113 protein-coding genes and 3 tRNA genes (2 of these 116 only partly in view) are annotated in these 113104 nt (G+C 62.9%); 49 read left to right on the forward strand and 67 right to left on the reverse strand.

The annotated features are described in order from the left end of the window. From LD110_RS08705 to LD110_RS08715, 3 genes are all read right to left on the reverse strand, one after another. Positions 1-750 carry the 5' portion of a DUF2797 domain-containing protein gene (locus LD110_RS08705; RefSeq protein ID WP_374200323.1) on the reverse strand. Its footprint begins 204 nt before the window's first position, so the window shows 750 of its 954 coding nt (coding positions 1-750); it begins with the start codon at positions 748-750; its stop codon lies off the left edge, out of view. A gap of 60 nt (positions 751-810) precedes the next feature. Continuing rightward, positions 811-1677, reverse strand: a complete 867-nt coding sequence (locus tag LD110_RS08710) for a CoA ester lyase (RefSeq protein WP_225498310.1) — start codon at positions 1675-1677, stop codon at positions 811-813. A gap of 113 nt (positions 1678-1790) precedes the next feature. Further along, complete coding sequence (locus tag LD110_RS08715) at positions 1791-4880, reverse strand: hypothetical protein (protein ID WP_225498312.1); 3090 nt, start codon at positions 4878-4880, stop codon at positions 1791-1793. Between the two features lie 417 nt (positions 4881-5297). On the opposite strand from LD110_RS08715, the gene LD110_RS08720 reads away from it, so the two are divergent. From LD110_RS08720 to LD110_RS08735, 4 genes are all read left to right on the forward strand, one after another. Then, a complete protein-coding gene (locus LD110_RS08720) occupies positions 5298-6335 on the forward strand; it encodes an ABC transporter substrate-binding protein (RefSeq protein WP_225498314.1) in 1038 nt (345 codons plus the stop codon). A gap of 2 nt (positions 6336-6337) precedes the next feature. Then, positions 6338-7297 (forward strand): ABC transporter ATP-binding protein, encoded by a 960-nt coding sequence (locus tag LD110_RS08725; protein WP_225498323.1) that lies wholly within the window; start codon positions 6338-6340, stop codon positions 7295-7297. Continuing rightward, the gene (locus LD110_RS08730) at positions 7297-8211 is read left to right on the forward strand and encodes an ABC transporter permease (protein ID WP_225498325.1); all 915 of its coding nucleotides are present in this window, start codon (positions 7297-7299) and stop codon (positions 8209-8211) included. Before LD110_RS08725 ends, LD110_RS08730 begins: the two co-directional genes overlap by 1 nt. Positions 8212-8290: 79 nt before the next feature. Beyond that, complete coding sequence (locus LD110_RS08735) at positions 8291-9214, forward strand: TauD/TfdA family dioxygenase (RefSeq protein ID WP_225498327.1); 924 nt, start codon at positions 8291-8293, stop codon at positions 9212-9214. Positions 9215-9327: 113 nt separating this feature from the next. Here the strand turns inward: LD110_RS08735 and LD110_RS08740 are convergent, their stop codons facing one another. The 3 genes from LD110_RS08740 to LD110_RS08750 all read right to left on the reverse strand — a co-directional run bounded on the left by LD110_RS08740 (position 9328) and on the right by LD110_RS08750 (position 12730). Further along, on the reverse strand, positions 9328-10302 hold the full coding sequence (locus LD110_RS08740) for an aldo/keto reductase family oxidoreductase (protein ID WP_225498329.1): 975 nt from the start codon (positions 10300-10302) through the stop codon (positions 9328-9330). Positions 10303-10436: 134 nt separating this feature from the next. Further along, positions 10437-12179: an alpha-amylase family glycosyl hydrolase gene (locus tag LD110_RS08745; protein ID WP_225498331.1), complete on the reverse strand. Its 1743-nt coding sequence runs from the start codon at positions 12177-12179 to the stop codon at positions 10437-10439. Between the two features lie 62 nt (positions 12180-12241). Next, positions 12242-12730 carry a hypothetical protein gene (locus LD110_RS08750; RefSeq protein ID WP_225498332.1) on the reverse strand — a complete coding sequence of 163 codons (489 nt, stop codon included), beginning with the start codon at positions 12728-12730 and terminating at the stop codon, positions 12242-12244. A gap of 268 nt (positions 12731-12998) precedes the next feature. On the opposite strand from LD110_RS08750, the gene LD110_RS08755 reads away from it, so the two are divergent. Beyond that, positions 12999-14210 carry an ROK family protein gene (locus tag LD110_RS08755; RefSeq protein ID WP_225498334.1) on the forward strand — a complete coding sequence of 404 codons (1212 nt, stop codon included), beginning with the start codon at positions 12999-13001 and terminating at the stop codon, positions 14208-14210. Here the strand turns inward: LD110_RS08755 and LD110_RS08760 are convergent. The 8 genes from LD110_RS08760 to LD110_RS08795 form a co-directional block, all read right to left on the reverse strand. Further along, a complete protein-coding gene (locus LD110_RS08760) occupies positions 14207-14860 on the reverse strand; it encodes an SDR family oxidoreductase (protein WP_225498336.1) in 654 nt (217 codons plus the stop codon). The two genes, LD110_RS08755 and LD110_RS08760, sit on opposite strands and share 4 nt — an antisense overlap. A 27-nt stretch (positions 14861-14887) precedes the next feature. Next, positions 14888-16363, reverse strand: a complete 1476-nt coding sequence (locus LD110_RS08765) for an aromatic amino acid lyase (protein ID WP_225498338.1) — start codon at positions 16361-16363, stop codon at positions 14888-14890. 184 nt (positions 16364-16547) lie between these two features. Further along, positions 16548-18266: a urocanate hydratase gene (locus LD110_RS08770; protein ID WP_225498340.1), complete on the reverse strand. Its 1719-nt coding sequence runs from the start codon at positions 18264-18266 to the stop codon at positions 16548-16550. A 27-nt stretch (positions 18267-18293) separates the two neighbouring features. Beyond that, the gene (locus LD110_RS08775) at positions 18294-19202 is read right to left on the reverse strand and encodes an ABC transporter substrate-binding protein (protein WP_225498346.1); all 909 of its coding nucleotides are present in this window, start codon (positions 19200-19202) and stop codon (positions 18294-18296) included. Between the two features lie 111 nt (positions 19203-19313). Beyond that, on the reverse strand, positions 19314-20072 hold the full coding sequence (locus LD110_RS08780) for an ABC transporter permease (RefSeq protein WP_225498348.1): 759 nt from the start codon (positions 20070-20072) through the stop codon (positions 19314-19316). Beyond that, the gene (locus LD110_RS08785; protein ID WP_225498350.1) at positions 20033-20683 is read right to left on the reverse strand and encodes an ABC transporter permease; all 651 of its coding nucleotides are present in this window, start codon (positions 20681-20683) and stop codon (positions 20033-20035) included. The genes LD110_RS08780 and LD110_RS08785 overlap by 40 nt, the downstream gene beginning before the upstream one ends. Then, on the reverse strand, positions 20680-21786 hold the full coding sequence (locus tag LD110_RS08790) for an ABC transporter ATP-binding protein (RefSeq protein WP_225498351.1): 1107 nt from the start codon (positions 21784-21786) through the stop codon (positions 20680-20682). Before LD110_RS08790 ends, LD110_RS08785 begins: the two co-directional genes overlap by 4 nt. After that, positions 21783-22469, reverse strand: coding sequence for an IclR family transcriptional regulator (locus LD110_RS08795; RefSeq protein ID WP_225498357.1), 687 nt, complete (start codon positions 22467-22469; stop codon positions 21783-21785). Before LD110_RS08795 ends, LD110_RS08790 begins: the two co-directional genes overlap by 4 nt. Positions 22470-22728: 259 nt before the next feature. Between LD110_RS08795 and LD110_RS08800 the strand changes: the two genes are divergently transcribed. Together LD110_RS08800 and LD110_RS08805 are read left to right on the forward strand one after the other, a co-directional pair. Next, positions 22729-23928, forward strand: coding sequence for an allantoate amidohydrolase (locus LD110_RS08800; protein WP_225498662.1), 1200 nt, complete (start codon positions 22729-22731; stop codon positions 23926-23928). After that, positions 23925-25271: a formimidoylglutamate deiminase gene (locus tag LD110_RS08805; protein ID WP_225498368.1), complete on the forward strand. Its 1347-nt coding sequence runs from the start codon at positions 23925-23927 to the stop codon at positions 25269-25271. Before LD110_RS08800 ends, LD110_RS08805 begins: the two co-directional genes overlap by 4 nt. 134 nt (positions 25272-25405) lie before the next feature. Here LD110_RS08805 and LD110_RS08810 read toward each other — a convergent pair. The 6 genes from LD110_RS08810 to LD110_RS08835 form a co-directional block, all read right to left on the reverse strand. Continuing rightward, positions 25406-25479 (reverse strand) — tRNA-Met (locus LD110_RS08810). A 60-nt stretch (positions 25480-25539) separates the two neighbouring features. Then, positions 25540-25611 (reverse strand) — tRNA-Thr (locus LD110_RS08815). 240 nt (positions 25612-25851) lie between these two features. Further along, positions 25852-27945, reverse strand: coding sequence for a DEAD/DEAH box helicase (locus tag LD110_RS08820; RefSeq protein ID WP_374200318.1), 2094 nt, complete (start codon positions 27943-27945; stop codon positions 25852-25854). Positions 27946-28340: 395 nt separating this feature from the next. Continuing rightward, positions 28341-29006, reverse strand: coding sequence for an MOSC domain-containing protein (locus tag LD110_RS08825; protein ID WP_225498370.1), 666 nt, complete (start codon positions 29004-29006; stop codon positions 28341-28343). A 148-nt stretch (positions 29007-29154) separates the two neighbouring features. After that, entirely contained in the window at positions 29155-29829 is a 675-nt protein-coding gene (locus LD110_RS08830) for a response regulator (RefSeq protein ID WP_225498372.1), read from the reverse strand. Further along, positions 29826-31412 (reverse strand): DUF4118 domain-containing protein, encoded by a 1587-nt coding sequence (locus LD110_RS08835; RefSeq protein WP_225498374.1) that lies wholly within the window; start codon positions 31410-31412, stop codon positions 29826-29828. The genes LD110_RS08830 and LD110_RS08835 overlap by 4 nt, the downstream gene beginning before the upstream one ends. Before the next feature lie 173 nt (positions 31413-31585). Here LD110_RS08835 and LD110_RS08840 point away from each other — a divergent pair, with 173 nt between their 5' ends. Genes LD110_RS08840 through LD110_RS08855 form a run of 4 tightly spaced genes read left to right on the forward strand, consistent with a single transcriptional unit; the run spans position 31586 to position 36346 of the window. After that, complete coding sequence (locus LD110_RS08840) at positions 31586-32386, forward strand: Tat pathway signal protein (RefSeq protein ID WP_374200319.1); 801 nt, start codon at positions 31586-31588, stop codon at positions 32384-32386. A gap of 3 nt (positions 32387-32389) precedes the next feature. After that, positions 32390-33607, forward strand: a complete 1218-nt coding sequence (locus LD110_RS08845) for a glutathionylspermidine synthase family protein (RefSeq protein ID WP_225498376.1) — start codon at positions 32390-32392, stop codon at positions 33605-33607. Further along, the gene (locus LD110_RS08850; RefSeq protein WP_225498378.1) at positions 33604-35142 is read left to right on the forward strand and encodes an APC family permease; all 1539 of its coding nucleotides are present in this window, start codon (positions 33604-33606) and stop codon (positions 35140-35142) included. The genes LD110_RS08845 and LD110_RS08850 overlap by 4 nt, the downstream gene beginning before the upstream one ends. 19 nt (positions 35143-35161) lie before the next feature. Beyond that, the gene (locus LD110_RS08855; RefSeq protein ID WP_225498380.1) at positions 35162-36346 is read left to right on the forward strand and encodes an acyl-CoA dehydrogenase family protein; all 1185 of its coding nucleotides are present in this window, start codon (positions 35162-35164) and stop codon (positions 36344-36346) included. A gap of 67 nt (positions 36347-36413) precedes the next feature. Here LD110_RS08855 and LD110_RS08860 read toward each other — a convergent pair whose 3' ends face one another. Together LD110_RS08860 and LD110_RS08865 are read right to left on the reverse strand one after the other, a co-directional pair. Further along, the gene (locus LD110_RS08860; RefSeq protein ID WP_225498665.1) at positions 36414-37814 is read right to left on the reverse strand and encodes an MFS transporter; all 1401 of its coding nucleotides are present in this window, start codon (positions 37812-37814) and stop codon (positions 36414-36416) included. Positions 37815-37825: 11 nt separating this feature from the next. Then, positions 37826-38350: a helix-turn-helix domain-containing protein gene (locus LD110_RS08865; protein ID WP_225498381.1), complete on the reverse strand. Its 525-nt coding sequence runs from the start codon at positions 38348-38350 to the stop codon at positions 37826-37828. Positions 38351-38831: 481 nt separating this feature from the next. Between LD110_RS08865 and LD110_RS08870 the strand changes: the two genes are divergently transcribed. Next, on the forward strand, positions 38832-39809 hold the full coding sequence (locus LD110_RS08870; RefSeq protein ID WP_225498383.1) for a LysM domain-containing protein: 978 nt from the start codon (positions 38832-38834) through the stop codon (positions 39807-39809). A 5-nt stretch (positions 39810-39814) separates the two neighbouring features. Here the strand turns inward: LD110_RS08870 and LD110_RS08875 are convergent, their stop codons facing one another. The 4 genes from LD110_RS08875 to LD110_RS08890 all read right to left on the reverse strand — a co-directional run bounded on the left by LD110_RS08875 (position 39815) and on the right by LD110_RS08890 (position 44315). Next, positions 39815-41143, reverse strand: coding sequence for a glycosyltransferase family 87 protein (locus LD110_RS08875; protein ID WP_225498385.1), 1329 nt, complete (start codon positions 41141-41143; stop codon positions 39815-39817). Beyond that, complete coding sequence (locus LD110_RS08880; protein ID WP_225498394.1) at positions 41140-42309, reverse strand: cystathionine gamma-synthase; 1170 nt, start codon at positions 42307-42309, stop codon at positions 41140-41142. Before LD110_RS08880 ends, LD110_RS08875 begins: the two co-directional genes overlap by 4 nt. 30 nt (positions 42310-42339) lie before the next feature. Beyond that, entirely contained in the window at positions 42340-43725 is a 1386-nt protein-coding gene (locus LD110_RS08885; protein WP_225498395.1) for a cystathionine beta-synthase, read from the reverse strand. 137 nt (positions 43726-43862) lie between these two features. After that, the gene (locus tag LD110_RS08890) at positions 43863-44315 is read right to left on the reverse strand and encodes a VOC family protein (protein WP_225498397.1); all 453 of its coding nucleotides are present in this window, start codon (positions 44313-44315) and stop codon (positions 43863-43865) included. 139 nt (positions 44316-44454) lie between these two features. Here LD110_RS08890 and LD110_RS08895 point away from each other — a divergent pair, with 139 nt between their 5' ends. Both LD110_RS08895 and LD110_RS08900 read left to right on the forward strand, forming a co-directional pair. Next, positions 44455-45435, forward strand: coding sequence for a DNA-3-methyladenine glycosylase (locus LD110_RS08895; RefSeq protein ID WP_225498399.1), 981 nt, complete (start codon positions 44455-44457; stop codon positions 45433-45435). A 22-nt stretch (positions 45436-45457) separates the two neighbouring features. Then, complete coding sequence (locus tag LD110_RS08900; protein WP_225498415.1) at positions 45458-45736, forward strand: putative quinol monooxygenase; 279 nt, start codon at positions 45458-45460, stop codon at positions 45734-45736. A gap of 71 nt (positions 45737-45807) precedes the next feature. Here LD110_RS08900 and LD110_RS08905 read toward each other — a convergent pair whose 3' ends face one another. Then, positions 45808-46179 carry a co-chaperone YbbN gene (locus LD110_RS08905; protein WP_225498422.1) on the reverse strand — a complete coding sequence of 124 codons (372 nt, stop codon included), beginning with the start codon at positions 46177-46179 and terminating at the stop codon, positions 45808-45810. Positions 46180-46331: 152 nt separating this feature from the next. Between LD110_RS08905 and LD110_RS08910 the strand changes: the two genes are divergently transcribed. Genes LD110_RS08910 through LD110_RS08920 form a run of 3 tightly spaced genes read left to right on the forward strand, consistent with a single transcriptional unit; the run spans position 46332 to position 48818 of the window. Further along, complete coding sequence (locus LD110_RS08910; protein ID WP_225498424.1) at positions 46332-46976, forward strand: TetR/AcrR family transcriptional regulator; 645 nt, start codon at positions 46332-46334, stop codon at positions 46974-46976. Between the two features lie 20 nt (positions 46977-46996). Further along, a complete protein-coding gene (locus LD110_RS08915; protein ID WP_225498426.1) occupies positions 46997-48025 on the forward strand; it encodes an ABC transporter ATP-binding protein in 1029 nt (342 codons plus the stop codon). Then, positions 48018-48818 carry an ABC transporter permease subunit gene (locus LD110_RS08920; protein WP_225498434.1) on the forward strand — a complete coding sequence of 267 codons (801 nt, stop codon included), beginning with the start codon at positions 48018-48020 and terminating at the stop codon, positions 48816-48818. The genes LD110_RS08915 and LD110_RS08920 overlap by 8 nt, the downstream gene beginning before the upstream one ends. 42 nt (positions 48819-48860) lie before the next feature. Here LD110_RS08920 and LD110_RS08925 read toward each other — a convergent pair whose 3' ends face one another. After that, the gene (locus LD110_RS08925; RefSeq protein WP_225498436.1) at positions 48861-49406 is read right to left on the reverse strand and encodes a thioesterase family protein; all 546 of its coding nucleotides are present in this window, start codon (positions 49404-49406) and stop codon (positions 48861-48863) included. A 195-nt stretch (positions 49407-49601) separates the two neighbouring features. Here LD110_RS08925 and LD110_RS08930 point away from each other — a divergent pair, with 195 nt between their 5' ends. Beyond that, positions 49602-49817, forward strand: coding sequence for a hypothetical protein (locus tag LD110_RS08930; RefSeq protein ID WP_225498438.1), 216 nt, complete (start codon positions 49602-49604; stop codon positions 49815-49817). A gap of 325 nt (positions 49818-50142) precedes the next feature. Here LD110_RS08930 and LD110_RS08935 read toward each other — a convergent pair whose 3' ends face one another. Next, positions 50143-50358 carry a helix-turn-helix domain-containing protein gene (locus LD110_RS08935; protein ID WP_225498439.1) on the reverse strand — a complete coding sequence of 72 codons (216 nt, stop codon included), beginning with the start codon at positions 50356-50358 and terminating at the stop codon, positions 50143-50145. 127 nt (positions 50359-50485) lie between these two features. Then, on the reverse strand, positions 50486-50677 hold the full coding sequence (locus LD110_RS08940) for a hypothetical protein (RefSeq protein WP_225498441.1): 192 nt from the start codon (positions 50675-50677) through the stop codon (positions 50486-50488). Between the two features lie 82 nt (positions 50678-50759). On the opposite strand from LD110_RS08940, the gene LD110_RS08945 reads away from it, so the two are divergent. Together LD110_RS08945 and LD110_RS08950 are read left to right on the forward strand one after the other, a co-directional pair. Beyond that, entirely contained in the window at positions 50760-50936 is a 177-nt protein-coding gene (locus tag LD110_RS08945; RefSeq protein ID WP_225498444.1) for a hypothetical protein, read from the forward strand. A 115-nt stretch (positions 50937-51051) separates the two neighbouring features. Further along, positions 51052-51669: a hypothetical protein gene (locus LD110_RS08950; RefSeq protein ID WP_225498446.1), complete on the forward strand. Its 618-nt coding sequence runs from the start codon at positions 51052-51054 to the stop codon at positions 51667-51669. A 216-nt stretch (positions 51670-51885) separates the two neighbouring features. Here LD110_RS08950 and LD110_RS08955 read toward each other — a convergent pair whose 3' ends face one another. The 15 genes from LD110_RS08955 to LD110_RS09020 form a co-directional block, all read right to left on the reverse strand. After that, positions 51886-52104, reverse strand: a complete 219-nt coding sequence (locus LD110_RS08955) for a hypothetical protein (protein WP_225498448.1) — start codon at positions 52102-52104, stop codon at positions 51886-51888. A 234-nt stretch (positions 52105-52338) separates the two neighbouring features. Continuing rightward, positions 52339-52893: a DUF2335 domain-containing protein gene (locus LD110_RS24045; RefSeq protein WP_374200320.1), complete on the reverse strand. Its 555-nt coding sequence runs from the start codon at positions 52891-52893 to the stop codon at positions 52339-52341. After that, positions 52890-53096 carry a hypothetical protein gene (locus LD110_RS08965; RefSeq protein ID WP_225498450.1) on the reverse strand — a complete coding sequence of 69 codons (207 nt, stop codon included), beginning with the start codon at positions 53094-53096 and terminating at the stop codon, positions 52890-52892. The genes LD110_RS24045 and LD110_RS08965 overlap by 4 nt, the downstream gene beginning before the upstream one ends. A 399-nt stretch (positions 53097-53495) precedes the next feature. Next, on the reverse strand, positions 53496-56234 hold the full coding sequence (locus LD110_RS08970; RefSeq protein ID WP_225498452.1) for a hypothetical protein: 2739 nt from the start codon (positions 56232-56234) through the stop codon (positions 53496-53498). A 32-nt stretch (positions 56235-56266) separates the two neighbouring features. Next, on the reverse strand, positions 56267-56611 hold the full coding sequence (locus LD110_RS08975) for an HK97 gp10 family phage protein (RefSeq protein ID WP_225498454.1): 345 nt from the start codon (positions 56609-56611) through the stop codon (positions 56267-56269). Further along, positions 56608-56742 carry a hypothetical protein gene (locus LD110_RS23605; RefSeq protein ID WP_263855068.1) on the reverse strand — a complete coding sequence of 45 codons (135 nt, stop codon included), beginning with the start codon at positions 56740-56742 and terminating at the stop codon, positions 56608-56610. The genes LD110_RS08975 and LD110_RS23605 overlap by 4 nt, the downstream gene beginning before the upstream one ends. After that, complete coding sequence (locus LD110_RS08980; RefSeq protein WP_225498456.1) at positions 56739-57518, reverse strand: hypothetical protein; 780 nt, start codon at positions 57516-57518, stop codon at positions 56739-56741. Before LD110_RS08980 ends, LD110_RS23605 begins: the two co-directional genes overlap by 4 nt. Further along, positions 57515-57934, reverse strand: a complete 420-nt coding sequence (locus tag LD110_RS08985; RefSeq protein WP_225498458.1) for a helix-turn-helix domain-containing protein — start codon at positions 57932-57934, stop codon at positions 57515-57517. Before LD110_RS08985 ends, LD110_RS08980 begins: the two co-directional genes overlap by 4 nt. Before the next feature lie 66 nt (positions 57935-58000). After that, positions 58001-58900: a helix-turn-helix transcriptional regulator gene (locus tag LD110_RS08990; protein WP_308012422.1), complete on the reverse strand. Its 900-nt coding sequence runs from the start codon at positions 58898-58900 to the stop codon at positions 58001-58003. Then, the gene (locus LD110_RS08995; protein ID WP_225498460.1) at positions 58897-59037 is read right to left on the reverse strand and encodes a hypothetical protein; all 141 of its coding nucleotides are present in this window, start codon (positions 59035-59037) and stop codon (positions 58897-58899) included. Before LD110_RS08995 ends, LD110_RS08990 begins: the two co-directional genes overlap by 4 nt. After that, on the reverse strand, positions 59034-59345 hold the full coding sequence (locus LD110_RS09000; protein ID WP_225498462.1) for a hypothetical protein: 312 nt from the start codon (positions 59343-59345) through the stop codon (positions 59034-59036). The genes LD110_RS08995 and LD110_RS09000 overlap by 4 nt, the downstream gene beginning before the upstream one ends. Further along, on the reverse strand, positions 59342-60433 hold the full coding sequence (locus LD110_RS09005) for a hypothetical protein (protein ID WP_225498464.1): 1092 nt from the start codon (positions 60431-60433) through the stop codon (positions 59342-59344). Before LD110_RS09005 ends, LD110_RS09000 begins: the two co-directional genes overlap by 4 nt. 31 nt (positions 60434-60464) lie before the next feature. After that, a complete protein-coding gene (locus LD110_RS23865) occupies positions 60465-61184 on the reverse strand; it encodes a phage antirepressor KilAC domain-containing protein (RefSeq protein ID WP_225498465.1) in 720 nt (239 codons plus the stop codon). Further along, the gene (locus LD110_RS09015) at positions 61181-61483 is read right to left on the reverse strand and encodes a hypothetical protein (protein ID WP_225498467.1); all 303 of its coding nucleotides are present in this window, start codon (positions 61481-61483) and stop codon (positions 61181-61183) included. The genes LD110_RS23865 and LD110_RS09015 overlap by 4 nt, the downstream gene beginning before the upstream one ends. Positions 61484-61572: 89 nt before the next feature. Further along, positions 61573-61779, reverse strand: coding sequence for a helix-turn-helix domain-containing protein (locus LD110_RS09020; RefSeq protein WP_225498468.1), 207 nt, complete (start codon positions 61777-61779; stop codon positions 61573-61575). A 134-nt stretch (positions 61780-61913) separates the two neighbouring features. On the opposite strand from LD110_RS09020, the gene LD110_RS09025 reads away from it, so the two are divergent. Continuing rightward, positions 61914-62438 (forward strand): hypothetical protein, encoded by a 525-nt coding sequence (locus LD110_RS09025; RefSeq protein WP_225498469.1) that lies wholly within the window; start codon positions 61914-61916, stop codon positions 62436-62438. A gap of 28 nt (positions 62439-62466) precedes the next feature. After that, positions 62467-63735: a tyrosine recombinase XerC gene (gene xerC / locus LD110_RS09030; protein WP_225498470.1), complete on the forward strand. Its 1269-nt coding sequence runs from the start codon at positions 62467-62469 to the stop codon at positions 63733-63735. 65 nt (positions 63736-63800) lie between these two features. Here xerC and LD110_RS09035 read toward each other — a convergent pair. Next, positions 63801-63882, reverse strand: a tRNA-Tyr gene (locus LD110_RS09035). Positions 63883-64086: 204 nt separating this feature from the next. After that, positions 64087-64386, reverse strand: coding sequence for a hypothetical protein (locus tag LD110_RS09040; protein WP_225498471.1), 300 nt, complete (start codon positions 64384-64386; stop codon positions 64087-64089). 223 nt (positions 64387-64609) lie between these two features. On the opposite strand from LD110_RS09040, the gene LD110_RS09045 reads away from it, so the two are divergent. Further along, entirely contained in the window at positions 64610-65101 is a 492-nt protein-coding gene (locus LD110_RS09045) for a YajQ family cyclic di-GMP-binding protein (protein WP_225498472.1), read from the forward strand. 19 nt (positions 65102-65120) lie between these two features. Here LD110_RS09045 and LD110_RS23870 read toward each other — a convergent pair whose 3' ends face one another. Further along, positions 65121-66230: a site-specific integrase gene (locus LD110_RS23870; RefSeq protein WP_225498473.1), complete on the reverse strand. Its 1110-nt coding sequence runs from the start codon at positions 66228-66230 to the stop codon at positions 65121-65123. Beyond that, a complete protein-coding gene (locus tag LD110_RS09055; RefSeq protein ID WP_225498474.1) occupies positions 66230-66817 on the reverse strand; it encodes a helix-turn-helix transcriptional regulator in 588 nt (195 codons plus the stop codon). Before LD110_RS09055 ends, LD110_RS23870 begins: the two co-directional genes overlap by 1 nt. 96 nt (positions 66818-66913) lie before the next feature. On the opposite strand from LD110_RS09055, the gene LD110_RS09060 reads away from it, so the two are divergent. The 12 genes from LD110_RS09060 (at position 66914) to LD110_RS09115 (ending at position 74658) form a co-directional block, all read left to right on the forward strand. After that, positions 66914-67102 (forward strand): AlpA family transcriptional regulator, encoded by a 189-nt coding sequence (locus LD110_RS09060; RefSeq protein WP_225498475.1) that lies wholly within the window; start codon positions 66914-66916, stop codon positions 67100-67102. Then, entirely contained in the window at positions 67102-67272 is a 171-nt protein-coding gene (locus LD110_RS09065) for a hypothetical protein (protein WP_225498476.1), read from the forward strand. Before LD110_RS09060 ends, LD110_RS09065 begins: the two co-directional genes overlap by 1 nt. Positions 67273-67336: 64 nt before the next feature. Next, positions 67337-67597, forward strand: coding sequence for a DUF3039 domain-containing protein (locus LD110_RS09070; protein ID WP_225498477.1), 261 nt, complete (start codon positions 67337-67339; stop codon positions 67595-67597). Next, entirely contained in the window at positions 67594-67869 is a 276-nt protein-coding gene (locus LD110_RS09075; RefSeq protein WP_225498478.1) for a hypothetical protein, read from the forward strand. The genes LD110_RS09070 and LD110_RS09075 overlap by 4 nt, the downstream gene beginning before the upstream one ends. A 30-nt stretch (positions 67870-67899) precedes the next feature. Next, positions 67900-69012 carry an AAA family ATPase gene (locus tag LD110_RS09080; RefSeq protein ID WP_225498479.1) on the forward strand — a complete coding sequence of 371 codons (1113 nt, stop codon included), beginning with the start codon at positions 67900-67902 and terminating at the stop codon, positions 69010-69012. After that, complete coding sequence (locus LD110_RS09085) at positions 69009-69212, forward strand: hypothetical protein (protein ID WP_225498480.1); 204 nt, start codon at positions 69009-69011, stop codon at positions 69210-69212. The genes LD110_RS09080 and LD110_RS09085 overlap by 4 nt, the downstream gene beginning before the upstream one ends. A gap of 2 nt (positions 69213-69214) precedes the next feature. Then, complete coding sequence (locus tag LD110_RS09090) at positions 69215-69388, forward strand: hypothetical protein (protein ID WP_225498481.1); 174 nt, start codon at positions 69215-69217, stop codon at positions 69386-69388. After that, positions 69385-69585 carry a hypothetical protein gene (locus LD110_RS09095; protein ID WP_225498482.1) on the forward strand — a complete coding sequence of 67 codons (201 nt, stop codon included), beginning with the start codon at positions 69385-69387 and terminating at the stop codon, positions 69583-69585. Before LD110_RS09090 ends, LD110_RS09095 begins: the two co-directional genes overlap by 4 nt. Beyond that, positions 69582-69809 carry a hypothetical protein gene (locus LD110_RS09100; RefSeq protein ID WP_225498483.1) on the forward strand — a complete coding sequence of 76 codons (228 nt, stop codon included), beginning with the start codon at positions 69582-69584 and terminating at the stop codon, positions 69807-69809. Before LD110_RS09095 ends, LD110_RS09100 begins: the two co-directional genes overlap by 4 nt. A gap of 205 nt (positions 69810-70014) precedes the next feature. Further along, positions 70015-70806 (forward strand): hypothetical protein, encoded by a 792-nt coding sequence (locus LD110_RS09105; protein ID WP_225498484.1) that lies wholly within the window; start codon positions 70015-70017, stop codon positions 70804-70806. Positions 70807-70985: 179 nt separating this feature from the next. Further along, a complete protein-coding gene (locus LD110_RS09110) occupies positions 70986-71327 on the forward strand; it encodes a hypothetical protein (RefSeq protein WP_225498485.1) in 342 nt (113 codons plus the stop codon). Positions 71328-71643: 316 nt separating this feature from the next. Then, entirely contained in the window at positions 71644-74658 is a 3015-nt protein-coding gene (locus tag LD110_RS09115) for a phage tail tape measure protein (RefSeq protein WP_225498486.1), read from the forward strand. Between the two features lie 418 nt (positions 74659-75076). Here LD110_RS09115 and LD110_RS23625 read toward each other — a convergent pair whose 3' ends face one another. Then, the gene (locus LD110_RS23625) at positions 75077-75208 is read right to left on the reverse strand and encodes a hypothetical protein (RefSeq protein ID WP_263855069.1); all 132 of its coding nucleotides are present in this window, start codon (positions 75206-75208) and stop codon (positions 75077-75079) included. A 170-nt stretch (positions 75209-75378) separates the two neighbouring features. Here LD110_RS23625 and efeU point away from each other — a divergent pair, with 170 nt between their 5' ends. From efeU to LD110_RS09135, 4 genes are read left to right on the forward strand one after another with little or no spacing between them, the layout of a single operon-like run. Next, a complete protein-coding gene (gene efeU, locus LD110_RS09120; RefSeq protein WP_225498487.1) occupies positions 75379-76230 on the forward strand; it encodes an iron uptake transporter permease EfeU in 852 nt (283 codons plus the stop codon). Positions 76231-76272: 42 nt separating this feature from the next. After that, entirely contained in the window at positions 76273-77460 is a 1188-nt protein-coding gene (gene efeO, locus LD110_RS09125; RefSeq protein ID WP_225498488.1) for an iron uptake system protein EfeO, read from the forward strand. Beyond that, complete coding sequence (gene efeB / locus LD110_RS09130) at positions 77457-78824, forward strand: iron uptake transporter deferrochelatase/peroxidase subunit (RefSeq protein WP_225498489.1); 1368 nt, start codon at positions 77457-77459, stop codon at positions 78822-78824. Before efeO ends, efeB begins: the two co-directional genes overlap by 4 nt. Beyond that, the gene (locus LD110_RS09135) at positions 78821-79555 is read left to right on the forward strand and encodes a hypothetical protein (protein ID WP_225498490.1); all 735 of its coding nucleotides are present in this window, start codon (positions 78821-78823) and stop codon (positions 79553-79555) included. The genes efeB and LD110_RS09135 overlap by 4 nt, the downstream gene beginning before the upstream one ends. A 128-nt stretch (positions 79556-79683) precedes the next feature. Here LD110_RS09135 and htpX read toward each other — a convergent pair whose 3' ends face one another. Next, on the reverse strand, positions 79684-80544 hold the full coding sequence (gene htpX, locus LD110_RS09140) for a zinc metalloprotease HtpX (RefSeq protein WP_225498491.1): 861 nt from the start codon (positions 80542-80544) through the stop codon (positions 79684-79686). A 181-nt stretch (positions 80545-80725) separates the two neighbouring features. Here htpX and LD110_RS09145 point away from each other — a divergent pair, with 181 nt between their 5' ends. The 4 genes from LD110_RS09145 (at position 80726) to LD110_RS09160 (ending at position 84423) form a co-directional block, all read left to right on the forward strand. After that, entirely contained in the window at positions 80726-81565 is an 840-nt protein-coding gene (locus LD110_RS09145) for a hypothetical protein (RefSeq protein WP_225498492.1), read from the forward strand. 30 nt (positions 81566-81595) lie between these two features. Then, a complete protein-coding gene (locus tag LD110_RS09150; protein WP_225498493.1) occupies positions 81596-82057 on the forward strand; it encodes a Fur family transcriptional regulator in 462 nt (153 codons plus the stop codon). 29 nt (positions 82058-82086) lie between these two features. Continuing rightward, positions 82087-83583: a catalase gene (locus tag LD110_RS09155; protein ID WP_225498494.1), complete on the forward strand. Its 1497-nt coding sequence runs from the start codon at positions 82087-82089 to the stop codon at positions 83581-83583. A gap of 204 nt (positions 83584-83787) precedes the next feature. Continuing rightward, on the forward strand, positions 83788-84423 hold the full coding sequence (locus LD110_RS09160; RefSeq protein ID WP_225498668.1) for a DUF2461 domain-containing protein: 636 nt from the start codon (positions 83788-83790) through the stop codon (positions 84421-84423). Positions 84424-84534: 111 nt separating this feature from the next. Here LD110_RS09160 and LD110_RS09165 read toward each other — a convergent pair whose 3' ends face one another. The 6 genes from LD110_RS09165 to LD110_RS09190 all read right to left on the reverse strand — a co-directional run bounded on the left by LD110_RS09165 (position 84535) and on the right by LD110_RS09190 (position 94001). Then, entirely contained in the window at positions 84535-86061 is a 1527-nt protein-coding gene (locus LD110_RS09165) for an amino acid permease (protein ID WP_225498495.1), read from the reverse strand. A 189-nt stretch (positions 86062-86250) separates the two neighbouring features. Further along, positions 86251-87921: a sigma-70 family RNA polymerase sigma factor gene (locus LD110_RS09170; RefSeq protein ID WP_225498496.1), complete on the reverse strand. Its 1671-nt coding sequence runs from the start codon at positions 87919-87921 to the stop codon at positions 86251-86253. Between the two features lie 335 nt (positions 87922-88256). Then, positions 88257-89267 carry an alcohol dehydrogenase AdhP gene (gene adhP, locus LD110_RS09175; protein WP_225498669.1) on the reverse strand — a complete coding sequence of 337 codons (1011 nt, stop codon included), beginning with the start codon at positions 89265-89267 and terminating at the stop codon, positions 88257-88259. Between the two features lie 125 nt (positions 89268-89392). After that, entirely contained in the window at positions 89393-90916 is a 1524-nt protein-coding gene (locus LD110_RS09180) for an aldehyde dehydrogenase family protein (RefSeq protein ID WP_225498497.1), read from the reverse strand. A 161-nt stretch (positions 90917-91077) separates the two neighbouring features. Beyond that, positions 91078-92460, reverse strand: coding sequence for a GAF domain-containing protein (locus tag LD110_RS09185; protein WP_225498498.1), 1383 nt, complete (start codon positions 92458-92460; stop codon positions 91078-91080). A gap of 98 nt (positions 92461-92558) precedes the next feature. Then, a complete protein-coding gene (locus LD110_RS09190; RefSeq protein ID WP_263855070.1) occupies positions 92559-94001 on the reverse strand; it encodes an FAD-dependent oxidoreductase in 1443 nt (480 codons plus the stop codon). 86 nt (positions 94002-94087) lie between these two features. Here LD110_RS09190 and rarD point away from each other — a divergent pair, with 86 nt between their 5' ends. After that, a complete protein-coding gene (gene rarD / locus LD110_RS09195) occupies positions 94088-95221 on the forward strand; it encodes an EamA family transporter RarD (protein WP_225498499.1) in 1134 nt (377 codons plus the stop codon). A gap of 187 nt (positions 95222-95408) precedes the next feature. On the opposite strand, the gene LD110_RS09200 is transcribed toward rarD, so the two are convergent. The 3 genes from LD110_RS09200 to LD110_RS09210 form a co-directional block, all read right to left on the reverse strand. Further along, complete coding sequence (locus LD110_RS09200) at positions 95409-96761, reverse strand: MFS transporter (protein WP_225498500.1); 1353 nt, start codon at positions 96759-96761, stop codon at positions 95409-95411. A gap of 251 nt (positions 96762-97012) precedes the next feature. Next, positions 97013-98368, reverse strand: coding sequence for a 4-aminobutyrate--2-oxoglutarate transaminase (gene gabT / locus LD110_RS09205; protein ID WP_225498501.1), 1356 nt, complete (start codon positions 98366-98368; stop codon positions 97013-97015). 59 nt (positions 98369-98427) lie between these two features. Next, positions 98428-99858 carry a gamma-aminobutyraldehyde dehydrogenase gene (locus LD110_RS09210; protein ID WP_225498502.1) on the reverse strand — a complete coding sequence of 477 codons (1431 nt, stop codon included), beginning with the start codon at positions 99856-99858 and terminating at the stop codon, positions 98428-98430. Positions 99859-100007: 149 nt separating this feature from the next. Between LD110_RS09210 and LD110_RS09215 the strand changes: the two genes are divergently transcribed. From LD110_RS09215 to LD110_RS09235, 5 genes are all read left to right on the forward strand, one after another. After that, positions 100008-101450 (forward strand): PucR family transcriptional regulator, encoded by a 1443-nt coding sequence (locus LD110_RS09215; protein WP_225498503.1) that lies wholly within the window; start codon positions 100008-100010, stop codon positions 101448-101450. A gap of 164 nt (positions 101451-101614) precedes the next feature. Then, entirely contained in the window at positions 101615-102991 is a 1377-nt protein-coding gene (locus LD110_RS09220; RefSeq protein WP_374200321.1) for an MFS transporter, read from the forward strand. After that, complete coding sequence (locus LD110_RS09225) at positions 102988-103653, forward strand: FadR/GntR family transcriptional regulator (protein ID WP_225498504.1); 666 nt, start codon at positions 102988-102990, stop codon at positions 103651-103653. Before LD110_RS09220 ends, LD110_RS09225 begins: the two co-directional genes overlap by 4 nt. 97 nt (positions 103654-103750) lie before the next feature. After that, positions 103751-104617 carry an SDR family NAD(P)-dependent oxidoreductase gene (locus LD110_RS09230; RefSeq protein WP_225498505.1) on the forward strand — a complete coding sequence of 289 codons (867 nt, stop codon included), beginning with the start codon at positions 103751-103753 and terminating at the stop codon, positions 104615-104617. Between the two features lie 79 nt (positions 104618-104696). Beyond that, complete coding sequence (locus tag LD110_RS09235) at positions 104697-104987, forward strand: hypothetical protein (protein WP_225498506.1); 291 nt, start codon at positions 104697-104699, stop codon at positions 104985-104987. A gap of 114 nt (positions 104988-105101) precedes the next feature. On the opposite strand, the gene LD110_RS09240 is transcribed toward LD110_RS09235, so the two are convergent. The 7 genes from LD110_RS09240 to LD110_RS09270 all read right to left on the reverse strand — a co-directional run. Continuing rightward, positions 105102-106568: an FAD-dependent oxidoreductase gene (locus tag LD110_RS09240; protein ID WP_225498507.1), complete on the reverse strand. Its 1467-nt coding sequence runs from the start codon at positions 106566-106568 to the stop codon at positions 105102-105104. Positions 106569-106585: 17 nt separating this feature from the next. Beyond that, positions 106586-107842, reverse strand: a complete 1257-nt coding sequence (cobA, locus tag LD110_RS09245) for a uroporphyrinogen-III C-methyltransferase (protein ID WP_225498508.1) — start codon at positions 107840-107842, stop codon at positions 106586-106588. 88 nt (positions 107843-107930) lie between these two features. Then, positions 107931-108962, reverse strand: a complete 1032-nt coding sequence (locus LD110_RS09250; protein ID WP_225498672.1) for an LLM class flavin-dependent oxidoreductase — start codon at positions 108960-108962, stop codon at positions 107931-107933. Positions 108963-109360: 398 nt separating this feature from the next. After that, on the reverse strand, positions 109361-110329 hold the full coding sequence (locus LD110_RS09255; protein WP_225498509.1) for an ABC transporter permease: 969 nt from the start codon (positions 110327-110329) through the stop codon (positions 109361-109363). Continuing rightward, complete coding sequence (locus LD110_RS09260) at positions 110319-111056, reverse strand: ABC transporter ATP-binding protein (protein ID WP_225498510.1); 738 nt, start codon at positions 111054-111056, stop codon at positions 110319-110321. Before LD110_RS09260 ends, LD110_RS09255 begins: the two co-directional genes overlap by 11 nt. A 97-nt stretch (positions 111057-111153) precedes the next feature. Further along, a complete protein-coding gene (locus tag LD110_RS09265; RefSeq protein WP_225498511.1) occupies positions 111154-112302 on the reverse strand; it encodes an ABC transporter substrate-binding protein in 1149 nt (382 codons plus the stop codon). Between the two features lie 274 nt (positions 112303-112576). Next, positions 112577-113104: the final stretch of a sulfate adenylyltransferase subunit 1 gene (locus LD110_RS09270; protein ID WP_225498512.1), read on the reverse strand. Its footprint extends 873 nt past the window's final position; only the last 528 of its 1401 coding nucleotides appear in the window; its start codon lies beyond the right edge, outside the window — the gene reads right to left on this strand; it ends in the stop codon at positions 112577-112579.

The raw sequence follows: 113104 nt of genomic DNA on the forward strand, positions 1-113104 counted from the left end.
AGCGTGGCGACGCGGGGCGCCGAACAGTGGTGCCTCGGCAGTGGAACCACGGCACACGGCGTTGGCAAACGCTGGCCGCTGCCACTGCTCCTCCACAATGGTGAAGCCGGGGAGCTGGACGGTTTCCAATAGTTCGCGGACTCGGGCGGCCGCCTGCTTATTGATCATGGAAAGTTCGACGGCGGGACGCGGGTCCAGCAGCGACGCCGCCTTGGCGGCCCGCCGGACTTGTTGGACGATTCCGAGCTGGCTGGTGACCAGATCCTCCAGCAGCCGGACCACACGGCCGTCTTCGGCGTGGGCCACGTAGCTCGCGTGGACGGCACCCTGCTCGGCCAGTCGGTTCCATTTCCTGGGCCCGGATGCGGTCCCCACCTTGGTGGTGCCCCCGGCGAACGTAGCGATGTACAGCCAGTGCGGCTGCATGAGGTACTCCCTGAGCCCCGGAGGCACGTTGCCGCCGCGGTGGAAGTCATGGATTAGCCGCGAATCGTCACGGGCGAAGCATCGTCCGCACTGCCTGCCGCGTTCAGCGCGGGCCGTCGACGGGCACGGAACATGGGTGGAATCGGCGGGCCCATGGACCTTGACGTGGCCAAGGCACCACAGTCCTGGATGTACTTGAAGACCCAAAACGTCAGCGGGCCCCAGCGGCACGGCCGTCCGCTCACCGTTCGGTGACTGGACACGCAGTGCCGGGGACCCGCCGTCGGACGCGTGGCCGTCCCAAGCAATGCCATGAACAAGCAAGGTCATGGTGCAAGCAACGTCATGGTTGGAACCTCAGATGGTCTTTGAGCGAAAGGCCGCTCAGAGCGCGGGCTGGACGCCAAAAGCGACAGCCAACTTCATGATCTTCTCGGCGCGGCCAAGGCGCGGCAGGTCCGATCCGTCGCGGATGACGCGGCCGTTGGCCTCGAAGTCGTTCATGAAGTCGGTAGCCCAGGCGACGTCCGACGGCGTGGGGCTGATGACTTCATTGATGACAGTGGTCTGGTCTATGGCCAGGCAGAGCTTGCCCGTCATGCCCATCATGACGGTGACGCCCGTTTGCTCGCGCAGGATGGGGTGGTTGGTGCCGACGGTGGGGCCATCGATGGGGCCGGGGAGCTTGCCGACGCGGCTGGCGACAACCAGCTTGGCGCGCGGGTACGCCATGGCTTCCTGGGTGTTGGCCATGCCGGTGTCGCGGCGGAAGTCGCCGGATCCGAAGGCCAGGCGGAAGGCGCCCTGCGCACGGGCGATCTGGTTGGCTTCCTCAATGCCCAGTGCGGATTCCACCAGGGGGATGACGGGCGTCTTGCCGTCCATGCGGTGGAAGCTCTCAGTCACCTGGTCCGCGGATTCCGTCTTGGCCAGCATGATGCCCAGGAGACCCGGCGTGCCACGAAGTCCGGCGAGGTCGTCGGCCCAGAAACGGCTGGTGGCGTCGTTGATGCGCACCCATGCCTGCCCACCGCCGGACAGCCAGTTGACCACGTGTTCGCGGGCCTGGTCCTTCTGGGAGGGGTCAACGGCGTCCTCGATGTCCAGGATGATGGCGTCAGCCCGGGAGCCGGCCGACTGGTCGAACAGCTCCGTCTTCATGGCGTTCACAAGGAGCCAGGAACGAGCGATGTCGGCGGGGATGGTGCGGCTGTGGGACCGAACGGATTCGGCGGCGGTGCTAGACGTCATAGATATACCGTAGCCGTCCTTGCAATCCCTTTGGGACGAATCCTGCGCCGGTGTGAGGATCAATACGAACAAAACCAATGTGACCGCGTGTCGTAGCCGCGGACAGGCTATTTTCAGCTGACTCCGACAATTTTTAGGACCGTGCACAGGGATAGCGTTCCAAGCGAGGAACTCTGCACGGCGGGCGGCGCCGCGCAGTTCCGCTCGGCGTCGAGCGACTGGTCAAGGCGGTTCCGTGACGCCTGGGACAGCGTCCAGCCCAGAGGCGGGTCGATGGCTGGTTCGCTCTTCGGGGCAACGACGGCGGTCCTCGCCGCACCAAGGAGGCCGCCCATGGCGGCAGCCGACCGGCACGCGTCGCTAAGGCATGTGTCGGCGGATTGCTGTAGCCGCTGCAGCCATGCTTCGGCTTCACTTTGGGCGTTCTTAGCCTGGATGCCGGCCAGTGGCACAGCCAGTTCGGCGATGGGCTGGGGCACTCTGGCCGTGACGTCGGCGCCCGGTGAATTCCGGACGTAGGCAAAGACGGGGACAACGTAACTGAACGCGGCCCCCGGAACTTGGGAGTCGCCGTCGGCCTCGTCCACTAGTTGGTTATGGTGGGCCACAATTCCCCGGAGCCGGCCCCAAAGGTCACTGACAGTCCCTAGCCCCGAACCCTCGGCGTAACCACCGTCAATCGCTTGGAAGGCATCGGGAGTGTTGCAGGAACCGGCGTCTCCCGACGAACGGGCAGGCGAACCGGAAGGGCCTGCGTAGCGGAGCCGAGCCGCAGGGGAAATGATGGGGAAACGCGCCGAAACCATGGCTGCGGTTGACCACGCCAGGCTGGAATCGCAGAAGCCGTTTGCGGGACTGAAGTAATCGATGGTGACCGGGGTTCCTCCAGTCTCCTCACAGCCCGGCACGGAAGCAGCCCTATCAGCAAAACTGGCCTCCGCCGCGGGCAGTTCCACTTGGCTCAGGACCAGCCTGCATCCGGAACCTGTAACCGTGGAATTCAACAGCAGCGCACCGGCTACACCGCGAACGTCGGCGTCGAAGCGATCAGCGAGCTGAGGGGCCGCTGTTTCCCACTGTTTCTCCATGAGTCCGGCCCTGTCATGCCAGCCGTATTCGCTGTGGCTCCAGTTAGGCAACAGGAGGCCAGTTCCCCCACCCACAAGGTCCGAGCCGAGGGTGCCGCCGACGCTTGCTGCGAGCGCCTCAGGCGCCGAGAGGGCGTCGGCCACGTTGGAAAGCTCCGGACCGCCCCGAACGTCCATGGTCGCGGGCCCTTGCGCATCCCGGGACGCATACTTCGTTGCGAGGACCAGTCCCAAGGAACCGCCACTCACGCCACTGGACAACAAGATGGCGTGCCTGCCGCATGTTGTGGCGGCAATCGTGTCCAAGACCTTGGCCGTCCAATTGGCCGCACGGATGCCGCCGCCTTCAGCAGCAAGGACAATCATCGGCCGGACGGTCCGGTTGGCCTTTGCCCCGGATAACCCTCCTGGACGATCGCAGTCCGATGATTGCCCGAGCCAGCGTGTGAACTCGGATTCCAGGGTGGCGCGGGCGGAGCCCGCTGCTTGTCCGGGCGGCAGCTGACGCGGCCGATGCATGAAGTCGCCGCCGCCGAACACCTGCCCCAAAGCCAGGGCAGCGGCGATGAGGGTCAACAGCGGATTGGCCCGGAGGCCCATTACGTGGAAGATTTCCAGCGGCCGCCTCTCCTGGACCCACACCATCACGACGCCCAACAGCAGCGCCCAGGCTCCAACTCCCACGACGGCGGTCGCCGAGACACCTAGGAAAGCGGTAAAGGCGGACGGTACTACCAAGAGCAGGACAATTGACGACGCTGCAAAAGCGAGGACAATCCACCTGGCGATAATGGACCCCGGGCCCGGCTCACGTCGGGGGTCGGGGCCGAGCATCCCGGGAGTGTAATGAAGCAGCAGGCTCTTCAGCGGAAAAATGCCAAGTGCCAGCAGGATTCCGGCCACAAGAAGTGCGCTGGCTGACAGGGACCACCACGGTGGCATAGCGGCCCTGCCGTCGCTATTCGGCAGCGCCAGCATGGCTACAGGCGCGGCAAAGGACCGGACCAGCGCCATCCCCGATACCGAGATCAGCGCCGCTGCGAGGTTGTCACCGCCCCGCCACATGTCCACGCTGCGTTGGGGATCCATGGGATGCGGACTAAGGCCGAAAGACCCCACGGGAAGAACCGCGAAGATCACAAGCGAAACAACAAGCAGTCCCAAGGGCATGGTGAGGAACAGGCTGAACTGCCACCAGTTGGTGTGGCCGGCCAGTTCCGGAGCAACAAGCATCACGCAGATAAGCGCGGTTAGGAGCAACAGCGGACCTACGACCCAGAGCAGACGGCTGGGCGGGGCAATCGCCGCGAAGCCGTCCATCCACAGCTTGCGGGCTAGAACGGAACGCATCCTGGCCACTGCGAAAAGGGCAGCTGCCACCAACAGGACCCAGAGCGAGTTGAGCCCAAAGCGCAGGAGGCCTGCCCCGTCCTCCGCCCATATTCGCTGGGAATCCGGCATCTGGTCCGATACTCCAGGGATCGGCAACAGGGCGAAAACAGCGATGATTGCCACGGTTGCGGCCGGAAGCCGGTGGAACTGCAGGACACGAACAAAGCGGACAGCTCTTCCCCAGAGACTGGCCCGGACTCCGGGATACGCAAGGCTTCCGGCTAGGACGGACGCCAACAGCAACCACTTGAGGTTGCTTGTCACTGCCTGCAAGCCCGCCACGGAGACGGCGTTGCCAGCAACAAGTTCGCCAATGCCGGCCCTGATCAGGAATCCTTCGGCGACGTCCACCACGGCAGCGGCCACGGCAAGAATGCGAAGCACAATGGATCCGTCCAATGCCCGGACCAGCAGCACGGCATAAACGACGGCGAACACAACGTCAGCTCCCGTATGGATGCCGACAAGAACCTCCAGGCGGTGTGGCTCCGACACCGAGGACCAGATCCGCCACGTGTCGCGCGGCTGCCAATCACCAAATCCGGACAGGATGGCGATACTGCTGTTCAGTCCGTCGCGATTGACCAAGCCGGCGATGAGCCTGTCCACCTCCGCCATGGCGATCCACAGGCTCACCACGGCGGCCAGGAGGCTCGCTGTCACCCAGCGGGACAAGCGCTCCAACACACCGGCAGGAATGGGTGGATCCGCTGCAAGCGCCATGACACTCCCCCATCATCGGGCAACACCCCTGCCGATTGCTCCGGCGTTTGCGTTTGCGCCAGGGCAGATCCAGCTCGCCCAGGGCCTCTTGGCTGAACCAGACGAGGTGTCCCTGAGAAAGTGAGTGCATGATGCGCCCAGTCCAAGGCGCTGTCAACGAATCCTGGCCCATTCGGGGTGCCCGGGGTCATGCCGGGCAACGGCACGTAGCACTTCGCCATGTGTCCCAAGGTTGCCCGAAGTGACCCCGGATTTCCCGCGGTTTCGCTGGGTTTCACCCGGTTTCAGAGCGTTACCGGCGGGCTTTTGGAGGCCATACAAAGTGCGCTTACATCGTTCCCAACGTTCGGCACGATCCCCAATGCAACCGGACGGAACGGCAAGAACAACCCCAACCACTCACAGAAAGTACCTCCTATGAAACTGCACGCTCCCCTCCTAAGCCTCGCGGCCGCCGTCGTTCTTTCACTGACGGTTTCCGGCTGCGGCGCGTCAGCGGCAGCCCAAAGCGGAGGCGCATCAGGGTCCACCGAGACCGAAGTCAAGGAACTCCGCTACCAGGGCTCGGCGAACAACGTCGGTCTCGCCGAACTGGCCGCGGACCTAGGCTACCTCGGCGACATCAAGCTCAATTGGGTCGGCAACACCATCAGTGGCCCGCAGGACATCCAATCGGCAGCCACCAACCAGACAGACTTCGGCGGAGCGTTCGCCGGGGCCGTGGTGAAGCTGATCGAAGCAGGAGCTCCCGTCACCGCCGTGGTCAACTACTACGGCGAGGACGCGAAGACCTTCAACGGCTTCTACGTCAAGGCAGATAGCCCCATCAAATCCCCCCGTGACCTCATCGGCAAAAAGATTGCAGTCAACACCCTTGGTGCGCATTCCGAAGCCGTCATCAACACGTACCTCAGCAAGAACGGCCTCAGCCAGGATGAAATCAAGCAGGTCCAACTGGTAGTCCTGGCACCCAACGACACCGAAGAAGCAGTGCGTCGCGGCCAGGTGGATGTTGGAAGCCTGGGCGGCGTCCTGCAAGACCATGCCGTTGCCACAGGCGGCTTGCGATCGCTCTTCAATGACTATGAACTCTTGGGTTCCTTCGCCGGCGGACAGTATGTGCTCCGCAACGACTTCATCGAAAAGAACCCCAACACGGCGCGGACCTTCGCCACGGGCGTCGCCAAAGCCATCAAGTGGGAGACCGAGACACCGCGCGACGAAGTGATCGCACGGTTCAAGAAGATCATCGACGCGCGCGGACGCAATGAGAGCACGGCGAACCTGCAGTACTGGAAGAGCCCCGGCGTGCCGGACAACGGCGTGATCAAGGACGAGGACTTCTCCCGCTGGTCCGCATGGCTGAAGAGCACGGGGATCGTCAAGAACGACCTGACGCCCTCGAAGTACTACACCAACAAATTCAACGACCTCGCGTCAGCGAAAAAGGGATAGTGATGACCGCCAAGATCAGCCTCCGCAATGTCACCAAGCAATTCACCGTTCGCGCCGGCAAGGGCTCCAAGGCCGCCAGCGGCTCCCAGGCCGGCACCGGCTCCGGCACCGGCTCCGGCAACGGCTCGAAACAGCCCACCGTACTGACAGCCCTTGAGTCCCTGAGCCTCGACGTGCGCGACGGCGAATTCCTCACCTTGGTGGGGCCAAGCGGTTCCGGCAAGACAACCTTGCTGGACCTCCTGGCTGGCCTATCAACGCCCACTTCCGGGGAGGTATTGGTGGACGGCCAGCCGGTGCTGGGGCCAGGCAAGGACCGTGCCGTGGTTTTCCAGCAGTACGCGCTGTTCCCTTGGCGGACGGCCTCCGCCAATGTGTCGATCGGGCTCGAAGGCAAAGCCACCGACGGGCGCAGGCTCACCCGCCGCGAGCGCGCCGCCAAGGCAAGTGAATACCTCAAACTGGTTGGCCTGGCCGGCTTCGAGGACCGCTATCCCCATGAGTTGTCGGGCGGCATGAAGCAGCGCGTGGCTATCGCCCGGAGCCTCGCTTACGAGCCCGACGTGCTGCTCATGGATGAACCCTTCGCCGCGCTCGACGCCCAGACCCGTGAACAACTCCAGGACGAACTCCTGCGGATCTGGCGGGCAACGGGCAAGACGATCGTCTTCATCACGCACGGCATCGACGAGGCGGTGTACCTGGGCCAGCGGGTTGCCGTCCTGAGCGCCCGTCCGGGACGCCTCAAGGAAATCGTGGAGGTGGACATCCCCGACCGCGACGGGGACGAGGACATCCGCTCGCACCCTGCCTTCGTCGAACAACGGCACAAGGTCTGGACGTTGCTGCACGACGAAGTCCGCCTCGCCCAAGACGCAGGCCACCGCAAGATCCTGCCCGATGGAACTGCACCGGACGAACCTGCAGGCAACGAATCCACCCTCGAAAGGAGCGCCGCCTGATGAGCGCAACACTCACCCAAAAGCCCGCGGCGAGTTCCGCACCCCCGCAAGCTCCCGCCGTCGGGCATTCCGGTCCCTCTGACAGCGGCCAGCGAAACCAGGGCACGACGGCGGTACTCGCCTTCCTTCGGACCGCCGCGGTTAGCGCCGGTTCCGGCGTGTGGAAGGCGGCGGGGATTCTTGCCTTCCTGGCTCTTTGGGAACTCGGGCCGACGTATCTGGCAAGCCCGTCGACCCGGGTATTTCTACCGCCGTTGCACGAAGTCCTGGCCGCATGGAGCAAACTGTACGACGCCGGATCCATCCAGGGGCACTTGGCCGCAAGCCTCACTCGCTCGGTATCTGGATTCGGGGCAGCCCTCGTGGCTGGCGTGTCGCTCGGTCTGCTGATCGCTTGGTACGGACGGCTCAACTCGGTCCTCAACCCGCTGCTGGAACTCTTCCGCAACACCGCCGCATTGGCCCTGCTGCCGGTCTTCACTCTGCTGCTGGGAATCGGTGAGGAATCCAAGATCAGCATCGTGGCGTATGCGGCGTTCTTCCCGGTGCTGCTCAACACGATTGCCGGCGTCAAGACCGTGGATCCGCTGCTCATCCGGGCGGCAAAGTCGCTCGGCCTCTCAAGCCTCGCACTGTTCCGCAAGGTGATCCTGCCCTCGGCGGTCCCGACCATTTTCACGGGAATCCGGATGGCCGGAACCGCCTCCATCCTGGTCCTGATTGCCGCGGAAATGGTGGGTGCCAAGGCCGGACTCGGCTACCTGATCGTGAACGCCCAAAGCAGCTTCCTCATCCCGGACATGTACGCCGGCATCCTCACGGTGTCCATCCTTGGCTTGGCCGTGAATTTCCTGCTCGTGGCCTTGGAACGGCACTTCTCCCGCTGGCGGACCGCCGTCGGCGCGGGCTCCTGAGGACGCCGCTCCCCAGGACCCTAATTCAGACCCCAACCACCACAACCCGCATCAATCACCACAAGAAAAAGGAAATGAAATGACCGTCATTACTGAAACCAAATTGGAATTCAAGAAACTCGGCGCACGCATCGGCGCCGAAATCCGCGGCCTGGACCTCAGCGGGGACCTGAGCCCTGAGCTTGTGGCCCAGATCCGTGCCGCGCTCAACGAGCACAAGGCCCTGGTCTTCCGGGAAGCCAACGTCCTCAGCGACGAGGCCCAGGTGAAGTTCGCCAGCCACTTCGGTCCGCTGACCAAGGCCCACCCCACCGTGGCCTCAGTCGAGGGCGAGGAGAACGTCCTGCCCGTGGACAGCGAAAACGGCTCAGCCAACAACTGGCACACCGACGTCACGTTTGTGGTCAACCCGCCGCAGGCTTCGACGCTCCGCAGCATCGAGCTGCCAGCGTATGGCGGCGAAACGCTGATCGCTTCCTCGGCCGGGGCCTACCAGGACCTGCCGGAGGAGCTGCGGAACTTCGCCGACACGCTCTGGGCCATCCACACCAACGACTACGACTACTCAGTCCCGAAGAACCTGGAGCACGCCAACGCCGAGGAGCGCCGCGCGGAGTTCACCAGGATCAAGTTCGAGACCGCGCACCCCGTGGTGCGGGTCCACCCGCTGACCGGCGAGCGCGGATTGTTCATTGGGGGCTTCGCGCAGCGCCTGCGGATCGTGGGCCTGTCCAACACGGAGTCCAAGGACATCATCCGCCTGCTCCAGGCCTATGTGACCCGGCCTGAGAACGTAGTCCGCGTGAACTGGGAGGCCAACCAGCTGGTGCTCTTCGACAACCGCATCACCCAGCACTACGCCCCGGACAACTACGACGGCCAGCCCCGCAAGCTGAACCGCGTGACCATCGCGGGGGACATTCCGGTGAGCATTGAGGGCAAGCAGAGCCAGGCCATCCAGGGTGATTCGTCGGTCTACTCGGTTGTGGCGCCGCTGAACTGAGTCCTAAGGGGTGAAGCGCCGTGAGCTGTACCGCCGGCTGTAGCATGCTGGGCGGGTCCGGGAAACATACTTCCCGGACCCGCCCAGCTTTTTTAACATCCAGATTCTCCCTGCTAGGGAATCGCCTTTCCCCTTGCAGTGGTCCAGAGCGAGTACCACTGAGTCCTGGTCAGGGCCTCGGCCACGCGGGCGGCATCGGTACAGGCGGCAATGCGGTCAGGACGAGTGCTGCCGATGACCGGTGAGATGCCAGCAGGGTGCTTCATCAGCCAGCCAAGCAGGACGGCCTCTGGCGTAGCGTGGTGTTCTTGTGCGAGCGCTGCGATGAGTTCCGCAGTTGCCGTTTCCGGAGATTCTCCGTTCGCGGATTCCTCGCCTGCTGCTGCCCCGGTGTAAAGGCCCCGGGCAAGTGAACCGTACGCCTGCAGCTCAATGCCCTGGCGCATGCAGTGCTCCAGCGTGCCGTGCGGGAAGTTGATGCCGTTGCCGTCAGGATGGTTGACCAGAACGGTGCTCTCCAGCCAGTCCCGCTTGAGCAGGCTCATTTCCAACTGATTCGCAACGATTGGGGTTTCAAGGCTGTCCTGGAGGTATGCGATCTGCGCGGCAGACATATTGGACACGCCCAATTGCCGCACCTTGCCTTCCGCCATTAACTGCCCGACGGCGGCAGCCACCTCCCCGGGGTCCAGCAGCGGATCGGGGCGGTGCAGCAGCAGGACGTCAACGTAGTCCGTCTTGAGGCGTTCCAAACTGCCGTTGACCCGTTCCAGGATCGCATCGCGGCTCAGGTTGTAATGGCCAGGCACGCCCGGGCTGCCGAGCCGGATACCGCACTTGGTCTGGAGGCGGATACGCTCGCGCAGACCTGGGGTTCGGGCCATCACTTCACCGAACACGGCTTCCGATTTGCCGCCGCGGTAGATGTCGGCGTGGTCGAAAAGCGTGACGCCGATCCCCTCGGCGGCTTCGATGGCCGCCGCGGCTTGGTCGATGTCCCCGGTGCCATACTCCGGGGCGTCCCATGGGCCGCCGAGGCCCATGCAGCCGTAAATCAAACGGCGGGATTCCGCGGTGGTTTCAGTCATTACTCCACTCTTTCATGGCTGTGCTTTTGATAATGGGCAGGATTAGGCCAGCGGGGTCACGGTATACGCGACGAAGCCTCCGGCGGGGTCCTGGTACCAGGACCCCGCCGGAGGCGGATTCATCAACTATTCAGCTATGCCACGATCCAGGCGGTGGTGGCACCCGGCAGCTTGCCGCCCGTGGAACCGTCTCCCAAATCCAGCGGTCCACTGCTGACGACGACGGTACCTGCCGGAAGTTCAACCGGTTCGGTCCCAAAGTTGGTCACCGTGTGCCAGCCGCCCGGTCGCACGAAGTGCAGCACGTCGCTGTCCGCGGTCGGAATCCACTCGAGCTCCTCGGCGGCCTGCAGCTGCGAGCGCAGGGCCAGGGCGGCGCGGTAAAGCTCGAGCGTTGAACCCTCGACGCCGTCCTGGGCCGCCACTGCGAATCCTCCGAACCATTCCGGCTGCGGCAGGTGCGCGGTGGCTTCGCCGAAGCCGAAGGACGAACCGTTGTTCTCCCACGGCAACGGCACACGGCAACCATCCCGGCCGACGTCCACGCCCTTGTTCCGGAAGAACGTGGGGTCCTGCCGCTCCGAGTCCGCGATGTCCCCTACTTCCTGCAGGCCAAGTTCTTCGCCCTGGTACAGGTACGCGGAGCCCGGAAGGGCGAACATCAGGAGCGATGCGGCGCGGGCGCGGCGCAGGCCCAGTTCGACGTCGACGTCCTCCAGCTTGCCGCCGTCGAGCAGCCATTTCTTTCCGGCCTGGCCCGCCATGATCTCGGCCTGGTCGGCAGCTTCGGCAAGCGGCAAGCCATAGCGGGTGGCGTGCCGGACGACGTCGTGGTTGGAGAAAACCCACGTTGACGAGGCGCCCGAGGCGCTGGCCTCCCCGAGGTTCTTGGTGATGATCGTGCGGAACTGCTCGGCGTCGAAGTCGGCCTGCAGAAGGTCGAAGTTGAAGGCTTGGCCCAGGCCCTCGGGGCTCGCATAACGGGCACGGCGGTCCGGGTGGACCCAAGCTTCGGCCACGGCAGTCCGCGGCGGGTTGTATTCGTTGAAGAGCTGACGCCATTCGGCGTAGATCTCGTGGACTTCGTCGCGGTCCCAGTACGGGTGGGAGCCGTCAACAAAGCCGTCGACGCCGGTGTTGTACTTCGTCTGCAGCTGGGCCTTGGATGGCAGCGGCTCGGCCATGTCCTTGGTCAGGGCATGTGCAACGTCGATCCGGAAACCATCAACGCCACGGTCGGACCAGAAGCGCAGGGTCTTGAGGAAGTCGTCGCGGATCTCCCGGTTGGCCCAGTTCAGGTCAGGCTGTTCCTTGGCGAAGATGTGCATGTACCACTGCCCGGGGGCGCCGTCGGGTTCGGTGACGCGCTCCCAGGCGGGCCCGCCGAACACTGAATCCCAGTCCGACGGCGGCAGCTCGCCGTTTTCGCCGCGGCCGTCGCGGAAGATGTAGCGGTCCCGGGCAGCGGACCCCTTCGGGGACTTCAGGGCTTCCTGGAACCATTCGTGGCGGTTGGAGGAGTGGTTGGGGACGATGTCCACGATCAGCTTGATGCCGGCCTGGTGCAGGGCAGCCGCCATCTCATCGAAGTCTTCCAGCGTGCCCAGGCGGGGGTCTACGTTGCGGTAGTCATCGACGTCATATCCGCCGTCGGCCAGGGCCGAGGGGTAGAACGGGCTCAACCAGACGGCGTCGATTCCCAGCTCCTTCAGGTAGGGAACCTTGGCAGTGATGCCCTTGATGTCTCCCAGGCCGTCGCCGTTCGAATCGGAGAAGCTGCGGGGATAGATCTGGTAGACAGCGGCCTGGCGCCACCAATTGGGATCGGCCATGCGGTCGGAATCGGTCAGGGATGCCAGCGTGGCGGTGGTGGACAAGGGTTTCCTTTTCTTTGGGTTGTTATTTGGTTTTTCGGATATTTGCGAAGGCTGCTAAGTGTTTATTGCACAATGCGTATTCGTGGCTCGTCCCCAGGCCAGGGGTACAGTGCCGTCATTGGAGCGGCCCTTGTTGGGCCGTCATTGCCTGCGGCTGAAGGCGGGCATTCGTGGCTGGCGGAGGCGTGGGAGATGGCGGCCAGAATAAGTTCGACCTCTGCCCGTTCCAGTCCAGGGATAACGTCGGCCAAATTGATTTCTATGCCCTCAGCCAAGGATGCTGCAAAGAGTAGAAATTGCTGTTCAACCTTCGAGCAGCCTGCAATGTGGTACGGAATCGAGGCGAAATCGACGGAAGTTCTACCCGTCAGGCCATCCGGGCAGACCCAGGGGTTGATGTTTTGGGCGAACCGGCCGTGGAAGCCTCTTAACAGCATCTCCACCGCGGCCTCGTAGCAGTAGTCTCCGGTTGCCCACGCGCGCAATTCCGATGAAAGCGTCGTTCCGTTGTGCCCCTCAGGCGCGTATTCCCCTGACCTGACCGGAATCATCGATGCCGGGTTCTTGGCCGCGGGTCCTCATCGCATTCCCTGCATGACACGTTTGACGCAGCCCTGGGGGCTGGACAGCTGAATCGAGGGGAAATCAACATTGCTCCTTTGCAGCTGGTCTTGCAATGGCGGTCATGTCCATTGGTCCGTGGAGGCGGCCGAACAGTCATCTGCTAGTCCGCGGAAAACTGAGTCCCAATTTTTATTTAGGAACTAAATTTAGAACCTCAAGTATTATGTGTCCAAAGCCATAGGGAGGTCAACAGGGATGTTGGACGTTACGGGTGCTACGCCTCAACTGGCGCGCAGGATCAACGCCTCGGCGGTGCTGGGGGTCATGCGGAACTCAAGCGTCGTGACAGTCTCAGAACTGATCGAAGCCACAGGGCTGACGCGCGCCACCGCAATTTCTGTGTGCGAGGAACTCCTGGGGCGTGGCTGGATTCGCGAACTCGACACTTTGCGCACCGCAGGCGGATACCAGAAAGGCCGTCCTGCCCGACGCTTCGAATTAGAGGAACGGGCCGGCTTTGTCCTCGGAATCGACGTCGGCGCCGCCAAGACAACCGTGGTGGTCGCGGATCTTCGTGGCGACACCGTCGGCAAGGCGAGCCTTCCCTTCACCTCGTTCGACATCACGTCCGACGAACGCGTCGGAACCATCAAACTTGCGGTCCAGCAGGCCCTTGATGACGCGGACACCGACGCCTCGCACGTCCTCGCCGGCACCGCGGGTATCGCCGCCCCGGTTGATAGGGAAGGGAATATCCTGGCGAGCCAGCAATTCTGGGCGCAGTTCGACGTCGGCCTAAAGTCAGCATTCCAGGAGCAGCACGGCTGGACGGTCCAGCTGGAAAACGACGCCAACCTAGCGGCGCTCGGTGAGCGGTGGCGCGGTGCCGCTGCCGGCGTCGACGACCTTGTGGTCATCCTGTCCAGCGAGCGGTTCGGGTCCGGCGTCATGGAATCCGGCAGACTGTTGCACGGCACCGGCGGCGGCGCGGGCGAAATGGCCTACTTGAACATCGTGGAAGGCGTAGGCAGCACCCACGGTATTGCCTTCCTTGCCAGGAACTGGGCAGAGGAGGCTCTGAAGGGCAAAGCGAAGTCGCTGCTCCGAAAAAAGCCCGACGGCGGAACTTCCGTGGAGGCTGAGGATGTCTTTGCTGCCGCGCGGCAGGGGGACAAAGTGGCCCAAAGCATCCTCGCACGGCTCGCCGATCGGGTTGCCCGCATCGTGGGAACGGCCTCTACTCTCATCAACCCGGAGCTTGTAGTGCTGGGCGGCGCCGTGTCGGGATCGGTGTCCGCTATCGTGCCGACCATCACCGCACTGCTTCCCGAGTACACGGCCACTCCCCCGCGCCTGGCTGCCTCCACACTCGGGGATCGGATAGTGACTGTGGGTGCGGTGCGCCACGCCCTGGACTACGTGGAGGCCAACTCCCTGGACCTGGAGCTGGCAGGAGCCTCCTCCTAGTTCCCCAAGGCCTCATCCACCGGGACGGACCCGTCACGGAAACGGATGGTCCGCCCGGCCGTTTCGGGGCGCTCCAGGACAGCGGCTGCCACCAGCGCCACATTGGCTCTCGATGTCGCAGTACTGCCGGGGGCGCCATGCTCGATCACCTCAATCAGCCCGCTGCCCGGCCCCTCGGTGAGTGTCCCGGGCGCCAGCATGGTCCACGCGAGCGAAGTGCCGCGCAGGTACTCGTCGGCGGCAGCCTTGGCTTCGGCGTAGTGGAAGAAGCTGTTTTCCGGCGGAACGCCATGGTCCTTGCGGGAACCCACGTAGGACACCATGACATAGCGCCCGACGCCGGCCTCCGCGGCGGCGTCCATGGAGCGGATCGCGGCGTCGCGGTCCACTGCGTAGGTTCGCGCAGGGTTGCCGCCTCCGGCGCCTGCAGACCAAACCACCGCGTCGCGGCCGCTGAGCGCTGCCGCGATCTCCGCCGTCGTCGACTTTTCAACATCAAAGACCGACGGCGTGGCGCCAGTGGCCGCTACGTCGTCGCTGTGTTGTGGGTTACGGATGAAGGACGCGACCTCGTGCCCTTTGTCCGAGAGGAGCCTGGACAACTTGAGGGCGACCTTGCCATGGCCGCCAATAATTGCGATGCGCGTCATTGGGCCATTATGACGCGGCTACGGCTGTCAACTGAGCGACGGCGCCCCTCCTCTGCCAAGACCAGGAAGCAGCACAGCTTGGACAGCGGCGTCGACGTCCGGCCGGAGATCCCTGTCCTGGGGATCCGAAAACAGCGCCAACGCGGTATCAAAAGCTTGCCTGAATTCTTGATTCATGAATTGGTCCGATGTCCTGCCCTGAAGGCTCAGGGCGCGGGCAGCGGAGACGAGTTCCACACCAACGATGGTGGAGAGCGCCCGAACACTGGACCCCAACCGCGCAGCTCCGACACTGGCAAAACTCGCATCTTCTTCGGCGCCCAGGGACAGAACCACCGTTTGCGTGCTGATCGGCTGCGCGTTGCTCCGAAGATGCCCCGCCGCGGCCGCTGCAACGTATTCGAGCATCATGACTCCCGACTGTCCCGAGTCGTCAGCTGCCAGGAATCTGTTGAGTCCCGTGTAGGCAGGGTCGCAGAGCAGGCTGATCCTGCGAAGATTTGTTGCGCAGGCGGAGCCCAACGCCAACTGCAGGGCATCAATTCGCCTGCCCAGGGTGGTCATTTGGAATAGACCGTGGTGGGCGACCCCATTGGTGCCCTCCTCCGCGGATCCGAACACCAACGGATTCTCGTGGCCCGCTACAACCAATCTTTCCAGAAGCAACTTGAGCTCCCCGAGCTCGTCGGCAACGGAACCGAGCACTTGTGGGAGAGTACGCAGGCAGTATGGGTCTTGGATCCTTGCCGGGCTCCCGAGCCCCTCCACAAGACCGCGGAGCTTGCCTGCAATGTCGGCAACCGCCGGTGAATCCGCCGCCCTGGCGACTTCAGGGCTCAGCGCCTCGGCGTTACCGGACATTGCGACGAAAGACAGGGCACTGACCATCGTCAGGTTATCCACCAGCGTTGCCAACTGCTGGTGGGCAATGACGGCTTGGGCGATGGTAAGCGCGTTGGAGCTGATGAAAGGCAAGGCATCCTCCGTGGCCCAGCCGTCAAGAGCTTGAGGGATCTCGCCCCCATCCAACGTCCGGCGCTCGCCGAGAAGGGTGAGGGCCGTCCCGGCCAGCGCCGGCAAGTCGGCAGTGCCGATGCCCCCGAACTCCCGCACCTCCGGCAGGGCGTCCGCGTTGAGCATGTCCTGCAGGGCCTCCGCGATCTTGGGGTTGATGCCAGACGCCCCGACAGCGAGTTGGGAGAGCCTGACAGTTAGCATGGCCCGCACGGTTTCCCGATCCAGTGCACGGCCGGCGTCCACAGCGTGGCTGCGCAGTAGGTTAAGGCCGTGGCTGTCCTCGCCCGAGTCCAGCGTCACCGAACGGTTGGCGCCCACACCCGTGGATCGGCCGTAGACCGGCCGCTGAGCTGCGGTGGCGCGCGCGGAGCGCTGGGAGGCCGACATCCGCTGAATTGCCGACGCCGACAAGGTCACGTGAGTGTCTCCCGCAGCCACCGCCGCGATGTGAGCAAGGTCAAGCCGGCGCCCGTCGATTTCGATCACGGACTGATCCTTTCAAGGGAGGGTGGTCGGTACGGGCTAACCAGCCGGGCGGCGGTCCTTCGTGAAGGAGCGCATCGCTGCCAACCGCGTTAGGAAGGTCGCTCAGCGACCGTAGCGACGCCTGTCGGTTGTGTCTAAGCGACGGCGAAGGGCCATCGCCCGGCGAAGCTGCAACGGCGCGTGCTTACTTGCCTTCTGCCATGGGGATGCGGACTCCGCGCTCGTGGGCAACATCGACGGCGCGCTGGTAGCCGGCGTCGACGTGGCGGATGACGCCCATGCCGGGGTCATTGGTGAGGAGGCGCTGGAGTTTCTCGGCCGCGAGGTCGGTGCCGTCGGCGACGGAGACCTGGCCGGCGTGGATGGAACGGCCGATGCCCACGCCGCCGCCGTGGTGGATGGAGACCCACGTGGCACCCGAGGAGGTGTTGATCAAGGCGTTAAGCAGCGGCCAGTCCGCTATCGCGTCGGAGCCGTCGGCCATGGCCTCGGTCTCCCGGTAGGGGGAAGCCACCGAACCGGAGTCCAGGTGGTCACGGCCGATCACGATGGGCGCCTTGACCTTGCCTTCCTTGACCAGCTGGTTGAACAGCAGGCCGGCCTTGGCGCGTTCGCCATAGCCAAGCCAGCAGATCCGGGCCGGGAGGCCTTCGAACTCAACACGGTCCTGGGCTGCGTCGATCCAGCGGTGCAGGTGCTCGTTCTCCGGGAAGAGTTCCTTGATGGCCTGATCGGTGACCTTGATGTCTTCCGGGTCCCCGGACAGGGCGACCCAGCGGAACGGGCCAAGGCCCTCGCAGAACAGCGGGCGGATGTAGGCCGGGACGAAGCCGGGGAACTCGAAGGCCCGTTCGTAGCCACCCTTGCGCGCTTCATCACGGATGGAGTTGCCATAGTCGAACACCTCGGCGCCCTCGTCCTGGAACTCCACCATGGCCTGCACGTGCCGGGCCATGGACGCCTGGGCCTTCTTGGTGAAGCCCTCCGGATCGGCCTCCGCCTCGCGGTGCCAGTCCTCCACCGTGATGCCCTCCGGCAGGTAGGACAGCGGGTCATGGGCGCTGGTCTGGTCCGTGACGATATCCACGGTCAGTTCCCCGGCACGGTGCCGGCGAAGGATTTCCGGAAACACCTCGGCCGCGTTGCCCACGTACCCCACCGACCAGCCGCGGCGCTCGTCCTTGGCCGCCAGGACCTTGGCGATAGCGGCGTCCAGATCCGTTTCCACCTCGTCCAGGTAACGCTTGCCGGCGCGGCGACGCAGCCGGGACTCATCGACGTCGACAATCAGGCAGGCGCCGTCGTTCAGCGTCACCGCCAGCGGCTGGGCGCCGCCCATCCCGCCGCAACCGCCGGTAAGGGTCAGCGTTCCGGCAAGGGTTCCGGTGCTTTCCGCGCCCGCCGGGTGCCGTCCCTCTTCACGCAGCTTCCTCCCGACGGCGGCAAACGTCTCGAACGTGCCCTGCAGGATGCCCTGGGTGCCGATATAGATCCAGGAACCCGCAGTCATCTGCCCGTACATCGTCAGGCCCTCGGCCTCCAGGCGGCGGAACTCCGGCCAGCTGGCCCAGTCACCCACCAGGTTGGAGTTGGCCAGCAGCACACGCGGAGCCCATTCATGGGTGCGGAACACACCCACCGGCTTGCCGGACTGGACCAGCAGGGTCTCGTCGGCCTCCATGGTCTCCAGCGTCCGGGTGATCGCGTCGAACGCAGCCCACGAACGCACAGCCCGTCCCGTGCCGCCGTAAACCACCAGGTCATCCGGTCGCTCGGCAACCTCCGGGTCCAGGTTGTTCATCAGCATGCGCAGCGGCGCTTCGGTCTGCCATGACTTGGCGGTGAGCTCCGTGCCGCGGGCAGCCTTGACCGGGCGGGCTCCAGTAGTGAAATCAGCTGTCACTGTGTACTCCTCGAAAATCCGCGCAGACTAAGCCAGGTTCTTGGACTTCAGCCAGTCCTTGGCGATCTGGGCAACGTCCTCGAACTTGGCGGTGCGGCCGTTCATCTGGATCAGGTCCTCAGTGGTCAGCGCTGCGGAAACCTTGTTCAGGACGTCCTTGACGGTGTCCGTGGACTTCTTCTGGTTGATGACAGGAACGATGTTCTCGGACAGGAACAGGTTCTTGCTGTCCTCCAGGGCCACGAGGTTGTTCTCGGACAGTGCGGGGTCCGTGCTGAAGAGGTCAGCTACCTGTACCTGACCGGAAAGGAGGGCGTTCAGCGTCAGCGGACCGCCGGCGTCGAGCGCTGAGAACTCCTTGAAGTCGAGGTTGTAGACGGACTTCAGGCCGGCAACACCATTGATGCGGGTCTTCCACTCCGGCGGACCACCGAGGACGAGGTCCTTGGCAACGGGCTGGAGGTCGCTAATGGACTTGAGGTTGTATTTGTCAGCCGTTTCCTTCTTGACGGCCAGGACGTCCTTATCCTGTGCCTTGGAAGCGGTAAGCGTGGTCAGTCCGGAGGGAACCTTAGTGCCAAGTTCCTTGGTGACCTCTTCTGTGGAGACGGCCTTGGTCGCCGGGTCGAGGTACTGCAGGAGAGCACCTCCGTATTCCGGCATCAGGTCGATGGAGCCGTCCTTGAGTGCGGGGATGGTGACTTCTCGGCTGCCGATGTTCGGCTTCTCGGTGACCTTGACGCCTTTCGCCCTCAGGGCTTCGGCGTAGATCTTGGAGATGAGCTGGCTTTCCGGGAAGTCAGCGGAGCCCACGATGATGCTGTCCGTAGAGGCTGCGGCCTGCGTGTTGGAGCTCATAGGGTCGCCGCCGCCGCAGGCGCTGAGTGCAATGGCGGTTGTTGCCGCGAGTGTGATGCCAGTCAGGAACTTTTTCATCTGAATTCTCTCTGGAACGGCCGTGCAAGGGCATGCTGCGGCCAAGGTGGGGGGAAATGTGGTGATAAGTGCTGCCGCCGCCGGGTGGGACCGGCAACCAGCGATAGGGGTTTAGACGGTTACGGGGGTTTTCACGGCTTCGACCGGCGCGGGTGCCGACTTGACGGTTCGTCGGGTCAATCCGGGTGAGACGACCCTGTGGGTGATGAAGGCCAACAACTGGTCGAAGAACAGGGCCAGCAGTGCGACAAGGATGGCGCCGGCAAGCATTTGGCTGTAGTCGTTCTGGGCCTTTCCGTCGATCAGGAGCCGGCCCAGGCCGCCGAGCGAGATATACGCGGCGATGGTCGCCGTCGAAATAATCTGCAGCAGGGCGCTGCGGACACCGGACAGGACCAGCGGGAGCGAGCACGGCAGCTGGACATCAGTAAGGATTTTCAGGGTACGGAAGCCCATGCCTTTGGCGGCGTCGACGGCGGCGGCGTCCACCGCGCGCACGCCGGCATATGTGTTGGTCAGGATTGGCGGGACGGCGAGCAACACCAGCACGATGAGGCTCGGGAGGATGTACCCCATCTTGGACGGGAAGGCCGGGGAGATGAGGAGCACCAGCAGGATCAGCAGGCCCACGCTAGGGAGGGCGCGCAGGGCATTGGCCAGGCCGGCAATCAGGAACACGCCCTTGCCCGTTACGCCGATGTAGATGCCCAGGGGGACAGCGATGACTGCGGCTATTCCGAGGGCGATGAGCGAGTAAAGCAAGTGCTCACCGATCAGTGTGGGGATGCCGTCCGCACCGGTCCAGTGTGCGGGGTTGAACAGGTAGTTCATCATGATGCCACGACCTTGGGAGTCCACGGTGTCAGCCACCGGTTGAGAAGAATGATCAGGCCGTCCAGGATCATGGCAAGGACCACGCAGAGGACGATGCCGGCAATGATCGGAGTGAAGAAGCGCAGCTGGAAGCCCTGGGTGAACAGGGAGCCAAGTTGCGGAATGCCGAGGAGTGCGGCCACGGAAACGAGGCTGACGTTGGACACCGCGGCCACCCGGAGACCGGCACTGATGACGGGTACTCCCACCGGGAGCTCCACCTTCAAGAGGCTCTGGTAGCCGCGATAACCCATGGCCTTGGCGGCTTGGACGGTATCTTCAGGCACCGAATCAAGGGCGTCGGCCACCACTCGGACCAGCAACGCCACCGTGTAGATGGTCAGTGCGGCCACAATGTTTAGCGGGTCCAGGATCTTGGTGCCCAGGACCAGCGGCAACAGCACGAACAGCGCCAGCGAGGGAACCGTGTACAGGAGGCCGGCAACGCCCACCAGCACTGGATAGATCCTGCGGTTTCGGTGTGCCAACCAGCCCAGCGGCAGAGCGATCAACAAACCAAGGACCAAAGGGATGACAGCCAGCAACACGTGCCAGCCGAGAAGAAAGACAATGTTGTCGAACTGGCGGCCCAGCCATTCAAAGTTCATCGGGCCGTCTCCAGATGTGGTTCCGCCTCGATGGCCTTGACGACGTCTGAAGCCGTCACGGTGCCGACCAGCTCGCTGTATTCGTTGACTACGACGCCCCGACGGCTCGGCGAGGACAGTGCGGCGTCGAGCAGCTGGCGCATGGTTCCTGTGGATGACGCCGATGTGCCGCTGAGGTTCAGGTGTTCCCTCCGCACTTCACCGGTGACCAGTTCGGGCTGTGCCCAACCAAGGGGTTTGCGGTTGCCATCGATCACCAGCACCCAGGCGCCGGCCGACTTGGCCTGGGCCTCGGCGGCGGACGCACCGAGCTGGACGACGGCCTCCTCGTGGACGGTGACGGTGCCGGCCGCGGTGGTGAAGCCGAGGGAACGGTAGCCGCGGTCACGGCCAACGAAGTCGGCCACAAATTCGTCGGCCGGTGAGGTCAAGAGTTCGGAAGGCGATGCCATTTGGGCAAGCTTTCCACCTACGCGCATCACTGCCACCTGGTCGCCGAGTTTTAGTGCCTCGTCAATGTCATGCGTGACCATGATGATGGTTTTGCCGATCTCTCGCTGCAGCCGGAGGAATTCGTCCTGCAGCTGGGAGCGGACCACCGGGTCCACCGCGCTAAACGGTTCGTCCATGAGCATGAAGGCGGGGTCCGAAGCCAGGGCACGGGCGACGCCGACACGCTGCTGCTGGCCACCAGACAGCTGCCAGGGGTAGCGCTTGGCGAAGCTCGCTGGGAGGCCTACGCGTTCGATGAGTTCAAGGGCCTTCATCCGGGCTTTCTGCCGGCTTTCGCCGAGCAACACCGGCATGGTTGCCACGTTGTCCACGATGGTGCGGTGGGGGAAGAGACCTGCGTGCTGGATGACGTAGCCGATTCGCCGGCGCAGTAGGGCGGCATCCATTCCGGAGGTGGGTTGGTCGTCGAGGTAGATGGTTCCGCTGGTGGGCTCGATGAGCCGATTGATCATCCTGAGCGAGGTGGTCTTGCCACAGCCGGACGGTCCCACCAGGATGGTCAACTTGCCGGTGGGCGCCTCAAGGTTTAGCCCGTCGACGGCAACGGTCCCGTCCGGGTATGCCTTGGTCACATTTTCAAACTTGATCATTTAACTTCCATGCTTTCCTGGGGCACTTCATGGTTTCCGGCGGGCTCAGTGAGGATGTTGTCAGCCACCCTCACCAGTTCCTCGCCAATCTCTTGGGCCTTTTTTTCATCCAGCCGGTAGCTGGGCACAACGATGCTCAGGGCAGCCACTATCCGGCCACCGATCACAATGGGCGCGGCAACTGCAGTGACGTCGTCTTCCACACCGCTTCGGACTATGGCGAAGCCGCGGTGGTTCTGTCCGCCGGTCAGGACTTCGCCGGCGGCGGATCCTTCCAGCGGAATGCTGCGTCCGACCCAACTGGTGTGCCGGACCGAATGCGTTCCTTCCACAATTGCTATATAGATTCCGGTTTCCCCAGGACCGGGAATGCTGAGATAGCAGGACTCGCCCGTTTCGGCCACCAACCGCTTCATGTGCGGAGTGCAGAGCGATACCAGGGATTCCTGGCCCAGTGCCAAGGCGCCCAACTGGATGACGCGTGCACCCGGGCGGAAGTTGCCGCCCGGTTCACGTGTCACGAATCCGCTGCCTTCCAGGGTGCGGAGGAGGCGGAGTGCGGTGCTGGCCGAAAGGTCGACGACGCGGGCAGCGTCGCTCAGGCTCAGGGAGCCATCTGTACAGACCGCGCTGAGCAGGGCCAGGGCCCTTTCGACTGTTCGTGTGGAAGAATCTGCGGCCACTGCCCGACCTACTTTCGAGTGGTCTGAATCACTGCTGTCTTGCCACTAAGTAAAAACCAACTTTCATCGAATGGCAAGGCTTTTGGTCAAGATGACGCAACATCCATGCCATCCGGGGGCTTGTGAACCACCGCCGAGAACGGGCTGTTTCGGTCGTGTTGCGAGCGTGTTAACTGTGACGGGCAAGGCTCTCAAGGTCTTGTCATGCAGTGGCAAGTGGTTTTTACTTGGTGGCAGCTTGGCAACAATCGGAGGTTACGTGGAAACCGTCAATCAGCTCCTTGACTCCATCAAGGACGTGGGCCGCGACGCGGTGCGCGGAGGATATTCAAGAGCCGTCTACTCGACGGCAGAACTCGATCTGAGGGCCTGGTTCATCGAGCAGGCGCAACAAAGGGGCCTTGCCGTCGAGACCGATCGGAACGGGATCATCTGGGCTTGGTGGGGCAAACCCCAGGACGGCGCCCTCGTCACCGGGAGCCACTTGGATTCCGTTCCAGGCGGCGGGGCCTTTGACGGGCCGCTCGGCATCGCTTCGGCGTTGGCCGCCGTCGACATCCTCCAGTCCCGCGGTACGGAGCCGCGCCGCTCCCTGGCTATCACTGTGTTCCCGGAGGAAGAAGGTTCCCGCTTCGGTGTGGCCTGCCTGGGCTCGCGGCTCCTCACGGGGGCCATCGACGTCGATAAGGCGTTAAACCTGCGCGACGGCGACGGCAACACATTTGCCGACGTCGCCAAGGGCAACGGCCTGGATCCCCGGCATATGGGCCCAGACTCCGAAGCCCTGGGCCGGATCGGTGACTTCGTGGAACTCCATGTGGAACAGGGCAGGGGGCTGGGTGAGAACGGCCCGGCCATCGCCGTCGGGAGCTCGATCCTGGGCCACGGCCGCTGGAAACTGAGCATCCACGGCCAGGGCAACCACGCCGGAACCACGCTCATGGCCGACCGCGCAGACCCCATGGTCGCGGCGGGCCAAATCATCGTCGCCGTCCGCGACACCGCGGCCAGGCAGCCTGACGCCCGGGCCACCGTGGGGCGCCTGACGCCCGTGCCGGGCGGCACGAACGTCATTGCGTCCCGCGTGGACATGTGGCTCGACGCCCGCCACCCGGATGATGCCGTGACGGCTGCCCTGATCGAGTCGATCTATAAGGCTGCCCGTGACATCGCCGCGGGCGAAGGCTGCACGATATCCCTCACCGAAGAGTCCTATAGCGGTACCGTGCATTTCGATCCCGGTCTCAGCCAGCGAATCAGCGCAATCCTGCCCGATGCCCCTGTACTGGCCACCGGAGCCGGCCACGACGCCGGTGTCCTCGCGGGACACGTTCCCTCAGCCATGGTGTTCGTCCGAAATCCCAGCGGAATATCGCATTCCCCGGAAGAGTACGTGGCGGACGAGGATGCCGCGATCGGCGCAACCGCCCTCGCCAAGGTCCTGGAGGGTCTGCTGTGAGCGGCATTTGGTGCCAATCGGCTCTCATCGACGCTGACGGCGCTTCGACGACGGCATCCGGCGTGCGGCTGGAAGTACAGGACGGCCGCATCTCCGAAATCATCGCTGGAGTCCCGCCCCAGACCTCTGACCAACTGCTAAATGGTGTCGTCTTCCCTGCAGCCGCCAACGCCCATTCGCACGCGTTCCACAGGATCCTCCGCGGACGGACGCACGACGGGCGCGGGGACTTCTGGGTGTGGCGGGAGCAGATGTACCGCAGCGCCGCGGAATTGACGCCAGAAAAGTATGAAAAGCTCGCCGCGGCCGTCTTCGCCGAAATGGTGGTGTCAGGCTTCAGTAGCGTGGCCGAGTTCCACTATGTCCATCACCGACCCGACGGACAGCCATATGCGGAAGCGCACGCCATGGAACTCGCGCTGGCCCGTGCCGCGCGGGCAGCCGGAATTCGCCTGACCCTACTGGATACGCTCTACCTTGCCGGCGGCATCGGATCCCCGCTCAGCCCTGAGCAGGCACGTTTCGGAGACGCCGACGCCCAAGCTTGGCTGGACCGCCTCGCTTCGCTGAGGAGCGAAATAGCTCGGCACTTCGACCCGGACGTGATCAGCGTGGGAGCTGCCCTTCATTCCGTCCGCGGGGTGCCCGACGGCGCTCTTAAGACTGTGTCAGAGAAACTGCCTCACGACATGCCGCTGCACATCCATCTGAGCGAACAGCCCGCCGAGAACAAGGCGTGCCTGGGCGCCTACGGTGTCACACCGGCTGGGCTGCTGTCCCGGCACGGACTTCTGTCCCGTCGGCTGTCGGCAGTCCACTCCACCCACCTGACCTCGGAGGATATCCAGCTCCTTGGCAGTGCTGGTGCAACTGTAGTGATGTGCCCCAGCACCGAAGCAGACCTGGCCGATGGAATCGGACCTGCCCGCGCATTGTCCGACGCCGGCGCGAAAATTGCGCTGGGCACGGACCAACACGCCGTGATCGATCCATGGGTGGAAATGCGCACGCTCGAGCATGGCGAAAGGCTGGGTTCCGGCCAGCGTGGGAGGTTCTCGCCGCAGGAGCTCCTCCGGGCGGCGACGGAAGGGGCCGCAGACTCGATGGCAACACCGATTGCCCCGGCACTCTTGCAAGTTGGTGCCGTCTGCGACTTGATGGCCGTGGCTCCGGATTCGGTACGAACCGCCGGTTCCATGCCTCAGCAGTTCCCATTCAGCGCCACGGCAAGCGATGTCACCGACGTCATCATCGCTGGCGAACTGGTGGCCTCCAACGGCGTCCACCGGCGACTCGGTCAGCCCGGCCACCTCTTGGCTGAAGCCTTGAAGGAATTCTCCTAGCAAACTCTCCTTACTAGAAGGTGGCCGCTGGGGCGTGCTCCCGGCCCTAGCAGCCGAGTGCGATTCACGCCAAGAAAGAATCTTCAACAAAAGAAAGCCCCCGGAATCTCGCGGATTCCGGGGGTTTTGTTCTGTAGCGGTGGGGAGGCTCGATCTCCCGACCTCACGATTATGAGTCGTGCGCTCTAACCAACTGAGCTACACCGCCATGAATGAGGAAAACCTGCGTCAAGCCGGTCAAACCGCCTTGACACAGGCCCTCATTCCGAGCCCCCCACCGGAATCGATCCGGTGACCTCGTTCTTACCAAGAACGCGCTCTACCACTGAGCTAGGGGGGCAACGAGTAAATACTCTACCCGAAGATTTTGGCAGCAACAAATCGGGATCGGAGGCCGCTGGAGGGGCTTCGTCACAGTTTGCGAACGGCCAACCACACCCTCATTGAAGGCAGCAATTTCCGTGTGATTTAGCACTTTTAAGCAGCGCTGGGGACCCAAAAAGCCGGGCTGAAACGCCGAAGAGCCGGCTCGTCATGAGCCGGCTCTCCGGTGCGGTCTTCAGTTAGCGAATAGTGGTGTTTACCACTTGCCCTTGCGGTTGAAATCACGGTGTCCGCCATCGTTGCCGTGGCGGGGCTTCCGGGCACCGTTTCCGTGGCCGCCGAAGCGGGAATCGCTGGCCTGCCCACGGTCGTAACCGCGGTCGGAGCTACGATCGTAGCCACGATCGGAGCGCTCGGAGTAGGAACGTCCGCCGCGATCTGCGGAGGAACGCTCGCCGTCGTTGCGGCGGAAGTCACGCTTGAAGCCACCGTTGCCCTTGAAGTTGCCGCGGCCGCCTTCGTAGCCTCCGCGGCCACCTTCGCGTTCACGGTTGGGACGGCGTCCAGAGTCCAGCTCAAGGTTGATCAGTTCGCCACCGATCCGTGTGCGGGAGAGTGCACGCAACTGCTCGGGCGACAGGTCCGCGGGAAGCTCCACGAGGGAGTGGTCCGAACGGATGTCGATGCCACCAATCTGGGAGGACGACAGGCCGCCCTCGTTGGCGATGGCCCCAACAATTGAGCCGGGAAGCACCCGGTGACGGCGGCCCACCGAGATGCGGTACGTAGCGTTGCCTTCAGTGACCGAGCGGGACGGTCCACGGGAATTGAAACCGTCACGGCTGCGCTCGCGCTTCTGGAATTCAGGCGTGGCCGGCAGTTCCTGGACCAGGAGCGGCTGCCCGCCCTGGGCCATAACAGCCAGTGCTGCGGCGATCTCCGAGGCGGGGACGTTGTGCTCTTCCTCGTAGGAAGCGATCAGGTCGCGGAACAGCGACACGTCCTCGGACTCCAGGGTCTCCGTGATGCGGTCGGCAAACTTGCCGAGGCGCAGGGAGTTGACCGTCTCCGCAGTGGGCAGGTGCATCTGATCCACCTTCTGGCGGGTGGCTCGCTCAATAGCCCGCAGCAGGTACTTTTCGCGCGGGGTCATAAAGAGGATGGCGTCACCGCTGCGGCCTGCGCGGCCGGTGCGGCCGATCCGGTGCACGTAGGACTCTGTGTCGTGGGGGATGTCGTAATTGACCACGTGGCTGATGCGCTCCACGTCGAGGCCGCGGGCTGCGACGTCGGTGGCCACCAGGATGTCAATTCGACCCTCGCGCAGTGCGTCAACAGTGCGTTCACGCTGCTGCTGGGGAATGTCACCGTTGATGGCGGCGGCCTGGAAGCCGCGGGCTTTAAGTTTGTCGGCGAGGTCCTCGGTAGCCATCTTTGTACGCACGAAGGCGATAACGCCGTCGAACTCTTCTACCTCAAGGATGCGGGTCATCGCGTCCAGCTTGTGCGGGCCCATGACCTGGACGAAGCGCTGGCGGATGTTGGAGCCAGTGGACGTCTTCGACTTCACCGAGATCTCGGCCGGGTCATTGAGGTATTGCTTGGACATGCGGCGGATCTGGCTGGGCATGGTGGCGGAGAAGAGGGCCACCTGACGGTCCTCCGGCGTCTGCTGGAAGATCTGCTCCACGTCCTCGGCGAAGCCCATGCGCAGCATCTCGTCGGCCTCGTCCAGGACCAGGTACTGCAGTTCGGAGAGGTCCAGCGAACCCTTCTCGATGTGGTCAATCACGCGGCCAGGCGTACCAACAACCACCTGGGCACCACGGCGCAGGCCAGCCAACTGCGGGCCGTAGGCGGAGCCACCGTAGACGGGGAGGACGGTGAAGTCTTCCATGTGCTTGGCGTAGGAAGTAAAGGCTTCGGCAACCTGCAGCGCGAGTTCACGCGTCGGCGCAAGCACCAGGGCCTGGGTCTTGCGGGACGGGCCGTTGAGGTCGTGGAGCTCAGCCAGGCGGGAGAGCGCCGGCACTGCAAAAGCTGCGGTCTTTCCCGTACCCGTCTGGGCGAGGCCGACGACGTCGCGGCCTTCCAGGAGCAGCGGAATGGTGGCTGCCTGGATGGGGGACGGCTTCTCGTAACCGACGTCCTGCAGGGCAGCGAGGACGCGGGCGTCCAGCCCGAGATCGGTGAAGCGAACGCCTTCTTCGTCGCTGTCGTCGTCAAGGGAAACTTCGGGAGCCGGGGTCTCGGCTGCCTCGGGAGCCGGGGTCTCGGCTGCCTCGGGAGCCATTTCCTCGGTGGCCTCAGTCTCTTCGACGTCGACGGATTCGTTAAGGTTCTCGGGCATGGGGAAAATCCTCATTCATAGGGCCAGGCGGCGATGCCCCGGGTGGGCTGGGCCGCATTACGGGTTGCGGCGAACCGGGCAAGTGCCACGCCCTGCTGCACGCAAAGAAGTCCGGCGCTATCGCAATCCCATGGCAGGACTTCACGCTGCATCTCTTGGCTGCTATCCCAGCAGTCTGTACAGCGTTTTCTTCAGCCGGCTCTCCCTATGAACTGCCCGGAAAAGCCCGGGCCCCAACACTAACCAGTCCTGCCTCAAAAATTGGGCAGGAAGAAAGGGATTCCGGAGTGGGGGATGTATCCATTGTAGGGCATGCCGAAAACAAGGCTTGACCAAGGGCCCAAAGACCGCAGTGAGGTTAGGCACACTTTAGGCAGTTCGTATTACGCAGCCAGTCACTCCGGAGTGACGCCGTTCCGCCGGAGGACCCTTTCAAATTCCTCCTGGTATTCGGGCTGTAGCCTGATCTCCTTGTCCGCGTCGGCATCAAGCAGAAGCTGGACATCTTCCGGGGTGGGGTTGCTAAACCATTTCCCTACCGTGACGCCATGCTTGGGCACGAAGATCCGGTGAATATGGTCCCCGGCAGTTATGGTTCCGGTCTTGACGACGCGAAGGTAGGTGCCGACGCGTCCGGCCTGCGTAAATCGTTTGACCCACTGCGGCTCGTTCATAAAACGCTGGAACGTGTCGCACGGAACGCGCGGTGAAGTGACCTCCACTTCGACGTCCAGGCCGATACGCCACCGTTCCCCGATGACTGCACCGGTAGTCTCGATGCCGCTAACGCGCAGGTTCTCACCAAAGATGCCGGGCGGAAGTTCCCGTTGCAGCTGTTCCACCCAATAATCCGCGTCCGCCTGCGAATAGGCGTACAGGGCCTGGTCCTCTCCCCCGTGGTGGATGCGGTTGGCCTGCACGTCCCCGTGAAGCCCCAGCTTGTGGACCTTGACCGGACCGTCCACCGGGCGCTTGTCGATGGCCGTGGTGCCGACGCGTCCCTCCGCGTCATCGAGAAGTTGATAAACGCGGCATACGGCGATCACGGTTGCGGTCTGCATGGCACCAGTCTACGGTCGGGGCGGCCGCCACGATGGTGCCCCGGTATCGCGTCCCTGAACGCTTTTTCATAGTTGCTCCAAGACGAAAAAGCGGTCCAGGGAAACGGTTGGCAGGCGCATGCCCGGCGCGTTTGCTCAGTACGCTTGCTCAGGGATCGAAGCGGTAGCCCATTCCAGCTTCTGTGTGCAGGTGCCTTGGCGACGACGGATCGTCCTCTAGTTTTCTGCGCAGCTGGGCCATGTAGACCCTGAGGTACTGCGTTTCCTTGGCGTACGCCTGGCCCCAAACCTGGGTGAGCAGCTGCTGCTGAGTCACCAGGCGGCCGGCATGCCGGGCCAGAACCTCCAAGATGCTCCATTCGGTGGGAGTCAGCCGCACATCGGTGCCTCGACGGACAACCCGCTTGGCTGCGAGGTCAACCGTGAAACCAGCGGCCGCCACCGTTGGCGGTTCATGGTGGGACACGGCACGCCGGGAAGCCGCGCGGAGCCGGGCAAGCAGCTCGTCAAGGCCGAAAGGCTTGGTGACGTAGTCGTCCGCACCGGCGTCGAGGGCCTCCACCTTGTCCTGCGAACCGTGACGGGCCGATAGCACGATGATCGGCACGCTGCTCCAGCCCCGCAGTCCCCTGATGACATCCACTCCGTCCATATCCGGCAGGCCAAGGTCCAGCACCACGATGTCCACAGGGCGGGACGCGGCTGCCTTCAAAGCGTCCGTTCCAGTTCCCACGGTGGTGGCCTGGTACCCGTGCGCGTGGAGGTTGATTTGCATGGCCCGCGCCAAGCCTGCTTCGTCTTCAACGATGAGCACCGAGTTCACAAGCGCCCTCCCTTCTTCACGGCATCGTCGGTCCCGACAGTTGATGCATCCTCCGACGCTGCTCCCGGCGAAGCGGTACCCGACCACAGCGGAAGGGTGAGCACCATCGTCAAGCCTCCTCCCGGCGTCGGCTCCGCCTCCAGTGTGCCCGCCATCGCTTCGGTAAATCCCTTGGCCACGGCAAGTCCCAGGCCAATGCCGGATGCACTGCCGGCGGCGCCGGGGCCACCCCCGGCGATGGCTCCCCCGGCCAAAGGCGCGTCGCCCCGGCGTTGGAACGGCAGGAACAGGTCCGTCGCAGCCCCGGGCGGAAGGCCCGGCCCGTGGTCGATGATTCGAAGTTCGCTGGCGGGCCTGCCGGATACCGTGACGCCGGCGCCAGTCCTTGCACTCAGAACGATGTCCGACCCCGGGGCGTACTTTGCCGCGTTCTCCACGATGTTCGCCACCACGCGCTCCAGCATTCCGGCGTCGGCTTCGACAGGCGGAAGGTTCGGCTGAAGCTCGTTGCGGACCCCGGCCGCCTGGACGCCGCGAAGGGCCTCCGGCAATACGTCCACCCAGTTAGTACGGCCGAGCAGCGGGTTCACGGCATCGGCAGTGATTCGAGACATGTCCAGAAGGTTCCCCACCAGCAGGTCCAGTCTGTCCGTGTAGCTTTCGATGGTGGCCAGCAGTTCCTGTTCGTCCGACGGCGAAAAGGTCACCGCGTCCTGCCGCAGGCTACTCACCGCCAGCTTGATGCCCGCCAATGGCGTGCGAAGGTCATGCGACACGGCACGAAGAATGGACGTGCGCATCGTATTTCCCTCCTCCAGCCGAACATTGTCAAGGCGGCTCTGGGCCAATTGCTGCCGGTCCCGCAACGCCACAACGTACGCCCCGAACGCACCGAAGAGCCGGCGCTGCTGCTCCGACAAGGGACCGCCATTAAGCAACAAGGTGTAATGGGCATCGACGACGGCGGCGTGGTCAGCAGCGGCGCGCGTCACCGGCGGGTTCACTCCCGCAGTGGCCACCACCCGCCAATCACTGCGGCGGTCCGTGCCACGAGAGACGTCCGACAGCAGGGTAATGGCGTCCATGCCGAGGTTGGCCCTGACTTTCTCGAGGAAAGATTCCAGGGTGCCGTCCGAGCGGAGGATCTGTAAGGCAAGCCCGCCCAAGGCCTCGGCCTCCGCGCCGAAGCGCGCCGCTTCCTGGGCACGCTGCGTGGCCAGGCCCACAGCCAGCGCCACCGAACACGCCACTGCAAGGAAGATCATCAATGTGAACAAAGTCGAGAGGTCGGCGATCGAAAAAGAGCCGACCGGCTCGGTCGAGAAGTAATTCAGGAGCAGCGTGCCCAGCAGCGCCGCGATGATGGCCGGCCAGAGTCCGCCGATCGCAGCTACTGCCACTGCGGCCGCCAACTGCAGCAGCATGATCATGGCGAAGTTCCGGTAGCCAACCCCAGTCACCAACATTTCGACGGCGGGAGGCAGCGTTACTGCCAGAATCAAACCGGCCACGACACGGCCCCTGCCGATACCCCTCACGGCGGGTAGCAGCAGGGCTGCTGAGTTCTGTTCCCCGGCGGCCATGGGACCATTCTGGCACGCAGGGCAGTGGGCAGTTCCGCGGTGTCACAGGCAGGGGCTAGGCTGGCTTCATTGTTCATTTCCTGCTGTTGGCCGGAGCAACTGAACACGGATTTACTCCCAAGGCGTTGCCATTGCAACCGGGCGTTCTTGGGCGCATTAAAGGGGGGAAGTCGATGGACCCGTCCACTGGCGAAGACCGGGAGCCTGCCAAAAAGCCGTCCGGCAACGACGGTGCGCCTGAGGAGCAACAGCAGGCTCCGGCATCGGGCCCATACGACGGCGGCGGAACAGACCAGACAAACCCGGACGGAAGCGGGACCGGCCAGACAAACCCGGACGGAAGCGGGACCGGCCAGACAAACCCGGACGGAAGCGGTACCGGCCAGACAAACCCGGGCGACGGCGCGCCGCCGTCGGAGGAATCGGGAACTTCATCCGATCTGCCAAAGCCGCCGCCCTGGCAAGTCCCCAAACCCGAACTCCGACCCGAGCTGCTCAACGAGCCCGTTCCCACCGTTGACCCCTTCGCAGCCGAACGCAATCGGGAAGCGCAGGTGCGCAGGAAGCGCTCCCAGCGCCGCACCGTCGTCGTAGGCCTCGGGGTCACGGCCCTCCTGGCCGGAACTATAACTGCCATCGTGGCCAGCAACGAACAAGAGGCGGACTACGCGCAGGTCTGCTTCGACGACCAGACCGGTGAGCGCGTCGATGATGCGAACTGCGGCAGCTCTGAGGGCCGGGGCTCCGGTGCGTACGCCTGGTACTTCTATTCACGCGGCGCCAGCGTACCCGCCGTCGGTCAGAACCGTTCCAGCTACCCGAGCGCCACAAAAACGGTGCCCAGCGGCGCCAAAACATCCACCGGTTACAGCACCAAGGGCGGAACGGTGAGCCGGGGCGGATTCGGCGGCAGTGCCAAGAGCGGGAGCGGCGGCTCAGGGAGTTCCGGCGGCGGCAAGAGCTCGGGAGGCTAAGCAATGAAAAGGCTTCCCTCCGAACCGCGCCCTGACTGGAAAGGCAAGATCGAGGAACAGGGCCTGGTTTTCTCCACCACCACTATGCCGGACGGTCGGAAGATCGAGTACTGGCATGAAGGCGCGTACTACGAGTTCACCATGGACGAAGTGGAAACGCTGGAGAAGACCGCCGAGGACATGCATGCCATGTGCCTGGAAGCTGCCCAGTTCCTGGCCACAGGGGCGATGGGGGGCATCGGGATAGGATCCCAGGCGCTTGAGTTGGCGTCGGAATCGCTGCTGGCCCGGGACATGGATATCTACGGGCGCTTCGACTTCATTTACGACGGCCAGGGCGGCCCCGCCAAGATGCTCGAATACAACGCGGACACACCCACCGGCCTGATCGAAGCTGCCGTTGCCCAGTGGTTCTGGCTACAGGATGTGTTCCCGGAAAAGGACCAGTGGAACGGTATCCATGAGGCGCTCATCCGGCAATGGAAGAAGCTGCAGTACCGCACGGGCATGAGCACACTGCACGTGGCGCATTCCGAGGCCGAGGAATCGGGCGAGGACTGGATGACGGCAGCGTACATGCGGGACGTCGCCAGCCAAGCCGGGTGGACCACCATCGGCATCAACATGTCGGACATCGGCTGGGACCCGAACCTCAACCGCTTCGTGGACCTGGACAACTATGTCATCAACACCATCTTCAAGCTGTACCCCTGGGAGATGATGATGAAGGAGCCTTTCGGTCCCAGGCTGCTGGAACGCGCGCACAATCCGCGATGGGTGGAACCGGCCTGGAAGATGCTGCTGTCCAACAAGGCCCTGCTCGCGGCGCTGTGGCACCTCTACCCCGGTCACCCCAACCTGCTGCCCGCCTACCTGGACAACCCCGGACCGCTTAACGAATGGGTGGCCAAGCCCTTGCACGGACGTGAGGGCGACAACATCCGCATCCACGCCCCCGGCCTCGAGATCGACCAGCCCGGAGACTACGGCAGGGAAGGCTGGTGCTACCAGCAATACCAACCCCTGCCGGACTACGACGGCAACCATCCGGTTCTGGGCCTGTGGGTGATTGACGGAGAATCCGTGGGATGCGGCATCCGCGAGTCCGACGGTCCAGTGACCGATTACTTCTGCCGCTTTGTACCAAACACCATTGACGCCCCCGCACCTCCGCCTTTGCCCGGACAATCAGGACACACAGGACAGGGAATCGCCTTATGAACACCACGAGCCCCGCCCCCGCTCCCGTGGCCTCCAAGGGCCTGCGGGCCGGCATCCTCGACCTTGGCGACTCTGTCATGCTGGGCCTTGCCTCCACTGCCCCGGTCTATTCCCTGGCAGCCACGCTGGGCCTCATTGTGGCGGTCAATGGAAACTACACACCGCAGATTCTGGTCCTTGGTTTTATCCCGGTACTGTTCATCGCCTTTGCCTTCCGGGAGCTCAACAGTGCCATGCCGGATTGCGGCACCACGTTTATCTGGGCCCGGCGCACATTCGGCCCCTGGGCGGGTTGGCTGGGTGGCTGGGGTGTGGCACTTGCGGGTGTGGTGGTGCTGGCCAACCTCGCCCAAATAGCCGGGCAGTATTTGTGGCTGTTGGTCGGCGACGGGTCCCTTGCCTCCAACAAGTGGCTGGTGACAGGGACAGGGGTGCTTTTCATCGCCTTTATGACGTACGTGAACCACCGGGGCATCCGTTTGGGCGAGCATGTGCAGCGGGCACTCACGTATGTCCAATACATCTCGCTCGGGATCTTTGCGCTGGCGGTCATCATTCGGATTGCCGGCGGGCCCGGCGAAGGCCAGGCGTTCGACCTGGAATGGTTCAATCCTGTGGGCGCATTCGGAGATCCCGGCGCTGTTGTTCACGGAACGCTGCTGGCACTCTTCATTTACTGGGGCTGGGACACCTGCCTGGCGCTGAACGAAGAGACTGAGAATCCCACCACCACGCCTGGCCGCGGGGCCGTGATCTCGGCATTTGTCCTGGTCGCGATCTACGTCTCGGGCGCTTTGCTGGTCATGATGTATGCCACCGTGGGATCTGAAGGCATCGGCCTAGGCAATGAAGCCAACAAATCCGATGTCTTCCTGGCCATGAAAGACGTGGTCCTGGGCCCCTGGGGATGGCTCATTGTCCTGGCGGTCCTGGCCTCTGTGCTTTCCTCGACGCAGACCACCATCCTGCCGACCGCCCGCGGAACGCTGTCCATGGGAGTTCACGGTGCCCTTCCGCCGCGGTTCGGAAAGGTCCACGAGCGCTACCAGACCCCAGGGTTTTCCACGCTGACAATGGGTGGCGCAGCCATTGCCTACTACGTGGCCATGAGCATCCTGAGCGAGAACCTGCTTACGGACTCCATCAGCGCCATCAGCCTTTTCATCGCTTTCTACTACGCGCTCACGGGATTCGCCTGCGTGTGGTTCTTCCGCACCACCCTGCGGGAGTCAGCCGGTGCCCTTTGGCTCCGGGGCATCCTTCCGCTGCTGGGCGCCCTGATGCTGACTGCGGCCTTCTTCGTTTCCGCCGTGCAAATGTGGGACCCCGGATACGGCGACTCCCAAATCTTCGGGATCGGCGGCGCCTTCGTCAGCGGCGTAGTCCTGCTGGGATTGGGCGTGGTCCTGGCCATTGTGTGCCGCTTCGCGCCGGCCACACGCGGCTACTTCACAGGGACGGGCATAGCGGGCACTCCGGGCACAGGCTTACACAACGCAGGCACGCCAAGCGCAGAGGAGTCCGCGGGAGCCTGAGTCCCCCTAGGATGCTGGAATGAGCCATTCGACGACGAACTCCACCGATATCCTTGAACTCGATTCGCTGCTGACTGACGAGGAATTGGAAGTCAGGGAACGCGTTCGCGACTTCACGGACCAGCGAATTCGGCCAAACATCGCGCGCTGGTACAACAATGGCGAGTTCCCGCCCGAGCTGGCGCTTGAACTGGGTGAACTGGGCGTCCTCGGGATGCACCTGCACGGCTACGGCTGCCCCGGGCGTTCCGCCGTCGAATATGGCCTCGCCGCCCTTGAACTGGAAGCGGGCGATTCCGGGATCCGTACCTTTGTGTCGGTGCAGGGCTCCCTGGCCATGACAGCAATCCGCAAGTGGGGTTCGGAAGAACAGCGGCAGCAGTACCTCCCGCGGATGGCGGCTGGCGAGCTGATTGGCAGCTTCGCGCTGACTGAACCCTCCGCCGGCTCGGATCCATCGTCCATGACGACGGCGGCAACCCGGGATGGTGCGGGCGAAGGCTCCGGATGGGTCCTCAATGGGGCCAAGCGCTGGATTGGGCTCGCGTCCATCGCGGACGTTCTGGTGGTGTGGGCCGTGACGGAAGACGGCATCCGAGGCTTCCTGGTCCCGGCCGATACCCCGGGTGTGACCATCACGCCCATCGAGCCAAAGCTCTCGCTTCGGGCCTCCATCCAATGCGATATCAAGCTCGACGGCGTTCGGCTTGGCAGCGAAGCGCAGCTCCCGGGGGCCGTCGGCTTGCGGGCAGCCCTGTCCTGTTTGAACGAGGCTCGCTACGGAATCGTGTGGGGCTCCATGGGAGCGGCCCGGGACTCCTACCTGGCCGCCCTGGATTACGCCCTGAACCGGACGCAATTTGGCAAGCTCCTCGCCAGCCATCAGGTCACGCAGGAAAAGCTCGTGAACATGCTCACCGAGATCCAGAAAGGGACGCTTCTTGCCCTGCATTTGGGGCGGCTCAAGGACTCGGGCAGGCTCAAGCCGGAGCAGATCTCGCTGGGAAAGCTCAACAACGTCCGCGAAGCCATTGAAGTCGCGAGGCAGGCCCGGACCATCCTGGGCGCGAACGGCATCACCCTGGAGCACTCCCCCATGCGGCACGCCGCGAACCTTGAGTCGGTCCGCACCTACGAGGGCACTGACGAAGTGCACACCCTGGCCATTGGACAGCACATCACGGGAATCTCCGCGTTCCGCTAACCAGAAACCCTCCCTCAGGCAACTGCGGGAGGGTTAACTGAGGGAGGGTTCTTGCCCGGAGAGCAGGCTACGCCTCCACGGGCTGTGGCTCGCGCTGTGTGGCGCCCTTGCGGATGCTGGCGCTGATCACCGCAGCCACGGTGCAGAGCGCAGCGGCGCCCACCCACGCCACCGTGTAGTGGCCGGTGGCGTCCCGGACATAGCCGGCCAGGATTGCGGCAGCGGCGGCCCCCAACTGGTGGGCCGCGAACACCCAGCCGAACACCACAGAGCCGTCCTTGCCGAAGACTTGCCGGCAGATTGCCGCCGTCGGTGGCACGGTGGCCACCCAGTCCAGGCCGTAGACCACCACAAACAGGATCATGCTGGGTTCCACGGTTGACCCCAGCAGGAGGGGCAGGACAAGGAGTCCCAAGCCGCGGAACTGGTAGTAGACCGCCAGCAGCACTTTGGGGTTGAAGCGGTCCGTCAACCAGCCGGACGCGATGGTGCCGACGATGTCAAAAATCCCGACGACGGCAAGCAGCCCGGCCGCCGTCGTTTCCGGCATGCCGTGGTCATGGGCCGAGGGAATGAAGTGCGTACCGATCAGGCCGTTGGTGGTGGCGCCGCAGATTGCGAAACCGGCAACGAGGGCCCAGAACGTACGGACGCGCGCGGCCGAGGCCAGCACCCTGAGAGCCCGCACCGCGGCGTTGGGCGCTGTAGCCTCGGGCGCCGCGACTTTGGTCGAATCGGCCGTGACCGTAACTGGCCGGGTGGTGCGTTCGCCCAGGCTGCTGGCGTCCGCCGCTTCGTCAGGCTCCCCTTCGTCAGGCTCCATCGCTTCGTCAGGCTCCGGGGCACCGTAGGGACGGGCTCCGACGTCGGCGGGCGAGTTTCGCAACCACAGCAGGACCAGCGGCACAACAGCCAGGGCCCCGGCGGCCACCAAGAGCGAGGCACCTCGCCAGCCCGGGTCCTGGGCAAGGGCCGCGATGAACGGGAGGAAGACGAGTTGTCCTGCGGCGCTGCCGGCGGTGAGCACACCGATTACCAGGCCGCGCCTGGCGGCGAACCAAGTGTTGGCGATGGTGGCGGCAAAGACCAGAGCCATGGATCCTGTGCCGAGGCCAATCAGCAGGCCCCACGTGAACAGGATTTGCCATGATTCAGTGACAAACACCGTCAGCGCGCTGCCCAGGCCAATCAGCACGAGGGCCATCGCCGTGACGCGCCGGATACCAAAGCGTTCCATCAGGGCGGCGGCGAAGGGCGCTGTCAGGCCAAACAGGACGAGGTTGATGCTGACTGCCCCGGACAACACGGTGGTGGACCAGCCGAACTCCTGCTGCAGGGGCACCATAAGGACACCGGGCGCGGCCCGGAACCCTGCGGCTCCCACCAAGGCCAAAAATGCCACTGCGGCCACAATCCACGCCGGGTGGAGCCTGGGCCTCCCGGGTTTCGACGTGCGGACGTCGGTCATCTGGGGTGCGCTCAAGGACGTATCTCCGTTCCGGATAGGGCCGTGGCCGAAGGAGCTGTTGCGAGGGGTACGGGGTCGGGCGTTCGAGTCAGGCTGTGCCAGCTGGTATTGGCGGCCGTCAGCGGCTTGCCGCAATGTGTGCAGGTATCTGCTGAGGACGTGGGGTTGCCGCATTCGGCGTGGATGATTCGCATATGCGCGCGCTCAGCGGGCGCCTCCACGTATTTCTCGGACCACAGGATCAATGCGTTCAGGATGGGCAGTGTGTCTTCGCCTTTTGCCGTCAGGACGTACTCCTGCCGCGTCCTGCCGCCGTCGCAGTAGTTCCTGCGCTCCAGCAGGCCAGCTGCAACCAACGTCCCCAACCGTTTGCTCAAGACGGCGTCAGCTATGCCAAGGCGCTGTTTCATGGCATCGAAGCGGCCGTTGCCGAAGAACACTTCCCTCAGGATCAGGCTTGTCCATGGATCACCGAGTACGTCGAGTCCACGGGCCAGACTGCAGTTCTTGGAAGACCAGTCAGAGCGAAGGGGCATACCGCAAACCCTAGCTGACTATCTTGAAGAAAGCCAGCACAGCGGCGGGAGCCCACGGTCGGCATGGCACCTGGACCCGTGTACTACGGCCACCCGCACCATCCGCATGCAGTACCCGCCCCACGAGTACTCAGGGCACACAAGTGACCTAAGAGGTACCGCTGTGCAAACGGCTGAGTGGCGCCCACCAAAAAACAAGTAGTTGTGGCAGTAAAGTCGCGTAGTTATTACTCGGGCGCTTATTCACGCCAATTTTTACACTGGAAATCCCTAGGGCGGCGATTTGCCGGACGCGGAGAGAAACCCGCAGGCCGCAATTCGCCAATTGGCAATGCACCACGCATGGACTCACCTTTTCCGGGTCTCACGGGTCCATCACCAGCGCGCGGCGGGCTTCGTCCCGCGATGCAGCGCGGGTGCGATGCCAGCCCAGGGTCTGCCGCCGGCTGACCCCACATTCTTATCAGGCTGGGGAAATCCGATGAATCAGCAGAAATTAGAACAGAGAATTATCACCGACGGCCATCAAATTCAGCTGGCAGTCCGGCAACGCGAATTACGAATTCCGCGCAAAATCCAGGCCCTTTTCCTGTCAGGAACAGTACTGGCGGCCGCAGTGACCGCCGCACTGAACTACGGGGGCCACCAAACCCCGGCGGGCCCCCTCCGCATCTCCGAACCGGCGTCCACCGAAATCATGGTGAAGCCGTTCCACAATCTGCTTGCCGCCCCTCTGGTTCCAGATGCACAGGCACCCTCCGCGGCAGCACCCGCCGCCCAGGCGCCAACCGCGAGCCAGGTACCGGCCCTTGCGCCGGCAGCACCCGCCCCTGCCGCCCCCGCTCCCCAAGCAGTGCAGGAACCCGTACCGGCACCCAATCCCGACGGAAAGCTATACACCGTAGTGGCCGGTGACACGCCGAGTGCCATCGCTGCCAGATACGGCGTCGATCTTTCGGCGATGCTTGCAGCCAACGGACTTGGCGCCTCCAGCGTCATCGTCCCCGGCCAAGTGCTCACATTGAGCGGGCCTCCCATTGCTCAGAAACCGGTAGCCGCAACTGTGCCGGCTCCAGCTGCTCCCGCCGTCGCCCCGGCTCCCGCCGCAGTGGCAGCGGTACCTGCACCGGGCACGCACACCATCTACATTGCAGGTTCCGGCGGGCAATCGATGGTGGACGCCTGCATCGGTCCAATCCATTTCACGCCAACGGACGCCTACTCACTTTTCATCACGGAGCACGACTTCTGTGGCGGCTGGGCGCGCTTCTCCGGCATTCAAGTAGGCGAGACCGTGAATATCGCTGGCTACGGTACGTACGCCGTGACGGCACGCGGCCAAGTGCCGCAGGGCGGCACCACCAACAATGTGGCCGCAGTCTTTGGCGGATTCCCGCGGGCGATCCTGCAAACCTGCATCCCCGGCACCAACCAGATGCTCCTGATCGCCCTCAATTAGCGCTGCTAGGCAGCGCCATCAAGCCCTGCCCGGGGGACCGACCCCGGCGTCGGCTGGACAACCAGCCGACGCCGGGACGGCCGGTAGGCCAGGGCCCAGTAGGTCATCAAAGCGATTCCACAAAGAACGCCCAAACTGGATGCCGTCAATTGCCACTGGGTCTGTGGATCCTTGCCCCATTCCGCAGCCCCTGCCCAGACGGCGAGGTACTTTGGCGTCAGGTAGAACGCGACGGCGGTAACCCCAACAATGGTCCAGCCGGCAAGGCGCATGCGTCCGCTGCGGGAGGGGATCCGGTGCATAGCAAATGCCATGGACGGCAACGCGACGGCTATCCAGACCCAGTGGTGCGACCATGAGACCGGGCTGATGAGGAGCATCAGCACCGCTGTGGCGGACACGGCAACGAAGTTCTCCTCGGCAGCCACGGTCCAGTGGATGATGAGCGCGGCGAGCACAACGAGTACCAGTGCAAGTACCAGCCACAGGAGGTTCGTAGTCGGCGCGTCGGGCATGCCAAGGTGCAGCAGGAGCCCCTTGACGGACAGGTTGTCCACGTAAGCCGGGCCACCGATGCGGCCAGTGTCAGGAAGGATCTTGGTCCAGAACGTCAGCGAGGCGTTCGGCAGGACCACCCAGGCAAGCGCGATGGAGCCCAAGAATCCAGCCGCCATCCAAGCCAGGGCTTTGAAATCGCGGCGGACCAAATAGTAGAGGCCGAACACCAAAGGCGTGAGTTTGATGCCCGCGGCGATTCCCGTCAACAGGCCGGCCGGCCAGCGCAGTTCGCCGGCTCGGTCCTTCCCGTAGAGAGCGAAGTCGGCCAGGATCAGGCCCATCAGGATGATGTTGATCTGGCCGAAGTCGAAGGTGTCGCGCCATGGCCCCAGCAGCAGGATCGCGGCCGTGGCCAACAGGGCAACAGTCCGAAAGCGTGCGTCGGCAAAGGCGTCGCGCCAGCGGCGCAGGCCAAAATAGTGCCGCGCCAGCCAAGCGGAGACGACGGCGGCACCCGCCAGCGCCGTCGTGATGAATACCAGTTCGCTGGTCTTGATGGGAAACAGCGCTAGTCCCGCGAATAGCAGCGCAGCAAACGGCGGATACGTGAACGGCAAGCCGTCTCGAGGCGCGTAAAGCTCGTTGACGCCAGCCTCACCGGTCTGCAGCACTCGGGAGCCGCCGTAATAGTAGACCTCGAAGTCATTCATCAGCGGAATGTACGCCGAGTACAACACCAAGAGGGCAACGACGACGGCCAAGGCGCCTGCCGCCGTCGTCAGCCAGCCGAGCGGCACCGCGGGCGTGCCCGCAGACGCCCGGACCTTGAAGGTCATGCCGCGCCGATCCGGGAGATGGCTTGGTCAAGGTCGGCGATCAGGTCCTCTACGTCCTCGATGCCGCAGGAAAGCCGCAACAGGTTGACCGGCACAGCCAGCTCCGTACCTTTCACGGATGCATGTGTCATCTCGGAGGGGTAGTTCATGAGGGATTCGATGCCGCCCAGGGATTCGGCCAGGGTGAAGACGGAGGTTGACTCGGCAACCTTGCGTGCTGCGGCCTCGCCGCCCTTGAATTGGACGGAAACCATCCCGCCGAAGCGCTTCATCTGTCGCTTGGCCAGCTCGTGGCCCGGGTGCGAGGGCAGGCCGGGGTAAAGCACGGACTCAACCTCCGGGCGTTCCAGCAACCACTCGGCCACTGCCTGGCCATTGTCGCTGTGCCGGTCCATCCGGACGCCCAACGTCTTCAGGCCGCGTGTGGTGAGGAACGCGTCCATCGGTCCGGACACCGCGCCCACGGCGAACTGGACGAAGCCGATCTGCTCGGCGAGCGCGGAATCATTAACGACGACGGCGCCGCCCACCACGTCGGAGTGGCCACCGATGTACTTGGTGGTCGAATGGACCACAATGTCGGCGCCGAGGTCCAGTGGCGTCTGGAGGTAGGGCGACGCGAAGGTGTTGTCCACCAACAGGAGGGCACCGGCGTCGTGGGCGATGGACGCAATGGCGGCAATGTCAGAAATCTTCATCAGCGGGTTGGACGGAGTTTCCACCCACACGATTCGGGTGTTGTTGCCGGCAACAGCAGCACGGACCGCGTCCAGGTCGGACATGTCCACCGGGGTGTTGCCGATTCCCCAGGGGCCCAGCACCCGGTTGATGAGCCGGTACGTTCCACCGTAAGCGTCGTTGCCGAGCACGATGTGGTCGCCAGGGCGCGCCACGGCACGAATGAGCGAGTCCTCCGCCGCCAGGCCGGAACTGAAGCTGAAGGCATGCGCTCCGCCTTCCAGGGCCGCCAACTGCTCCTGCAGCGCGTCACGTGTGGGATTGCCCCCGCGGCCGTACTCGTAGCCCTCCCGCAGCCCGCCGATCCCGTCCTGTGCGTAGGTGGAACTGAAGTGCAGCGGCGGAACTACGGCACCGGTGCGCGGCTCGAAAGCCTGGCCGGCGTGGACGGCGCGGGTGTTGAAGCCGGCGTTGTTGGTGGCAGACATGGCGCTCCTGTCAGGTGCTCGGGGTGGTGGTCAGTTGCTGAGGTAGGCAAGGAGGTCGTGGCGAGTAAGAATACCTACGGGCGCACCCACGAACGTCACCATGACGGTGTCGACGTCGGAGAGCAGTTCGCGGGCCGCGGAGATGCTTTCCAAGGAACCGATGACCGGCAGCCGCGCGCCCATGTGTTCCGAAATCTTATCGGTGAGTTTCGCCTCGCCACGGAATAGTTTGGTGGTCAGGCTGCGCTCATCCACCGCGCCCAGTACTTCGCCCATCACTACGGGCGGTTCCTGGGACAGAACCGGGATGTGGGAAACACCAAACTCGTTCATGATGTTGATGACGTCGCGGACGGTCTCATTGGGGTGTATGTGGACCAGGTCCGGCATTTCACCGGTCTTGGACTTGAGGACTTCGCCAACGGTGGCCTCCTCGCCGCCGGAAAGGAACCCGTAGGAGCGCATCCACTGGTCGTTGAAGATCTTGGCCAGATAGCCGCGCCCGGAGTCCGGAAGGATGACGACGACGACGGCCTCCTCGCCGAGGTCCCTGGCGGTTTGCAGGGCTGCGACGACGGCCATGCCGGAGGAGCCGCCCACCAGCAGCCCTTCTTCCCGTGCCAGCCTGCGGGTCATGGCGAAGGAGTCGGCGTCGGTCACCGCGATCACGTCATCCGGCACGGTCTTGTCGTAGTTGGCGGGCCACATGTCCTCACCGACGCCCTCGACGAAGTACGGGCGTCCGGTGCCGCCTGAATACACGGATCCCTCAGGGTCCGCACCGATGATCCTGACGCGGCCCCCCTCAGATTCGGGACGGTCCTTGGAGATATCCCTGAGGTAGCGCCCAGTGCCCGTGATGGTGCCGCCGGTCCCCGCGCCGATGACAACGTGGGTGACCTTGCCATCCGTGTCCCGCCAGATTTCAGGACCGGTGGTCTCATAGTGGCTTCCTGGCGCTGCCGGGTTGGAGAACTGGTCAGGCTTGAAAGCACCCGGGATCTCCGTCACCAGCCGGTCGGAAACGCTGTAGTAGCTTTGCGGGCTGTCCGGCGCCACGGACGTGGGCGTCACCACAACCTCGGCACCGTAGGCTTGCAGGACGGCACGCTTGTCCTCGCCCACTTTGTCCGGGACCACAAAAACGCACTTGTAGCCCTTCTGCTGGGCCACCAACGCCAATCCGACGCCGGTATTTCCCGACGTCGGCTCCACAATGGTTCCGCCCGGCTTGAGCCGGCCGTCCCTTTCGGCTTCCTCGATCATCTTCACCGCGATCCGGTCCTTGATGGACCCGCCGGGATTGATGTACTCGAGCTTCACCAGCACGGTGGCCTTGATGCCATCCGTTACGTGGTTGAGCTTGATGAGCGGGGTGTTGCCAATGAGGTCCAGGACGGATTGGGCGTACTTCATAGGACAAAGTTACCGTCTCGATGTGCCCTGTACCGCGCGGCAGGGCTCGTTGCGAACATCATGCGGCGATGTGCCGCTGATTACCGAAGAACCGGCGGCACATCGCCTGATTTGGGATTGCGTTTGCCTCTCCTGTGTTACGCGCCCATGTCGTTGGCCGCGGCTCCCTCGCTGGTGGCTTCCTGGCTTGCACCGGTTTCAGCGCCAGCACTTGGATCGGTCTGCCACAGGCCAAGGATGTTGCCCTCAGTGTCCTTGAAGTACGCGAAGTACCCCATGCCCGGGACCGCTCCCCTCTCCTGGACCGTTGAGCCGCCAAGCTCGCCGATGGCGCCCAATGCAGCGTTGATGTCTTCAACGTCCACAGTGATGATGGGAGTGGTCAGCTCGCCGCTCCTGGCCATCATGCCCCCGTTGATGGCCCCAGGTTGCAGGGGCGCTCCCGTCTTCTCGTCCGCGGGAGTGGTGGTCACCGCGCTGTAATCCATCTCCGGGATCGGATTGATGTTCCAGCCGAAAGCCTGCTGGTAGAAGCCCCTGGCCCGCTCCTGGTCATCCGCCGGTATTTCAAAATGCACTATGCCGCCCATTTGCACCTGTCCTTGGTCACGGAAGAAGGCGCGGTGGCCCGCGCCACACATGGGAGTCTAATCCGGGCGGCACAGGGACATAAGGCCGCCAGGGGGAGGGATTTCAGATTCCGTCAGTGGGACGTGCAACGATTATGAGGTGACCATCGTTGAAGCTCCCCCGGGCCTGGCTGCCGCGGCGGACGCCTCGTTGAGGTGGCACTCCGGCGGACGGATTCCGCTTCTTGCCACCCTGGGTACATTAATGCGCGGCAACGGCGACCCCTCCTTCGCGGTTCTGCCGGGCAGCTTTTGGACGGCTTTTTCCACGCCCGAAGGTCCGGCAACCGTTCGCCTGCAACAGTCCGGCGAGGGGATCGACGCCGTCGTGGACGCCCAAGCCTGGGGCCCCGGGGCCGGGACCGCCGTCGAATCCGTTCCCCGGCTGTTGGGCCGCGACGACGACTGGTCGGCCTTCGACGATCCGGCTTTCCAGGCCACCCTCCCGCGCTTTGTATCAGAGGCCCGACGCCGGAACCCTGATGTGCGGCTGCCCTCCACCGGGCGGGTGGTCGACTCGCTGGTGCCCACCATCCTGGAGCAAAAGGTCACCACCATCGAGGCCCGCAGGGGCTACCGCTACTTGATGTACCGCTACGGCACAGCGGCGCCCGGGCCGCGCGGTGCCATGCCTGACGGCCTGCTGGTCGCACCCACGCCGGAGCGTTGGCTCAGTGTTCCTTCCTGGGAGTGGCACAAAGCCGGTGTGGGACCCCAACGTTCGGCTACCGTCATGCGGGCGCTGCGCTCGGCGTCGGCCCTTGAACGCCTCGCCCTGTTGCCGGCGGCCGAGGCCGGAACCAAGATGCAAACGATCCCCGGAATAGGGATCTGGACGGCCGCGGAAGTGGTTCAAAGGACGCACGGCTGCCCGGATTCAATCGCAGTGGGCGACTACCACCTGGCCAGCTACGTCGGTTACGCACTGACTGGCCGCAAAACGGACGACGCCGGAATGCTGAAGCTCCTCGAACCGTGGCGTGGGCACCGTCAGCGCGTGGTGAGGATGATGTATCTGAGCGGCTTTCGCAAACCCACGTTCGGGCCTCGGATGACTATCCAGGATCACCGTGGCTACTGACGCGGCCGGTATCCTGAACAGCATGACTGCACCCATCGACCTCATTGCCACATTTATCCCCAACGAGGGCGAGTTCTTCCGTGTGAAGCTTGCCCTGGAAATCGCCATCGACGAGGTTGCCAAAGAACCCGGCTGCATCCGCTACGAACTGACGGAAGCCACCGAGGACAAGCTGGTGCTGACAGAGCGCTGGGCGTCCCAGGAGGACCTCGACAAGCACTCCAAGGGCGTGGCCGTGCAGGACCTCAACGAATCCCTGAGCGCGCTGCTCGCGGAGCCGGTGAAGCTGGAATACGTCTAAGCTGGCCTGCGCAAATAATCGGGCGGGAGCCGCAGACGCTGCGGCTCCCGCCCGATCGTGTACTTGGAAGATTAGTTGTTCTGGGCGCGCTGCTTGGCGACGTGGGCGTGGACTTCTTCCATGTCCAGGCCCTTGACCGCCTCGATGACCTGCTCAAGCTGCGGGCCGCTCAGAGCACCGGGTTGGGCGAAAACCAGGACCTTTTCCCGGAATGCCATCAGCGTGGGGATCGAGGAGATGCCGGCCTCTGCGGCGAGCTGCTGTTCTGCCTCGGTGTCCACCTTGGCGAAGAAGACGTCCTGGTGTTTGTCCGACGCGGCGTCATAGACGGGCGCGAACTGCCGGCAGGGCCCGCACCAGGCGGCCCAAAAGTCGACCAGGACAATGTCGTTGCCCTCAACGGTCGCTGCGAACTGTTCTCCAGTGATGTCAACTGTAGCCATGATTCCACGGTACGCGAGCAGCCCACGGAAGTCGCCCCGGAATCCCCGATGTTCGCTACCCGCGTCAACGGGAATAAAACGCGAAACCCCGGAATCACACTGGCCCTCCCGAGGTATTCACAAAGCCTGAACAAGTGTTTAGCATATTAAACATGCGTTCAGCATCCGCTGACGACCTCAGCGCCCGGGCCCGAATTCGGGACACCGCCATCGGCCTGTTTGGCCGAATGGGTTTTGCACGCACCACAGTTCGTATGGTGGCGGGCGAGGCCGGCGTCAGTCCTGGCTTGGTCATCCACCATTTCGGCAGCAAGGAAGGCCTTCGCCTCGCCTGCGACGAATTCGTCATTGCCGACTCGGCGGAACGCAGCATCGAGAAGGCCGACCCATCCCGCGTGGGAGCGCAGATCCGCGACTACCTCGCCAATCCGGACCAGTACGCCGACGAGATCGCGTACATCCGGGAGTCCCTGCGGGACCAGTCCGAGGCTGGCGACAACTTCTACGACGCTGTGGTCGCCCAGACCCGGGACATGATCGAGGCCGGTATCGCGGCAGGAACCGTCCGGGACTTCGAGGACGTCGATACTGCCGCCGTCGTTATGGCCAGCAACAGCCTGGCCATCCTGGTGCTGGGCCGCCATATAGCCCGGGCGCTGGGAACCAGCGTCCTCGGCCCGGACATGCTTACGCGGCTCACTATTCCCACCATGGACATCTATACCCATGGCTTCTTCAAGGACACCAGCCACCTTGACGCCGCAAAGTCAGCTTTCACAGAAACTGAGCAACAGTAAAACGGAGGGGGAATTTCCCCATGAGCACGGAAGTCACATCAATCGAATCGGACCTTGCGGTAGTCGATGTCCGGGGACTGCGGAAGTCTTTCGGACGCCGGGAAGTGCTGCACGGCATCGATTTTTCCGTTCCGGCCGGAAGCGTATTTGGCGTCATCGGTCCAAACGGAGCCGGCAAAACCACCACAATGCGGTGCCTTTTGGACATCATCCGGCCGAGCGGTGGCTCCATCCGGGTGCTCGGCCGCGATCCAAGGACGGCCGGTCCTGCCCTTCGCCGACGGATCGGCTACCTGCCCGGCGAGCTATTCCTTGAAGGCCGGGTAACAGGCCGCAGGATGCTCGAACACTACGCAGCCATTAGCGGACCCGTCCGGCCTGGTCGCATCGAGGAACTCGCCGAACGCCTCGACCTGGACCTGGGACGCCACGCACGCAAGCTGTCCAAAGGCAATAAGCAAAAGCTCGGACTGATCCAGGCCTTCATGCATGAACCGGAATTGTTGGTCCTGGACGAACCCACGAGCGGCCTTGATCCCTTGGTCCAGCAGGAGTTCCTGGCCATGGTCCGGGAGGCACAGGCAGCGGGGACCACCGTGTTCCTGAGTTCGCACATGCTCAGTGAAATCCAGCAGGCCGCCGACGAAGTGGCCATCCTCCGGGATGGAAATATCGTCACCGTGTCCACGGTGGATGCCCTGCGGGAGTCGGCCGTCCGCACTGTGCGCTTCACTGCTGCAGAATCCCCCTCCGATGTGCACGCGGCGCTCTCGATGGTGCCCGGAATCAGGGACGTGTCATTCCAGGAGATTTCCCCGGCCCAACCCCTCGGTCCCGGGTTCGCTGTGGAGGTGTCGGCGAAACTTGAAGGCGCCGGCGTCGGGTCACTGGTGCGGGCCCTCGCGCGGCTGGACCTCGTGGAACTCGTGATCGAGGAAGCCGACCTCGAAGAATCCGTCCTCACCCTGTACGAAGCAGTTCCCGTCGAAACAACCATCATCAATACTCCGGCACGACGGTCCATAAGGAAGGTCCGCAGCCATGTCTAGTCCCATGCCCCTGCTAAGCAAATCTATGACCGATTCCTGGCGCTCCACCCTGGGTTGGGCGGCGGGCCTCTGTGGAGCGATCCTGCTGTACCTCCCGCTCTACCCGTCGATCGGCGGCGGTACGCAGATGCAGCAGATGATCAACGCCCTCCCCGCCGAGATGACCAAAGCGCTGAACTACGAACAGATCGCCACCGGCCCCGGGTACGTCCAGGCCACAGTCTTTGGCCTGTACGGATACCTGCTGATGACCATCGCAACGGTTGCCTGGGGCGCAGCAGCCGTGGCTGGCGATGAGGAAGCCGGCCAGCTCGAGCTCACCCTTGCACACGGCGTGACACGCGCACAGGTGGTCTTCGAACGGGCTCTTGGCATCGCCCTGCGGATCCTTGTCCTGTCGATTCTTGTCTTTGTCCTGGTTATGGCACTGAACGGGCCGTCCCAGTTGCAAATCGACGCAGGCAAGCTGGCCGGAACTATGGCACTGTTTGCGGGACTCGCCCTATTGAGCGGGACCACCGCACTGTTGGTGGGTGCCTTGACCGGACGCAAAGCCTATGCGCTGGGCGCCGGCGCGGGCATCGCCGTACTTGGCTACCTGTTTAATGCCCTGGGCAAACAGAGCAACAGCACCGAGTGGTTGCTGAATCTCTCGCCCTACCACTGGGCGTACGGCAACTCGCCGCTGCTCAACGGCGTCGAGATTTCAGCGGCTTGGGGGCTTCCTGCTATTTCGGCCTGCCTGGTACTGGCCGCGGTGGTCGCGCTAAGAAACCGCGACGTCGGCAATTAGGGGTGGGCGACGGTCGCCTCCCCTGGGGCTCCAGTCAACCGTTCAGGCCCAGGCGTGCGGTGCTGGTTTCCCCGTGCCGGGGAGTGCCGTCGACTCGCGCCATTCGTGGATCCATGCAGGGAGCTCCAGTTCCGCTGGAGGTTCACCAAAGGCCGCAATGACCTCTTCCTGGGTTACCGGCCGTCCCCTGCTGAGCAATCGGGTGGCGATGTACGCACGGGCGAAGATTTCGCCGTCGGCCACCATCCGTTGCTCGAAATAGATGGCCTTCTGGTCCAGGCCAATGATCCGGGTTTCGATGGTGTAGCGCTGCCACAACTGTAGCGATTTCCGGAAGCTGATCGTTTCCCCGGAGGCGACAGGGGTCCATCCGCGGAGCCGCATCGCTTTCCACACACCGCTACGTGCCAGCAGGTCGAAGCGTCCGAGGTCCATCAGTGAAAAATACATTCCATTGTTGACATGCAAGGCGATGTCAATGTCCGTCGGAAGGACCCGCATGGGGAGCGACGATATGTCCCAGATCGAGAGCCGGGTACGGCGTGCAGACGCAAATAGCGTCACTAGGGTGCGGACAAGCAAGTGCATTTGGCCATGTTACCCACCGGTAACATGGCCGGTCTACACCGGCTGGGTCAGCGCGGTCGCGACGTGCATCAATTTGGGGATACCGGTTTACCCGCGGTTAACACTGCACATGCAGAATGGCTGAAATTATCGGCCATCCATTTCCGATTCGCCGCCGTGACGAGCGTGGCGGATCGCCGGGGAGAAGGAGTTCCCATGAGCAGCAGCACCATCGACGTCACCGCGTGGCCTGAGTTGCCCGTCAACCACGAGGTTTTCCTTGAGGACAACCGCGGGAGTGTCATTGAGGGAACATTGGACGGCATGACCCTGGACAGGACAACACTGTGGGTCCAGCTACGGGGCGGGCTCGGCCGTCGCCTGGTTCATCGCCTGGACGGGTACGAACTTCGAAGCCCCTCGACAGTCTGAGCCTGGGCATCCTTCCTGGCCGAGGGAGGACGCCCAGTCAAACGGCATGGCGCGTCCGCGGCTCAAAGTTTCTTTGTGGAAGCACATGAAAAAAACCCCGCCCGATCTGCGTTTCCGCAGTTCAGACGGGGTTTTCCTTGGTGGCAGATGAGGGATTCGAACCCCCGTAGGCAGTGCCAGCTGATTTACAGTGATTTGACCGTCGTGACCGGCAGGAACTGCCCATAACCTTCCGCCCGGAATCTAGGTGAAATTCGGGGGTTCGACGTCCTGCTCATCACCTCGCACACCCGCTTGTGCTCGGGCGTATGTGCTCACGGAGTGATCACCTGCATACCCTCATCTGTAGCTTCCGGAAACGCTCCACATCAGCCAGTGGGATGCGGGTCGGTGAGTTGACCTTCCCGGTGCCTGTCTTGTACGCATTCGGGAACTTGCCCTGGCGGGCGAGCACTCGGACCGTTTCCGGGCTAATGGACAGGATCTCAGCGACTTCCTTCACTCGCAGGTCCTTTTGAATTTGCCATTCTTTGCTTGTCATGGCCACACAGTAAACGCCCATTAGACCATTGACTGAAAGTCCCTAATCGTCCCGGCGAGCCGCCCCAAATCTCCCTAGTCAAAGCCCCAGAAGACTCCCCAATCTTCCCTAGTGGCGTTTCTAACATCTATTGATTTGTCGCCCGGTGGTCGTACGATCTGCTCATGAAATCAATAATGGGGGCAGCCGCTGCGGCGGCAATTTCACTTTGTCTGGCCGGCTGCGCATTCAACGCCGGAACCGCAATTCCTTCGCCAACACCAACACCAACACCAACCCAGCCGTTGATCACGAAGGCCAGAGACTCCTGCAATGTCACGGATCCCGATTACGCCCCGCTGGGTGATGGGGGTTATTCGATCACGTTAAAGGGCAAGCCCAAGTACGGAGGTGGCCTGCCGATGTCAGACATCGCCTGCATCCTGAAGGCCGTCAACGTCCCCGACAGCGTCGTGTCCCAGATGGACTCGACACGGGCTCTGGACGGCATGCAGAGGGCATCATGGGACAAGATCTCGGCATCCTGGACTTATCACCCTGACAACGGCTTTAGAGTGATTCTCAGCGAATCGAAGTAGTGCTCAGGTTATCTACAGGGGGTCCCGAGTGGGGTTTTGGCGTGAATCGCGTAAATGGTGGATAGGCCCAGAATATGCGTGGGACAACCTTGGCCGGGGCGAATCGAATGGTGCAATGTCGCAGGGATCGATCAGGTATGAATCTGCTCGCCGTTGGCCACTGGTCTTTCCTGATGTCGAAAGCCTACGAACATTTTGGGCGACTCTTGAGCGCTTCGTGGTACCAACCGAAGCGGAAGCTGCAGCATTTCGAGAAGGAACCCAAACCGGAAGTATTCAAGCAAATGTGATTGCATGGGTTCACGGAAAGATGTTCACGTCTGTCGAGGATTTACTCGAGTACCCCCAGCGGAACCTTCACGAGTTGAGGCTCGAGGCTTTGGGTCGCCCTGGGCATCACGTGACAATATGGATGCATCTCAGCAAAGCAAATACAGACCTCTCGCTGTTTCGTGCGACTGGAGGCTATGTCTTTGTCTCCGGCACGGAGGTCCACAACAACTCGGCAACGATGGTTTTCCGTGACGTTGTCGATACATTCCTAGCCATGACAAGACCAGCCACTCTTTGGGAGCGACTTCGTCGCGCACCCATCGTGACCAAGCTGTCAGAAGCAGAGCTCTATGCCGATTCCAGAGCAGCCAAGGTCAGGTGGCAGTCATGGGTCGGGGCAGCGATAATTAGCCTACTTGGTGGCTATGCCGGGGCATTCTTCCAGCAGATTCTCAAATGATTTCAAGGGAATTCCAAGGAACCCTTCGGCAAAAGCCCGCTCTATCCCTCTGAGCTACAAGGCCACACCATCCAAACGAATGAATGGAGCACTAGGCTAATCGGACCTCGCCACTGTCCGCAAAACACCCGAGGGCCGTTGTTAGGCGGATCAGAAGGGGTTTGCGATGGGTCCAAAGGGTCTCCATCGCTGCGCCAGTACCCTGCCAGAAGGGATTCAGCGGCGAGATTCCAAGGCGACGACGATGCGCTTCAGGTATCCGATGACCACCAATAGCAAGCCACCCAGACTCAGCGAAATGGTCAGGGCGATGCTTGCGCCTGTCGGCGCTGTCATGAATGCAAGGATTAGCCCAAGGATGGTGACGATGATTCCGAAGCCGATCAGGGCGTCTCCAGGAGTCTTGGTCTTCTTTGAACCTGTTGTTTGAGTCATGGCCCTCATTGAACCATGCCGAACCCAGTGGATCGCCGCTGGAAACGCAGGAATCCCCGGTGTACTTACCGGCTTTCTGGGGCCTACGCTGGGCGACATGGAGCTATACGTGAACTGCTTGGGGTCTCAAAAGCTTACAAGAGGCCAGCCAGCGGCTATGTGGAGGATGAGATTTCCCTAGGAAGTCTGTCAATAGCCCAGTGCGGGCCCCGAAAGCGAAGGGCAGGTCCCTGACTAGTCTTCCGGGTCGTCTTGGTGTACTCGGCTCGGCGCCTCAGGTTTCCGCTGGGCCTCTCTGCTCTGCCTCCTGCGGCCTACCAAAAACACGCTCACCAACCCGACGAGGTCCACGGTACCTAGAAATGCACCGGCGACTTCGGCTCCGCCGCGAATCAAATCGTAGGAAAAGTAACCGAACGTCAAGGCGACCAGGAGAGCGCACCCTTGACCTACGTACGCTCTAATGTCCGCGCCCTTAGTAACCCTCTGCTCGAGGCTCTGGCGGTGTGCGGCCTGTCGTTCTGCCATCGCCAGAATACGTTCGGGTGCACTCGGGAGTACTTCACCATGCTCTCGCATGATGAAGGGGGGAGGTACCGGGCTTGAAAACTGGCCTTTGAGAAGTTCCAATCGCTGTATTACGGTTTCCCTATTGTCTTCGTCGAGAGGGATGCCCTCAAAGACTTGGTCTATGAGGGCATCTTCATCGGGATCAACCGCCGCGACTTCAGCGTCAGCAGGCTCGGAGTTATCTGCTTCCGCCTCAGGTGCGGAGGCCCGGTCACTCACAGTGCAGCGGCGCCGTAGGCCGCTACCAGGTCATCACCGACTGCAGCCCAATCTTGGAATGTTGCTCGCTCGTCAGCGGCCTCTGGCGTCGAACTGACGTTATAGATGCAAACGCCATCACCCGTTAGGTCGAACACCTGCGCCGCTCCTGAGACGAAGCTGGGCATGCAAAAGAGCAAGGTTGCTCGATTCTTGTTGCTCATCCTCGCCTCCTTCAGGATTTTGTCCATATGCAACGGTGCCCCCCGAGATTGTCATATGCTTGCAACGTCTTGCGTCATGTGTATGTTCCGGATGATATCACCTGAGCTGCGCATGGGTCTTCCCAAGTCCAAACTACTTTGTCATGAAAGCTGGGCTGCGCATACAGCCGCCCAGCTGATCAAACGAGGCTGGCATCGACCAGGGCGGATTCCCACGCCTCGAGCGCCAGCGCCAGCGCTTCATCGTTCGCGCCGGGTGCGTGGCATGCTGTCTTCCCTCTATGGATGGGCTTGATGGTTTCGAAGGCTAGCTGATTCGGTATCAGCCGATCCGGTTGAATGGCTTGGTATTACTGGGAACTTTGGGACAGTGAGCACAGGGTGAGCACAAATCGGGATTCATCGCGACGGCCTCCGCTGCGCGTCCTGGTTCGCCCGGAAGATGGCCGACTCAGCTTGGTCGTATGCGACTGACCGGACAACCGCCTGGACCTCCTCGCCAGTGAAGGGGTTCGTCACGATGGCGGTGAGATTGATGACGGGCTGTTGTTGGGGCGGAAGCTGCCCGGTCCTGTTCATGTAGTCCAGTGCCGGTAGTCCGATGGATTCCGCCGAAGCCCGCTTGATTACGAACTCCTTGGGCGTGAGCATCGCCGGCACGACGTCCGTCCCTCGTGGAATGAAGGGCGACCCACCGGCGGCCAGATAATTGATTGGACCGCCATCCGCCCTGTACTGGGGAATCTCCCCTCCCTCGGAGCGGTAGGCGTTGCCGGTGGCGTACTGGTTCGCGGTGTTCATCGCGTTCGCCGTGCCGGTGTCCCCGGAGTCACGGACGGTACTGATCCGTTCCTGCGTGTAGATCGTCACGGTCTTACCGGTGAGGGAGTTGATCGCGTTCTGGAAGCCCTGCAGCTTCAACTCGGCCTCGGCCTTGTCAATGTCCAGTTTCGTGGGTTTCACCTTCAGCTTGTCCACGTCGTACAGCTTGTTGATGTAGTTCTGGACCTCCTCGGTGAGGAGACCCTGGGATCTCATCGATTCTTCAAGCGCTGCCTTGGACGCCCCGTACGCGGCGGTGCCCTTCTCCGTGGACCCGGTGGCCTTCGCGACAGCCTCCGCCGCGGCCTGGTCCGCGGTGGCTTTGTTCTGCAGGGCCTGCTGGTTCGCGACAGCGGCCTCGGTGGTGCCCTGGATCGCCAGCCCGTTGGTCTGGAACGACTTCGTGACGCTGTTCGTCGCTGCTGCGGAGCGGGTTTGAGCCTGCTCCAGCGATAGGCCAGTGCCGTTCAGCACCTCCCAAGCCTCTTTGAGGAGGCCTGCAGCGTTGTTCTGCAACTGCATGGCGAGGGTTTGCGCCTCGGTGGACTCTTTTGCCTTATCCATCGCGGCAGCGGCCTGCCCGTACATGCTGACGGACGTGCCATACGTGTTGGCGTTGAGCATCAGGGCGAGCGACTCAGCGTCCGTTGCCCGGGCCGTATCCTGCTTGATCGTGGTCAGCTCTTTGTGCGCTTCCAGGTTGTCCTGGATGGAGTCCGAGTTCGAGCGGATCCCGTTGGTGAGGGTCTCCTTTGCATGGGTCAGGCGAAGCGACGTGTCCGTGAGGTTCTCGTCGCCGCGGCGGAACTCGGCGCGGCGGTCGATCGCTTCAGCCATGACCTCGTTCACGGTGTCAATCGCGTCCTTGTTTCCAAGGATGGCTTTCGTCACGGTCTGTGTGGACAGGCCCAGCGACGCGGCGGCCTCCCGCATTTCCTTCGTCGTCGCCGCATGCGCTGCCTGTAGGCGGACGTTCTCACCGATCAGGCCATTGTCCCGCTCCACCGCGTCACCATACGAAACGAGGGACGCTGTGCCCTGGTCTGTGGACACTGCCGAGGTGGCGGCCATGACGCCCAGCCCTGCGATTGCGGCCGTCAGGACCCCAACTACCGGGACAGCGAGGTTCGCCATGACGCCAGTGAAGCCGATGGCCTCGGCAACAGTGATGATGGTCCGCGCCATCGTGGTGTTGAAGGCGATGTTCATCGCTGGACCCAGCGCAGTTGCCGTTGTGAGCAGGCCGGCGAGGACGGGAAGCGGAAGGCTGTTCAGCCCGTCCGCGATGCCGCTGAGGACCGTGATCACCACCGGGCCCAGGGGCGCGAAGGCTGCCAGGATGTTGCCGCCCAAGGTCACGAGATTCTCGATGAGCCGCATGACACTTGGGAGGTTCTGCTGGGCGTAGACGATGAACTGGGAGAAGCCATCGCTGTTGGTGAAGGAAAACAGCCAAGTCACGAACTTGCCCAGTTCCACACCGCCCTGCTGCAGGAGCGGGTTCATTTTCTCCAGCCCGGACAGGACCCCGCGGAGTGCCGTGCCGCCCATGTTGCCCAGCAGGGATGACGAGTCCCCGATCATCCTGTTGAGGAACGGCATCCGGTCATTGATGCCATCCACAGACTGCGTGAAGGCGGTGAGCATACCAGCGGCCGAGGTCTGGGAAAGTTGCAGCATGTTGGCCTTCAACGAGCCAAGCTGCGCGGCGTACTGGTTCCCGACATCGGACCCGGATTCCATTTCCTTCTTGATGCCCACCACTGCAGCCACCCCAGCCCCGGCCATGACACCAAAAGCGGCACCCAAACCGATGGCGGCGGCGCCGATGGGCGCGGCTGCCGACAAGATTGCGGGGGACATAGCAATGAGGACGGACAGACCAGACACGTGCCGGCGGTTCGCCTCATGCGCCCGGTTCACGGCCCCGGTGTTTTTATCCTGCTCCTCTGTGGACTTCGACTTCGCTGCTGCGAGTTTCGCTTCAGCGTCCGATTCGGCATCAACGGCACGTTTCAGGGTCAGTCGCGCCGAGGCCGCCTGGATGGAATCGTCGCCGTACTTCTTCGTGACTGCGTCCAGTTTCTCCTGCGCGATCGTGGACCGCATGTAGGAGTTTTCGAGGTTCCGTTCGGCCTTCGCGACGGCCTCAAGTTTCGCGAGGGCGGGTCCGACATTCGCGTCGACCTTGACCGTGGGGGACAGCGAACCAACCTCCCGGGCCTCCGCCCGCGCCTCATCCATGCCCCGCTTGAAATCAGAGCGATCAAGGGTGAGTTTGGCGTCAATCGAGCCAGTCGTAGTTGGTCCGGTCATGTCTCAGGCTTCCTTGCTAAGTAGCTGGTGGCTTATTGCATTGCCTTATGGATCTCTTGGCCGAGGATTTCCAAGACCTTGGGGGTCTCGGTCTCAACGGCCGACGTCAGGTAGAGGCGCTGACCGACTTCATGCCGCAGAATTTCGTACTCCTGGTAGCGGGCGTACGGTCCGGGGTAGTACACGGAAGCGCCACTCTTGTCGATGGCATTGACCGTCGACGCCCCGGCCCGGAGGTCCCCCGATTCCAGTGGTGTACGGGATACGGCGACCTCCCGCAAATGCTCCATGGCCTTGAACGCGGCATCGGGGATGGCGGCATCTACCCGTTCCTCGATCCCGTCAAGGTAGGCTTCGAAGCCTTCGCTGCCGCTCATTTCGGCCTCGGTTCACGCCCGGCCAGGACAGCGTCTAGACGCCCCTCCTGCTGGGCTTTGACGATCTCCTCCGGGCTCATCGTCTTGAGCTGCTCAGAGGTGCACTGGGCGTCGTCCTGGGCGGCGCTCATTCGGCGTATGCCTCAGCCTCGGTGATCACCCTCAAGTTGTTCCGCTTGATCACATCGTCAGGGAACGGCTCGTCTTTCGCAGTCACAGCACCGTTGGGGCCGCGGTAGAAGTACTTGGCAGAGTTCTCAGGGGCCTCTGCGTCAATCGCGGCCAGGTCGCCGAACAGGTCCTCGCCGGCATCCACGAACTCGAGGTGCTTGTACTTGTTTTCACGGGCAAGCATGTTCAGTGCGCGGTTCACAAACACGTTGATGTCAATGGCGTCGACCCTGCGTCGACCGACGATCACCCCGGCGGCTGATCCGGGATACCCATTAGCTGCAAGCCTCACTCCCCCATGCGTAGGCGCTGCCCCTCCCGAGTGCTTCTGCTCCGGGATACCCAGGCTTTCGGCCCGGCGGCGGAAGTCCCGCACGTTCTCGTTGCGTGCCTCGGCCGCTTCGTAAAGTTCCCGAAGAGCATCCACAGCGGTTTTCAGCTGCTTGCTGAACTTCGCTCCATCGCCCTTCACTTGGGCTGTGATGTCAGCGTTCAGGGCCTCGCAGGCGTCGATGCGTGCCGCTTCACGCGCAGCTTCTGCCTTGCGCTTTGCCGCTTCCTGCCGGAGCCGCACAAAGCCAAGGAGCCCGCGTGCCCGCTCCACCTCCTCGAACGTGACAGAGTCGTCGCCGGAGCGGACTTTTTCCTCTAGCGCGCTGACCAATTGCTCGGCCTCGGCCGCTTCCCGTTTGGCGTCGGCAATGATCCGGTCAGGGTGGAGGTCTTCAGTGCTCATGCTGCCTGGTTCCTTAGGACGTTTTCCAATGAATCGATGTCAACTAACCAGCTGCGGTGGCCTATGCGCTTCGCAATGACCCGGCCGGACGCTGCAAGCCTCCGCACTTGACGCTCGCTGCGACCGGTCCGGGCCGCTGCTTCCATGACACCTAACCAACTGGTTGCACCCATCCTTGCCGGGACGCGTCCGATAAAGGACGCCACGGCCGCTGGCGCAAGCTCAGCCCCCGATGCCTCCTGCAAAGCACGGAACACGGGCAGCGCCCAGACCTGCACGCCGGCGCCGTTCTCGCGCATTTGCCGCTCCTGGTCGCGCATGAGCGACCGCAGGACCGCCGCGGCCACTGGACCTCGCACAAGATCGTCAAGGGATGGTCCGGCGTCGCAGGGCTGGGACTGGTCTTTTGTGATCACCCTGTGTTCACGTCCGCGAAGTGGCCAGTATTGGCGCGGGTTTTGGCCCTGTGAACTGTTCCCCAATCAGCTCACCTGACCGTCATCATCGTCAATGTCAGCTTCAATCAGGTGCTTGTGCCCATCCAGCCAAGCCTCGAGGTCTTTGAGGCTCCGGCTCCTCGGGCGTCCGAACACAAAGCGGTTGGAGCGTGCCTGTTCATCTGCTGGCACCACTCCCCTGATTCCGGGCGCCTCCGCCACTATTTCAGCCCTGAGCCGGGCAGCTATTGCTTCTTCAGCCTGCACTAGCCCGCTGAGGTCACGCCCGCCGCTTCGGCTCGCCCTCAAAGTCTTGAGTTTCCGGTTGGTGCGCTCAATCTCACGGAGTGCTGCCACGCGGTGTTTGTTATCCGTCTGGCGCTTTCTCCGTGCTGCCCCGGTCCGCAATGAGTCGCCTGCCAGAGCCGCGAGGCGGCGCTCCACAGCGTCTGTCTCGCTCGCTGGGGACAGGATCCGCGCCAAGGCCTTGATGGCGTCCACGGACGGCCGGCGCCGGGCCTGCTCCAACCGGGATATGTGCGTGGTGCCGATGCCAGCTAGCTTCCCAAGCTGCTCCTGGGACAGGCTCAATGCCTTCCTCATGGCACGCACCTCGTCGCCGAACGGCCGAAGTCGCTCCCGCTCCTCGGCAGGGACGAGGCCGCGAGTGTCCGTGTTGCCGTTCAGCTCCGGCCCAACATGCGTATGTGCGGATTTTGGCTTTTGACCGGTCACCTCGTTTCGGTCAGGGCTTGGCCCAACATGTGCGGGCACGCGGGCCGCGTCGAAACCGTTTCCGGCGTCCGAACGGTTCGAATGGACGTCCGGCCCAACGTGCGCATAAACGTGTGGAGGGTTCGTACCGTACGAATACGATGTCCAATCAGGCCTAACGTGCATGTCTGCGCGTGGTGTTTGCGCACCGTGCGCATTCGGGGTTGTCATTTGGCTGCTCCGGTGGGGTTGTTGGGGCAGGTGGGTTCGTGGGCGAGTTCTGTTGTCCAGGCCATCCATGAGTCGGCGGCAACAGTTTCGATGGGGACGCATTGCTCGCACTGCGATGGGCGGATGTAGGCGGTCATGCTTGGCTGCCTGCGGGGTAGATCGGGAGCCATGTGGGGTTGAGTCCGGGGCCCCATTCTTCGGGCCATCCGGTGCGCATGAACCGGGCTGCTGTGGCGGCGAGGGGGATGGGGCCTTCGAGGTCGCGGCGTGCAATGAGGGCGGTGACGGCGTAGTCGTGTTCCACGAGGATGGTTGCTCTGCGGCCGGTGCCTTGTTCGCTGATGCGGAGCACGCCCATGCCGAGGCATTGGGCGGGTAGTCCTGCTGGTTCGGGGTCGTTGATGAAGTCGATGCTGTGGATGGTGTAGTTCGGGTGGTCGGTCATGCGGTTCTGTCCTCAATCTCGGGGGCGTGTAGGTAGCGTGGTACGCCGTCGTCCGGTCTGTTGGCCCAGGCGTACTGGGCGGGGACGTTGTTTGTGCTGTGGTACGCCTTGGTCCATGGGCTGGGCTTCTCGGCAATCTTGGCTTTGGCTTGCTCGAGGCGTTCGGCGTTGCGCTTTGCCCGCTGGTCCTTCTTCCACTGGATCTCATCGGCGACGCTGAGTCCTTCGGGTGGTGTGCCTGGGGTCCAGTAGTCCTTGCCGAGGATGGCGTCGACGTCGATCTCTCCCGTGTGGTTGGGGTCATCGGTCCAGCACTCCTGGTTGAGCCATGTGGCCGGGGCTTTGGTGTACTTGGGGTCTTGGCCTTTGCGGTGAGCTGCGTAGCCTCGAGCCCCTGCGAGGAGGTCCTCTAAGGTGGCGCCGTTCTTTCGGGCTTTGGCGTAAGCCGTGACGGCTGCTCCTCTGCTTACGTGCTTCGGGTACACCTCGTACCAGGCCTTGAAGTCCTCATCCATCTGCTTGGCCTTGGTGGGTGCAGCGAGTGGCGGAGGCGGAGATATTCCTATGAGTTCTTCCTGAGGTTCTTCCTCTACTCCTAGGGGGCAACGATCTGTTGGGTCAGTACCAACAATCTGTTGGGTCAATGGGGCAACACTTTGTTGGGGCATAGGGGCAACGATCTGTTGGGGCTGGATTGGTTCAGGTTCGACCACTGGGGCAACAGATTGTTGGGGCTGGCCGGACCTGTCGAGATGTAGGGAGTACTCGGCCCGGTTCTTGAACCTCGCATCGCCGCTCGAGACGATGGCACCCTCTCTGGCCAGGCGGGCGACGGCCTTGCGGACGATCTCGTGGACGCTCGCCCTTGCCTTCCGGGCAGCCTCAGCCTCGGGGCTCAAGTCAGCGTCGTCGGGCTTTGCTGGCACTTCCTTGCCAAGTGCCGCGGCGAGGTCGTCGCGGCCGGCGAAGTACTTGGGAGGGTTGCCGTTGTCCATGGATACGAGCGCCATCCGGCACAGCACCCTAAAGGAGCGATCATCCAGGGACGCCCAGTGAGCGAAGGCAAGGGCCACGTTTCCAGCACCCAAGGTGAGGCACCTCCAATCTTTAGTTATGTGGTTAGTTGGCGATCTCTGCCGCGATGTATGCCTCGCTCCGGGCCAGCTTCCGGCGAAGGAAGTCCAGCCCGGACGGCCGCACCATCGTCGTGGTCGTGGGGACCGTCTCACCCCGGCGGTTGGTGTAGCTGCCGAGCTTGACGTCAAAGTGGTCCATGTAGCGTGCGTACGGGAGGTTGTTGCTCTGCAGGATGCCCAGGCGCCGTAGGTCCCGGAATAGGATGTTCGGGCCCCATCCGAGGGCCTTCGCGGCCGCCTGCATGGAGTAGAGCCCTGCGGAGTCGATCAGGGCGTCGTAGGCTTCAACCTTGGGCGCTACGGCCTCCAATTGCTCGCAGGTGTCCGCGAGCTGCCGCAGGGCCTCCGCGAAGCTCTGCGGCAACTGATGCGCTTGGTCCGCTCTGTAGGAGCCGGTGTTCCGGATCTCGGGCAGGACTTCGTGCGTGACCCAGCGTTTGAACGCCTTAGCCCCCGGGACCTGGCTGCCAAGAATCGCAGCGAACAGGCCCGGTTCGGAGATGACAGCCATGGATTGCCGGCCTCCGGGGGTGTGCAGATCCCGCACACCCTTATCGTCATCATCGAGGCGCCTTGTGAGTGCAGCGGTGGCGGAGTATCCGAGGACAGCGGCGACGTCGGCGGCCACGAACCATGGGGCTCCGTCGATGTTCTCGGTTCGGATTGTCTGGCCGGCGTAGGTGAATTGCTGGATGGCGTTCACTTATCAGCCACCTCAAGCCACTTGTCAGCCGCATCAAGAATGGCCAAGCGCAGACCGATGATGGTCTCGATACTCGAGTCCTGAGCAGCCCTGACGGCAGCTGCTGAAAGCTCCGGGAACGGGAGGCTCCGCCGATACCTGAAGATCACTTCTGCGATCTTCTCAAGAGGCCAGTCCGGGCGGATCATCGAGATCAGTACAAAGAGGGACTGCCACACGGGACGCTGGACGCCAGCGTATGGATCCTGTGCCTCTGCCGGTTCGGCAGCCTCGGAATCGTGGAGTGCTATCGTGGTCATGATCTTTACTTCCAATCTGGTGCGGGTTGGATTTCTGGGAGCCAGGTGGTGCTGGCTCCCTTTCCTTTTGCTCGGGGAGATCTCCCCGTCTACGCAGCGTCTGATGGCGTGCCGTCGATCTCTTCTCCGTTGAGCCACGCAATGAACCTCTTGCGTGGAATCCGGATGCTGTTGCCGATTCGAAGGGAGGGAATGACACCCTCCCGAACGGCTGCATAGAACTGGTTGATGCCCATGGGGACCATGGGGGCCGCCTCTCTCGGCGTCAGCGTGAGCGGCTCTTGCTGTTCTGCCATTTCAAAGACTCCTTTTGTGTCGGCACCCTACGTCAAAGGGTTACGAGTTCCAGTAAATAACCGATCGGCACCTTTCGTCAAGCCATACCGACCATTCTTGACGGACCATCACTGTCTCGTGGAATATTGGGGTCATGAAAGTTCAGTGGGAACAGTTTGAGGGTTCAGTCGAGATAGCCCCCGGAGTAACGATCTGGAGCCGGGCGAAAACGACTATCGAGCCCTACAAGGGATATCGAGTTGACGCCGAGGTATCCGTGGCGGAAAGCGGGAGGGTGGAAATTGATTCGCTGACAGTAAGTCGTTTGCCCGGCGGAGAGCCTGTCACCGGCGAGGCTCTGCGTAAGGTGGCCGTCCAAAGCATCATCAGGGATGCCGTGAAAACGGGCATCCAGCAGAGCATCGGCAGCACGATAGCTCCCGGAACGCAGGTTTCTGCGCTTGGGATGATTCCAACCGAGGATGCGGTCCGGTTGAAACACGAGGGGCCAACGGCAGAAACCCTCGAATGGGTGGGCAGGATTTACCGCGTAAGTGAGCTGATTGACAGCGCTCCAACCAAGGCGGTTGAGGAGACTTTCGGTATCTCCAGGAGCACGGCAGGGGCTTGGATTGGCCGTGCACGAGCCGCTGGCCACATTCCCCCAGTGGATAAATGATCAAGTCACTGAAAGGTGGAGGAAGGTAATGGCGAAAGTAACCAGGCGGTGCGGCTGCCGCGACGAGAACGGCAAGCAGTACGGGGCGAAGTGCCCGAAGCTCAAGAACTACCGCCACGGAACATGGGGCTTCCGCCTCTCGGCCGGCTTCGACCCCGTCAGCGGCAAGCGTCGCTACCTGACGGACTACAGCTACGCATCTTCGGGGGACGCCGAGGAGGCCATGCGGGAGGCGGAGAAGCAGCTCCGCGGCCAGGTCTACGACTTCAAGAAGACGACCGCGGCCGCATACATCACGGAATGGCTGGACGCGCAGGAACAGCACTCCCAGCTCAAGCCGTCCACGCTGCGGATGTACCGCGCCTACGTGGACAAGGACATCGCCCCGGCGTTTGGCCCGAAGCTGCTGCTGCGCGACCTGCGCCGGGCGCACGTGGCTGGCCTGATCAAGACGCTGCAGGACTCCGGCCGCGGGCCGGTGACCATCAAGAGGATCCACGCCACACTCTCCAGCGCACTGACCGACGCTGTGCAGGACGGACTGATTGCCGAGAACGTGGCCGCCGGCGCTCGCCTGCCCAAGGTCGAAAAGAGCAAGGTCAAGGTGTGGGAGCCGGGTGACGCTGGGAAGTTCCTCGACTTCATCGCGGGCTACGAGAACATGGACAGCCACGGCCGTCCCAACGGCAAGATAGGGCACCGCCTCGCCGCGCTGTTCGAGGTGGCCATCCTGTCGGGCATGCGCCGCGGTGAACTGTGCGGGCTCCGCTGGGAGGACGTGGACCTGCCAGGCCGAAGGCTGGTCGTCCGTGTCCAGCTGGTCCAGGTCGGCAAGATCGTCGTTGAGGGCACCATCAAGACCGACGCCGGCCAAGACCGCGTCGTTGCTCTCTCCGACCGTGCCGTGGCCGCACTGATCGCGTGGCAGTTCCAGCAACAGCAGGAACGCCAGACATGGGCAGAGGCGTACACGGAGTCAGGGCGGGTGTTCACGTACGAGGATGGGCGCCAGCTCCGCCCGGGCTACGTGTCCAAGCTGTTCGAGCTCATGGTGACCAAGGCCGGACTGCCGAGGATGCGGCTGCATGACCTGCGCCACCTGCATGCGTCCCTGATGCTGGCAAGCGGCCAGGACCTGGCCATCGTGTCGAAGTCCATGGGTCACAGCAACAGCCAGATAACCCGCGATCTGTATGCGCACATGGTCGGTGACGCGGCCCGGAATGCGGTCGAGGGAGCGGCGTCTCTGCTGCCTGCACGCAGGACTGTGCTCACAACTGTGCTCACAGAGCAATAAAAAGGACCCGCCCGAACCTCCGAAGAGATCCTGACGGGTCCAAATTTCCCTAGATTCCGGGCTTGTGGCAGATGAGGGATTCGAACCCCCGTAGGCAGTGCCAGCTGATTTACAGTCAGCCCCCTTTGGCCGCTCGGGTAATCTGCCGAACTTCCTGAGAAGATCACTCCGTCCACCATTCAGGAAACTTTCCGTTTCCTTCCGGTCTTCGGGAGCAAGACAACCTTACAGAACTTCTGGCTAAGAATCGAATCGGGCCCTAGGTGGCCGTGATTCAGACGTATTACCACTGCTTATGGGCCGGGCGAAGGCCACAACCCGCCACCCGCATTCCCTGCCGAGGAGGCCGGACTAGGCGTCCCCGAGGATTCTGCCGGCCAGCTTGGCCTCGAACCGCTCAGCGTGCTCCACCGTGATCTGGTTAAGGGCGACCGCACGCTGCAGGTCGCTGCGAACACCCTCCATACGATCCTCCGCCGCTTGCACAGGACTGAGAACCACAGAAGCTGCGACCGCAGCGGCTGCCATGGCTCCCGCTGCGGCCACCGCCGCCGTCCCGATGGTTCCTGCGGCAGCCTTTGCTACTGTTCCTGCGGAACCGGCAACTGCTGCGGCGGAAGTGGTGACGTAGCGGATGGCCTTGGTGGGCATGGCGTCCCTTTCGACGAAAGCTCGTACAACTTCCTCAACTCTGACGGTTCCGCTTCAGTTCCCGCCGTGCGTCTGCTGTGAATCAACTGTGAGCATAGACAGGCGCCGCGTTACTCCTCTGTGGGCTGAAACCCGGGCTTCCACGACACCTTCCGTACTAGGCTGGACAACAGACAAGCGGGCCCCGTAGGCGGGTTCCGACCCCCACAAGCGAAGGAGAGTCATGGCAGGCGAATCGACGTTCGACGTTGTCAGCAAGGTGGATAAGCAAGAGGTCGCCAACGCCCTCAACCAGTCCCAGAAGGAAATCGCCCAGCGTTACGACTTCAAGGGAGTCGGGGCGGAGATCGACTTCAGCGGCGAAAAGATCCTGATGAAGGCCAACTCTGAAGAACGGGTCAAGGCTGTGCTGGACGTATTCCAGTCCAAGCTCATCAAGCGTGGAATCTCACTCAAGTCCCTCGACGCTGGCGAACCGTACGCCTCAGGCAAGGAGTACCGGCTGGAAGCGTCCATCAAGGAGGGCATCGCGCAGGACATCGCCAAGAAGATCAACAAGATCATCCGCGACGAGGCGCCCAAGTCCGTAAAGTCCCAGATCCAAGGGGACGAACTTCGCGTCTCCTCCAAGTCCCGTGACGACCTCCAGGCAACCATGGCCATCCTCAAGGACTTCGATGAGGCCGACCTCCAGTTCGTCAACTTCCGCAGCTAGGACCGTTTCTGCCGCGTGATTACAGGGAACTTTTCCCCGCAGTCCGCGCAGAGTCCGCAGAATCCCCGAGGACCGCAGCGATCAGCCTTGATCCTGCGGTCCTCGTTTTGTCTTCGGCTGTGGGCCACAGGTGGGAGTAAGTATTCAAGGTGATCGAAGGAGTTGCGTGGCCAAGGGCACGCTGCACGGTCACAACGTCACACCCATCAGCGATGAGGCCGGAGGCGTAGAAATGCCGGAGGTCATGCAGCGTGAACTCGCCTATGCCGGCAGCCTCGCGGACCTGCCGCCATCGGTCAGCCGCCGAGTTCCGGTTGAAGTAGGTTCCGCCATACCCGAAAAGCCATCGCTCGTCACCGAAGACGCCGATGGTCTCAACGTGCCGTGCGATGGTCTGGATCAGTTCACCGGCCACGTAGACGACGCGCTCGGAGCCGTGCTTCGGCGGAACAACCTCGGCCTCTGCTTTGGTGCTCCCCTGGATCTGCCGAGAAACGCTGATGGTCCTGCGCAGGAAATCCACGTCCGCCAATTGCAGGCCCGCTGCCTCGCCCAGGCGCAGTCCTCCGAAGGCACAGACAGAAATGAAGGGGGCAAACCAGTCTGGTGCGGCCTCAAGTGCCTCCCCGACCTGCTCAGGCGTAGGAATGGTCATTGCAGCTTCACGACGGCGTTCACGGGGCAGCTTCGCCCCGGTGCAGGGGTTTTCCGCGATGACCTTATCCGTGACTGCGGCACGGAAGGCGGAGCTGATGATGTTGAAGTAGACCTTCACAGTGGCTGGGGCCAGTCGAGCTGACATTCCCTTGACCCAAGCCTGCACATGCGAAGGCAGGATTGACCGTATCTGGGATTCCCCGAACGTGGCCACTGCCAGCGCCTGCTCGGCTTTCAGCTTGGTCCCCGTAGCCCAAACCTGGGCAGCGGCCCATTGCTCGAACCACTGAGCGAACGTGATCTTCCCTGCCTTCGGATCCACGTACCGGCCTGTGACAACAGACGCCGTGACTTCATCAAGCCACCTCTGGGCGTCTATCTTCCGCGGGAAGTGCCTGGCATGCTCTTTCCCAGCGCCGTCCCTGTAGCGAGCTCGCCAGGAACCGTTGTCACGCTTCTGGATGCTCGCCACTAGTTCGCCTTAGCCTGTTCGTCAGGCTGGCCAATAAATCTTTCCCACGCCGCGAAGGGATCAGTGTAAATCTCTTCGATTGTCTCTGGAATCGGCTCATTGCGAGCTCGCTTAAGCGCCATTTCCGGGGTTCGGCCCGACAGCATTGCCACCGCTGTGGATGCAATCTCTCGCAGCCTCTCATCCCTTTCTGTCATGGAGACCGTCGTTCCTTCCCGCAAGAAGTGTTCGAGTTGTTCTCTGCTCGCGATTAGTCGGGACAGGCCGCTTGTGGCGGTCGTGAAGCTTTCACCCAGGGACTCGAGTCGGTGAATAAGGTCGGCTTCGAGGCGACTGTACTCGGCTACCAGCATCATCTTTTCCAGCGATACGCCAAGCATGGCTGCGATGGCCCTAGCCTCACCTAGCTTGACAGGCCGTTCACCTGACTCAATCCGAGAAACGGTTGTCTGATGAAAGATTCCCCAGCCGGACTCGATAAGTCTTCGACTCAGTTCGCCTTGAGACCATCCGAGTCGCTCTCGGTGCATCTTCATGTTCGCCCTGAACCGTTCTTCATCAACGTCAGGTTCTGGCATTTCACTCATATCCACACCTTCTCACCAATCAGCATTGACAGTCAACACAATTCAGCCTTATGCTGATTCGTGTAGAGAAAAATCACAAGACGTTAGGAGAGTGGCATGGACACGTTCCCTGAACTTTTAGTCATCGATGAAGTGTCTGAACTGACGCGAATCCCTGTCGCCACACTGAGGTATTGGCGGCATCAAGGGACTGGCCCCAAGGCTGCTCGGCTCGGTGGACGCCTGGTTTATAAGAAGGCTGACGTTATCGGCTGGGTCAATCAGGCATTTGAGAGCGCGGCCTGATGGCAACCACCGTCCGGAGCACCACGGGAACGGCCCCACTGACCTTCGAACAGATCGGCCCTAACCAGGTACTCATCCAGCTTGAGGACGGATCCCAACAGATATACCGACTCAGCGACCTGCTTGCGGCTCTCGGTGTCCCAGCACCGGGAACGAGCAGCACGCAGTAACGCACAAGGGAACCCCTAACCCCCTTAGCAACCACCACCACGAAACGTAAGGTCTCTCAGAACCATGTTGAACGCAGCCACCACCACCCGACCCACCAACCGCCGTGCAGCCGAATACCCCAGTGTTCTCCTGCACTACGTCCGCAAGTCCAACATCACGGAATCAGCCGTTCTCGGAACCGACATGCACGCACTCTGCGGTTTCACGTGGACAGCCGACAAAACCAATTACGCTGCAACCGCGAATCCGGGCCGATCCAAAGGCGTGATCTGCCCAATGTGCGCCGACATGTTCGCCAACCTTCCCGTAGGAGGCGGCGAATGAGTGTCCGTCCCGTTCTCGAAATCGACCTCCGGCAGTACGTCACCCCTGGGGACAGCACCCCCAACTACCCGGCATTGATCCGCAAACTCTCAGGCACGCAATTGCCCGGAGGAACAGTGATCAACCTCAGAGTCCACAACTTCCCAGTGTTTGAGGAAAACCTGTCATGGGTCCGCCCGGACTTCCACATCCAGCCGACTGGGCCTAGCTGGGAGAACAACTTCGAATGGGCGCAAGCCCTGTACCGCATCCAACAAGCCGAGGCTGCGTGACAGCAGCCACCCGAACCGCCCTGCGTGTAGATGAGCGCACACGCAGGGCACAACCCCTTGAACAAACACCACGCAGCCAAGGACAAGAACTTGACCGAATCCAAGCTCGCCCCCTCCGTCACAGCCGACTGGCTTCTCTCCCAGTACTTCCCGCCCGTCAACTACGTCATTGATGGAATCATCCCCGAGGGCCTGACTCTCGTAGTCGCCCCACCAAAATTCGGCAAATCATGGTTCGTTCTGGACCTCGCCGTGAACACCAGCAACGGAACACCAGCCCTCGGTTGTGTCCCCACCAAAGCCGCCCCTGTTCTATACCTCGCCTTGGAAGACGGGCTACGCAGGCTACAAGGCCGACTCCGCACCCTCGGCGTCACCCATGCAAGCAACCGCCTCTCTTTCCTCACCCAAGTACCCCGCGGTGACATGCTCGCAACCATCCAGGAGTACATGGATCTGCATCAGGGCAAGAATCCCGTGGTCATCCTCGACACTCTCGGCAAGGCAATGCCCCCGGCCATCGGTGGGGAAACGCAGTATGACCGCGACTACCGGGTAGTGGGTGCCCTGAAACGGCTTGCTGACGACAACCCCGGCTCAGCGGTGATCCTTGTCCATCACACCCGCAAGATGGAGTCCTCGGACTTCCTTGACGCTGTTAGCGGCACACAGGGCATTGCCGGTGCTGCGGACACGATCCTCGTCTTCAAGCGCTCCCGCCTGGATAAGCAGGCAAGCCTCCTAGTCACCAGCCGTGACGCAGCCGAAGGCGAGTACCTGCTGGACCAGCCAGACACGGGCAAATGGGTACTCGCAGGCGGATCCCGCACAGAAGCAGCGAACGCCGCAGCCGCAGCCAAGAACACTGAGGACGTTGGCGACAGGATGGCGGAAGTCATTGCCCTGATAGGCAGGTACCCCGAGGGAATACGGGCCAAGGACGTTGCGACATTGCTCCACTTGGACGACGGACAGGCAAGGGTGTACCTGCGAAGGGCTTTTGAAGCAGGCCGCATCGAGTGCCCCAAACGTGGCCTGTATACCCCTGTTACATCTGTTACGAGTGTTACTTCCGACCCTGAATTATTCGAGAACGTAACACAAGAAACACATGTAACACCCCTATCTGGGGAGGCCGCATGACTGACGCCGAGCTGGCCGAGTACTGGAAGTTCCAAACCATCTATTGGCGGAACCTCGCGCTCACCTACCATCAGGCGCTCTTGGCAACTAAGAACCGTCCCGAACGTCATCACGGGCACACCACATTGCACCGTGATCCCACAGGCACCAAAGCCGTCAACAACGTCACACGCGAACGCCGGAACAAGAAGGACTCCTAGCAATGGCTTACGACTACTCAGAGAAACAGATTGAAGTCTGGGACTGGCCAGCACAGGCCACCACTTGGCGGCTCAAGGCCGAACATGCCAAGCAGGAAGCCGGCTACTGGATGCGCAAGGCCATGGCGCTACAGGCCCAGCTAGACATGTACCAGCAGAGGGAGGAAGCCGCATGACACATCCATTCTTCTCAGATCCTTCCGTGGCCAGTCTGCTTACTCCTGACGTTGTTGCCTTCTTGCTGGCCAACCAGCCGCCCGAGGATTCCTCACCCGAGTTCAGGGCAGGCTACTGGGCAGGCAAGGCAGCCATAGCACACCTGGAAACACTCGAACTAAGGCAGCGGATCCGCGAACTAGAGGCAGACGCATGAATTTCAACCGCCCATTCACCACAAGCCCAGACAGGTACTGGGAGAACGTCGAAGGCTCCTTCCGGACATACGCCAAAGCGGCAGTAATCCAACACTCAGACGGAACCCCATTACCTGGCGTGGCGGTATTCCGCGACAAAGCACTACTTGGCATCCTCACCACCGAAGATGCCCTTCGCCTATCCAACGAACTCGTAGACGCAACAGAAAGGACACCCAGCTAATGGACTGCAAATGCACCGAAGTAAAACGCATGGTCATGTGCGAGCTGGGGCGCGGCAACGGCCCCTGCCTCAGCGCACCGGACACACCGCAACCCACCAACACGTCAGAACCCCCACTACTCGGTTCTGACGCCCTCATCAAAACCCTGGCGACAGCACTCGGCGGGGCCAGCGTAGTAACCAACATCGAAGGAAACTAACCACCATGTTCCATGAAATCCGCAACGTCTCCCGCACCTTCAACAACCTCGGCGTCAACCTCCCCGCTGAATCCGCGAACGCCCTCGAATTGGCCGACGCCATCCTTGAGAGCACCACGGAATCAGCCGGCGCGGCCCTCAACCAGTCCATCATCGACGGCGAAACCACCATCAAGAACATCGCTGACAAGCTCCGCGAAACAGCCCTCGCCATGCTCATAGCCGAACGCATCCCACAGGCCGCGCACGCCACACAGGACGCCGTAAACCGCGCGTTCTTCGCAGGGATCCGCAACAACGCTGACGACCTCGTAAAAGCCCTCAGAACGCCGTTCGACAAGGCTGCGGCAACCATCACACAAGCAGGTCGACACTTCGCACCAAACGCCAACCCTGGCACTGTCCTCGCAGCAGGCGCGGACGCAGCCAAGGCATGGGAGAACCTCGACGCCGCACGGAACACCATGATCCAGATCCGCAACGCACGCACCATGATTGCCGACGCGGAACGCGACAACATCCCCAAGTACCTGCACTACATCGAACCAACCAACGACCTCGCACGAATCAACCATGCCGAAGCCCTGTTCCAATCCATGGGCGACCCGTTCCACCAGCTCACCTACGCTGGCCACAAGCTGCGACTCAACACCGCAGCAGAAGCCAAGGCGATGCTTACCAAAGCCACAAGCGCAGCACATGGAGCAGCACAAAAGGCCGAGGACGCAGCACGCGCCGCACGCATCGCAGATCCACACTCAGAGGTCAACATCCGCAAGGCACTCGCAAGCGCCTAGCCACAAAGACCGCTGGCCTCCCTCACCTAACAGTCTCCGAGGGAGGCCAGCACCCCCCACCGGGGTACACCAAAGGGGCAAGGCGACCTAGACCGCCGGTGAGGGCGCTCGGGTGTTTGCAAAGCAGTTAGACCCAACAGGAAGGAGGCCGGCAGGTGCCTGGCCCGAAAGCTAATCCGATGAAGCCGAACTCTCGGCATCGCAGTCCTGGCGCTAGATCCGGGCTGATTGAGCTGCCCGCTGAGGGCTGTGATTTGCCCGTACCGACGCTGCCGAAATCGGGAAATTGGTCCACGGAAGATAAGAAATTGTGGCGAAATCTCTGGAAATCACCGCAGGCGAACGAGTGGGACGACAGTTTTATCCCTGCTGTGGCCGCTTATGTGTGTCATGCCAGGGCTGTTTATGAGGGTACGGCGAGTGCTTGGCAGGCGCAGGAGATGCGGCATCTTGGAGGGCAGCTTGGTCTTACTCCTGCCGGGATGTTGGCGCTCGGTTGGGTGATCCGGCATGAGCAGTAGGCGTCTGGCTAGACGTAATGCCATTGCTCCTGTCATTCCAATTTCGGAGGATCCGAACAGGGTTGTCCAACGGCAAATTGATTCCCCGAGAGGGCCAGTGAGGGGCTGGTTTAGAGGCGGCGTGTGTTACCGGGTCCGGATAGCAGGCGTCACTTACGGATGGGGCGAGGGGCCTGACGTGTGGGCCGCTGTGCTGGATGGAAGCTTCCGGCCAATCGACTTCGGCAAGCACAACAAATAACCGAATAGCGAGACCTTATGTTGTTGCCCGCTTATGGCGGGCTTTTTTGTACCCAGAATCAGGAAGTTGGTAGTCATGGCAGACCGCCGTGTGAAAGTGATCTTCAGTGCGGAGATCCAAAATTTTAAGAAGGCTATGGAGGAAGCCGCTCAGGCTACTCAGAAGACGAAGAAATCCTCTGAGGAATCGTCTCAGGCCGCTGACACTTATCTTGGGAAGCTTGTCCAGTCGGCTACCAAGAATAAAGAGGCTTGGGAGCGGACTGGCGCGGTCATTGCCGGTGTTGGCGCGATCACGGTTGCTGGCGTCGGGCTGGCGGTCAAGTCATTCGCTGACTTCGACAAGCAAATGTCCTCGGTGCAGGCATCCACGCATGAGACCAGCGGGAACATGGAGCAACTGCGCGAAGCCGCGATGAAGGCCGGTGCTGATACGGCGTTCTCCGCTACAGAGGCAGCGCAGGGTATTGAGGAACTAGCCAAGGCTGGCGTGTCCACGAAGGACATCCTCGCAGGCGGCTTGCAAGGTTCCCTCGACCTTGCCGCGGCTGGTGGTTTGGGTGTTGCTGAGTCGGCTGAGATTGCTGCGTCAGCTTTGACTCAGTTCAAGCTATCCGGTGACAAGATCCCGCACTTGGCTGACTTGCTGGCGGCTGGTGCTGGTAAGGCTCAGGGTTCCGTGCAGGATCTTGGGATGGCGTTGAATCAGTCGGGTCTTGTGGCGGCGTCCACGGGTTTGACGATTGAGGAAACGACTGGTTCCCTGGCGGCGTTTGCTTCTGCCGGTTTGACTGGCTCGGACGCTGGCACGTCTTTCAAGACGATGCTCATGTCATTGAACCCGAACAGCGCCGCGGCTGCGTCCAAGATGCACGAACTCGGCATCAGCGCTTATGACGCGCAGGGCAATTTCGTTGGCATGACGAAGTTCGCTGGGATCCTGCAAAACAGCCTCAAGAACCTGTCAGATGAGCAGCGTAACGCAGCTCTGAAAACGATCTTTGGTTCCGATGCCGTGCGTGCCGCGAATGTCCTGTATGAGCAGGGCGCTGAGGGCATCCAGAAGTGGACTGACGCAGTGAATGATGCAGGCTATGCGTCAGATACGGCACGGATCATGCAGGATAACCTCGCCGGGGATATTGAGAAGCTTGGCGGGTCCATCGATACGGTGTTCCTCAAGTCGGGTTCCGGCGCGAATGACTTCCTGCGCGGCTTGGCTCAGAGCGCTGAGGATGTTGTTGACTGGATCGGCAAGATCCCGGCCCCGATCCTCAATGCTGGTGCCGCGATTGGCGGCATTGTCGGTGTTGCTGCTCTGGGTACTGGCGCGTTTCTGAACTTGACTCCAAAGGTTCTCGAATCTATGGAGGCGTTCAACAAGCTTGCGCCTGCTGGGTCTAGGGCGCGTGGGGCGCTTGTTGGAGTTGGCAAGGCCGCTGCGGGGGCTATGACTATAGCGACTTTGGCAGTTGTCCTCGGAAAAATGGCCGAGGCGGACTACATGTCAAAGATCGATACGGGCATGGGTCGTGTCGCGAATGTCCTTTCGGATGTTTCGCATAACGTGCCCGGCGCTAATGCGGCGCTAGATACCTTGTTCAAGAACAAAGAGGGCAAGGATCTTATCAATGACGTAAACAGCCTTGATTCCGCGTTGAAACGGACTTTCCATCCTGACGCTGGACGTCAGTTCAACGACTGGGGCGAGAACCTGGCCAACATGTTTACCGGGCTTGAGGGATCCTCCCATATCCTTGCCGGGGCATTTGATCGCATCGACAAGCAGATGGCGACACTGGTTAGCAGCGGTAGTGCTGATAGTGCGAAGAAGATTTTCGAAACGATCAAGACTGCCGCGGAAAAGCAGGGCATCGGCATTGATGAGCTGAAGAAGAAGTTCCCCGAGTACGCAGACGCGCTCCAAGGCGCTGAGGCTGATTCGAAGAAAGCCGCTGAGTCTGGAGATAAGGTGGCCGGCTCAATCGAGGGCGTGGGCACTGCCGCGTCCGGATCAAAGGCTTCCGCTGAGGATATAGCCAAAGCCCTTGAGGATGTTGGACTTGCCGCGGACGGCTCCGTTACGGATATCGACAAGTTCACGCAGTCACTATTCAACGCTGGCCTGCTGAATCTGTCTGCCTCTGACGCGGCGATCCGATACCAAGACGCCATCGACAAGATGACCGAATCGGTCGCGAAGAATGGCACGTCACTTGATCTAAACACGGAGCAGGGCAGGGCTAACCAGGCCGCTTTCAACGACCTCGCAAAGGCTGGGATTACTGCCGCCGAGGCGCATGCCAAGGAAACCCTCGCTAGTCAGGGCTCAGCAGCGGCGCAGGCGGATCTTCAAAGTTCGCTTCGAACCAGCTATGACGACCTCGTTGCAGCAGCAGGTCAGCTTGGAATCACGGGTGATGCAGCGGACACGATGGCACGTAAGGCTCTCGGCATTCCCAAGAATGTCAATATTGACGCTTGGATCGCTGACCATGCGACACAAACCCTCGATGGAATCAAGGCAAAGGCTGACAATCTTGATGGCCGGGTTGTCAAGACGAAGGTCGAGACTCTTATCGAGACGATTGACAGGCATGTTCAAGAGTCTGAATACCGTGGGGATCCGCAGCTTGCTGGGTTGCCGCGCGGTTTCACTGGTGGCCGTGTCCGGTCGCTTATTGGGTTCGCTGACGGTGGCATCGTTCCTGGTGTAGCGCCGGCTGACCCAACATCTGACAACGTTTTGGCGATGGTCAGTGGGCAGCCTCTCATGGTGCGCTCTGGTGAGTGGATCATCAACGAGTCTAGCTCGCGCAGGTATGACCGGGAGTTGGCGGCAATCAATGCGGGCCAGTTCCCGAAGCTTCCAGGCTATGCGGTGGGTGGACGTGCTGGCCGTGAGTACTCGGCTCAGTCGCTTGGCTGGGCTCCAAACAGCCCTTCCAGAGGTGTTGGAGACGTGACCGTGTATGTAACCAATCCGTTCACGGGCGAAGAGGTACAGGCAGTGGTTCGAGCGGTGGCTTCAAACGAGGTCGCAGCAGGCATGAACCACGTGGCCACCATTGCGGGCGGGCGCTCCCGCTGAACTAGTGAGCCCCGAGTATGAAGATTCCAACATACTCGGGGGGCTCATGCTTTCCTATCGGGATTCGGGGCTTGTGATCTTTGCATGATCATATGATCACTATTGTTGCGCATATGCTCATAGTGATACCATCTTCTTAGTCTTACGTGGTGGTTCGACTGAGCAAATAGGAGTCCGCGCTGTGGTGGTTGCGGACTCCTATTGCTTTGCTGTGACATGGCCCAGTCCGCAACTAGTCCGCAAGAGGTCCGCAAAAGGCCAGTTTTTGCCCATCGACCTCAACCACAAGAACCGCGGAATCTAGCGGATTTCAACACCGGTCAACATCACCCAACCAGCGGACCCCAGTTCGTCAACTTCCGCAGCTAAGCAGGAGCAGACGGCCAGTTTTTGGCACCCCCTCCTACTTGAAGTCGCCCTAAGCGAAGGCCCAAACGACGGCCCGGTCACCGCCACCCCAGGTGACCGGGCCGTCGTCGTACTCCTTCACGCCCAGGTGGGCCAGCGGCGAACCGGACCCCACATTTCCGCCGGTTCCCTGAGTGGTCAAGACTGCACTGCCACTCAAGGCACTCAACACGCGCACCAAGGTTCGCACATCGGGTGGAGTAACTTTTCCGCGCAATTAGGACATGAATCTTTTGCCTAATCAGTTTCGACGTGTAAAGTCCTGTGTTTAGGTGAGCCTAAGATTGGCTCCCCTAACAGAAGGTGCTTTGCATGACAGCCAACTTCCTCATCGGCCTGCGTGAGGGCCTCGAGGCGACCCTGATCGTCGTCCTGTTGATGGCCTACCTCACTAAGAGCGGCCGCCGTGGGCTGCTCCCCCGCCTTTGGGCGGGAGTGGGCATTGCCGTTGCGGTGTCCGCCGCCTTTGGTGCCCTGCTGACGTTTGGCCCGCAGGGTCTCACGTTCGAGGCGCAGGAGGCCATTGGCGGAGGCCTGTCCATCCTCGCCGTCTGCTTGGTGACGTGGATGGTCTTTTGGATGGCGCGCACGGCGCGCACGCTCGGCAGCGAACTCCGTTCGCGCGTAGACGGAGTCGCCGACGGTGCTGCTTGGGGCCTGATCCTTGTCGCAGCCCTGGCTGTTGGCCGGGAGGGGCTGGAAACAGCCCTATTCCTGTGGGCGGCCGCCCAGGCCAGCGGCGAATCCTCGACGCCGCTTGTCGGAGCCCTGCTTGGGCTGGTCGTTGCCGCGGGACTCGGCTACCTGCTGCATCGCGGCGTGCTGAAGGTCAACCTCTCCCGCTTCTTCACCTGGACCGGCGCGGCCCTGGTGGTCATCGCGGGCGGCGTCCTGGCCTACGGAGTACACGACCTCCAGGAGGCAGGAATCCTGCCGGGGCTGCACAGCCTTGCCTTCGACGTCTCGGCCGCCGTGCCGCCGTCGTCATGGTACGGGACGCTGCTCAAGGGAACGCTGAACTTCTCGCCGGCCACAACGTGGCTGGAAGCAGCCGCCTGGATCCTGTACGTCATCCCTGTCATGTTCTTCTACCTCAAGACCACCGTGCGTCCGCCGGCAACACCGGTTGAGGCACGCTCGGCGACGCCCGTCGTCGCGTCCTAAACCGACCACGGCACACTCCAACAACACAACCAAGGAATCCCCATGCCTGGCTTGACCCTGCCCAAAAACCGACTAACCGGCACCCGCCTCGCCGTCGTGGCGGCCGCCGCTGTCCTGCCGCTGGCGCTGGCGTCGTGCACCGACAACGCAAAAGCCTCCGGCGCTGCTGACGGCCCCATCCAAGTGACCAGCACCAGCTCCGAGTGCAAGCTGTCCGCTTCGAGCGCCGCCAGCGGCAATCTCACCTTCGCGGTGAAGAACGATGGCTCCGAGGTCACCGAATTCTATGTGCTGGCCGAAGACGGGCTGCGTATCGTCGCGGAAGTGGAGAACATCGGCCCCGGCATCACCCGCAACCTGGTTCTCACGGCTCCGGCGGGCAAATACGTCACCGCTTGCAAGCCCGGCATGAAGGGCGATGGCATCCGGGCCGACTTCACGGTCAAGGACTCCGGCAACAAGCCCACGGTGGACGCAGACGCCAAGAAGCTGGTTGACGACGGCGTCAGCCAGTATGTCTCTTACGTCAAGGACCAGACCGAGCAGCTGGTGTCCGGCACCAAGGAATTCGCCGACGCCTTCGCCGCCGGAGACACCGCAAAGGCCAAGAGCCTGTACGCCTCCACCCGTATGCACTGGGAGCGCATCGAACCCGTCGCCGAGTCCTTCGGCGACCTCGACCCCAAGCTGGACGCCCGCGAGGCTGACCTGGAGCCCGGCCAGGAATGGACTGGATGGCACCGCGCGGAAAAGGACCTTTTCCCGCCCATGGATTACAAGCCGCTGACCGCTGACGAGCGTGCGGCCCTTGCCAAGCAGCTCGTGGCAGACACCGAGGAGCTGGGTAACCGTACACGGGCCGTGGAACTCAGCGCCGACAAGCTGGGCAATGGTGCCAAGGAACTGCTGGACGAGGTGGCCCGCGGCAAGGTCACTGGCGAAGAAGAGGTCTGGTCCCACACAGACCTTTGGGACTTCCAGGCCAACGTGGACGGCGCCCGCATTGCGTTCGAGAACCTCAAGCCTGCCCTGCAGCAGAAGAACGCCGCCCTGGCCTCCGAGCTGGACGCCAAGTTCTCCGCACTCCAGGCAGAGCTGAAGAAGTACGCCAAGGGAGACGGCTTCGTGTACTACAACGAGCTGAGCAAGGACCAGGTGCAGCAGCTCAGCGCCCTGGTGGACGCCCTCGGCGAGCCGCTGTCCAAGCTCACCGCGGCTGTAGTCCTGTGAGCGGCTGCCCTTTTGGCGGCGGCGAACAGCCGCCCACCAACCACACTGCCAACACTCCCGGCGCTCCCTCGATGCAGGCCGACGTCGACCGTCCCCGACTCTCACGGCGCGGCCTGCTGGGCCTTGCCGGTGTGGGCGGTGCCGGGGCTGTGGCGGGCATCGCCGCGGGCCTACTGGGGCATGATGCCATAGCCGCCGCAGCCGTTCCGCCGGCCGCCACCAATACTGTGGTGCCGTTCTTCGGCGAACGGCAGGCCGGTATCACCACACCGGCCCAGGATCGCCTGCACATGGCCGCCTTCGACGTCACCACGGAGGATCGCGCCGCCCTGGTCAAGCTCCTGAAGGACTGGACGGCAGCCGCCGAAGCGATGACGGCTGGCCGGACCACAGGCGCCACCGGCGCCGTCAATGGTTCCTATGACGCTCCGCCGGAAGACACCGGTGAGGCATTGGACCTCGACGCCGGCAAGCTCACCTTGACCTTCGGCTTTGGGCCAACGCTTTTCGAAAAGGACGGCAAGGCCCGATTTGGCTTGGAGGGTAGGCGCCCCGAAGCGCTGATCGACCTGCCGCACTTTCCCGGCGACGCCTTGGAACCGGCAAGGACCGGCGGAGACATTGTGGTGCAGGCCTGCGCGGATGACCCGCAGGTGGCAGTACACGCCATCCGCAACCTGGCACGCATCGCCTTCGGCAGGGCAAAAGTCCGCTGGTCGCAGCTTGGCTTCGGCCGTACGTCGTCCACCTCCCGGGCCCAGGCGACACCGCGGAACCTGTTCGGTTTCAAGGACGGCACCAACAACCTGAAGGCGGAAGACACCGAACTGCTCAAGGAACATGTGTGGGCCGGTGCCGGGTCCCGTCCCGGCGAGGCTTGGATGGAGGGCGGCAGCTACCTGGTGGCACGCCGGATCCGGATGCACATCGAGATCTGGGACCGTACTTCGCTGCGCGAACAGGAAGGGCTGATCGGCCGAACCAAGGGCGAGGGTGCACCCCTGTCCGGCGGCAAGGAGTTCACGGCTCCTGACTTCAACATCAACGGCAAGAACGACGAGCCCCTCATCCCCATGGACGCCCACGTTCGTCTGGCCCACGCGGACCAGAACGATGGGGTCCGCATGCTTCGACGCGGCTACAACTACACGGATGGTTCGGATGGTCTGGGCCACCTCGACGCCGGCTTGTTCTTTATTGCCTTCGTCAAGGATCCACGGACCCACTACGTGCCCATGCAGATGACCATGGCCAAGGAGGATGTCCTTGCCCTGGAGTACCTGAAGCACACGGGTTCCGGACTCTTCGCTGTGCCGCCTGGCATCAAGCAGGGCGGCTTCATCGGAGAAGGACTCTTCGCATGAACCGCGCCGTCGTCGATTCCGGCGGCGGCACGGGCTACGGGCTGACAAGTCCCAATACGGCAATGACGGCCCCGGGAACTCCGGGGCTGTCTGCCGTCATGCCCGCCGAAGACCCGTCCGGGCCCGCTGGCAGCGACATTACCCATCCAAGGACGAGCTCGGCTGAGCTCCGCCAGATAACCGTCGAGGCGAGCCGCCGGAAGTACTTTGTCCTCGGTGCCCTATGCGTCATCGGCTGGGCCGGATCCGTGGCGTTCGCCGCGTTTATTGACTGCGGAGCGGACATGCACCGAGTTGGACTGGCGTGCCACATCCTGGCATTGGTTCTCTCCTTTGGCGCCATCCTGGTGGTGGACTGGGTTGGTTTCCTGTGGCTCCTCGGAAAGCGGGACATCCACGACACCCGCCGCCTCGAAGCTGCGGCCCAGCCGCTAATCTGGGGCGGGCTGGCAGTGCTGCTGGTGTCAGGGGCCTTGATCAAGCCGGATATCACCAACCCAATGACCCAGATCAAGCTGCTCTGCGTCCTGGTGCTGATGCTGAACGGCATCGCGCTGGCACCGGCAATGAAACAGTTGCACGCCCTTCCGGCGGGCACGCACTTTACGGCGGTTGCCAAGCGCCTACGACTCCGGCTCCTCGTTGCGCTTTGCATCTCGCAGGGCTGCTGGTGGACGAGCGTGCTGGTCGGCCTGCTCAACAGCACCTTGCGTCGTTGGGCCGGCGACTAGCCGGGCCGCAGTCCCCAAGGCGGCCACGCGGCGTCGAACCTCAACCAGGGCGGCTCCACATAGAGCGTCCCTGCCGCGAAATGTACGCGAGCAGGGACGCCGTTTGGATGGCCTCCCGACCGGAACCCTCAGAGTCCGGCCATTCGCTCCAACCGGGTGATTCGATCCCGCATCGGCGGGTGGGTTGCGAAGAGCTTGGTGATCGCGCCACCGCGGAAGGGGTTCGCGATCATCAGGTGCGAGGCGTTAACCAGCCTCTGGTCCTGCGGAAGCGGAACCTGCTGCACGCCGGACTCGATCTTACGGAGTGCCGATGCCAGCGCGAGCGGGTCGCCGGTCAGCGCGGCACCATCCTCGTCGGCGTCGTACTCCCTGGTCCGGGAGATAGCCATCTGGATCAGCGATGCGGCAAATGGCGCCAAAAGTGCCATGGCGATCATGGCCAAGGGATTGGCGTTCCGACGGTCGCCGCCACCGAAGAAGAGGAGCATCTGGCCCACCGAGGTGATGACGCCCGCGACGGCAGCCGCTACCGATGACGTCAGGATGTCGCGGTTGTAGACATGCATGAGTTCGTGGCCCAGCACGCCTCGCAGCTCCCGAGCGTCCAACATGTGCAGGATTCCCTCGGTGACGCAGACCGCCGCATTCTGCGGGTTGCGACCCGTCGCGAAGGCATTGGGAGTCATGGTGGGCGACACGAAAATACGGGGCATGGGCTGCTGCGCCCGTGTGGACAGTTCGCGGACGATTGCGTACAACTGTGGAGCCTGGGCTTCGGAGACCGGGTAGGCGCCCATTGAACGGATGGCGATCTTGTCACTGTTCCAATAGCCGTACGCAGTGGTGCCAACGCCAATCAGGGCCATGATGAAAATGGGTGCCGAGCTCCGGGTGCCAGCCCCGATGAGAGCTCCAAGGCCCAGAAGCACGGCCCACAGCACGCCGAAAAGGGCCGCGGTTTTCAATCCATTGTGGTGGTTGTGCACGTCAGTACTTTCGCTCAGTGGAATCGATGGCACCAGGATGGGTTCCGTTCCATCCTAGAGACGCTCTGTGACATTAACGTGCCGCCATGGTGGCCGGTTCCGCGCTGTAAAGCCCGACGCTGCCTCCCCAAGGCCGGACGGTCCTTGGTAGGCTCGGCAACGTCGCGGAAAGGGGGATCCCATGGACACACCGCGCCGATCGCTCTACCGCTCATCGTTGTGGGAAATCGCCCGCCCCCGCGTGCCGCTGACAGTGGGGCACCTCCTCATTCGGCTGACCGACCCATCCGAGGCCTTCACCCTTGGTTCAGCCACCGACTGGCTGCGTTGCTACCGTGCTGCCGCCAGTGCGCTGCGCACCGTCGCTGGGGCCGAGCACATTGGCTTGATGTTCGCCGTCGGCTGGCACCCCCTAGGTGACGCCGTCGGCGAACCCGTCGCGGAATCCTCCACGCCGACCTTCCACCTGTTCGGCCGCTGGCCGGGAGAACGTACGACGCCGGCCGCACAGCTGCTGCTTCCGGCCCGCCGTCGGCGCGCCGCACCCCAGGATGACGTGGACGACGTCGACGCCGGACTGCGGGCGGCGCTGCCGGCCGCTGCGGTTCGTCCAAGCGATTTGGCGAATGAGGTCGGCCCGCTCGGCTCGCCCGGCGAAGCCGGAGTTGAGGGTCCGGGGTGGCAGGTGGAAGGCTCACCCGCGCACCGCATGCTGGTTCCTCGGCTACCCATCAATTCCATAGACGAGGCGGCACCTCAGGACTTGCTTTCGGCTGCACGCGTCCTGCAGTCAGGCCAAGCATCGGGCCCCCTACAGCACGCAGGTTTGAGTTGCGTGGTTGCTTACTCCGAGGCGACTACCTCAGCGGAAGGGCCTTCGGCACCGTCCCCCGGCGGGGCGGCCGCCGTCGCGAACCCCAGGACGGTGGTAATACACGTGCTCAAGCGGACCCGCGCGGAGGCATCAAATCCGCTGGAAGAGCTGCTTGGATCGGCAGAAGTTAGGCAAACCTTATTGTGAATTGCTCATAATAAGTGCTTCAATGGATTCATGACGGAGCACTTGGGACACCAGGAGGCGTGGGCTTCTGCCTTGCGCGCCCACGGACGCCGGGTGACCAAACAGCGCTTGGCAGTGCTGTCCGCCGTTCATAACCACCCTCATTCGCCGGCCGAGGGAATTCTGGCTGCGGCCAGGGCTGAGCTCCCGGAACTGACGGCGCAGTCGGTTTACGTGGTTCTCAGCGACCTTACGGACCTGCAAATGTTGCGACGGTTTGAACCTCCGCACTCCCCCGCCCTCTACGAGACTCGTGTAGGTGACAACCACCACCACGCAGTGTGCGTGAGTTGCGGGCGCGTGGAGGACGTGGATTGTGCGGTGGGACACGCACCGTGCCTGACACCGCACTGGAATGAACATTCAAAGCCGATGACCATCCAGATTGCAGATGTCCTGTACCAAGGCATTTGCCAAGACTGCCAGGCAAAACAAAAGCTTCCCCGATCGTAGATAAACCCCTACAAGAAATTAGGAGAAAGATGACTGCGGAAATCTCTGCGCCCATTTCGACTACACAGTCGGGCGCGCCGGTGACCTCGGATGCACATTCGAAGTCCGTTGGTGCTGATGGTGCGATTATCCTGACCGACCACTATTTGGTGGAGAAGCTGGCCCAGTTCAACCGTGAGCGGGTTCCGGAGCGCGTGGTTCACGCCAAGGGCGGCGGCGCGTTCGGTACGTTCAAGACCAGCTCGGACGTCTCCAAGTACACGAAGGCTGCGCTGTTCCAGCCCGGTGTCGAAACGGACATGCTGATCCGTTTCTCCTCCGTCGCCGGCGAGAACGGTTCCCCGGACACTTGGCGCGACCCCCGTGGTTTCGCCGTGAAGTTCTACACTTCCGAGGGCAACTACGACCTGGTGGGCAACAACACTCCGGTGTTTTTCATCCGCGACGGCATCAAGTTCCCGGACTTCATCCACTCCCAGAAGCGACTCCCCGGCACCCACCTGCGCGACGCCGACATGCAGTGGGACTTCTGGACCCTCTCCCCGGAGTCCGCACACCAGGTCACCTGGCTGATGGGCGACCGTGGCCTCCCGGCCTCCTGGCGTGAAATGCAGGGCTACGGCTCGCACACCTACCAGTGGATCAACGCCGAAGGCGAGCGTTTCTGGGTCAAGTACCACTTCAAGTCCAACCAGGGCGTCAAGTCCATTTCCGGCGACGAGGCCGCCGAACTGGCTGGCTCGGACGCGGACTTCTACATCCGCGACCTGTACGAAAACATCGAAGCCGGCAACTTCCCATCCTGGGAACTGCACGTCCAGGTCATGCCTTACGAGGACGCCAAGACGTACCGCTTCAACCCGTTCGACCTCACCAAGGTCTGGCCGCACGCGGACTACCCGCTGATCCACGTTGGCACCATGGAGCTGAACAAGAACCCGGAAAACTACTTCGCGCAGATCGAGCAGGCCACCTTCGCGCCGTCGAACTTCGTGCCGGGCATCGCTGCCTCCCCGGACAAGATGCTGCAGGCCCGCATCTTCTCCTACGCCGACGCGCACCGCTACCGCGTGGGCACCAACCACGCCCAGATCCCGGTGAACCAGCCCAAGAACCAGGTCAACAACTACAGCCAGGACGGCGCTGGACGCTACCTCTTCAACGCCCCTTCGGTTCCGGTGTACGCACCCAACTCCGTGGGCGGCCCGGCTGCTGTTGAGCCCGCGGTTGCCGGCGGCGGCTGGGAGAACGACGGCGAGCTGACGCTCGCCGCGCACTCCCTGCACACCGAGGACAGCGACTTCGGCCAGGCCGGCACCCTCTACCGCGAGGTTTACGATGACGCGGCCAAAGCCCGCCTCCTAGAGACCATCACCGGCGCTGTGGGCGGCGTGAAGAGCGCCGACATCAAGGAACGCGCCATCCAGTACTGGGCCAACGTCGACGCCGACCTCGGCGCCAAACTCCGCGCCAACCTCGGTGCCGGACAGGGCGAGTCCGCAGCTGAAGCAGCCAACAAGCTCTAAGGCTTCCCGCTAGCGGCCAGCCGGTGTGTTGCCGGATTCCGGCCTCACGTCCGCGTAAAGCACCCCGTCACTCACCAGAGTGACGGGGTGCTTTTACGTTGAAAGGATGGCTGTAACTTCAACTGATGGGTGTGAGGTCGTCCGTGTCCACATATGCCCCGGAACCTCTGGCCCTTGATCGCGCCCGAAATCTACGATGCCTGCATGGACACATTCTCAGGAATTCCGGGCGCTGCTTTTCAGTTCTATTCCGAGCTGGAGTCGAACAACAATCGTGACTGGTGGCTGGAGCACAAAGACGTTTATGAATCGTCAATCAAAGAGCCGCTAACACTCCTGCTTGCGGAGTTGGAAGACAGGTTCGGCCAGGCGAAGATCTTCCGTCCAAACCGTGACATACGCTTCTCGGCGGACAAATCGCCCTACAAGACTTATCAGGGGGCCATTGCTGGAACCAGGGAAGGAACTGGCTTCTACCTTCACCTCAGCTCCGACGGGCTCTTTATCGGTGGAGGATGCCATACTCAGTCTCCAGAGCAGATCGCCAAATTCCGCCAGGCCGTTGATGCGCCCGCCAGTGGCGAAAGACTGGAAAAAATTGTCAAAGACGTGGCGGACGCAGGTTTTGAGGTTGAAGGCGAGATGCTCAAAACGGTCCCCAAGGGCTACGACAAGGACCACCCCAGGGCGGAACTTCTCAAGCACAAATCCCTCTCCGCCGGAATAGCACTGGGCGAGCCCGACTGGCTAGCCACGCCGGATGCCAAGGAGGAAATCGCCGGTCGTTGGGAGCAGTTGCGCCCCCTCGTTGAGTGGATGAACCAGAACGCCGCTCCCTGATTCCGGCTGTTGAGCCCGCCCCTGGATAGCTGAAACCCCCTAGGCCGGAAGCAGTTCACGGGCTGAGGGGGTTTCAGGAAACCGAAGGGACTAACGTCCGTGGAAGGAGCTTCAGACCTTCGAGAAGTCTGATTCTTCGGCCGTATCCACAGAAGCTTTGGCCTCCGCGAACTTCTCGTTGAGACGCGAGTGCCGCTGACCGTACGCGAAGTAGATGGCGAAGCCAATGACTAGCCAGATGGCGAAGTAGATCCACGTCTCGACAGCCAAGTTGGTCATGAGGTAGAGGCAGAGTACCGCAGACACGATTGGCAGCACCTTCCCAAACGGAACCCTGAAGGCTGGCTTCAGGTCCGGACGCTTGCGGCGCAGGACCAGGATGCCCAGGCTCACTACAACAAAAGCGGAAAGTGTTCCGATGTTGATCATTTCCTCAAGAACGTCCACTTTGGTGAGGCCTGCAACCATGGCTACGGCGGCGCCGCAGATGATCTGAAGGCGTGCGGGCGTGGAACGCTTGGCGCTGGTTTTGGACAGGACCCGGGGCAACAGTCCATCGCGGCTCATCGCCAGCACCACCCGGGCCAGGCCCATGAGTAGAACCATGATCACGGTGGTGAGGCCCACAAGCGATCCGAACGCAATGACCTTGGCCGCGTCGGTGTTGCCCACGGCCTCGAAAGCCGTGGTCAGGGTGGGGCTCTCGGCTTGAGCCAACTGGGTGTAGGACACCATCCCGGTCAGGGCCAGGGAAACCAGGATGTAGAGGAGGGTCACCACTGCCAGACCACCGAAGATGCCGCGGGGCAGCGTTTTCTGTGGGTTCTTGACCTCTTCGGCAGACGTGGCCACCACGTCGAAACCGATGAACGCAAAGAACACCAAGGCCGCGCCGGCAAAGATACCCAGCGTTCCGTAATGGCCAGGAACAGCGCCCGTGAGGTAGCCGAAGAACGACTGCTTCATGATGTCGCTGGTGCCGGCGTTCTGGGTGGGAACGGATTCGGGCACAAACGGCGTGTAATTGGAGAACTTGACATAGGTGAAGCCCACCACGATCACGAACAGCACCACACCGATCTTGACCAGGGTGAAGATGTTGCCGACACGGGCAGAGAGCTTGGTGCCGAGTACGAGCAGCACGGTGAACACTGCCACGATCAGGAAGGCGCCCCAGTAAAGGTCGATGCCGCCAACGCCTATTGCCGGCGGGAGTTCGACGCCCATAAGGCCGAATACCTTACTGAGGTAGATGCCCCAATATTTGGCAATCACGGCGGCCGCGGTAAAGAGTTCCAGGACGAGGTTCCAGCCGATGATCCAGGCCAGAATCTCGCCCATGGTCGCGTACGTGAAAACATAGGCCGATCCGGCCACCGGGATGGCGGTAGCGAATTCGGCGTAGCACATGATTGCCAGCGCGCATGTGACGGCGGCAACCGCAAAGGACAGGGTGACGGCGGGGCCTGCGAAGTTAGCCGCGGCTTTGGCGCCCACCGAGAAGATACCGGCGCCGACAGCAACGGCGACGCCCATGATCATCAGGTCCCAGGTGCTTAGGGAGCGCTTGAGCTTGCGTCCGGGTTCATCGGCGTCTGCGATTGACTGCTCGATTGATTTAGTCCGGAAAAGGTTCATAAGAGGTCCACAATCTTGAGGGGTGTTAGAAACGGACCTATCAAGAGTAGTGTCCAATCCTTGGACCGCCATATTTGTCCCACATATTGAGATTCGGCATTTGGCCTCGGGAGCATCTGCGAAAGGTGGGACATATGCCTTTTCCAGGATTTTGCTGTCCGGCGGGCCTAGTATGCCGAATTCGCTTCGTCAACTGCTACGACAGGCGAGGCTCACGGTGGCAGTGCACCCCTTTGCCACGTTCGCTTTGACCTGTACTCCAGGCTTGCCTGACCCTTCCTTCCCAGCCTTGGGGTTGGATGGCTCACGCGGTGTACTGGTTCCCTCTTTCCCTCCCCTGGGTTTGGCAGGTTCGCCCGGCTTGCTGGCTTCCTCCTTTGCCGCCTTCTGATTAGCTGGCTCCCCCGGATTGTCCGCCCGCTCCTTTGCCGAGCCCGGCGCGCTGCTTTCCTGCTTGGCCGAACGCTGCGTGTTGGCTTCCCCCTTGCCCGCGCCCGGCCTGTCTGCATCCTCGTCGCCGGTTCCCGGGCTGGCCTCCGTTTCCTGACGGCCACTCCGCGTTGAGCCGCGAAGCGGACCCGTGGTGCCGTTCGCCACCGCGCCGCTGGGCACAGTTCCATCGGTCTCGGCGCCGAAAGAAGCGGCCTGGTCCGGACCGGCACCACCCCTCGGCGTCGAGCCCGGAGCAGGCTCATGCCTGTTTTCCACGGGAGCGCCATAAACGGACTCACGTTTCCAGTCCGGCCGCGTTCCCTCACCTGATGGCGCCGACGTCGGATCCGAGGTCTTTGTCCCCATTGCTGGTGGTGTTTCCGCCGGCGAAGGCGACACAGGCACAGCGCTGGATTGGACGTGGGGAAGGATCGACGCAAGGGTGCTTATGATTTCTGTTGCTCCAGCCCCATGCGCAGCTGCCACCACGGCCACGGCACTCAAAAAGACACTAACCGCCGTTCGAATTCCACGCTTCCACGACCCCAGACCCTGGATTAGGCTGCTCAATGCCGCGAACCAACCACTGGCCTGCATGGCGGCAACTGCACCTCCGCCTGTGTTGAGCCCTCCGGTGGTCAACCCAGTGGCCAGCGCGGCCGCGGCTGCAGCAATAAGTGCGACGGCGGCGGTCCTCATACCGGAACCGATGTCCAGCAATTGCGCGTAGATGGCAGTGCATTTGCTGCATTCCGCCAGGTGTGCCTCCAGCTTGGTCCGTGCACGTACACCAAGTCCACCACGAGCATAGGCGCCCAGCATCCCAATGAAGCCTGCACAGCCTGAGCCGTCCCTGACAGTCGAGATGTGCTGCTGAAGATAGGCCTGGCGGAGGCCTTCGCGGGCCCGGACAGCCAGGGCTGACACTGCATTGGCGCTGAGGCCGAGCATCGGAGCGATGGCTGAAGGCTTCATCCGGTCGATTTCGGTGTACCAGAGGACTGCCTGCCACCGTTCAGGAAGGGATTTGAACGCCTGGCTGACCGCCTTGGACTCAAAGGCGGCAAGGACTGGATCGTCCTCGGCCGCGAGGGGCTCTTGCACGTCGCGGCCGAGGCTTTGGCTTAAGTGGCTGGCTTTGAGCCGACCGGCCAGGCGGACGATGGTAGCGAAGAGATAGGCACGAAAGAACACATCCGGTCCCGATCCGGACCGCAGCACCGACAGGACATTGGCGAACGCCTCCGCGGCCAGGTCCTCGGCATCGGAAGCATTATTGGCATAACGGCGCGCGAAACCCACCGCGGCAGATCGGTGGCGGCGAAACAGGCCGCCGTACGCCGCGGTGTCACCGGTTCGTACCCTCGCGATCAACTGTGCGTCGCTGGAATCCGGCCACTCCTCAGCAGGCACAGCATCGCTGGGCATCTTTGGAACTCTCCCCCCAGAAGAGACAATGTCCAGTACATCCTAGGCCTGCGAATGCAGGCGACGCATCCATGCGGGTATCGACAGCGACATCCCCCGCAACGTGGGTTCCGGGGCACAGCACAGGAGGCCCCTGCTTTCGCAGGAGCCTCCCGCTGCCGGTCAGGTATTCCAACCATCGGCTGCAACCCAGGGACCGGGCAACCTCAGACCTGGAACCCTCCACCCTCCCAGCGTGGTGGGGGTCGGCGTTACTGTCCCCCCATTGATTGAGAGCGTGTGGAGGCGTTTTTATGACGCCACTTTGGCCACCATCTCAGAGCCGAACGTAGCTCTCAGAACCTCAGCACCACGCGGCCATCGATTTTCGCGTGCTTCATTTCATCGAAGACCTCGTTGACCTCCGACAATTCACGAGTGGAGACTGTCGGGTGGATCTTTCCCTGTGCATAGAAGTCGAGGGCTTCTTCCAAATCCTGCCGTGTGCCAACAATCGAGCCCCGGACGGTGAGGCCCTTGAGCACGATGTCGAAGATTGGCGCGGGAAAGTCTCCCGGCGGCAGTCCGTTGAACACGATGGTTCCGCCGCGGCGTGCCATGCCAATGGCCTGCCCAAAGGCTGAAGGATGCACCGCCGTCACCAACACGCCATGGGATCCGCCGGTTTTTCTTTGGATGACATCCGCGGGGTCTTCGTGCAGCGCGTTGACCGTGAGTTCAGCACCGTGCTGGCGGGCAAGTGCGAGTTTATCGTCGGCGATGTCCACAGCGGCCACCCGCATGCCCATCGCCACGGCATATTGGACGGCGATGTGCCCCAGGCCCCCGATGCCGGAAATCGTGACCCATTGGCCAGGCTTCGCCTCCGTCATTTTGAGGCCTTTGTAGACGGTAACCCCCGCGCAAAGAACGGGAGCAACTTCCACTGGATCCGAACCCGCCGGGATACGGGCGGCGAACCGCGTGTTCACCAGCATGTACTCGCCAAACGAGCCGTCCACGGTATAGCCGCCGTTTTTCTGGGCCTCGCACAGGGTTTCCCAGCCGGTGCGGCAATACTGGCATTCACCGCATGCAGACCATAGCCAGGCGTTGCCCACCAGGTCGCCGACGGCCAGGTCCGTGACGCCGTCGCCGATTTCCACAACTTCCCCCACGCCTTCGTGTCCCGGAACGAAAGGCGGGGCCGGCTTGACCGGCCAGTCGCCTTCGGCGGCATGGAGATCTGTGTGGCAGACTCCTGAGCTAATGAGCCGGACGAGTGCCTCACCCGGCCCCGGCGTAGGCCGTTCAACTTCCTTAATCTGCAATTCCTGTCCAAATTCCGTTACTACTGCTGCTTGCATCGTCGACATTGACGTTCTCCTTTGAGGGACTTTCAAAAGACTTTCCTGCGATCCGGCCTTGCGATTTCGTGTACAGATCGGTCCCCTGAAAACGCTTCTGAGGGGCGTGATCTGTACACAAATCTTTAGAAGAAGCCGAGTTTGTTTTCCGAGTAGCTGACCAGGAGGTTCTTGGTCTGCTGGTAGTGGTCCAGCATCATGGCGTGGTTTTCGCGTCCGATGCCTGAGGACTTGTAGCCGCCGAAAGCGGCGCCAGCCGGATAGGCGTGGTAGTTGTTGACCCAAACGCGGCCAGCCTGGATCTCCCGGCCGGCCCGGTAGGCGACGTTTCTGTTGCGGGACCAGACTCCGGCACCCAGGCCGTAGAGCGTGTCGTTGGCGATGCCGATGGCGTCGTCGTAGTCGCTGAAGCGAGTGACAGAGACCACCGGGCCGAAGATCTCTTCCTGGAAGATGCGCATCCGGTTGTGGCCTTCGAAAATGGTCGGCTGGACGTAGTAGCCGCCCGCCAGGTCGCCAGGCAGCTCAGCGCGGGACCCGCCCGTGAGGGCCTTGGCACCTTCCTGCTTTCCGATGTCGATGTAGGAGAGGATCTTCTCGAGCTGGTCGTTGGAGGCCTGCGCGCCCACCTGCGTTTGGGTGTCCAGCGGGTTCCCCTGGATGATTTTCTGCGTGCGGGCCAGGGCATCGGCCATGAACGAGTCGTAGATGCTGTCCTGGACCAGCGCCCGCGAGGGGCACGTACAAACTTCGCCTTGGTTGAAGGCAAACAACGTAAAGCCTTCCAGTGCCTTGTCATAGAACGCGTCGTTCCTCTCGGCGACGTCGGAGAAGAAGATGTTCGGGCTCTTGCCACCGAGTTCCAAGGTGACAGGAATGAGGTTGTTGGCCGCATACTGGCTGATCAGCCGACCGGTGGTGGTTTCCCCAGTGAAGGCGATCTTTCGGATACGTGGGCTGGACGCGAGCGGCTTTCCGGCCTCCACACCAAAGCCGTTGACTACATTCACGACGCCTGCCGGCAGCAGGTCCGCAACCAGCTCAAGGAGCACCAGAATCGACGTCGGCGTCTGCTCAGCGGGTTTGAGGACCACGGCGTTCCCCGCCGCCAGTGCCGGAGCCAGCTTCCAGACTGCCATGAGGATCGGGAAGTTCCACGGGATGATCTGGCCAACCACACCGAGCGGCTCGTGGAAATGGTAAGCGGCGGTGTCGTCGTCGAGCTGCGTGAGGCTGCCCTCCTGGGCGCGAACAGCGGAGGCGAAGTAGCGGAAGTGGTCCACGGCCAAGGGGATGTCAGCGTTCAGGGTCTCGCGGATGGGCTTGCCGTTGTCCCAGGTTTCCGCGACAGCCAGCAGCTCAATATTCTCCTCCATCCGGTCCGCGATCCGGTTCAAAATGGCGGCGCGTTCTGCGGCGGAGGTCCGGCCCCACGAAGGAGCGGCTTTATGGGCCGCGTCCAGGGCGAGTTCAACGTCCTCTGCTGTGCCACGAGCCACCTCGCAGAAGGCCTTGCCCGTGACGGGCGTGACGTTTTCAAAGTATTGCCCCTTGACTGGGGCCACCCATTCGCCGCCGATCCAGTTCTCGTAGCGGTCCTTGAACGTGACCTTCGAGCCGTCGGTTCCCGGCTGTGCGTAGACAGTCATTGCTAGCTCCTTTGCTGTGCTCTATGCCTGCTGCGGCTTGCGCCTGTCGCTGCGTTGCACTTGTGAGCCTAGGAGCGTGGACGTTGCAACCAGGTTGCAACTGTGTGAGGCAGATCACCCTATGCGGGCGCGGGGTTGAAATACGACGGCGTCAGGCCCGCTCAGGCTGACAGTTCCGCTTCCAGCCGCTCGAGTTCGGCGACGACGGCGGCCCTCTTGGGTGAGCGCGGCGGCAGGAGGCGGAGTGCGGCGAGCCGCACATCGACGTCGTCCCTTGCTTCAGGTAGGGCGGCGTACTTGAGCAGGGACTCGGCGCTGCCGTCCGTCAGGACGGCCTCCCGCAGCAGCTGCGAGACCCGCTCGCGGAGTTCGACGATGCCAGGAGCCTCGGACCTTGGCAGCACCGCGCCCTTGTAGATCTCCAGCGCGATCCGGTGGGCGCCGCGCTGGAGGCAGTTCAGGACGTTGAGTGCGTCGGGCAGGAGGTCGACCGGCAGGCGGTAAGGGCGCGACTCAGGAATGGCGGCAGGATCGAGCTCGGCCAAGACCTTCCGCAGCCGCACCATCTCCGCGCGCAACGTTACTGCCGATCCTTCTCCCGGATACAGCAGCGTACACAGTTCCTCTGCGCTGAGGCCGTCGCGTCGGGTGCTCAGCAAGGCGAGGATCTCGCTGTGCCGGGCGGAGAGGGGAACGGTTTTGCGACCCAGGCTCAGCAAGGCCTGGTCCCGTCCGAGTATTTGCAGGCTGTTGCGGTAGAGGCTGGGGCCGTTGCCCGCGGCGCGCGATGCCGCAGAGCTGCCGGTCCGGCGTCGGGCGCCTTCATGGTGGCTGGCGGCAAGCTGCAGCCGCTCAATGCGCAACTGCGCCTGGGCGGCCGCGACGGTCGCCTCCACGAGTGAGAGGGTATGGGGAGCGACGGCGGTCTCCGTGCCCGTGATATCGACGACGCCGAGGAGCGCGCCTGAGTCGGGGTCGTGGAAGGGAACTGCGGTGCAGCTCCAGGGATGGACCGAGCGTTTGTAATGCTCGGCGCCCGAGATCTGGATCCCGCGGCCCAGGGCGAGCGCAGTGCCGGGGGCGCTGGTGCCGACCCCGGCCTCAGACCAGTCGGTGCCGGCAACGAACATCATGCCTTCGGCCCGGCGTTGCATAGTGGGGTCACCCTCCACCCACAGGAGCCTGCCGAGTTCATCGCCGACCGCTACCAACAGCCCGCTGTCGTGGCTGGGCTGGACCAGAAGCTTTTGAATGACTGGCATTACGGTGGCGAGTGGGTGGGTCCGCCGGTAATCCTCGAGTTCCTCGCGGTCCATGACCAGCGGCGCCTCGGGCTGGTCCGGATTTGATTTGAGCTGCAAGGAACGCTGCCAGGATTCGTAGATCACGCCGCGGAGGCCGGCGCTGGTAAGTCCAGCGGTAGCTTCCATTCCAGCGAGTGCTGCCGAACCGGCGTCGAGGGCCTTATGGCCGGCGACGGCACGGCGCTGCAGCAGCCGTGCGGCGTCATCGCCGGGGGCTGCGGCGTTGAACGGATTCCTCATAGGGACTCCCGGGTGGCGCGCGCGTGTCCTGCTCAAGGTGGGTATGTGCGAACAAGCATAGCCCCGCCCTGCTGCAACTACTACGTGGACGGCCAGGGTTAGGCGCGGGAGATGTCGATCATTTCCTCGCGGGGAACCACCTTGACCCGCTCACGGACGATGCCGGAATCCGTGTGTTCCCTGGTCCAGGCAGCTCCGAGTTCGGCCTCGTGGGCGTCCAGCTTGTTCCAGCCTTCCCACGTGGTGTACTTGATTCCGCGCTCCTCCAGCAGGTCGATGATCGCCTGTGGGTCCGGGTTTTGGGCAGGCGGAAGGCCAAGGCGGTCCTCGAGAAGGAAGCCGACAGTCTCCAGCGCGTCGCCCTTAGTGTGGCCAATCAGGCCGACGGGTCCGCGTTTGATCCACCCTGTGGTGTAGATACCCGGCACCGGGTTGCCGTGCGCGTCCAGGACGCGGCCGCCGTCGTTCGGGATAACGCCGCGGCGGGCGTCATACTCCAACTCATCCAGCGGCGAGCCGTGGTACCCGATGGCTCGATAGACGGCCTGAACCGGGTACTCAAGGTATTCGCCAGTGCCCTTGACGTTTCCGGTGCCGTCCAACTGCATACGTTCGAACTTGATGCCGGTTACGTGTCCTTCACCGGCGGTGCCGTCCGTCAGGATTTCCACGGGGTTGTGCAGGAAATGCAAGTGCAGCCGTCGCGATGAGGGCTGGTCCGACTCGGCAGGTTCCTCCACCAGCCAGTTGGTCAGGGTGTTGACCATGGTCTTGATTTGGTTGTTGCTGCGAATTGCTTCGTCGGAGGCCTCGTCGAACTCGAAGTCCTCCGGATAAAGCACAATGTCCACATCCTTGGAGTGGGACAGTTCGCGCAGTTCCAGCGGGGTGAACTTGATCTGGGCCGGTCCGCGGCGTCCGAACACGTGGACGTCAGTGACGGGCGAACTCTTCAGGCCCTGGTACACATTGTCCGGAATCTCGGTGACCAGGAGTTCATCGGCGTGCTTGGACAGCATACGCGCCACGTCCAGAGCCACATTGCCGTTGCCGATCACGGCGATTTCCTTGGCTTCCAGCGGCCATTCGCGCGGAACGTCCGGGTGCCCGTCGTACCAGGACACAAAATCTGCCCCGCCGAAGGAGCCCTGCAGCTCGATGCCGGGAATGTCCAGGTCCGCATCCTTGATGGCACCCGTGGAGAAGATCACCGCGTCGTAGAAGTGCCGGAAATCGTGCAGCGTCAGGTCCCGGCCATACGTCACATTGCCCAGGAAGCGGATGTCACCGCGGTCCAGGACCTTGTGAAGGGCATTCACGATTCCCTTGATCCGCGGATGGTCCGGAGCCACGCCATATCGAATGAGCCCGTAGGGTGCCGGGTACGCCTCGAAAAGGTCGATGCTGACCTCCAGGTCACCGTCTTTGACCTCACTGGATTTCGTGAGGATATCGGCGGCGTAGACACCCGCGGGGCCGGCGCCAACAATGGCAACACGAAGCGGACGCTGGGAGGTTGATTCAGCTGAGTTGGACACCATGAGCCCTTCTGGAACTGGGATCCGCCCGTCGGGACAGGGCGCGCAGTTTCCAATTCTAGTTCGCACGCGGCGCGTGAGGCCGCATCATGGCGAGCCTCACACCCGCTTTGCCGTGGCAATCCCGGAATACACGCAGCGTGAATGGTGTTGTTGACGTTGTGCCCACTCCTGATAGCTCTGTCTCAGCAAACGATGTCCAAGCGGCCGACGCAGCCGGAAGCAGGGGCACGGCAGGAGGCACCAATCCGGTAGCCGACAGTTATGGGGGCACGCAGCCAACAAGCCGAAAGGCGAGCGACACCACCGCAGGGATCCTCTTTGGCATCGGGGCTTATGGACTGTGGGGCCTGTTGCCCTTGTACTTCCTGTCCCTGCAGCCAGCGGGCGCGGTGGAAATCGTGGCAAACCGGGTGGTATTCTCCCTGGTGTTCTGCGCCCTGCTCATCACAATCACGCGTGCTTGGACAACGCTGTGGAACGCCTTGCGGAGCCGCTCGGTCTTCGTCAGTTTGGCGATCGCGGCTGCCCTGATCGCCGTCAACTGGCTCACCTACACCTACGCCGTCACCACCGGCCAAGCCGTTGAGGCCGCCCTCGGCTACTTCATCAACCCACTGGTCTCGGTCCTCTTGGGGGTGTTTGTCCTCAAGGAATCACTGCGCCCGTTGCAGTGGGCCGCCGTCGGAATCGGTGTGGCCGCCGTGGGCGTGTTGACGGTGTCCTACGGAAAGCTGCCTTGGATAGCGCTGACACTCGCCATCAGCTTTGGCCTGTACGGCTTCGTCAAGAAGCGGGTGGGGCCCAAGGCCGACGCCGTCACAAGCCTCACAGTAGAAACCATCGTGCTGGCCCCGTTCGCCGGTGCCGTCATGGTCCTGCTGGCCGTCAGCGGCGCCGCTACGCTGGCAACCCAGGGCCCGGGACACTTCTGGCTCATGGCAGCGTCCGGCATCATCACTGCTGTGCCACTGTTGTTCTTTGGTGCCTCCGCCCGACGGTTGCCGCTTACCACCATCGGGCTCCTGCAGTACTTTGCACCGGTTCTCCAGTTCGTCGTGGCTGTGACCGTCATGCACGAGATCATGCCGCTGGACCGCTGGATCGGCTTCGGAATCGTGTGGCTTGCCCTGGCGGTGCTCACCGTGGACATGCTAGCCGCGGCCCGGAAGAACTCCCGTACCCGACGCGCTGCGCTGCGGGCAGGAACCCGCGCCGCCTGACCCGCTCGGCCTGACGGACTAAGGCGACCCGCCGCCGTCGGGCCTGATGGAATCTGCCGTTAGCCTGAACAACAAGAAACGTCCCTGCCCCGCTGTTCTGCTGTTGGGCAGCAGCGGGGTAGGGACGAAACAAGCAGCGTCCGACGGCGGGAGGCGGCTTGGGTGCACCAAGCCGCCATTGCCGGGACTACTTGGAACCGTGGACCGGGTTGCCCAGTTCGTGGATGGGCGTTTTGTGCGTTTCGCGGGCCCAGACGGCACCGATTACTGCCAGCACAGTTGAACCTGCCACAATCCACGCTGCCGGACCCCAGTTGGCTGCAACGCCACCTACAAGTGCCGTACCGAGCAGCGGGGTGAAGCCGGCACAGAGGATACCGATCTGCAGGCCGATCGCCATGCCGGAGTAGCGGACGCGCACATTGAACAGTTCCGCGAACCAGGCCGGGTAGATGGCGTTGGACATCGAGTACGTGCCTGCGGTGATGAGGGTGCTGACGACGAACACCAACGGGATGTTCGCGGTGGAGATGGCCCAGAAGTACACGAAGATGAGCGCCGTGGAGCCACTCACACCGGCGATGAATACCGGCTTGCGGCCGAACTTGTCAGAGAGGAACGCGAAGAACGGCTGGGAGGCGATGGCGATGACGTTGCCCAGGATGCTCACCCAGAGCATGGTCTGGGCGGGGATGCCCACGGACACTGCGTAAGCCAGACCGAAGGACTGCATGAAGGTATTGGTGACCGTCTCAAAGGACATCAGGGCGACCTGGATGAACTGCGCGGGGTGGGTCTTGAGCATGTCCATAAAGGGCAGCTTCACGAGGTCCTTATGCTGGGCCTTCTCCTCGAAGACCTCGGGCTCCTCAAGGGACCGCCGGACCAGGTAGGCCACAACCAGCACCAGCAGCGAGGACCAGAACGGGATGCGCCAACCCCAGGAGAGCCTGTCGGCGTCGCTCATGGAAGCAACGGGAAGGAACACCAGCGAGGCCAGGACGATGCCTGCGGAGATGCCGCTCATGGCAAAGGACGGGAAGAAGCCGCGACGTCCAATCGGAGACTCCTCCATGGTCAGCGCGGAGGCGCCTGCCGTTTCAGCGCCTGCAGACAGGCCCTGCATCAGGCGCAGCACCACCAGCAGGATCGGGGCGAGGTAGCCAACGGCGTTGAAGTCCGGGAGCACGCCGATGAGGAATGTGGCCGCACCCATCAGGACCAGCGTCATGACGAGGGTGTTCTTACGGCCGATCCGGTCGCCAAGGTGCCCAAATACAATGGCACCGAACGGCCGGGCAACATATGCGACGCCGAAGGTCGCGAAGGAGGCAATCAGCGAGATCGTGGCGTCGCCGGACGGGAAGAAGATCTTCGAGAAAATGAGCGACGCTGCCGTCGCATAGACGAAGAAGTCGTAGTACTCAAGCGCACCGCCGAGGAATGCAGCCAATGCGGCCTTCTTGGCACGGCGCAGCCGACGTTCCTGTTCTGCAACGGTGGTGATGTCCGGATCGGAGATCGCTGGGAGCTTCGTCATTGAGCTGGCCCTTCTAAGTTTTTGTTCGTATCGCGAACCAAAGTTCGCATGTAAAACATTTTAGAATGTGGGCCGGATCATAGTCAATGTCAGCATTGCGGTACCCCTTCTCCCCCGCGCGAGATGGCAGAAAATGCCAATGTTCTTGAGATTTATTGGTATTAAGTGCCATCTCGCGGGGAGGAACGGAAAGGGGCGCAGCGATGAAGCTGCGCCCCTTTGCGGGAGGTATGTACTTGTAGGCTTCGGCCTTATGCGTTCGCCTTGATGGCGGCAGCGAGGACTTCCAGGCCGTCAACCAGCAGTTCGTCGCCGATGACCAGCGGCGGCAGCAGGCGGATGACGTTTCCATACGTGCCGCAGGTGAGGATGATGACGCCTTCCTTCAGGCAGGCCGCGGCAACGGCCTTCGTCAGCTCCGCGTTGGGTTCCTTGCTACCGGGCTGGACCAGTTCGATGGCCAGCATGGCACCGCGTCCGCGGACATCACCCACAACATCGGTCTCGGCCTGGAGCTGGCGGAGCTTGCCCAGGGCGATCTCCTCAATGCGGCGTGCACGGCCGTTGAGGTCGTGCTCCTCCATGGTGTTGATCGCCGCAAGCGCCGCTGCACACGCAACCGGGTTGCCGCCGTAGGTGCCGCCCAAGCCGCCCGGGTGAACGGCGTCGAGCAGGTCCGCGCGGCCGGTGATAGCGGAAAGCGGCATGCCGCCCGCAATGCCTTTGGCCATGGTGATGATGTCCGGCACTACGCCCTCGTGGTTCACGGCGAACCATTCGCCAGTGCGGCAGAATCCGGACTGGACCTCGTCCGCGATGAAGACGATGCCCTTCTCCTTGGCCCACGCGGACAGCGCCGGCAGGAAGCCTTCAGCCGGGACGATGAAGCCACCCTCACCCTGGATGGGTTCGATGATGATCGCAGCAACCTGGTCGCCGCCGATCTGCTTCTCGATCATGGTGATGGCACGCTTGGCAGCCTCAGCCCCCGTGATCTCCGGGTTCTCCTCGCGGAACGGGTAGCTCATGGGCATGCGGTAGACCTCGGGCGCGAACGGGCCGAAATTGGTCTTGTACGGCATGGCTTTGGCTGTCAGCGCCATGGTCAGGTTGGTCCGGCCGTGGTAAGCATGGTCAAAAGCGACGACGGCGTCCCGGCCCGTGGCAAGGCGGGCCACCTTGACAGCGTTCTCAACTGCCTCCGCGCCGGAGTTGAACAGCACCGTGCGCTTGGCGTGGTCACCCGGCGTGAGGCGGTTGAGCTGCTCGGCGACGGCGACATAGCCCTCGTACGGCGTCACCATAAAGCAGGTGTGGGTGAAGTGTTCGACGGCGTCCTTGACGGCGGCAACGACAGCGGGATCGGAGGCGCCAACGCTGGTGACCGCGATGCCGGACCCGAGGTCGATGAACGAGTTGCCGTCGACGTCGCGGATGATGCCGCCGTCGGCGTCTTCAACATAGACCGGGACGCCCGAGGCGACGCCGGCAGCCACGACGGCGGCACGCCGGTTGGCAAGGTCCTGGGACTTGGGGCCCGGGAAGCCGGCGCTGACGTCGCGCTTCTGCTCCAGGCGGTGGCTGATTTCGTGTGCGGTTGCTGTCATTTGACGGTCTTTCTTGCTGATGAGTTCGTTGCTTGGCGTGCGGGTGTCAGGCGGCGGTATCAGGCGTCAAGCGCCGACATCACGTGCTTGATACGGGTGTAGTCCTCCACGCCGTACATGGAGAGGTCCTTGCCGTAACCGGACTGCTTGAATCCGCCGTGCGGCATTTCGGCCGTGAGCAGAATGTGTGTGTTGATCCAAACTGCACCGAAGTCCAGGTCGCGGCTCATGCGCATGGCCGTACCGTGGTCCGTGGTCCAGACACTGGACGCGAGGGCGTATTCCACCCCATTGGCCAGTTCCACGGCCTCGTTCTCGGAGGAGAACTTCTGGACGGTGATGACGGGACCGAAGGTCTCCTTCTGGACCACGTCATCGTCCTGCCGGGCGCCGGTGATGATGGTCGGCTCGAAGAAGAAGCCCTTTTCCCCTGCCCGGTGGCCGCCGGTCTCGATCCTGCAGTGGGCCGGGAGGTGGTCCACGACGGACGTCACGGCGTTGAAGTGGTTGACGTTGTTCAGCGGGCCGTAATAGTTGTCTTCGTCGTTCTGCGAGCCGGTGTGCAGGGTCTTGGTGTGTTCCACGAGGGCCGCCACCACATCGTCGTGCACAGAGTCCTCAACCAGCACACGGGTGATCGCCGTGCAGTCCTGTCCGGCGTTGAAGAACGCAAATTCTGCGATGGCGGAGGCGCTCTTCTTGATGTCCGCGTCCTTGAAGACAATGGCCGGAGCCTTGCCGCCGAGTTCCAGATGGGCGCGCTTGAGGCCCTTTGCGGCGCCGCTGGCAACAGCAACGCCGGCACGCACCGAACCCGTGATGGACACCAGGCCCGGAATCTTGTGGTCGACCATCAGCGCACCGGTCTCGCCGGTGCCGAGAACGACGTTGAGGACGCCGGCGGGCAGGATGTCCTTGGACAGCTTTGCCAGCACAAGCGTGGACTCGGGGGTGGTGTCCGAGGGCTTGAGGACCACGGTGTTTCCGGCTGCGAGCGCGGGGCCGATCTTCCAGATGGCCATCAGGAACGGGTAGTTCCACGGGGCGACCTGGGCCACCACGCCGATCGGTTCGCGGCGGACGTAAGAGGTGTGGCCGGCGAAGTATTCACCGGCTGACTTGCCCTCCATGATGCGGGCGGCTCCGGCGAAGAAGCGCAGCTGGTCGGCGCCCGCGGCAACTTCCTCGGAGGCGATGAGCGAGCGGACCTGGCCGGTGTTGCGGTGCTGGGCTTCCACCAGCTCGTCGCTGTTGGCCTCGATGGCGTCGGCGAGCTTCAGGAGCATCAGCTGGCGCTGGCCTGGAGTGGTGTGCTTCCACTCCTTAAACGCATCCCGGGCGGCCTCCATGGCGGCGTCGACGTCGGCTTCGGCGGACACCGGAGACTTGGCGACGACTTCGCCGTTGACGGGGTTGACGATGTCCAGCAGCGTCGTGCCCGTCGGCGTAACAAATTCGCCGTTGATGAAGTTCTGCAAGGTCTGAACCACGGTGTACAACCCACTTTCATGTGTCTGAAATCCCTGCGCTATGGCTGATCCGAGCCTATGCCAGGCGTCACACTCAGGGAATAGTCAGCTGCACACCGAGGACGGGCTGCTTTAGTGCGGTTGACCAGCGCCGCGATATCCTGAATTCCATGGCCATGTCCCTCGCCTCCCTCGTCGATGTCCAGTCCCTCCGGCTGAGGAAAGCAGGGCAGGCCGACACAACCTGGCACGAGGACATCAACTGGGTGGCAGTCACGGAACTGGAAGACCCGCAACGTTTCCTCAACGGCGGTGAGCTGGTCCTTACCACGGGCCTTCGCCTCAAAAGCGCCGCCGACCAGCGGCGTTTCGCCCGGCAGGTAAAGCGTGCCGGCGCCGTCGGAATCGGTTTCGGCACCGGCCTGACGCACGAGGCCGTCCCACAAGCGTTGCTCGCCGAAGCCAACCGCTGGGGCCTGCCCATCGTTGAAGTGCCGTACGAAACACCGTTCATCGCCATTGGCAAGCTGGTGGCCGATTCCCAGTCAGCTGACCATTACTCCAAGCTGGAGCGACTCCTGGCCGGTCACCAGATCCTGGCCCGAGCCCTCCTGACGGGCGGCGGACTCGATGAACTTCTCAGGCAACTTGGCAGCATGCTGCGGACGGATATCGTGTTGACCCAGTTTTCCGCCCAGTTGTACAACAGTGTTCGCGGAAACCCGGCGCCAACCGCCTCCGATTGGGCTTCCTACCCTATCCCCACCGGCAGGCGGGACGCCTGCACGCTGTGGGTCCGGCATCCATTCGGCGATACAGGCATCATCAGCTACGCACAAAACCTCATCAGCGTGGAGCTCAACAACATGGTGAAGCAACGCCATGCCCAGCGCGCCCTTGCCGGCCAGGTTCTTGAAGACGTCATCCACGGCGCCCTTGAAACCACCGAGGCGCAGCGCCGCTTGGCTGGCGTGGGTGTCAACAGCACTCGGAAGAACGTTGTGCTTTTGGCTGAGTCCACCGCCCATCACAAGCAATTGGCCGCGACGTCCCTGCCGCAGTCGCTGGACGGGGCGGTGTCCGCCGTCGTCGGGAAGGACCTCATTACTGTAGTCAACGACGACGGCAGTTCGGCCTCCGCCTTGGCGAAAGACTTCAGCGAACACTTGTTGGAGGCCGGTATCCACGCCGTCATCGGAATCGGTGGCGCGTACACCAAGCCCAACGGCCTCCGCTGGAGCTACTTCGAGGCCCGGGACGCCGCCGCGCACGGGCTGCCGGTCAACGAGCCTGAGCGGCTGAGCCTGACGTCCCTGCTGCTGGCCAGCGAGGATGTTCCCCTTGCAGATATGGCCAGTGAAGCGCTCACGCCGCTGCGAAAATTCGACGCCGCGCACGGCTCCGAACTGGTGGCCACCTTGGAAAGCTACTTGAATAACAATGGTTCGGTGGCGGCGGTGGCCGATGCCCTGACGTTGCACCGCAATACGGTCCGCTACAGGCTGGCCCAGATCACCGAACTCACGGGCTACGATCCTTCGCAAACTCCGGACCGCGTGCAACTGTGGCTTGCCCTGGCCGTCCAGCGACTGGGCTCCCGCCACCCCCGCTAGGCCGACCGCTTCTATGCGCCCCTCCCCTTGCGCGAGATGGCATTTAAGGACGATGTCGGTGCGGATTATTGCCATTAAATGCAAACTCGCGAGCTTGCAGCCTGGAAGGAGAAGTTCATCACAAAGCTGGAAACATCAAACGTCTAACGTCTAACCTTTAAGACATGGCAACTTCGACGACGGCACACTCCGGAACACACGCATCTCCCCAGCCTGCCGCCAAGTTTGCCGTCCCCAAGTCTGCGAGCGCCACCCCGGCCGCCTCCCCCAGTACGGCGGGCACCGCCGTCGGGCTTTCAGCCGCGGCACCGACGGCCACTTCCGCGACCCAGGCTCGTTCCGCCGTCGTTATGGGGATCCTTGCGATTGTCCTGATCGGCCTCAATCTCCGCGCAGGCATCGCCGGGGCGTCCACGCTATTCCACGATCTGCAGGCTGTGCTCGGCTACGGACCCGTTGTGGCATCGTTCCTGCCGTCTATTCCGACGATCTGCTTCGCCGTCGCGGGTTCCGCCACGGCCTGGCTGACCCGGCGAATCGGCGTCGAGAAGGCCATCATGCTGTCCTTGGCGCTGCTCGCGGGCGGTTTGTTGATCCGCGGCGTCCCGTCCACGGGCATGCTGGTTATTGGCACAGTGATCGGAATGTCCGGGCTGGCCGTATGCAACGTTGCGCTTCCAGCCCTCATTCGGCAACACTTCCCGGACAAGACCTCGCTGATGACGGCCCTGTACACATTCAGCATGACTACCGGGGCCACGGCGTCCTCCGTCGCGATGGTACCCCTGGCGCAGCAGCTCGGTTCGCCGTCGCTCGGTATCGCTTCGCTGGGACTCTTTGCCGTCGTCGGCATGGTGGCTTTCCTGCCGCTGCTGCGGCGCGGCCGGCAGTCGAAGTCCGGGACCGCTCAGCACGTGTCGCCCTGGCCGCTGCTGCGGACACGGAAGGGAGCACTGCTGACGGCCGCCTTCACCCTGCAGGCGCTTTTGGCTTATGCGGTGATGAGCTGGTTCGCCTACATCCTCACCGACCAAGGACTCAGCGCCTCGGACAGCGGCCTCCAATTTGGCCTGATGCAACTGGTATCCGTCCCTGCCGGAAGTATCCTGATCGCCATCGGCTCCAGGCAGTCCCGGCTGCGCCTGGCCTTCTACCTTGCAACGCTCACCATGGTTGTCGGTCTTGCCGCCCTGCTGGTACTGCCCATCGGGTTGGCCGCCGTGTCCGGCGTCTTTATCGGTTTTGGCTTGGGCATCTTCCCGCTCATCATGGTGATGATCAGCCGCAGCGGAAGCTCGACGGCGGAAACCACCGCCCTCTCAACGCTCGCCCAATCGGTGGGTTACCTGCTGGCGACGGCGGGACCGTTCGGCATGGGGCTGCTTCACAGTGCCACAGGCCACTGGATCCTCCCACTAGGGTTGCTGCTGGCGGTTGCGCTGGTCCAAGTGGTTGTTGGGCACGTGGTTGCCGGCATCGCGCCCGCTCCCCGAACCACCATCGGCACCCGTTCCGCCGCTACATCAAGGAGCACAAAGTGACCCTGGCACCTTCCTCCCGTCCCGTCCTCGCCGATGAGGTCACAGCCAAACTCCGTGACATGATCAGGTCCGGGGAATGGGCGCTTCAGGAACGAATCCCTGCCGAACCCGAACTCATGGCCACATTGGGTGTCTCCCGCGGCACCCTTCGTGAAGCCATCAAGGCCCTGGCCCATAGCGGCATGCTGGAGGTGCGCAGAGGTGACGGGACCTATGTGCGCGCTGTCAGCGAACTCTCCGGGACGGCCCGCAAGGCGTTCACGCAATACACGTCCGAGCATCTCCTGCAGGTCAGGCTTGCCCTCGACACCCAGGCCGCGCGGCTCGCCTCGGCCAACGCGGACGCCGAAAGCATCGCCGAGATGAGGCGACTCCTTGGCCAGCGTGTTGATGCCTGGCGTACGGGTGATTACGAGACGTGGGCGCTGGCCGATTGGGACTTTCACGAACTGGTCGCCCGCGCTTCGGGCAATCCGTTGCTCCATGAGCTTTACCGCTCCTTCAGCGGAGTCTTCCACGAAGACCTGCTCCAGCAGCGGCATCGGAGCGGATTTGAGGGCATTCCCGCTGCAGGGCATGAGGAGCTTGTGGACGCCATCGAAACGCGGGAGGCAGAAGCCGCGGTTGCATCCGTGACGCGGAACCTCAATTCCTGCACTTAGACTCCAGGACCCCTTGCGAGCGAAGCCCTGGAACTTATAGTTCAGTGCAGGCGGGTCACGCAACCGTGCAGCCCGGGATGCCAGGAGACGATCAGCGATGCCCTCGATGGATGGACGGATAGCCCTCGTGACCGGAGCGGCAGGCGGCCTTGGAAAAGCGATCGCCAAAGCCTTGGCTCGTGAGGGCGCAACGGTGGTAGTGGTTGGACGTTCCAAAGCGCGGGCCGAAGAGGCTGTCCGGGACATCAGTGAAGCCGTGCCGGACGCCAAACTCGAGCCGCTTGCCTGCGATCTCTCGTCCCAGGCGTCCATCCGCTCGGCAGCGCTGGAGTTCCTGTCCCGCCACGAACAGCTCGACGTGCTGGTCAACGCAGCCGGTGTGTTTCGCAAGGCACGTCACGTGACAGCCGACGGACTCGAACTCACATTCGCCACCAACGTTATGGGCTACTTCCTGCTAACAAAGCTGCTCCTGGACGCCTTAAAACGCGCCGCCGCTGATGCGGGAACCGCGCGGGTGGTCAATATCGCGTCCCGCTACGGGAATGGCCCTTTCACCACAAAAATAGACTTCGACGACCTTCAAACCGCGACGGGCAAATACAGCACCATGCGATCCACTCCCCCAACGATGCTTGCCCGTGTCCTCCTCACCCAGGAGTTCGCCGAACAATTACGCGGGACGGGCGTGGTGGTCAACGCAGTGCACCCGGGGCTGGTCAAGAATACGGCCCTCCTCAACGACGTCGGCGGGCCCTTCCGTTGGATCACCAATACGTTCGGCAAATCCACCGACGACGCCGCCGACACTCCGGTTTGGCTGGCCACTTCGCCCGAGACAGCGGCGGTTTCCGGAAGGCTCTGGTCCGCCCGCAAGGAACTACCGACGCCGGGGATGGGATCGGATCCCGGGGCCCGCAAGCGTCTGTGGGAAGAATGCGAACGGCTGTCCGGGTCCCGGTGAGGCTCCTGTTAACACGCTGACCGCGCCGCGCCGCCCGTCATGCTGCATGCCGTAGCTCGGTGCCGCGTAAAGTCGAAGCATGAGCGCAGCTGGAACATTGTTTGGATGGGCGTTCGGGGACCTCTCCCGGGAAGACGAACTCGGCTACCTGCAGTCACTGGAGGAAAAAGCCCTCAACAATGCCAGGCAACAGGCTGCCCGGTACGCCGTCAAGGTGGAGCCAGGAACTGAATCCTTCGCCGTGATCCGCAAAGGCGAAATGCTGGTGGATCTCGATACCGCGCCGAACACACTTGTTGTCCGCTGCACCGTGCACGTGGAGGGAGCCAACGCGTGGAAGCTGCATGCCGAGGGCCCCATGAACGGCTGAGAAGCCCTGTGTAATCGCGCGAGATTGCATTTAATGGCAATTAATCCGTCGAACATTGCCATTAAATGCCATCTCGCCAAGTGAGAAGTGAGGGACCCGTTCCGGCCGGACGCGCTAGACCTGCGCGGCCACTCCGTCGCGGGAAATGGAAACCATGTCCTCACGCGGTACAACCTTGACGCGTTCGCGCTGGACCTCAACTCCGTGCGATGTACCAGCCTCCGAGGCGGCGGCACCGAGGGCAAGCTCATGGGCGTCCAGGGCCAGCCAGCCTTCCCAGGTGGTGAACTTCACGCCGCGCGAGTCAAGGAGCTCGACGACGGCATCCGCCGCAGGAACCGAAGCAAACGGTAGGTTCTCGCGGTCTTCCAGCAGGAAGGTGACAGTCTCCAAGGCGTCGCCCTTGGTGTGACCGATCAGGCCAACCGGTCCGCGCTTGATCCAGCCAGTGGCGTAAAGGCCCGGCACGTGCTGGCCGTCGGCGTCCAGGACGCGGCCGCCGTCGTTGGTAATGACGCCCTTCTTGTGGTCGAACTCAACGTCCGGGAGGGCGGAACCGAAGTAGCCGATTGCGCGGTAGACGGCCTGTACCGGGTAGTCGATGAATTCGCCGGTGCCGCGGACGTTTCCGGTGCCGTCGAGTTCGGTGCGCTCGAACTTGATGCCGGAAACCTTGCCCGGGTTCTCGGCGTCGTCGTAAACCTCCACCGGGTTGTGCAGGAAGTGCAGGTGCAGGCGGCGGGAAGCCTTCAGCTCTGACAGATCCTCGGGCTGCTCAGCGATCCAGTTGGTGAGCGTACCCACCATCGTCTTGGTCTGGTTGTTGGTCTGGATCTGGCGGTCGGACTCTTCGTCGAACTCGAAGTCCTCGGCGTAGAGGATGATGTCCACGTCCTTGGAGTGGGACAGCTCGCGTAGCTCCAGCGGGGTGAACTTCACCTGCGCAGGCCCGCGGCGGCCGAAGACGTGCACGTCAGTGACGGGGGAAGCCTTGAGGCCTGCGTAGACGTTGTCCGGGATTTCGGTGACCAGCAGGTCGTCGGCGTGCTTGGACAGGACACGGGCCACGTCCAGCGCCACGTTGCCGTTGCCGAGCACGGCGATTTCCTTGGCCTCCAGCGGCCATTCACGTGAAACATCGGGGTGGCCGTCGTACCAGGATACGAAGTCAGCGCCACCGAAGGAACCGTCCAGCTCGATGCCCGGGATGTTCAGGTCCGCGTCCTTGATGGCGCCGGTTGCGAAGATGACGGCGTCATAGTGCGTGCGGAGGTCGTCGATGGAGAGGTCCGTGCCGTAGTCAACGTTTCCGAAGAAGCGGATGTCGCCGCGGTCCAGCACCTTGTGCAGGGCGTTCACGATGCCCTTAATACGGGGGTGGTCCGGAGCAACGCCGTAGCGGATCAGGCCGTATGGCGCCGGGTAGCGGTCGAAGAGGTCGATGCTGACGTTCAATTCACCGCTCTTGACGGCTTCGCTCTTGGTCAGGATGTCGGCGGCGTACACGCCGGCAGGGCCGGAGCCGACAACGGCCACACGCAACGGGCGCTCGGCGGATCCTACGGTGGTGCTTGATGACACGGCTGTGTTCCTTCTCGTTAGCTGGCTACTCGGGGCTTGTTGGGGGTTGTGGTGCTGTAATCGGACGTCTTGAAATGTTCAGGGGCATAGGGGCTCACGCGCACAACATCACCGATCACAATCACGGCGGGGTTGGCGACTCCCACTGCCTCCGCCTGCGCGGCGATGGTCTCCAGGGTGCCGATAGTCACGCGCTGCTGCGGCAGATACCCGTTCTCCACGATACCCACCGGCGTGTCTATGGGCATTCCCGCCTGCGCCAAAGCACCAACGGAATCGCGAAGTCGGTTGACGCCCATCAGGAGAACAACAGTGTGGTCCGGCCGCGCCGGAATCTCGGAAAGTTCCTCGTGCCCGGTCACCACGCTGAAGCCCTTGGCGAGGCCCCTGTGGGTAACGGGGATTCCAGCGGCGGCTGGAACCGAGATGGCCGACGTGACGCCGGGGACAACTTCAACGTCGACGGCGTGCAGGCGGCAGTACTCTGCTTCTTCGCCGCCACGGCCCAACACGTAGGGGTCCCCGCCTTTGAGGCGGACCACGCGGTTTCCGGCGCGCGCTTCATCCACCAGGATGCGATTGATCTCGGACTGGGGGACGGGGTGGTGGCCCGGCGTTTTGCCCACTTCAATCACGCGGACGTCGGGGGCGAGTTCGTTGAGCAGGGTGCGGGGGCCCAGGCGGTCGGCAACTACGACGTCGGCTTGGCCCAGCAGGCGCCGGCCGCGAACGGTGATGAGGCCGGCGTCGGACGGTCCGCCACCCACCAGGGCGACGCTTCCGACGGCGGCCGCACGACGGCGGCGCAGCGGCAGGTCGCCCGCTTCGAGGGCGGTGGCAACGGCGTCGCGCCGGGCCATTGCCCTGCGCGGGTCTCCCCCTGCGTTGACCGCGATCTTGACGTCGTCCACCTGCGCGACGGCGGGTGTCCAGGCAGCAGAGGATTCGTGATCGGAGGCGTTGACGCACCAAATTCGGCGTTCGTCTGCGTCGGCGGAAACGGCGGTGTCGACGTCGGCGTGGCCGGTGGCCGTCTGGACGAACCATACGCCGTCCAAGTCCGTCGACGAGTAGCGGCGCTTCTTCCAGACCAGCAGGCCGGCGTCGGCCAATTCACGCAGGTCGGCACAGGCATAAGGGGCGACGACGGTGACCTTGCCGCCGGCGTCGAGCAGCCCTTTGGCGCGGCGCAACGCAACGCGGCCGCCGCCAACCACCAGCACGGCACGGCCGAGCAGGCGCAGTCCCGTGGGGTAGATGTCCTGAATTGCCATGAAAAAACTGTAGGGCTGGCCCGTAATGTGCTTCAAAGGTCCAGACACAACAGGTCACGGTAGGTAACGGGGCGTCACATTCCGTTCATCATTGCTTTGCCTGCCAGCCGATCGCCGGAGCCACGTATTGGGCGATATTGGCCAGGAGTCTTGCGTTGTAGTCCACACCCAACTGGTTCGGAACCGTAATCAATACTGTGTCCGCGGCCTGCACCGCCTGGTCCTTTGCGAGGTCCTCGGCGATTCGGTCCGGTTCGCCGATGTAGCTCTTGCCGAAGCGGGACATGGCACCGTCAAGGATTCCTACTTGGTCCTTGCTGTCCGCTTGGGCGCGGAGGCCAAAGTAGTGCCGGTCTTCTTCGTCCACGATGGGCAGGATGCTCCTGCTTACGGAGACTCGGGGCTCAAAACCGTGTCCTGCGGCGTTCCACGCCTCGCGGAACATACTGATCTGTTCGGCCTGCAGCTGGTCGAAGGGGACGCCCGTGTCCTCGGTGAGCAGCGTGGAGCTCATCAGGTTCATGCCCTGCTCTGCCGCCCACACTGCGGTCTTGCGGGTACCGGCACCCCACCAGATCCGCTGCGGCAGGCCTGGCGACGTCGGCTGGATGGGTAGGAGGCCCCGCCCGCCGCCCACGTAGCGCGGGTCGGCCTCCGCAACCCCATGGCCGGCGATGGCGTGCCGGAAGACCTTTGCGTGGCGTCGGGCCATGGCGGCCGCGTCCTCCCCCTCGGCGGGTTCGTAACCAAATGCTGCGGCCCCGTTGAGTGCGGGCTCCGGCGACCCCCGGCTGATTCCGAGCTGCAGCCGTCCGCCGCTGATCAGGTCTGTGGCAGCGGCTTCTTCTGCCATGTAGAGAGGATTTTCATAACGCATATCTATAACGGCTGTGCCCATCTCGATCCTCTTGGTCCGTGCCGCGATTGCTGCGAGAAGCGGGAAAGGGGAGGCCTGCTGGCGGGCGAAGTGGTGCACACGGAAGAAGGCGCCGTCAATGCCGATTTCCTCGGCGGCCTCGGCCAATTCGATGCCTTGCAGGAGGGAGTCGCGGGCCGAAGGGGTTAGGGAGCCCTGGACGGGACCCCAGTGTCCGAAGGAAAGGAATCCGATGCGTTTCACTCCCCCGTCAACCACGGGCGCGCGCCTGGCATTCCCCAGGGCCACAAGGCCTGCACGGGAGCTGGCGATTCTATGGTTCGCTGAGCATTCGACGGTTCCCCGTGTATTCGACGGAGCGCAGCATCGTCTGCGGAGGGAACCATCGATCTGCGAACCATCGATCGGGGAACCAGAAGCGCAGGTGACGCAAGAGCCCGACGGCGGAAGTCGCGGTCGGCTTTCAAGTCACAGGCGTGCGGGCGGGGCCAGCCCAGCGGCCGTTTCGAAGGTTCCCTGCCCATGGGGTTAACCACCTTCCGCGCAGGGAACCATCGATCTGGGGAACCAGAAGCGCAGGTGACGCAAGAGCCCGACGGCGGGAGTCGCCGTCGGGCTCTAGCGTTACGGTGCGTGGGTGACTAGCGCGTGCTGCCGGCCAGCAGGCCGCGGCGGTGCAGGAGCCGCCGCTCGATAGGCGCGAAGACCAGCAGCTCGATGAGGATGCCCACGAAAAGGATGGCCAGGATCGCAGCCATCACCGTGGACATGTCGGACAGGGCGCGACCTTGGTCAAGGAGCGAGCCGAGGCCGAAGCCGATGGTCCCGCCCACTGCGATGATTTCGGCAGCCATCAGCGATCGCCAGGAGAAGGCCCAACCCTGCTTGAGGCCGCTGAGGTAACCGGGCAGCGCAGCGGGCAGGATGATCTGCACGGCCAGCTGGAAGCGGTTGGCGCCCAGGACCTTGCCGACGCTGCGGTACTGCGGCGGGATCTGGTCGACGCCGGAGATCAGGCCGTTGATGATGGACGGAATGGCGCCCATCAGCACCACGAAGTACACGGTGCCGTCGGTAAGGCCGAACCAGATGATCGCGGCAGGAACCCAGGCCACGGACGGCAGGACCTGCAGGCCGGAGATCAGTGGGCCGAAGGCCCGCCGGAGCGGCTGAACCTGCGCCAGGAGCAGGCCGAGCGGCGTGGCGACCACCACGCTTATGAGGAAGCCAATGACCCCGCGCTGCAGCGAGGTCCACACTGCCTCCTGGATTTTCCCTTCGCCCCACAGCTGGCCTACATGGTTCGCGACATCAAGGGGGCCCGGAACCAGGTCGCGGCGCTTGAAGCCGAGCGAGACGTAAATCTGCCACGCAAGGATCAGCACCACCAAGGCCGCGACGGGCAGCAGGATACGTGTCCAGTCGATGCCTGCTTTGCGGCCAGCGTCGGACTGGAGCTTGTCCAGTCCGGCTTCCAGGGCACGGAGTTCGTCCGGGTTGCCCTTGATGGAAGGTGAGGTGATGTGGCGAGTCTCAGACTCGAGGAATGGATCTTCGGGAGTCACTTCGGGTTCCGGGATAGCGGGGCGGGTTTCCTGGTCAGTTGGCATGGCGGCGGATCTCCTCGCGCAGGCGGCGGGTAATGGTTCCGGTGAGCTCCCCAGCGCGGCCCGGGTCGGTGCGGTGTTCCTCGGTGACGTCCCATTCAGCGACGACACGGCCGGGCCGCGAGGACAGCAGAAGGACACGTTGGCCCAGCCGGACGGCCTCGCGGACGTTGTGGGTCACGAAGACGATGGTGCGGCCGGTTTCCTTCCAGATCCGTTCCAGCTCGTCGTGGAGCAGGTCGCGAGTGATGGCGTCCAAGGCCGCGAACGGTTCGTCCATCAGTAGCAGCTGCCGGTCCTGGGCGAGGGCGCGGGCCAAGGCAACGCGCTGGCGCATGCCGCCGGACAGCTCGTGTGGCCGCTTCTCACCGGCTCCGCCAAGGTGTACGAGTTCCAACAGCTCCGTGGCCCGGGCGGCACGGGCCGCTTTGGACAGCGACTTGCCCTTGTCCGCGAGTTGGAGGGCCAGCTCGATGTTGCCGCGGGCGGTGAGCCACGGGAACAGGGCAGAGTCTTGGAACATGAACGCCGCCCCGTCGGACGGGACCTCCAAAGCGCCCGACGTCGGTTCCTCCAGGCCCGCAAGGATGTTCAGCAGGGTGGATTTGCCGCAGCCGGACGCACCAAGCAGCGCAACGAACTCGCCCTGCTCGATGGTGGCGTTGACGTCGTCCAGCACCGGGGCTCCGTCGCCGAAGCGCTTGCCCAGGTTCTCCAGTACGACTGGCATGGTCCCGTCCTTCGTGTTGATGTTCGGTATTACAGGTGTGCAGGCCGCCCCGTGCGTGGACCTCGTGTCCATTAGCCCGGGGCAGCCTGCGCTTGGTTTATTCCTTGCCCAACCCTGCGGCCGAGGTCTTGGTGTCGGAGACCTCGTTCAGTGCGCGGAGGTCGAAGAGGCCGTTGATGTCGGCCGGCTTGGTGGTGCCGGCGTCCACGCCGTCCTGAAGCAGCTTCTTGTAGGTTCCCGCCAGCGGATCCACGGAGAAGGTGATGTTCTTCAGCGAGCGATCGATCACGTTGTCTGGCAGCGGCTTGCCCGCGGTGTCCTTGAGGACTGCGTTGATGGTGCTTGCCTTCTCGGCGGCGGGGGCGGAGTTCAGCCATTTCACGGATTCGACGTGGCCCTTGAGCAGAGCCTTCACCGTCTGTGGGTGCTCGGCGGCGAACTTCTTGCTGACGATCAGGATGGTGGTGGTGAACTCACCCTTGTCCCACAGGTCCTTCTCATCCACCAGCACCTTCGCGCCAGCTTCGAGGACCAGGCGGGACGCCCATGGCTCAGGCAACCACGCGCCGTCGAGCTTTCCGTCTTGGAACAGCTTCAAGGTCTGGGCGTTCTCGGTGGGGTTGATCTTGACGTCGCCGCCGCCGTCGGGCGTCGTCTTGTAGCCCTGCTTGCCCAGCCAGGCGCGCAGCGCCACGTCCTGGGTGCCGCCCAGCTGCGGGCTGGCGAGGGTCTTGCCCTTGAGGTCGGCCGCGGAAGCAATTTCCGGCTTGACCACCAGCTGGGCACCACCCGCGGCGGCACCCGCGATGACGCTTACCGACTCGCCGCCGCTCTTGACGAAGGAGTTGATGGCCGGGTTCGGGCCGATGTAGGTGGCGTCGATGGCGCCGGCGTTCAGGGCTTCGATGGCGGCGGGGCCTGCGTTGAAGACCTGGGTGCTGAGCTTGGTGTCGCCGAGGTTCTTGGCGATGATGCCCTTGCTGACGCCGACCAGGGCGGGTGCGTGGGTCACATTGCCGAAGTAGCCAAGCTTGAGCTCCGCGGCCGGGGTGCCAGTGGCGACGGCGGCGGGCTGGCTTGCGTTATTGGCCGAGACTGCGGAGGCGACGGCGGCACCGGCGCCAAGAAGGAGGACGATGCCGGCGGCGACGGCGATCTGGATGCCGCGCTTGCGCTTGGGTTTGTCGTTCTCGCCGGCGACGATGCGAGTCGTGCCGGGAGTCGAAGACTCAGGGGTGTTTGCCATGGTTGGGGATCCTTAGATGCGATGCGGAGACGAAGGTGGGCTGATGTTCAGGCCCTGCTACATCGCCCCGTGTGGGAGAGGAAGGACCGGTCCGTTGACGTCATGGGTTTCACCATAGGGACTCGAATATTTGCCGTTCAACAAGTCGTAAATGCTGGGTCACGCGGGTTCATGCTGCGTCACATTGGGTATGAAAAAACCGCAACACACTCACCTCCCGGCCCGAAAATCCGGGCCAGAAGGGGTGCGCTGCGGTTCTTTGCGGACCGTAACGTCAGATAACGTAACGTTCGTCTTCATGGTCGCCAGGGTGGTCCTTAACCAGACCGGCGGCCAAGGTGTTGCCGTCGATGGGATCGATCACCAGGAACGCGCCAGTGCGGCGGTGGTGAAGGTAGTTTTCAAGCGGCAGCGGAGCCGCAAGGCGCAACTGGGCATGTCCGATGTCATTCAGTTCCAATCCGGAAGCCTGCTCCAGCTTGAACGTGGCCAGGTCCAGCTTTCCGCTGACGCTGCGGACAAGGGCCTGGACGGTGCGGGTTCCGTGCTTGACGAGTACCTTGGCACCTTCGCGGAGGGGCTTCGGGGAGAGCCAGCAGAGGGCCGCGTAAAGGTCCTGCGAGGCTTCCCTGACCGTGCCTGCAGCGGCAATCGTGTCACCGCGGGCGATGTCGATTTCCTCGGCCAGACGGATCGCCACTGACTGCGGCGCCGCGGCTTCCTCGAGCTCGCGGCCAGCGAAGTCGATTCCCTTCACGGTGGTGGTGCGGGGCTCGTGTCCCGGGCTCAGAACCGTGACCTT

The organism is Arthrobacter sp. M4, from assembly GCF_020251205.1.
Lineage (GTDB): Bacteria > Actinomycetota > Actinomycetes > Actinomycetales > Micrococcaceae > Arthrobacter.

Bases quoted from the DNA above. Each gene is read 5' to 3' on its own strand.
- LD110_RS08710 (WP_225498310.1), bottom strand. From the start codon at position 1,677: ATGACGTCTAGCACCGCCGCCGAATCCGTTCGGTCCCACAGCCGCACC.
- LD110_RS08715 (WP_225498312.1), bottom strand. From the start codon at position 4,880: ATGGCGCTTGCAGCGGATCCACCCATTCCTGCCGGTGTGTTGGAGCGC.
- LD110_RS08720 (WP_225498314.1), top strand. From the start codon at position 5,298: ATGAAACTGCACGCTCCCCTCCTAAGCCTCGCGGCCGCCGTCGTTCTT.
- LD110_RS08725 (WP_225498323.1), top strand. From the start codon at position 6,338: ATGACCGCCAAGATCAGCCTCCGCAATGTCACCAAGCAATTCACCGTT.
- LD110_RS08730 (WP_225498325.1), top strand. From the start codon at position 7,297: ATGAGCGCAACACTCACCCAAAAGCCCGCGGCGAGTTCCGCACCCCCG.
- LD110_RS08735 (WP_225498327.1), top strand. From the start codon at position 8,291: ATGACCGTCATTACTGAAACCAAATTGGAATTCAAGAAACTCGGCGCA.
- LD110_RS08740 (WP_225498329.1), bottom strand. From the start codon at position 10,302: ATGACTGAAACCACCGCGGAATCCCGCCGTTTGATTTACGGCTGCATG.
- LD110_RS08750 (WP_225498332.1), bottom strand. From the start codon at position 12,730: ATGATTCCGGTCAGGTCAGGGGAATACGCGCCTGAGGGGCACAACGGA.
- LD110_RS08755 (WP_225498334.1), top strand. From the start codon at position 12,999: ATGTTGGACGTTACGGGTGCTACGCCTCAACTGGCGCGCAGGATCAAC.
- LD110_RS08760 (WP_225498336.1), bottom strand. From the start codon at position 14,860: ATGACGCGCATCGCAATTATTGGCGGCCATGGCAAGGTCGCCCTCAAG.
- LD110_RS08775 (WP_225498346.1), bottom strand. From the start codon at position 19,202: ATGAAAAAGTTCCTGACTGGCATCACACTCGCGGCAACAACCGCCATT.
- LD110_RS08785 (WP_225498350.1), bottom strand. From the start codon at position 20,683: ATGAACTTTGAATGGCTGGGCCGCCAGTTCGACAACATTGTCTTTCTT.
- LD110_RS08790 (WP_225498351.1), bottom strand. From the start codon at position 21,786: ATGATCAAGTTTGAAAATGTGACCAAGGCATACCCGGACGGGACCGTT.
- LD110_RS08820 (WP_374200318.1), bottom strand. From the start codon at position 27,945: ATGCCCGAGAACCTTAACGAATCCGTCGACGTCGAAGAGACTGAGGCC.
- LD110_RS08825 (WP_225498370.1), bottom strand. From the start codon at position 29,006: ATGCAGACCGCAACCGTGATCGCCGTATGCCGCGTTTATCAACTTCTC.
- LD110_RS08835 (WP_225498374.1), bottom strand. From the start codon at position 31,412: ATGGCCGCCGGGGAACAGAACTCAGCAGCCCTGCTGCTACCCGCCGTG.
- LD110_RS08840 (WP_374200319.1), top strand. From the start codon at position 31,586: ATGGACCCGTCCACTGGCGAAGACCGGGAGCCTGCCAAAAAGCCGTCC.
- LD110_RS08845 (WP_225498376.1), top strand. From the start codon at position 32,390: ATGAAAAGGCTTCCCTCCGAACCGCGCCCTGACTGGAAAGGCAAGATC.
- LD110_RS08850 (WP_225498378.1), top strand. From the start codon at position 33,604: ATGAACACCACGAGCCCCGCCCCCGCTCCCGTGGCCTCCAAGGGCCTG.
- LD110_RS08855 (WP_225498380.1), top strand. From the start codon at position 35,162: ATGAGCCATTCGACGACGAACTCCACCGATATCCTTGAACTCGATTCG.
- LD110_RS08860 (WP_225498665.1), bottom strand. From the start codon at position 37,814: ATGACCGACGTCCGCACGTCGAAACCCGGGAGGCCCAGGCTCCACCCG.
- LD110_RS08865 (WP_225498381.1), bottom strand. From the start codon at position 38,350: ATGCCCCTTCGCTCTGACTGGTCTTCCAAGAACTGCAGTCTGGCCCGT.
- LD110_RS08870 (WP_225498383.1), top strand. From the start codon at position 38,832: ATGAATCAGCAGAAATTAGAACAGAGAATTATCACCGACGGCCATCAA.
- LD110_RS08875 (WP_225498385.1), bottom strand. From the start codon at position 41,143: ATGACCTTCAAGGTCCGGGCGTCTGCGGGCACGCCCGCGGTGCCGCTC.
- LD110_RS08880 (WP_225498394.1), bottom strand. From the start codon at position 42,309: ATGTCTGCCACCAACAACGCCGGCTTCAACACCCGCGCCGTCCACGCC.
- LD110_RS08885 (WP_225498395.1), bottom strand. From the start codon at position 43,725: ATGAAGTACGCCCAATCCGTCCTGGACCTCATTGGCAACACCCCGCTC.
- LD110_RS08890 (WP_225498397.1), bottom strand. From the start codon at position 44,315: ATGGGCGGCATAGTGCATTTTGAAATACCGGCGGATGACCAGGAGCGG.
- LD110_RS08900 (WP_225498415.1), top strand. From the start codon at position 45,458: ATGACTGCACCCATCGACCTCATTGCCACATTTATCCCCAACGAGGGC.
- LD110_RS08905 (WP_225498422.1), bottom strand. From the start codon at position 46,179: ATGGCTACAGTTGACATCACTGGAGAACAGTTCGCAGCGACCGTTGAG.
- LD110_RS08910 (WP_225498424.1), top strand. From the start codon at position 46,332: ATGCGTTCAGCATCCGCTGACGACCTCAGCGCCCGGGCCCGAATTCGG.
- LD110_RS08915 (WP_225498426.1), top strand. From the start codon at position 46,997: ATGAGCACGGAAGTCACATCAATCGAATCGGACCTTGCGGTAGTCGAT.
- LD110_RS08920 (WP_225498434.1), top strand. From the start codon at position 48,018: ATGTCTAGTCCCATGCCCCTGCTAAGCAAATCTATGACCGATTCCTGG.
- LD110_RS08925 (WP_225498436.1), bottom strand. From the start codon at position 49,406: ATGCACTTGCTTGTCCGCACCCTAGTGACGCTATTTGCGTCTGCACGC.
- LD110_RS08930 (WP_225498438.1), top strand. From the start codon at position 49,602: ATGAGCAGCAGCACCATCGACGTCACCGCGTGGCCTGAGTTGCCCGTC.
- LD110_RS08935 (WP_225498439.1), bottom strand. From the start codon at position 50,358: ATGACAAGCAAAGAATGGCAAATTCAAAAGGACCTGCGAGTGAAGGAA.
- LD110_RS08945 (WP_225498444.1), top strand. From the start codon at position 50,760: ATGTCAGACATCGCCTGCATCCTGAAGGCCGTCAACGTCCCCGACAGC.
- LD110_RS08950 (WP_225498446.1), top strand. From the start codon at position 51,052: ATGTCGCAGGGATCGATCAGGTATGAATCTGCTCGCCGTTGGCCACTG.
- LD110_RS08955 (WP_225498448.1), bottom strand. From the start codon at position 52,104: ATGACTCAAACAACAGGTTCAAAGAAGACCAAGACTCCTGGAGACGCC.
- LD110_RS08965 (WP_225498450.1), bottom strand. From the start codon at position 53,096: ATGAGCAACAAGAATCGAGCAACCTTGCTCTTTTGCATGCCCAGCTTC.
- LD110_RS08970 (WP_225498452.1), bottom strand. From the start codon at position 56,234: ATGACCGGACCAACTACGACTGGCTCGATTGACGCCAAACTCACCCTT.
- LD110_RS08975 (WP_225498454.1), bottom strand. From the start codon at position 56,611: ATGAGCGGCAGCGAAGGCTTCGAAGCCTACCTTGACGGGATCGAGGAA.
- LD110_RS23605 (WP_263855068.1), bottom strand. From the start codon at position 56,742: ATGAGCGCCGCCCAGGACGACGCCCAGTGCACCTCTGAGCAGCTCAAG.
- LD110_RS08980 (WP_225498456.1), bottom strand. From the start codon at position 57,518: ATGAGCACTGAAGACCTCCACCCTGACCGGATCATTGCCGACGCCAAA.
- LD110_RS08990 (WP_308012422.1), bottom strand. From the start codon at position 58,900: ATGACAACCCCGAATGCGCACGGTGCGCAAACACCACGCGCAGACATG.
- LD110_RS08995 (WP_225498460.1), bottom strand. From the start codon at position 59,037: ATGACCGCCTACATCCGCCCATCGCAGTGCGAGCAATGCGTCCCCATC.
- LD110_RS09000 (WP_225498462.1), bottom strand. From the start codon at position 59,345: ATGACCGACCACCCGAACTACACCATCCACAGCATCGACTTCATCAAC.
- LD110_RS09015 (WP_225498467.1), bottom strand. From the start codon at position 61,483: ATGACCACGATAGCACTCCACGATTCCGAGGCTGCCGAACCGGCAGAG.
- LD110_RS09020 (WP_225498468.1), bottom strand. From the start codon at position 61,779: ATGGCAGAACAGCAAGAGCCGCTCACGCTGACGCCGAGAGAGGCGGCC.
- LD110_RS09025 (WP_225498469.1), top strand. From the start codon at position 61,914: ATGAAAGTTCAGTGGGAACAGTTTGAGGGTTCAGTCGAGATAGCCCCC.
- xerC (WP_225498470.1), top strand. From the start codon at position 62,467: ATGGCGAAAGTAACCAGGCGGTGCGGCTGCCGCGACGAGAACGGCAAG.
- LD110_RS09040 (WP_225498471.1), bottom strand. From the start codon at position 64,386: ATGCCCACCAAGGCCATCCGCTACGTCACCACTTCCGCCGCAGCAGTT.
- LD110_RS09045 (WP_225498472.1), top strand. From the start codon at position 64,610: ATGGCAGGCGAATCGACGTTCGACGTTGTCAGCAAGGTGGATAAGCAA.
- LD110_RS09055 (WP_225498474.1), bottom strand. From the start codon at position 66,817: ATGAGTGAAATGCCAGAACCTGACGTTGATGAAGAACGGTTCAGGGCG.
- LD110_RS09060 (WP_225498475.1), top strand. From the start codon at position 66,914: ATGGACACGTTCCCTGAACTTTTAGTCATCGATGAAGTGTCTGAACTG.
- LD110_RS09065 (WP_225498476.1), top strand. From the start codon at position 67,102: ATGGCAACCACCGTCCGGAGCACCACGGGAACGGCCCCACTGACCTTC.
- LD110_RS09070 (WP_225498477.1), top strand. From the start codon at position 67,337: ATGTTGAACGCAGCCACCACCACCCGACCCACCAACCGCCGTGCAGCC.
- LD110_RS09075 (WP_225498478.1), top strand. From the start codon at position 67,594: ATGAGTGTCCGTCCCGTTCTCGAAATCGACCTCCGGCAGTACGTCACC.
- LD110_RS09080 (WP_225498479.1), top strand. From the start codon at position 67,900: ATGAGCGCACACGCAGGGCACAACCCCTTGAACAAACACCACGCAGCC.
- LD110_RS09085 (WP_225498480.1), top strand. From the start codon at position 69,009: ATGACTGACGCCGAGCTGGCCGAGTACTGGAAGTTCCAAACCATCTAT.
- LD110_RS09090 (WP_225498481.1), top strand. From the start codon at position 69,215: ATGGCTTACGACTACTCAGAGAAACAGATTGAAGTCTGGGACTGGCCA.
- LD110_RS09095 (WP_225498482.1), top strand. From the start codon at position 69,385: ATGACACATCCATTCTTCTCAGATCCTTCCGTGGCCAGTCTGCTTACT.
- LD110_RS09100 (WP_225498483.1), top strand. From the start codon at position 69,582: ATGAATTTCAACCGCCCATTCACCACAAGCCCAGACAGGTACTGGGAG.
- LD110_RS09105 (WP_225498484.1), top strand. From the start codon at position 70,015: ATGTTCCATGAAATCCGCAACGTCTCCCGCACCTTCAACAACCTCGGC.
- LD110_RS09110 (WP_225498485.1), top strand. From the start codon at position 70,986: ATGAAGCCGAACTCTCGGCATCGCAGTCCTGGCGCTAGATCCGGGCTG.
- LD110_RS09115 (WP_225498486.1), top strand. From the start codon at position 71,644: ATGGCAGACCGCCGTGTGAAAGTGATCTTCAGTGCGGAGATCCAAAAT.
- efeU (WP_225498487.1), top strand. From the start codon at position 75,379: ATGACAGCCAACTTCCTCATCGGCCTGCGTGAGGGCCTCGAGGCGACC.
- efeO (WP_225498488.1), top strand. From the start codon at position 76,273: ATGCCTGGCTTGACCCTGCCCAAAAACCGACTAACCGGCACCCGCCTC.
- LD110_RS09135 (WP_225498490.1), top strand. From the start codon at position 78,821: ATGAACCGCGCCGTCGTCGATTCCGGCGGCGGCACGGGCTACGGGCTG.
- LD110_RS09145 (WP_225498492.1), top strand. From the start codon at position 80,726: ATGGACACACCGCGCCGATCGCTCTACCGCTCATCGTTGTGGGAAATC.
- LD110_RS09150 (WP_225498493.1), top strand. From the start codon at position 81,596: ATGACGGAGCACTTGGGACACCAGGAGGCGTGGGCTTCTGCCTTGCGC.
- LD110_RS09155 (WP_225498494.1), top strand. From the start codon at position 82,087: ATGACTGCGGAAATCTCTGCGCCCATTTCGACTACACAGTCGGGCGCG.
- LD110_RS09160 (WP_225498668.1), top strand. From the start codon at position 83,788: ATGGACACATTCTCAGGAATTCCGGGCGCTGCTTTTCAGTTCTATTCC.
- LD110_RS09165 (WP_225498495.1), bottom strand. From the start codon at position 86,061: ATGAACCTTTTCCGGACTAAATCAATCGAGCAGTCAATCGCAGACGCC.
- LD110_RS09170 (WP_225498496.1), bottom strand. From the start codon at position 87,921: ATGCCCAGCGATGCTGTGCCTGCTGAGGAGTGGCCGGATTCCAGCGAC.
- adhP (WP_225498669.1), bottom strand. From the start codon at position 89,267: ATGCAAGCAGCAGTAGTAACGGAATTTGGACAGGAATTGCAGATTAAG.
- LD110_RS09180 (WP_225498497.1), bottom strand. From the start codon at position 90,916: ATGACTGTCTACGCACAGCCGGGAACCGACGGCTCGAAGGTCACGTTC.
- LD110_RS09185 (WP_225498498.1), bottom strand. From the start codon at position 92,460: ATGAGGAATCCGTTCAACGCCGCAGCCCCCGGCGATGACGCCGCACGG.
- LD110_RS09190 (WP_263855070.1), bottom strand. From the start codon at position 94,001: ATGGTGTCCAACTCAGCTGAATCAACCTCCCAGCGTCCGCTTCGTGTT.
- rarD (WP_225498499.1), top strand. From the start codon at position 94,088: ATGGCGAGCCTCACACCCGCTTTGCCGTGGCAATCCCGGAATACACGC.
- LD110_RS09200 (WP_225498500.1), bottom strand. From the start codon at position 96,761: ATGACGAAGCTCCCAGCGATCTCCGATCCGGACATCACCACCGTTGCA.
- gabT (WP_225498501.1), bottom strand. From the start codon at position 98,368: ATGACAGCAACCGCACACGAAATCAGCCACCGCCTGGAGCAGAAGCGC.
- LD110_RS09215 (WP_225498503.1), top strand. From the start codon at position 100,008: ATGGCCATGTCCCTCGCCTCCCTCGTCGATGTCCAGTCCCTCCGGCTG.
- LD110_RS09220 (WP_374200321.1), top strand. From the start codon at position 101,615: ATGGCAACTTCGACGACGGCACACTCCGGAACACACGCATCTCCCCAG.
- LD110_RS09230 (WP_225498505.1), top strand. From the start codon at position 103,751: ATGCCCTCGATGGATGGACGGATAGCCCTCGTGACCGGAGCGGCAGGC.
- LD110_RS09235 (WP_225498506.1), top strand. From the start codon at position 104,697: ATGAGCGCAGCTGGAACATTGTTTGGATGGGCGTTCGGGGACCTCTCC.
- cobA (WP_225498508.1), bottom strand. From the start codon at position 107,842: ATGGCAATTCAGGACATCTACCCCACGGGACTGCGCCTGCTCGGCCGT.
- LD110_RS09255 (WP_225498509.1), bottom strand. From the start codon at position 110,329: ATGCCAACTGACCAGGAAACCCGCCCCGCTATCCCGGAACCCGAAGTG.
- LD110_RS09260 (WP_225498510.1), bottom strand. From the start codon at position 111,056: ATGCCAGTCGTACTGGAGAACCTGGGCAAGCGCTTCGGCGACGGAGCC.
- LD110_RS09265 (WP_225498511.1), bottom strand. From the start codon at position 112,302: ATGGCAAACACCCCTGAGTCTTCGACTCCCGGCACGACTCGCATCGTC.